Origin of the sequence: Kitasatospora sp. NPDC057965 (genome assembly GCF_042887135.1) — a bacterium.
Taxonomy (GTDB): Bacteria; Actinomycetota; Actinomycetes; order Streptomycetales; family Streptomycetaceae; genus Kitasatospora.
In genome coordinates this window covers 339,377-420,925 of record NZ_JBHVPZ010000004.1, presented here as the reverse complement: position 1 = coordinate 420,925, position 81,549 = coordinate 339,377, and the positions used below count along the sequence as shown (strand labels likewise).

General features: G+C 73.9%; 67 protein-coding genes, 4 tRNA genes, 1 pseudogene and 1 riboswitch (1 of these 73 running past the window's edge). Of the genes and pseudogenes, 37 read left to right on the top strand and 35 right to left on the bottom strand.

What is annotated here, in order from left to right; genetic code table 11:
- Window positions 1-125: 125 nt before the first annotated feature.
- The 6 genes from ACFVVU_RS07690 to ACFVVU_RS07665 form a co-directional block, all read right to left on the bottom strand.
- Window positions 126-887 carry a pyridoxal 5'-phosphate synthase gene (locus ACFVVU_RS07690; RefSeq protein ID WP_380690434.1) on the bottom strand — a complete coding sequence of 254 codons (762 nt, stop codon included), beginning with the start codon at window positions 885-887 and terminating at the stop codon, window positions 126-128.
- A gap of 757 nt (window positions 888-1,644) precedes the next feature.
- Complete coding sequence (locus tag ACFVVU_RS07685) at window positions 1,645-3,009, bottom strand: FAD-binding oxidoreductase (protein WP_380688821.1); 1,365 nt, start codon at window positions 3,007-3,009, stop codon at window positions 1,645-1,647.
- Between the two features lie 423 nt (window positions 3,010-3,432).
- Window positions 3,433-4,263 (bottom strand): MerR family transcriptional regulator, encoded by an 831-nt coding sequence (locus tag ACFVVU_RS07680; protein ID WP_387788690.1) that lies wholly within the window; start codon window positions 4,261-4,263, stop codon window positions 3,433-3,435.
- Window positions 4,264-4,382: 119 nt separating this feature from the next.
- Window positions 4,383-5,492: a peptidoglycan-binding protein gene (locus ACFVVU_RS07675; protein WP_387788689.1), complete on the bottom strand. Its 1,110-nt coding sequence runs from the start codon at window positions 5,490-5,492 to the stop codon at window positions 4,383-4,385.
- A 213-nt stretch (window positions 5,493-5,705) separates the two neighbouring features.
- Window positions 5,706-5,793 (bottom strand) — tRNA-Ser (locus ACFVVU_RS07670).
- A gap of 66 nt (window positions 5,794-5,859) precedes the next feature.
- Window positions 5,860-7,605: a S1C family serine protease gene (locus ACFVVU_RS07665; protein WP_387788688.1), complete on the bottom strand. Its 1,746-nt coding sequence runs from the start codon at window positions 7,603-7,605 to the stop codon at window positions 5,860-5,862.
- 182 nt (window positions 7,606-7,787) lie between these two features.
- A riboswitch (TPP riboswitch) is annotated at window positions 7,788-7,935 on the top strand.
- On the opposite strand from ACFVVU_RS07665, the gene ACFVVU_RS07660 reads away from it, so the two are divergent.
- From ACFVVU_RS07660 to ACFVVU_RS07645, 4 genes are all read left to right on the top strand, one after another.
- Window positions 7,929-9,395 carry a purine-cytosine permease family protein gene (locus tag ACFVVU_RS07660; RefSeq protein WP_380685314.1) on the top strand — a complete coding sequence of 489 codons (1,467 nt, stop codon included), beginning with the start codon at window positions 7,929-7,931 and terminating at the stop codon, window positions 9,393-9,395. It overlaps the preceding riboswitch by 7 nt.
- 107 nt (window positions 9,396-9,502) lie before the next feature.
- Window positions 9,503-10,345, top strand: a complete 843-nt coding sequence (locus tag ACFVVU_RS07655) for a glycerophosphodiester phosphodiesterase family protein (protein ID WP_380685312.1) — start codon at window positions 9,503-9,505, stop codon at window positions 10,343-10,345.
- 497 nt (window positions 10,346-10,842) lie between these two features.
- Window positions 10,843-11,316: a hypothetical protein gene (locus ACFVVU_RS07650; RefSeq protein WP_387788687.1), complete on the top strand. Its 474-nt coding sequence runs from the start codon at window positions 10,843-10,845 to the stop codon at window positions 11,314-11,316.
- A 156-nt stretch (window positions 11,317-11,472) separates the two neighbouring features.
- Window positions 11,473-12,459: a DUF5926 family protein gene (locus ACFVVU_RS07645; RefSeq protein WP_380685307.1), complete on the top strand. Its 987-nt coding sequence runs from the start codon at window positions 11,473-11,475 to the stop codon at window positions 12,457-12,459.
- Window positions 12,460-12,707: 248 nt separating this feature from the next.
- Here the strand turns inward: ACFVVU_RS07645 and ACFVVU_RS07640 are convergent, their stop codons facing one another.
- Window positions 12,708-13,364 (bottom strand): bifunctional DNA primase/polymerase, encoded by a 657-nt coding sequence (locus tag ACFVVU_RS07640; RefSeq protein ID WP_387788686.1) that lies wholly within the window; start codon window positions 13,362-13,364, stop codon window positions 12,708-12,710.
- A gap of 735 nt (window positions 13,365-14,099) precedes the next feature.
- On the opposite strand from ACFVVU_RS07640, the gene ACFVVU_RS07635 reads away from it, so the two are divergent.
- Both ACFVVU_RS07635 and ACFVVU_RS07630 read left to right on the top strand, forming a co-directional pair.
- Window positions 14,100-15,662 (top strand): PP2C family protein-serine/threonine phosphatase, encoded by a 1,563-nt coding sequence (locus ACFVVU_RS07635; protein WP_380685302.1) that lies wholly within the window; start codon window positions 14,100-14,102, stop codon window positions 15,660-15,662.
- 142 nt (window positions 15,663-15,804) lie between these two features.
- Complete coding sequence (locus ACFVVU_RS07630; protein ID WP_380685300.1) at window positions 15,805-17,304, top strand: aminopeptidase P family protein; 1,500 nt, start codon at window positions 15,805-15,807, stop codon at window positions 17,302-17,304.
- A gap of 76 nt (window positions 17,305-17,380) precedes the next feature.
- Here ACFVVU_RS07630 and ACFVVU_RS07625 read toward each other — a convergent pair whose 3' ends face one another.
- From ACFVVU_RS07625 to ACFVVU_RS07580, 10 genes are all read right to left on the bottom strand, one after another.
- Window positions 17,381-18,862, bottom strand: a complete 1,482-nt coding sequence (locus ACFVVU_RS07625; protein ID WP_387788685.1) for a hypothetical protein — start codon at window positions 18,860-18,862, stop codon at window positions 17,381-17,383.
- Entirely contained in the window at window positions 18,859-19,545 is a 687-nt protein-coding gene (locus ACFVVU_RS07620) for an RNA polymerase sigma factor (RefSeq protein WP_380687632.1), read from the bottom strand. The genes ACFVVU_RS07625 and ACFVVU_RS07620 overlap by 4 nt, the downstream gene beginning before the upstream one ends.
- A gap of 117 nt (window positions 19,546-19,662) precedes the next feature.
- A complete protein-coding gene (locus tag ACFVVU_RS07615; protein ID WP_387788684.1) occupies window positions 19,663-20,988 on the bottom strand; it encodes a hypothetical protein in 1,326 nt (441 codons plus the stop codon).
- A gap of 190 nt (window positions 20,989-21,178) precedes the next feature.
- On the bottom strand, window positions 21,179-21,961 hold the full coding sequence (locus ACFVVU_RS07610) for a MerR family transcriptional regulator (RefSeq protein ID WP_380687628.1): 783 nt from the start codon (window positions 21,959-21,961) through the stop codon (window positions 21,179-21,181).
- A gap of 74 nt (window positions 21,962-22,035) precedes the next feature.
- A complete protein-coding gene (locus ACFVVU_RS07605; protein WP_387788697.1) occupies window positions 22,036-23,193 on the bottom strand; it encodes a hypothetical protein in 1,158 nt (385 codons plus the stop codon).
- Window positions 23,194-23,440: 247 nt separating this feature from the next.
- Window positions 23,441-24,784 (bottom strand): LPXTG cell wall anchor domain-containing protein, encoded by a 1,344-nt coding sequence (locus tag ACFVVU_RS07600; RefSeq protein ID WP_387788683.1) that lies wholly within the window; start codon window positions 24,782-24,784, stop codon window positions 23,441-23,443.
- 294 nt (window positions 24,785-25,078) lie between these two features.
- Entirely contained in the window at window positions 25,079-25,672 is a 594-nt protein-coding gene (locus ACFVVU_RS07595; RefSeq protein ID WP_387788682.1) for a flavodoxin family protein, read from the bottom strand.
- Between the two features lie 71 nt (window positions 25,673-25,743).
- Window positions 25,744-26,628 (bottom strand): NAD(P)-dependent oxidoreductase, encoded by an 885-nt coding sequence (locus ACFVVU_RS07590; RefSeq protein WP_387788681.1) that lies wholly within the window; start codon window positions 26,626-26,628, stop codon window positions 25,744-25,746.
- Window positions 26,629-26,726: 98 nt separating this feature from the next.
- Entirely contained in the window at window positions 26,727-27,140 is a 414-nt protein-coding gene (locus tag ACFVVU_RS07585) for a hypothetical protein (protein WP_380689598.1), read from the bottom strand.
- Between the two features lie 198 nt (window positions 27,141-27,338).
- Window positions 27,339-27,902, bottom strand: coding sequence for a heme-binding protein (locus ACFVVU_RS07580; RefSeq protein ID WP_380685215.1), 564 nt, complete (start codon window positions 27,900-27,902; stop codon window positions 27,339-27,341).
- 220 nt (window positions 27,903-28,122) lie between these two features.
- Here ACFVVU_RS07580 and ACFVVU_RS07575 point away from each other — a divergent pair, with 220 nt between their 5' ends.
- From ACFVVU_RS07575 to ACFVVU_RS07555, 5 genes are all read left to right on the top strand, one after another.
- Window positions 28,123-29,448: a sensor histidine kinase gene (locus ACFVVU_RS07575; RefSeq protein WP_387788680.1), complete on the top strand. Its 1,326-nt coding sequence runs from the start codon at window positions 28,123-28,125 to the stop codon at window positions 29,446-29,448.
- A gap of 16 nt (window positions 29,449-29,464) precedes the next feature.
- A complete protein-coding gene (locus tag ACFVVU_RS07570) occupies window positions 29,465-30,109 on the top strand; it encodes a response regulator (protein ID WP_387788679.1) in 645 nt (214 codons plus the stop codon).
- 555 nt (window positions 30,110-30,664) lie between these two features.
- Entirely contained in the window at window positions 30,665-31,273 is a 609-nt protein-coding gene (locus tag ACFVVU_RS07565) for a TetR/AcrR family transcriptional regulator (RefSeq protein WP_380685221.1), read from the top strand.
- Window positions 31,274-31,609: 336 nt separating this feature from the next.
- Window positions 31,610-34,927, top strand: a complete 3,318-nt coding sequence (locus ACFVVU_RS07560) for a BTAD domain-containing putative transcriptional regulator (protein WP_387788678.1) — start codon at window positions 31,610-31,612, stop codon at window positions 34,925-34,927.
- A gap of 196 nt (window positions 34,928-35,123) precedes the next feature.
- Window positions 35,124-36,359 carry an MFS transporter gene (locus tag ACFVVU_RS07555; RefSeq protein ID WP_380685225.1) on the top strand — a complete coding sequence of 412 codons (1,236 nt, stop codon included), beginning with the start codon at window positions 35,124-35,126 and terminating at the stop codon, window positions 36,357-36,359.
- A 67-nt stretch (window positions 36,360-36,426) separates the two neighbouring features.
- Here the strand turns inward: ACFVVU_RS07555 and ACFVVU_RS07550 are convergent.
- Window positions 36,427-36,500 (bottom strand) — tRNA-Gly (locus ACFVVU_RS07550).
- 276 nt (window positions 36,501-36,776) lie between these two features.
- Between ACFVVU_RS07550 and ACFVVU_RS07545 the strand changes: the two genes are divergently transcribed.
- Window positions 36,777-36,998 carry a hypothetical protein gene (locus ACFVVU_RS07545; protein WP_199839558.1) on the top strand — a complete coding sequence of 74 codons (222 nt, stop codon included), beginning with the start codon at window positions 36,777-36,779 and terminating at the stop codon, window positions 36,996-36,998.
- An 82-nt stretch (window positions 36,999-37,080) separates the two neighbouring features.
- Window positions 37,081-37,656, top strand: a complete 576-nt coding sequence (gene dcd, locus ACFVVU_RS07540) for a dCTP deaminase (RefSeq protein WP_380685229.1) — start codon at window positions 37,081-37,083, stop codon at window positions 37,654-37,656.
- Between the two features lie 77 nt (window positions 37,657-37,733).
- Here dcd and ACFVVU_RS07535 read toward each other — a convergent pair whose 3' ends face one another.
- From ACFVVU_RS07535 to ACFVVU_RS07520, 4 genes and pseudogenes are all read right to left on the bottom strand, one after another.
- Window positions 37,734-38,624 carry a metal-dependent hydrolase gene (locus ACFVVU_RS07535; protein ID WP_380689570.1) on the bottom strand — a complete coding sequence of 297 codons (891 nt, stop codon included), beginning with the start codon at window positions 38,622-38,624 and terminating at the stop codon, window positions 37,734-37,736.
- 156 nt (window positions 38,625-38,780) lie between these two features.
- Window positions 38,781-39,755 carry a YIP1 family protein gene (locus ACFVVU_RS07530; RefSeq protein ID WP_380689572.1) on the bottom strand — a complete coding sequence of 325 codons (975 nt, stop codon included), beginning with the start codon at window positions 39,753-39,755 and terminating at the stop codon, window positions 38,781-38,783.
- 186 nt (window positions 39,756-39,941) lie between these two features.
- A pseudogene (locus ACFVVU_RS07525) lies at window positions 39,942-41,015 on the bottom strand (sugar phosphate nucleotidyltransferase); the annotation flags it as partial.
- 368 nt (window positions 41,016-41,383) lie between these two features.
- Entirely contained in the window at window positions 41,384-43,606 is a 2,223-nt protein-coding gene (locus ACFVVU_RS07520; RefSeq protein ID WP_380684801.1) for a (Fe-S)-binding protein, read from the bottom strand.
- 299 nt (window positions 43,607-43,905) lie between these two features.
- Between ACFVVU_RS07520 and dnaK the strand changes: the two genes are divergently transcribed.
- The 5 genes from dnaK (at window position 43,906) to ACFVVU_RS07495 (ending at window position 49,442) form a co-directional block, all read left to right on the top strand.
- Window positions 43,906-45,756 (top strand): molecular chaperone DnaK, encoded by a 1,851-nt coding sequence (dnaK, locus tag ACFVVU_RS07515; RefSeq protein ID WP_380684800.1) that lies wholly within the window; start codon window positions 43,906-43,908, stop codon window positions 45,754-45,756.
- Complete coding sequence (gene grpE, locus ACFVVU_RS07510) at window positions 45,753-46,391, top strand: nucleotide exchange factor GrpE (RefSeq protein WP_380684799.1); 639 nt, start codon at window positions 45,753-45,755, stop codon at window positions 46,389-46,391. The genes dnaK and grpE overlap by 4 nt, the downstream gene beginning before the upstream one ends.
- 158 nt (window positions 46,392-46,549) lie before the next feature.
- Complete coding sequence (gene dnaJ, locus ACFVVU_RS07505; protein ID WP_380684798.1) at window positions 46,550-47,701, top strand: molecular chaperone DnaJ; 1,152 nt, start codon at window positions 46,550-46,552, stop codon at window positions 47,699-47,701.
- 7 nt (window positions 47,702-47,708) lie between these two features.
- On the top strand, window positions 47,709-48,224 hold the full coding sequence (locus tag ACFVVU_RS07500; RefSeq protein ID WP_380684797.1) for a heat shock protein transcriptional repressor HspR: 516 nt from the start codon (window positions 47,709-47,711) through the stop codon (window positions 48,222-48,224).
- 216 nt (window positions 48,225-48,440) lie between these two features.
- A complete protein-coding gene (locus ACFVVU_RS07495) occupies window positions 48,441-49,442 on the top strand; it encodes a LuxR family transcriptional regulator (RefSeq protein ID WP_380684796.1) in 1,002 nt (333 codons plus the stop codon).
- Window positions 49,443-49,498: 56 nt separating this feature from the next.
- Here the strand turns inward: ACFVVU_RS07495 and ACFVVU_RS07490 are convergent, their stop codons facing one another.
- Window positions 49,499-49,669, bottom strand: a complete 171-nt coding sequence (locus tag ACFVVU_RS07490; protein ID WP_387788677.1) for a hypothetical protein — start codon at window positions 49,667-49,669, stop codon at window positions 49,499-49,501.
- A gap of 338 nt (window positions 49,670-50,007) precedes the next feature.
- Here ACFVVU_RS07490 and ACFVVU_RS07485 point away from each other — a divergent pair, with 338 nt between their 5' ends.
- The gene (locus ACFVVU_RS07485) at window positions 50,008-50,634 is read left to right on the top strand and encodes a hypothetical protein (protein WP_344335757.1); all 627 of its coding nucleotides are present in this window, start codon (window positions 50,008-50,010) and stop codon (window positions 50,632-50,634) included.
- 7 nt (window positions 50,635-50,641) lie between these two features.
- On the opposite strand, the gene ACFVVU_RS07480 is transcribed toward ACFVVU_RS07485, so the two are convergent.
- The 3 genes from ACFVVU_RS07480 to ACFVVU_RS07470 form a co-directional block, all read right to left on the bottom strand.
- A complete protein-coding gene (locus ACFVVU_RS07480) occupies window positions 50,642-51,571 on the bottom strand; it encodes a helix-turn-helix domain-containing protein (protein WP_387788676.1) in 930 nt (309 codons plus the stop codon).
- A complete protein-coding gene (locus tag ACFVVU_RS07475) occupies window positions 51,558-52,589 on the bottom strand; it encodes a LuxR C-terminal-related transcriptional regulator (protein ID WP_380684794.1) in 1,032 nt (343 codons plus the stop codon). The genes ACFVVU_RS07480 and ACFVVU_RS07475 overlap by 14 nt, the downstream gene beginning before the upstream one ends.
- Before the next feature lie 609 nt (window positions 52,590-53,198).
- Complete coding sequence (locus tag ACFVVU_RS07470; RefSeq protein WP_380687843.1) at window positions 53,199-54,317, bottom strand: TDT family transporter; 1,119 nt, start codon at window positions 54,315-54,317, stop codon at window positions 53,199-53,201.
- A gap of 71 nt (window positions 54,318-54,388) precedes the next feature.
- On the opposite strand from ACFVVU_RS07470, the gene ACFVVU_RS07465 reads away from it, so the two are divergent.
- From ACFVVU_RS07465 to ACFVVU_RS07455, 3 genes are all read left to right on the top strand, one after another.
- Window positions 54,389-55,417: a LysR family transcriptional regulator gene (locus tag ACFVVU_RS07465; RefSeq protein ID WP_387788675.1), complete on the top strand. Its 1,029-nt coding sequence runs from the start codon at window positions 54,389-54,391 to the stop codon at window positions 55,415-55,417.
- Between the two features lie 72 nt (window positions 55,418-55,489).
- On the top strand, window positions 55,490-58,096 hold the full coding sequence (gene clpB, locus ACFVVU_RS07460) for an ATP-dependent chaperone ClpB (protein ID WP_380687847.1): 2,607 nt from the start codon (window positions 55,490-55,492) through the stop codon (window positions 58,094-58,096).
- Window positions 58,097-58,278: 182 nt separating this feature from the next.
- Complete coding sequence (locus ACFVVU_RS07455) at window positions 58,279-58,842, top strand: YbjN domain-containing protein (protein ID WP_387788674.1); 564 nt, start codon at window positions 58,279-58,281, stop codon at window positions 58,840-58,842.
- Window positions 58,843-58,928: 86 nt separating this feature from the next.
- On the opposite strand, the gene ACFVVU_RS07450 is transcribed toward ACFVVU_RS07455, so the two are convergent.
- Window positions 58,929-59,987: a peptidase gene (locus tag ACFVVU_RS07450; protein ID WP_387788673.1), complete on the bottom strand. Its 1,059-nt coding sequence runs from the start codon at window positions 59,985-59,987 to the stop codon at window positions 58,929-58,931.
- Window positions 59,980-60,495 carry a hypothetical protein gene (locus tag ACFVVU_RS07445; RefSeq protein ID WP_380686766.1) on the bottom strand — a complete coding sequence of 172 codons (516 nt, stop codon included), beginning with the start codon at window positions 60,493-60,495 and terminating at the stop codon, window positions 59,980-59,982. Before ACFVVU_RS07445 ends, ACFVVU_RS07450 begins: the two co-directional genes overlap by 8 nt.
- A gap of 227 nt (window positions 60,496-60,722) precedes the next feature.
- Between ACFVVU_RS07445 and ACFVVU_RS07440 the strand changes: the two genes are divergently transcribed.
- The 5 genes from ACFVVU_RS07440 to pyrE all read left to right on the top strand — a co-directional run bounded on the left by ACFVVU_RS07440 (window position 60,723) and on the right by pyrE (window position 66,686).
- Window positions 60,723-61,892, top strand: a complete 1,170-nt coding sequence (locus ACFVVU_RS07440; protein ID WP_380686764.1) for a pyridoxal phosphate-dependent aminotransferase — start codon at window positions 60,723-60,725, stop codon at window positions 61,890-61,892.
- A 454-nt stretch (window positions 61,893-62,346) separates the two neighbouring features.
- Complete coding sequence (locus ACFVVU_RS07435; RefSeq protein WP_380686762.1) at window positions 62,347-62,874, top strand: DUF2617 family protein; 528 nt, start codon at window positions 62,347-62,349, stop codon at window positions 62,872-62,874.
- 221 nt (window positions 62,875-63,095) lie between these two features.
- The gene (locus ACFVVU_RS07430) at window positions 63,096-64,661 is read left to right on the top strand and encodes a polyamine aminopropyltransferase (protein ID WP_380686770.1); all 1,566 of its coding nucleotides are present in this window, start codon (window positions 63,096-63,098) and stop codon (window positions 64,659-64,661) included.
- 372 nt (window positions 64,662-65,033) lie between these two features.
- Complete coding sequence (locus tag ACFVVU_RS07425) at window positions 65,034-66,119, top strand: hypothetical protein (RefSeq protein ID WP_387788672.1); 1,086 nt, start codon at window positions 65,034-65,036, stop codon at window positions 66,117-66,119.
- 30 nt (window positions 66,120-66,149) lie between these two features.
- Window positions 66,150-66,686: an orotate phosphoribosyltransferase gene (gene pyrE / locus ACFVVU_RS07420; protein WP_387788671.1), complete on the top strand. Its 537-nt coding sequence runs from the start codon at window positions 66,150-66,152 to the stop codon at window positions 66,684-66,686.
- A gap of 95 nt (window positions 66,687-66,781) precedes the next feature.
- Here pyrE and ACFVVU_RS07415 read toward each other — a convergent pair whose 3' ends face one another.
- Window positions 66,782-67,504 carry a DedA family protein gene (locus ACFVVU_RS07415; RefSeq protein ID WP_380689890.1) on the bottom strand — a complete coding sequence of 241 codons (723 nt, stop codon included), beginning with the start codon at window positions 67,502-67,504 and terminating at the stop codon, window positions 66,782-66,784.
- Window positions 67,505-67,859: 355 nt separating this feature from the next.
- Between ACFVVU_RS07415 and fbaA the strand changes: the two genes are divergently transcribed.
- From fbaA to ACFVVU_RS07400, 3 genes are all read left to right on the top strand, one after another.
- Window positions 67,860-68,882 (top strand): class II fructose-bisphosphate aldolase, encoded by a 1,023-nt coding sequence (gene fbaA / locus ACFVVU_RS07410; protein WP_380689888.1) that lies wholly within the window; start codon window positions 67,860-67,862, stop codon window positions 68,880-68,882.
- Between the two features lie 66 nt (window positions 68,883-68,948).
- A complete protein-coding gene (locus ACFVVU_RS07405; protein WP_380689886.1) occupies window positions 68,949-69,362 on the top strand; it encodes a DUF3151 domain-containing protein in 414 nt (137 codons plus the stop codon).
- Between the two features lie 201 nt (window positions 69,363-69,563).
- Window positions 69,564-70,466, top strand: a complete 903-nt coding sequence (locus ACFVVU_RS07400; RefSeq protein ID WP_387788670.1) for a DUF3152 domain-containing protein — start codon at window positions 69,564-69,566, stop codon at window positions 70,464-70,466.
- Window positions 70,467-70,490: 24 nt separating this feature from the next.
- Here ACFVVU_RS07400 and ACFVVU_RS07395 read toward each other — a convergent pair whose 3' ends face one another.
- The 4 genes from ACFVVU_RS07395 to purS are packed head-to-tail and all read right to left on the bottom strand — an operon-like array spanning window position 70,491 to window position 74,523.
- Window positions 70,491-71,303 carry a sterol carrier family protein gene (locus ACFVVU_RS07395; RefSeq protein ID WP_387788669.1) on the bottom strand — a complete coding sequence of 271 codons (813 nt, stop codon included), beginning with the start codon at window positions 71,301-71,303 and terminating at the stop codon, window positions 70,491-70,493.
- Window positions 71,304-71,339: 36 nt separating this feature from the next.
- Window positions 71,340-73,595, bottom strand: a complete 2,256-nt coding sequence (gene purL, locus ACFVVU_RS07390; RefSeq protein ID WP_387788668.1) for a phosphoribosylformylglycinamidine synthase subunit PurL — start codon at window positions 73,593-73,595, stop codon at window positions 71,340-71,342.
- Complete coding sequence (gene purQ / locus ACFVVU_RS07385; RefSeq protein ID WP_380684321.1) at window positions 73,595-74,272, bottom strand: phosphoribosylformylglycinamidine synthase subunit PurQ; 678 nt, start codon at window positions 74,270-74,272, stop codon at window positions 73,595-73,597. Before purQ ends, purL begins: the two co-directional genes overlap by 1 nt.
- A complete protein-coding gene (gene purS, locus ACFVVU_RS07380; protein ID WP_030304493.1) occupies window positions 74,269-74,523 on the bottom strand; it encodes a phosphoribosylformylglycinamidine synthase subunit PurS in 255 nt (84 codons plus the stop codon). Before purS ends, purQ begins: the two co-directional genes overlap by 4 nt.
- Window positions 74,524-74,991: 468 nt before the next feature.
- Here purS and ACFVVU_RS07375 point away from each other — a divergent pair, with 468 nt between their 5' ends.
- From ACFVVU_RS07375 to ACFVVU_RS07345, 7 genes are all read left to right on the top strand, one after another.
- A complete protein-coding gene (locus ACFVVU_RS07375; RefSeq protein ID WP_030304494.1) occupies window positions 74,992-75,309 on the top strand; it encodes an Lsr2 family protein in 318 nt (105 codons plus the stop codon).
- Between the two features lie 132 nt (window positions 75,310-75,441).
- A tRNA-Gly gene (locus ACFVVU_RS07370) sits at window positions 75,442-75,514 on the top strand.
- 40 nt (window positions 75,515-75,554) lie between these two features.
- Window positions 75,555-75,630: transfer RNA gene (locus ACFVVU_RS07365), tRNA-Gly, on the top strand.
- A 150-nt stretch (window positions 75,631-75,780) separates the two neighbouring features.
- The gene (locus ACFVVU_RS07360; protein WP_387788667.1) at window positions 75,781-76,785 is read left to right on the top strand and encodes an ABC transporter ATP-binding protein; all 1,005 of its coding nucleotides are present in this window, start codon (window positions 75,781-75,783) and stop codon (window positions 76,783-76,785) included.
- Window positions 76,782-77,609 (top strand): ABC transporter permease, encoded by an 828-nt coding sequence (locus ACFVVU_RS07355; RefSeq protein WP_387788666.1) that lies wholly within the window; start codon window positions 76,782-76,784, stop codon window positions 77,607-77,609. Before ACFVVU_RS07360 ends, ACFVVU_RS07355 begins: the two co-directional genes overlap by 4 nt.
- A gap of 108 nt (window positions 77,610-77,717) precedes the next feature.
- A complete protein-coding gene (locus ACFVVU_RS07350; protein ID WP_387788665.1) occupies window positions 77,718-78,965 on the top strand; it encodes a sensor histidine kinase in 1,248 nt (415 codons plus the stop codon).
- Window positions 78,966-79,095: 130 nt separating this feature from the next.
- Window positions 79,096-79,716 (top strand): response regulator, encoded by a 621-nt coding sequence (locus ACFVVU_RS07345; protein ID WP_380684317.1) that lies wholly within the window; start codon window positions 79,096-79,098, stop codon window positions 79,714-79,716.
- 34 nt (window positions 79,717-79,750) lie between these two features.
- On the opposite strand, the gene ACFVVU_RS07340 is transcribed toward ACFVVU_RS07345, so the two are convergent.
- Window positions 79,751-80,650, bottom strand: coding sequence for a phosphoribosylaminoimidazolesuccinocarboxamide synthase (locus ACFVVU_RS07340; protein ID WP_380684316.1), 900 nt, complete (start codon window positions 80,648-80,650; stop codon window positions 79,751-79,753).
- 107 nt (window positions 80,651-80,757) lie between these two features.
- A protein-coding gene (locus ACFVVU_RS07335) for a N,N-dimethylformamidase beta subunit family domain-containing protein (RefSeq protein ID WP_380684315.1) crosses the window boundary here: on the bottom strand, window positions 80,758-81,549 show its 3' portion. It continues 747 nt past the right edge of the window; the window shows 792 of its 1,539 coding nt (coding positions 748-1,539); its start codon lies beyond the right edge, outside the window; it ends in the stop codon at window positions 80,758-80,760.

Below are 81,549 nucleotides of genomic sequence, written 5' to 3'. Positions count from 1 at the left end.
CGATCGAACCACGCGGCCCCATCGAGACCGAAGCAGCCCGCCGCCTCGCCGACGACCTCAAGAACGAGTGATCACCCGATTACCCAACACTTTCTCAGGCGCTACGGCGCTACGGCGCCCCGGCGCTACGGCCAGAGCAGGGTGCGCGACCACTCCGGGGTGCGCACCGGGCCGGTCCGGGTGTAGCGGAGCCGGACGTGGTGGCGCTCCGCGTCGCCCTGCCAGAACTCCACCTCGTTCGCCCAGAGCGTGTAGACGGCGTGCCCGGCGGCGACCGCGTCCGGGGTGGCCTCCAGTCGGCGCCACGCCACCGCCACGGCCTCCTCGTACTCGGCCGGCGAGGCCAGCGGCTCGCTCTGCCGTCCGACCAGCGCGCCGATCCGGGCGGCCGGGGAGCGGGTGGCGAACTCGGCCCCCGCCACCTGGTCGGCGGCCCGTTCGACGGTGCCGCGCACCCGCACCTGGCGGCCGAGCTGCGGCCAGTAGACGGTCAGCGCGGCGGCCGGATGGTCGGCGAGCTGACGGCCCTTGGGGCTGTCGGCGGCGGTCGAGAAGACCCAGCCGGTGCCGGCGGCGTCCACGTCGCGCAGCACCAGCACGCGGGCGTCCGGCATGCCGTCGGCGTCGACCGTGGAGAGGGTGAACACCTGCGGGTCCAGCACCCCGGCGTACAGCGCGGTGGCGAGCCAGTCCACGAAGAGCGGGCCCGGTTCGGCCGGGGCGGCCTCGGCGTCGAAGGTCGGCAACGGGCGGGCCATCGGCGGGCGGCCGAGCATCAGCTCGGGCACGGACCGGGGCGCGGCCGGCGCCTGCTCCCCGCCGAACCCGGGATCCGGTGCCGGCCTGGTCTCGCCGGGGCCGGTCAGGCCCTCCTCCTCCGCTGCCATCGCGCCCTTCCTTCCGGTTGCCGCGTCCGCAGCCCCGCGGCGGACCGGTCGCCGGGAGGGCGTGCCGGCGCGGGGTGCGCTGTCGGAGCGCAACCGTACCGCCGCGCGGTGACGGCGCCGGGCGCGGGCCCTGGACTGGACCTCTCCACGGCCCCCGGACGCGCCCGTGGGCGGCACCGATCTGCGGTGCCGCCCACGGAACCGGTGCGCGGTGACCCTTTCCGCTGCCCGGTGAAGCGCTGTGCGATCCGTTCCCTCCCGTCCGGCCCGGCCTCCGGCGACGGCGCCCCCGCCGTCGACGGCACCCGGTCGGTGCTCAGGAGTTCAGGAGTTCAGGAACTCAGGAGTTCGGGAAGAAGACCGGTACGAGGACGATGTCGTGGTGGAGCCTCCCGTGAACGGTGATCGTGTCAGGTGTGCGGGAGTTCGCCGACCGAACGAACACCTGCGGATGTGCGACGTCTGGACACAGACTTCCGCAACAAATCGACAAAGCACCACCTCACGGCCGCCTTTTCGCCCTTTAGCGTGATATCCGGCGGCCCCATGCATAATCGCCACCGACCGGAGAGCGCAACCTTCACACCCCCTCCCACCTGCGACGCAGACCGGTCGACCGGCCACGAACCGGTGCACCCCCACGGCGCGCGACAAAGTCGAACGCGCCCCCTGCCGGTTCGGTCGACTTACCGTGTCGATAAATTCGGGCCATTCTGTGACAGTCCGAAAATCGGCAGGGCGTGCGGGAGCCGACGGATCAGACCACCTTGCCGGGATTGAGGATGCCCAGCGGGTCGAAGACCGCCTTCAGCTGCCGCTGCAGGTCCACCGCCACCGGCCCCAGCTCCCGCGCCAGCCACTCCCGCTTGAGCAGCCCCACCCCGTGCTCACCGGTGATCGTGCCGCCCAGCTCCAGCCCCAGCGCCATGATCTCGTCGAAGGAGCGCTGCGCCCGGGCCGACTGCTCGGCGTCCGCCGCGTCGAAGATCACGATCGGATGGGTGTTGCCGTCGCCCGCGTGGCTCACCACCCCGATGGTCAGCCCGTGCCGCTCCGCGATCGCCGCGACGCCCTCCAACATCTCGGCCAGCCGCGAGCGCGGCACCGCCACGTCGTCGATCATCGTGGTGCCCAGCCGGTCCAGCGCGGGCAGCGCCTGCCGGCGCGCCTCCAGCAGCAGCTCCGACTCCGCCTGGTCCTCGGCCGGCACCACCTCGGTCGCCCCGGCCGCCCGGCACAGCTCCCCGACCGCGGCCAGCTCGGCCACCCGGTCCGGGCCGTCGAAGGCGACCAGCAGCAGCGCACGGGTGGACTCCGGCAGCCCCATCCGCCCCAGCTCGTTGACCGCGCGCACGCTCACCGCGTCCATCAGCTCCATCAGCGACGGGGTGAAGCCGCGCGCCATCACCTCGCAGACCGCCGCACCGGCCGCTGCCGCGCTCGGGAACTCCGCCGCCAGCGCCAGCTGCGGCGCGGGGGCCGGCCGCAGCGCCACCACCGCGCGGACCACCACGCCCAGGGTGCCCTCGGAGCCCACCAGCAGCCGGGTCAGGTCGTAGCCCGCCACGCCCTTGGCCGTCCGGCGGCCGGTGGACAGCAGCCGCCCGTCGGCCAGCACCACGTCGAGCCCGAGCACGTACTCGCTCGTCACGCCGTACTTGACGCAGCAGAGGCCGCCCGCACCGGTGCCGATGTTGCCGCCGATCGTGCAGGACTCCCAGCTCGACGGGTCGGGCGGGTAGCAGAGCCCCGAGGCCGCGGCGGCCCGGGAGAGCTCGGCGTTGACCACGCCCGGCTCGACCACCGCGATCCGGTTCACCGGGTCCAGCTCCAGGATCCGGTTCATCCTCACCATCGACAGCACGATGCAGCCGTCGACGGCGTTGGCCGCGCCGGACAGCCCGGTCCTGGCCCCCTGCGGGACCACCGGCACGCGCAGCGCGGTGGCGGTCCGCAGGACGTGCTGGACCTGCTCGACCGTCTCCGGGAAGACCACCACCGCGGGGGTGCCGGCCGGGCAGAAGTCCGCCATGTCGTGCCGGTAGGCGGCCGTCACGTCCGGGTCCACCGCCAGGGCGCCGGGCGGGAGGCCCTCCGCCAGCCGGTCCGTCAGGTCACTCATCGCCGCCTCCGCTCGCACCGCCCGCGCCACCGCACCGCCGGTCCCACCTCGCCGGGGCGCCGTCCGTACCCGTCCGGGCACGCCCGGTCCTCGCACTCTGCCGCCCGCCCGGCCGCCCGGCAAGTACACCGCCCCGGCGCAGGACGGGCGAGGCCGCCGCGAGCAGCCCGGCGGCGCCGGTGGCCACCACGCCGAGCGCCGTGGGCAGCCGGGGGCCCGCCGTGTCGGCGAGCAGGCCCGGCAGTCCGGTCGAGCGGACCGGGGCCTCTCCTTCGGGGCGGGTAGGGCCCGGGCAGCGCCGCCCGCGCCGGGCGGGCGGCGCCGTCGGACGCGGGGCCTCGGTGGTCGTCACGCCGGGCGACACCGGGGCCCTCGACCGGTTTCAGGGCAAGCGGCGGGCGCCGCGCCCGGACGACCGGCCGGCTACCCGCGTTGCACCGGCTCCTGCAGCTCCGTCACCCAGTCCGCCACCTCCTCCGGGCACTCCAGGTAGAGCTCCCGGGCGTACCCGGTCGAGCGGTAGCCGTTCTCCTCGATGAACCGCGCCAGCGCCTGGACCGCGCCCAGGGAGTCGTCCATCGAGCCGCGGTGCACCACGGTCACCGCCTCCTCGATCGCCGGCAGGTCGACCACGGCGAGACCGTGCTCCCCCGCCGGGTCGACCGAGGCGGCGATCGGCACGGCCACCCGGATCAGCACCGAGCCGTCCCCGCCGCCGGTGTCCTCGTACCGGGCGACGGACGGGCCGTTGTGCGCGATGCCGGCCGCCGCCAGCCGCCCGCAGAGCTCCTCGAACAGCGGGCCGATCACCGGCCCGATGTCCTGCGGCTCGTAGCTCGCCGCGACCCCGGTCAGTTCGGCCGCCCGCACCGACGGCACCCGCTTCACCACGACATCGTGCGTGGACATGGTCCCCTCGCTCTCGATCGTCCGGAGCCTCGCCTCGACCCGGGCCAGCCGCTCGGCGTCCGCCGCCATCGCCGCGGCGAGCTCGGCCCGCCGCAGTCGCAGCATCCCGCGCAGCTCGGCCGTGTCCACCTCCTCGTCCAGGACGGCCCGCACCTGTTGCAGGGTGAAGCCGAGGTCCTTGAGGGCGATGAGCCGGTTGAGCCGGGCCAGTTGGGCCGCCTCGTAGCAGCGGTAGCCGCTGAACGGGTCGACCCGGGCGGGCCGGAGCAGTCCGACGGCGTCGTAGTGGCGCAGCATGCGGACCGACACCCGGCCGTGTTTGGCGAAGTCTCCGATGTTCAACATGGTCCCTCCAGTGCAGACCCTCACACGGTGTCATGGTCAAGCACCGGCTTCGCCGCCCGGCCTCCCCCGGCCGCCCGCTCCCGGCGACCCGTCCAGCCCGTTCGGTCCGTTCGGTCCGTTCAGTCCGTCACGTCGAACCCCCGGCGCTGCCCCAGCACCTGGAGGCTGCGCCGGCCGGGGATGCCGTTGGCGTCCTCGCCCGCGTAGCCGAGGCTGCGCTGGAACGCGGCGTACGCCTGCACGGTGCGGGTGCCGAGCGAGCCGTCCACCCAGCGCTGCTCCAGGAACCCCTCGTCCGCCAGGGCCTGTTCGACGATCCGCACCTCGCCGCCGTACGTCTGGTGGCCCTGCTCGGCCTCCGGGTCGGTGCGCGCCGCCGCGACCACGTGGGCGAGCGACACCCGCTGCGCCGAGGGCAGCCGGCCCAGCAGCCGACGCAGCGACGCCTCGCCCGGCACGCCGTCGGCGTCCGACCCCGAGTAGCCCAGACTGCGCTGGAAGTCCTGGTAGTTGAGGGTGTCGGCGTCCCGCCAGTCCTGGTCGGGACCGGACTGGTAGTGCCCGCCGAAGCCCTGCCGGACGAGCGCCTGGCCCACCTCCTCGACCTGCGGGCCGTGCGCGCCGTAGCCGTATTCGAGACCGTTGATGGTCACCCGGTACCGGGCGGGGCCGGAGCCGCCGCCCGGCGGGGGCAGCGGCGCACCGCCGGCCGCCGCGACGATGCCGGGCATCACGACGTCGCGGAACTGGCGGGCCCGGATGTCCCCGGGGCAGGCCGTCCCGCCGTCCGACCACTCGGGGAACATCCGGTGCACGCCGAAGCCGGGCTCGTCCCACTCGCCGCAGATCCGCAGCGGGATGCCGTGCCGCTGGTGCAGCCAGACCCCGAGCGCGACGAACGCGTTGATCTGGGCGTCCGTCCACGGATCGGTGCTCTGGTCGTCGCTGGCCGACTCCACGCTCACCGCGCCGGTGCCGTCGGCCCGGCGGTTGGCCCGCATGTTGGCGTCGGCGCGGGTCTGGGTGCCGATGTACTGCCCGACGCTGCCGTCGTACCCGACCCCGAAGTGGGACTCCAGGTTGGTGGAGTCCCGCCAGTACTCGTAGATCCGCCGCGGCGTCCACGGGGCCGCCACGCTGTGGAAGATCACCTGTGTCGGGGTGATCGCCGGCTGCTCGTCCGACTCCGGTTCGAGCTCCATCTTCTCCGCACCGGGGTACCAGGCCATCAGTCTCTCCTCGCCGGGCCCAGGGCAGTTCGCCCCTTACGCCCTGACGACGGACCTCGCACCCCCACCCGAGGACGTTCCCACCCCAAACCCCCCGTTCAGGTGAACCCTGCCCCACCCCGGCCCACAGCCGGCCCCACCCCGAACAGCACAAAGGCGGGTGCCGACCCGAGGTCGGCACCCGCCTTGAGCAGGTGGTTCTTCTCCTACCGGCGGAGAGCGTGGGATTCGAACCCACGGTACGGGGTCACCGCACGACAGTTTTCAAGACTGTTCCCTTAGGCCGCTCGGGCAGCTCTCCAGGCGGAGGTCAGCCTAACGGGTCCGGCGGGGTTCGGTGCACAGGGTTTCCGGGGCGGGTCGGGGGTCAGTTGTCGCCGACGCGGCTGCCGAGGGTGACCTTGGTGGTGGCGGTCTGGCCGTTGCGGGTGTACTCGACGTCGACGGTCTCGCCGGGCTTGTGCGTCCAGATCTTGCTGACCAGGGCGGGGCCGTTCTCGATCGGACTGCCACCGAGCTTGGTGATGACGTCGCCCGGCTTGAGGCCGGCCTGGTCGGCGGCGCCGCCCGGGGTGACGGCCGGCTGGCCCTGGACGTCGCGGGTCTGGATCTGCGCGCCGTCGCCCTTGTAGTCGTCGTTGCGCAGGACGTCGAGCTTGGCGTAGACCGGCTTGCCGGTCTTGATCAGGGTGTCGGCGACCCACTTGGCCTGGTTGATCGGGATCGCGAAGCCCAGGCCGATGGAGCCGGCCCGGCCGTTGCTGGAGGCGTTGGACTGGATCGCCGAGTTGATGCCGATCACGCCGCCGGCGGAGTCCAGCAGCGGGCCGCCGGAGTTGCCGGGGTTGATGGAGGCGTCGGTCTGCAGCGCGTTCATGTAGGAGGCCTGCGCGCCGGTCTCGTCGCCGGAGGCGACCGGGCGGTCCTTGGCGCTGACGATGCCGGTGGTGACGGTGGACTCCAGGCCGTACGGGGCACCGATGGCGATGGTGGAGTCGCCGACGTTGACCTTGTCGGAGTCGGCCAGCGGAAGCGGCGTCAGCTTTTCCTTGGGCGGGTTGTCGAGCTTGATGACGGCGACGTCGTAGCCCTCGGCGCGGCCCAGCACGGAGGCGCCGTAGGAGCTGCCGTCGGCGAACTTGACGGTCAGCTTGCCACCGCTGGAAGCGGGCGCGACCACGTGGTTGTTGGTGAGGATGTGGCCCTCGGTGTCGAAGACGAAGCCGGTGCCGGTGCCGGACTCGCCGTTGCCCTGGGCCTTGATGGTGACGACGCTGGGCAGCGCCTTCTGCGCGATGCCGGCGACCGAGCCCGGGGCGGGCTCGTTCTTCTGGGTGTTGTTGGCCTGGACGGTGGTGGAGCTGCGGTCGGCCTTGGCGCTCACCGACTTGCCGTCGCGGTCCGCGACGGACACGCCGACCGCGCCGCCGGCCACGCCGGCCACCAGGGCGACGGCCGCGACCAGGGCGATCAGGCCGCCGCGCTTCTTGCGCGGGCCGCCGGGGACCGGCGCGCCGGGGTACTCGCCCGGGTAGCCGAGCGGGCCGCCGGGACCGCCGGGGGCCCCGGGCGCGCCCGGGGTGATGTCGTGGGCGGCGCCCCAGCCGCCGAGCGGCTGGCCGGCGCCGAACGGGTGGTGGTGCTGGCCGGTCGCGCCCGGGGCCTGCGGGGCCCCCGGGGCGGCGAACGGGTCGTGCGCGACGGGCGCCGGGGGCACCGGCGTGCCCGGGGCCGGGGTGGCGTACGGGTTGTCGCCGTACGGCGCGGCGGCCTGAGCGACCGGGGCGGCCGGGGCCGCGGGCGCGGCGGGCGGCAGGACCGGCGGCGGCGCGTCCAGGTACCCGGGCTCGGCGGCCGGGGCCGGGGCCGGCGCGGCGGGCGCCTCCGGGGCGCCGACCTTGCCGAACGCCAGCGTGGGCGTGAACCCGCCGGAACCCCCCTCGGCGGGCGGCTGGGACGGCTGGTCGACTGCGGGCGTCGCTGCGGGGGCGGGGGCGGGGCCGGCCGCAGACTGCTGCGCCGGACCGTCAGAAGCGGAACCCACCACCCCCTGGCCGCCGGAGGGCTGCTCCCCCTGCGGCCCGGTGGACCCAACCTCGCGCTCGGTGCTCACGGACGACCTCCATAGCTGACAGGACCAACAACCATAGTTTTTCGCACACCCGATTCGATTGCCGTAAGGACCCTTCTGAAGAACTCATAAGAATCCTTAGCCGGGCCAGACGGCCGCCGAAGCGCCGTACCCGACACGACCCGTCTTGGCGTTCCCCCCGACGGCGACTAGCCTGTCGCTCCGAACTGACACGCGGGAGCTTGGACCGACCAGGCTGAGAGTGCGCCGGTCGACCGTACGCCACGGACCTCGTGGGCGGCCGTCGAGGGGGCGCAGACCGCCGGAACCTGTCCGGGTAATGCCGGCGTAGGGAGAGATCGGCCATGCCGTCCGCTTCGTCATCCTCGTCCTCCGGCGCGCCCGCGTCCCGGAACGTCCCCCCGCCGCAGGACGCCGCGGGCACCGCCCCCGGTTCCCCCGACGGGGACACCGCGCGGACGGCCACCGCCGTCCTGGAGCCCCCGGCCCGCACCGAGGCGCCGCTGGTGCTGGACACCGAGCCGCCCCGCACCCTCGGCTTCCGCGACCACTTCGCGCTCTGGATGAACCTCGGCGTCTCGCTGATCGGCTTCACCACCGCCGCGACCGTGCTCGGCGCCAAGGGCGAGGAGCTGTCGCTGGCCGCCGCGGTGACCGCGATCGCGGTCGGCACCGTGGTCGGCACCGCGATGCTCGGCGTGGCCGCGCTGATCGGCGCGCGGACCGGCGCGCCCGCCATGGCGAACCTGCGCGGCCTGTTCGGCACCCGGCTGTCCTACGTGCCGACGGTGCTCAACATCGTCCAGTGCATCGGCTGGGGCGTCTACGAGCTGCTGACGATCGCGCTCGGCGCGCAGACGGTGACCGGTACCGAGGGCTACCGCTGGGTCTTCGTGGTGCTGGCCGGCGCGCTGACCACCGCGCTGACCATCTGGCCGCTCGGCGCCATCGCGGTGCTGCGCCGCTTCGTCGCCGCCGCGGTGGCGGTCGCGATGGTGTACTTCACCGTCCAGCTCGGCCGGCACGGCGTACCGGACCCGGGCGCCGGCAACTGGCACGGCTTCCTGCGGGCGACGGACGCGATGATCGCGGTGTCGATCTCGTTCGTGCCGCTCGCCGCCGACTACACCCGGCACTCGCGCACCCCGCGCTCGGCGTTCTGGGGCAGCTTCTCCGGCTACACGATGGCCCAGGTCTGGTGCTACGTGCTCGGGCTGATGGCGCTGCTGCAGGCGGACGGGAACCCGGAGCGGATCTTCGACTCCTTCCTGGGCGTCTGGGCCGGCTGGCTGTTCCTGCTGGTGCTGGTGCTGCGCGAGACCGACCAGTCCTTCGCCAACGTCTACTCGACCGCGATGTCGATCCACAACCTGCTGCCGAAGGTCGACCGCCGGGTGCTGACGGGCGGCACCGGTGTGCTGATCACCGTGCTCGCGCTGCAGATCACCGCGTTCACCGACTCCTACTACGCCTTCCTGGGGCTGATCGGCTCGGTCTTCGTGCCGATGTTCGCGGTGCTGGCGGTCGACTACTTCCTCGGCGCCGGGCGGCGCGGCTGGGACCTCTCCGCCGACGCCCCGTCCCGCTGGCTGATGCTGCTGCCGTGGGCGCTGGGCTTCGCCACCTACCAGCTGATCGCGCCGACCGCGGTGGCCGGCTGGTGGACGGACCTCTGGACCTCCGCGCAGGAGGCGCTGCACTTCACCCCGCAGGAGTGGACCTCGGCCTCGCTGTTCGGCTTCCTGGTGCCGGCCCTGGCCACCTGGGCGCTCACCCCGTTCACCCGGGCCCGCGGCGCCGTCGCGCGCTGACCCGCTCCGCAGCCGCGGGCGCGGAGGCGGACACGGAGGCGAAGACGGCCCCCCGGGTTGGGACCGTCTTCGCCTCCGTGTCACTTGCGCGGCCTATCGTGTAGGGCGTGACCAGCCCTGATGTCTCGCCCGCGACGGCCCGCACCGCACCGCCCGTCCAGGTGATCGCCCACCGCGGTTCCTCGTACGCCCTTCCCGAGCACACCCTCGCCGCCTACCGCCAGGCGCTCACCGAGGGGGCGGACGCCCTGGAGTGCGACGTGCGGGTGACCGCCGACGGGCAGCTGGTCTGCGTGCACGACCGGCGGATCGGCCGGGTCTCGGACGGCCGGGGCACGGTGTCCGCGATGACCCTGGCCGAGCTGGAGGCGCACGACTTCGGCGCCTGGAAGACCGGCCGGCCGAGCGAGGACCCGGAGCTGCGCGGGGTGCTGCGGCTGGAGAGCCTGCTGGAGCTGGTGGTGGACTGCGGGCGTCCGGTGGACCTCGCGATCGAGACCAAGCACCCGGTGCGGTTCCGCGGCCGGGTGGAGTCCGAGCTGCTGCGGGTGCTGGACCGGTTCGGGATCGGCGGCGCGGGCGGCGGCGACGCGGGCGCGGGCGGCCACGGCGTCAACGCCCGGATCATGAGCTTCTCCTCGCTCGCGCTGGCCCGGGTGGCGGCCGCCGCGCCGCAGTACCCGCGGGTGTTCCTGTTCGAGCGCGGCCTGGTGCTGCGCGGACGGCTGCGCCCGGGCGCGCCGCTGCCGGGCGGGGCGCGGATCGCCGGTCCCGGCATCGAGCTGGTGCGGGCCCGGCCGGGGCTGGTGACCAGGCTGCGCGAGCTGGGCCACCAGGTGCACGTGTGGACCGTGGACGAACCGGCCGACGTCGAGCTCTGCCTGGAGCTCGGGGTGTCGGCGATCATCACCAACCGCCCGGCGGAGGTCCTGGCCCAGCTCGGCCGCTGAGCCCGGGCACCCGCCCGCACGCCCGGTCCGTCGACGGACCCGCCGGCGGACCCGGTGGCGGACCCGGTGGTAATCGCGGGGTACGTGGTACCGCTGTGGTGAACCGTTCAACCACCGTCGGCCGTTGATCGGCTTGGTAGGGACTCAAACCTTTCGGCGACGATTTCTGCCGCAATTCATACAGTTTCACGACGCAGGGTGAGCGTCGAATCACCTCTCGCGCACCGACGGTGGACGGCCGCCAAATGTGCGCGAGGGATCGCCGCACGGTCGTTTCCGACGTATTGCCAAGGGGCATCCATCCCTCGGCATACGCTGAAGGAGGTCCGGGGGTGGCGTTGATGGTGGCGCGTGAAGTGCCGACTTCATCGACCATGGCAGTGCCGCACGGCCCAGCGAGTGTCGGGGTCGCACGGCGCCGGCTGCGTCGAGATCTGGGAGACCGCGAGATACCGGAACCGGTCATTGATGATGCCGTTCTGATCCTTTCCGAACTATTGAGCAACGCTTGTCGCTACGCCCGACCGCTGGGCCCGCTGCCCGCGCTCGGCCGGGGCGCCCGCTCCGGGGCCGTCGAACCGCTGCTGGTCGGCGGAGCGGCCCGGACCGGCGCGACCGGCGGGAGCGGCAAGCAGGCCGCCGCGACGGGCGAGGCCGGCGAGGACACCGGCGGCGTCCTGGTGCGCTGGCAGATGCACGCCGACGGCGTGCTCACCCTGGAGGTCACCGACGGCGGGGCGCAGACCCGGCCGTCGCCGTCCAGCCCCTCGCTGACCTCGCACGGCGGCCGCGGGCTGAGCATCGTGGACCAGCTGGCCAGCGACTGGGGCGTGCGCGACGCCCCCGGCGAGGTGACCGTGTGGGCGGCGCTGCCGGCCCGCGCCCGGCACGCCCGGCGGACCGGCGGCGGACACCACGCCGACGGACACCACGGCGGTGGACACCCCGGCAACGGCCGCCACGCCGGCTGACCGCCCGAGCACCACGACGCCCGAGCACCACGACGGCCGTGCACCGGGACGGCGGGCGCGGGCCGGACCGCCCGCGCCCCGGCGCACGCCACGCGCCCGGGGAACGTCAGTAGGCTGCCGGGAGCACAACACCACCGTTCCCGGGAGAGCCGCACCATGGGCAAGAAGGCCGCCAAGAAGGCGCCGCAGCGCACCCAGTCCACCCCCGCCGTCACGGGCGAGATCCCCGTGGTCGGAGCCCGCGAGGACTGCCCCTGCGGCTCGGGCCGCCGCTACAAGGCCTGCCACGGCCGCGAGGCCTCGCACGCCGTCCAGGAGCTGGTGCACCGCCCGTTCGAGGGCCTGCCGGGCGAGGCGGACTGGGTGGCGCTGCGCGAGCTGGTGCCCGCCGCCACCGTGCCGCTGACGCTGGCCGCCGGGGTGGCCGGGGCCGCCGCCGGCGAGGTGCCGTCGGTCACCCTGGCCACCGTGCTGCCGCTGGCCTGGCCCGCGCTGCGCCGCCAGGACGGCTCGATCCTGCTGGGCCTGCAGACCCAGTCGTCCTCCGGCGACCTGAGCCGCGACCTCGCGGACGCCCTGGAGCTGGCGCTGGCCACCGAGCCGGGCACCCCGGTGCCGGCCCGCCGGACCGTGCCGGGCGGCCGCCGCCTGCAGGACCTGCTGGACGGCACCGCCGCCTTCGAGCCGGCCGTGCACACCGGCTTCGAGTTCTGGCTGGAGGACGCCGAGACCGCGACCGGCGAGGTGGCCGCCTCGCTGGAGCGCGCCAACGCCTCGGCGATCCCCACCGAGAAGCTCACCGGCGTCGACGCCGCCTACTGGTGCGGCACCCCGGACAAGAACCACCTGCGCTGGGTGATGACCGTCCCGGAGGAGCAGCTGCTGGACGCGCTGGCCCGGCTGACCGCCGCCGAGCAGTCCGCGATCGGCCCGGACACCCGCCTGGTCGGCTCGTTCCGGGCGCACGGCCTGACCGTGCCGGTCTGGGACCTGCCGATCGGGATGACCGCGGCCGACTGCGAGAAGCCGGCCGCGGAGTTCGCCGAGCGGCTCGCCGCGACGCTCGCCGACCCGGCCCCGCTCACCGCCGACGAGCGGCGGGCCCGGGCGAACCTGGTGAACCGTCAGGTCACCCTGAACTAAAGGCGGGACGCAACGCCGGGACACACCCGGCGGATCGGCGTGATACGCGTCACATTGGCGCCCGCAACCCGCAATTTCCGGGCTGCGAGGGCGTCTTGGAAATTGGCGCGGGCGCGGATCCTTGTTACTGTCTAAAGAGTCCGGTCGCTGGTGCATCCCCCGTCGCCAGCGGCCGGATCTTTTGTTTTCCGAACGCCCCACGCCGGGGACGGTCGGCCGTGCCCGATCAGTACGCCGACGACGGATCGTCAGTATGCCGAGCGGCCGCTGTCCAGCTGGACCGCCGCCGCCACCAACTCGCCCAACAGCGGCTCGACCTGCGGCAGCCAGACCTCGCCGTCGGCACCCCGGCCGGGCGGCAGCACCCAGCGCACCCGGTCGCCGTCCCCGCCGCCGGGCGGCAGCGGCAGGAAGCCGCCGACCCCGTGGTAGCGCAACGATCCGGGCACCCAGGGAAGTTGGACGAGCATCTCGCCGAGCGCGTCCAGCGAGTAGGGGGCCACCAGCATCGCGTAGCGGCCGGGCATCGCCAGCACCGGGCCGAGCCGCAGCCGCAGCGCCGCCAGGTAGGCGAGCGCGCGGGCACCGGCCGCCGCCGGGAGGCTGACCGCGCAGACCGCCCGCCCGGTCGCCACCAGCACCGGGGCGTCCGGGCAGCGCCGCTCCCACCACCAGCGCACCATCCGGGCGTCGGTGGTGGCCGCGAGCAGCGGCGGGTCGTGCGGGTGGGCGCCCGGCACCGGGCAGTCCGGGTCGCCGCAGGAGCAGTGTCCGTCGGCGACCAGGACGGCGCCGGGGACGACGGGCCAGCGGTGCCCGGTGGCCGCCGTCAGGGCCCCGGCCAGCCGGGCCGCCCGGGCCGCCGACCGGCCTCTCGGGTCGTCGCGCAGTGGGTTGTCACGCATTGGCACCCGTTCCTTTCCGTGACCGCTCGGTGGCTCCGCCCGCGGTCGCCGGACCGGCCGCCGCCGCGCGTCCGGGGACGCCGGACCGGCCCGCGAAACCGGACGGAGGGAACCGGCCGGGAGCCGGGTCGGAACGGACCGGGGGCCGGACCGGGGCCGGGCTGCGGGCGGGGCGTACGGCGGAACGGACGGCGGTGCGACAACGGCGCGGGCCTGGAGCACGCGGTGGAGCACGATGTGAAAGGGCCGTGGAATAGAACAGCCCTTGGAACGAGAATCCCGTATGCGACCGGATGGACGCCGCCCGGCCGCGGTTGGTTCCACCGTACGAGTGAGTCGCTTCCGGCCGACCCGGCCGGCCGGCGCCAGGGGCATACGATCCGGACGGCCGCCGGAGCCGTCCCCCCGGTTCTGCCCGTTCGCCGGCCGCTCCATGCCCGACGGGCGGCCGGGGCCCCGTGTCCCACCGGACTGCGGCGCAGTCGACCGGCGCGAACCGAACGGAACGCGCCCCCGGCCGGGCCGCTCCGGCGCGGAACGGGCCATCTGCCTTGTCATGGCTCTGGACATGCCCCGAATGGCCTGTGTAGAAGTGGTGGCATTGCTGTCGATCAATGACGAGTAGTAGCGAATCGAGGCGAAACGCGCCCTTTTGGCCGTGCTCGCTCCTAACGGCCGTACCTGGGGGTTCCGCATGATCCGCGTGACACGCACCACCGCGTCAGGAGTGGCGGCATGACCGAGTCCCACCCACCGTCGACGTCCTCCGAGCCGGCCGAGTCCGGCGGCACCAGCGGGCTCTCCGTGCTCGATCCGCCGGGCTTCCACGAGCCGGCCGCGGCCGGCGGGCAGTCCGCCGGCCGGCCGGACGGGCCGCAGCAGGGACAGCCGGACGGCGCAGCGCCCGGCGAGCTGCCGGGCACCGGCGAGGGCGCGAGCCGTGCCCCGGGCGCCCCCGGCGCATCCGACGGCGCGCGGCCCGCCGCCTCCGCCACCCGCGTGCAGGACCGTTTGGCCGGACGCCTGTCCGATTTCACCAGCCTGCACGAGCACACCGCCCGGCTCGCCCGTTCCCGCGGCCTGTCCGCCGCCCTGGACGCGGTGCTCGCCTCCGGCGCCGCGCTGCTCGGCGCCGCCCGCGCCCTGCTGGTCACCGCGCTGCCCGGCGGCGGCCCCAGCCAGCCGGTGGGCCTCGGCCTGGACCGCGCCAGCCTCGGCGCGCTGGAGACCGTCCCGACCGACCAGAGCCTGCTCGCCCGGCTGCTGCGCGAGCACGACCGGCCCGCCGAGCTGCAGTCGTACGACCTCGTCGGCGACCCCGCGATCGGCGCCCGGCTGCGCGAGCTGGCCGGCCACCTCGGCCTCGGCGGCTGCTACGGCCTGCCGCTCGCCACCGAGGAGGACGGCCCGCTGGCCGCCGTGCTCTGGTTCTACGACCGCCCCGCCGCCCCGACCGAGCGCCAGCGCGAGCTGGCCCGCCGCTACTGCGAGGTGGCCGCCCCGCTGCTGGCCAAGCAGCTCGACGCGGAGAAGGTCCGGCGCACCACCGAGGCGCTGCGCGCCGGCCTGCTGCCCGACCACCTCCCCCAGCCGGCCGGCCTGCGGCTGGCCGCCCGGCTCGTCCCGGCCGGCCTGGACCGCTCCTGCGGCAGCGACTGGTACGACGCCATCCCGCTGCCGGACGGCACGGTCGGCCTCACCGTCGGCTCGGTGTCCGGCGACGGCCCGGGCGCCGGACCCGGCTCCGCCCCCGGCGCGGCCGCCGCGATGGGCCGGGTGCGGGCCGCGCTGCGGGCGTACGCGGTGCTGGAGGGCGAGGACCCGGTGTCCGTCCTGGGCGACCTCGAACTGCTGCTGAAGACCACCGAGCCGGCCCGCACCGCGACCGCCGTCTACGCCTGGGTGGAGCCGGAGGGGCGGCGGGTCACCCTGGCCGGGGCCGGGCACTGCCCGCCGGTGCTGGTCACCCGGTACGGCGCCGAGTTCGTGGAGACCTCGCTCTCCGCGCCGCTGGGCGTGCTCTCCTGCTGGGAGGCGCCCGGCGTCGAGTTCACCGCCGAGCGCGGCGACACGCTGCTGCTCTGCACCGAGGGACTGGCCCGCCGCTTCGGCCCGACCCTGCACGCCGGGCAGGCCAATCTGCGCCGGGCCGCCGCCGACGCCCCGCGCGACGTGCGGATCGACCCCGAGCGGCTCTGCGCCCACCTGGTGGCGGTCGCGGCGGAGCGGGAGGCGGCCGGCGCCGGGGGCGTCCCGGCCACCGACGACCTGACGCTGCTCGCCGCGCGCTTCGAGTAGCCCGGCCCGGCCGGTTCGAACGGACCCGGCGAAGGCCCGAACGGGTGAGCGGCCGGGCGTCCGTACCATGGACGCACGGCCGCCCACCTGTGTCGCGATCCGACACGCCCCGGGCGGCACCACGCGCAAGGAGGCGACGTACGTGACCGAGGACCGCACCCCCGCGGTGGCCGAGAACCCCGAGGCCGTCGGCGGCGACGAGGAGCCGCAGCAGTACAAGGGCCGCAAGAACGGCCTCTACTCCGCGGTCTCCGACGAGCTGGCCGCCTCGATGAAGTCCGGCTGGGCCGACACCGAGCTGCACGGCCTGGCCCCGGTCCCGCAGGCCCCGTACGCCGCCGAGCGCCGCGCCAAGCTGTCCGCCGCCTACCCCGGCGAGCGCCTGGTCGTCCCGGCCGGCACCCTCAAGGTCCGCTCCAACGACTGCGACTACGCCTTCCGCGCCGCCAGCGAGTACGTGCACCTCACCGGTGACCAGACCGAGGACGCCGTCCTGGTCGCCGAGCCCGCCGGCGACACCGGCCACACCTTCCACCTCTACCTGCTGCCCCGCTCCGACCGCGAGAACGGCGAGTTCTGGCTGGACGGCTACGGCGAGCTGTGGGTCGGCCGCCGGCACAGCCTCACCGAGCAGGAGCAGCTGCTCGGCCTGCCGGTCCGCGACGTCCGCAAGGCCGCCGACGAACTGGCCGAGCGCGCCGCGGACGGCGTGCCGACCCGGATCGTGCGCGGCTACGACGCCGGCCTGGAGGCCGCGCTCGACGGGGTCCTGGACGCCGAGAAGGACGCCGGGTTCAAGGAGTTCCTGAGCGGCCTGCGGCTGGTCAAGGACGAGTGGGAGATCGGCGAGCTGCGCGCCGCCTGCGCCGCCACCGTCAAGGGCTTCACCGACTGCGTGCGCGAGCTCGGCCAGGCCGTCGCCACCTCCGAGCGCTGGATCGAGGGCACCTTCTGGCGCCGCGCCCGGGTGGAGGGCAACGACGTCGGCTACGGCTCGATCTGCGCCGCCGGCCCGCACGCCACCACCCTGCACTGGGTGCGCAACGACGGCGAGGTCCGCCCCGGCGAGCTGCTGCTGCTCGACGCCGGCGTGGAGACCAGCACCCTCTACACCGCCGACGTCACCCGCACCCTGCCGATCAACGGCCGCTTCGACGAGCTGCAGCGGAAGATCTACGACGCGGTGCACGACGCGCAGGAGGCCGGCATCGCGGCCGTGAAGCCGGGCGCCCGGTTCCGCGACTTCCACGACGCCTCGCAGCGGGTGCTCGCCGAGCGACTGCTCGCCTGGGGCCTGCTGGACGGCTCGGTGTACGACGTGGAGAAGGTCCTGGAGCTGGGCCTGCAGCGCCGCTGGACCCTGCACGGCACTGGCCACATGCTCGGCCTGGACGTCCACGACTGCGCCCACTCGCGCACCGAGGAGCACGTCGACGCGCTGCTGGTGCCCGGCATGGTGCTCACCGTCGAGCCGGGCCTCTACTTCCAGCAGGACGACCTGACCGTCCCGGAGGAGTACCGCGGCATCGGCGTCCGGATCGAGGACGACATCCTGGTCACCGCCGACGGCAACGAGAACCTCTCGGCCGGCCTGCCGCGCCGCGCCGAGGACGTCGAGGCGTGGATGGCCTCGCTGGCCTGAGCCGGCGCGCACACCGCGCCCGATCCGCCGGCGGTCCGGCCCCCGAGCAGTGGGGGCCGGACCGCCGGCGGCGTTTTCAGGGGAGTGGCGCGGTGAGGAGGTTGAACCCCGGGTAGACCACGACCGGTGCGGCGTCCTGACCGTCCCCCCTGGCCCCCAGCAGCACGGCGAAGTCACCGACGCCCTCGGGCCGCCAGTCGTCCGGCACGCCGAACTGGAACGTGAAGGCCGTCGACTCGCGCGGCTTCACCAGCCGCTCCAGCAGGGTGGTGTCGACCACCAGCTGTCCGTTCCCGTCCGGCGCGGCCGGCAGCGTGCGCAGCCCCTCGGCGCCGGAGCCGTACCGGGCCTGGACCACGATCTTGGCCGCGTCCTTCCCGTTCAGCCGGACGGTCGGGACCACCGAGGCCAGCGGCGCCGCCCCCGGATTGCGGACGGTCATCGTGACCACGCCGAGCGCCGTCCTGTCGACCGTGAGCACTGGTGCCTTCCGGGCACTGGCGGGGGCCCTGCTCAGCCGCAGCGCCGTCAGCGTCGACGCCTCCTCGGCCCGCTGCGCCGTCGGCAGCACGGCCAGGGCCTGGAGCAACAGCGTCCCCTCCGCGCTGTCGATCGCCGGGTCCAGCCGGTAGCGGACCGTGTGCACGGCGCCCGGGGCCAGCGCGAACGCCACCGGGTCGCCGGAGGTCAGATAGGCGCCGGTCGCCTCGGTCAGCGGGACCTCCGTCCAGGTGCCGCCCGCGTCCTCGCGCTGCAGCCGGCCGCGCACCGTGCGGTCGGTGCCGACCGGGTCGGCGAGCGCCCGGACCGCCACCACCGGCGCCACCGCCTCGTAGGACTCCTGGGTGGTGTTGCGCCAGCTCACCGAGAAGGTCACCAGCTCGCCGCCGGCGATCGCCTCCGCCCCCGTCAGGCCGTCGAAGCTCACCTCGATGCCCTGGGACGGGCGGGCCACCCCGGTGCCGGCGGCGCCCGGAGCCGGCGCGGCCCCGGACGGCGCCCCGGGCGCCGCCTCGGACTGCTGCGGGGAGCGCTGCTCCGCCCCGCTGCCCGGCCCACCGCCGCCGGCGGTCCCGTCCCGGCCCGGGACGGACCCCGGCCCGGAGGCGGGGTCCGCGGAGCCCTGCGGGGAGTCCCCGGGCGGCGCCCCGGCCGGGACGCCGAGCGCGTCGGAGGGCCGCGCGGTCGGCGACAGCGGGTCGGTGCCCCGGGACGGGTCCGGGCTGGTGCTCATCGTCGCCGCCGGGCCGTCGTCGCGCCGGTCGGCGAGGGTGTCGGTGGGGATGGTGAGCACGCCGATGACCGTCGCCGCGGCCAGCCCCATCAGCGGCAGGCCCACCAGGTAGGCGGGCCGGCGCCGTACCCGGGGACCCTTCGGCGGGTCGGCCGGACGCAGGTCCTGGGTGGTGATCCGGGCGGCGCGGGCCGCCATCGCCTCCCGGAGCAGGCACTCCACCGGGGACTCGCCGCCGGGGCCGGTGCCGGGGCCGGCGCCGTGCTCCCCGCCCGCCCCGCCGCCGCGCTCCGCGCCCGCAGTGGGGCGCCGCTCGTCGCTCATCGGGCGTGCTCCAGCTTCTTCTCCAGGGCGTCCAGGGCCCGACTGGCGGTGGACTTCACCGTGCCGCGGGACACCGCGAGGATCTCCGCGATCTCCGACTCCGACAGGTCGGACCAGTAGCGCAGCACCAGGACCTCGCGCTGGCGCGGGGTCAGCTCCTGCATGGCCACCAGCACCCGGCGGTGCTCGTCGTGCAGGACGGCGTGGTCCTCCGCCGACGGCGCGTCCGCCTCGTGGGGCGGCACGTACTCGCGGGCGGTGCGGCGGCGGCGCAGCACCGACCGGGCGCCGTTGACCACGGCGGTGCGCAGATAGGCCAGCGCGTTGTCCAGGTCGTCCAGCTGCTCTCCGTGCCGCTGGTAGAGCTTGGCGAAAGCTTCCTGCACGACGTCCTCGGCCTGGTCCTGATGGTCGACCAGCAGCACCGCGAGGCGGACCAGGCTGAGCCGGTGGGTGAGATAGAGGTCGGTCAGCGTCGGCCCGGCCTCGCGCGAGCGGCCGCCGCCGGGCAGCAGGCGGAACCCGGCGCGGCGCCGGCCGGCGGGCTGCGCGGTGACCGGCACGTCGAGCACTTCGCCCGGGTCCTGCACCTCCCGGGCGCCGAACAGCAGCGTCACCAGCCCGCGCAGGGTCGCCCCGCGCCCCTGGGCGGCCCGCGAGGCCGACCCGATGGCCATGGACATCCGTCTTCGCATTCCCCCGACGGCGGACCGGTTGCACGCCGGTGCGTCAGGACATCGTCATCGGTCGTCCGGGCCCGGACGGGCCCGGACGGATCGTCGTCGGCGAACGGCCGGTCGTCAGGAGGACAGGCGCATGTGCGCCCTGCGGGTCGGCTGGGCCTGGCCGTCGACGCTGTGGCCGACCGTCAGGTCGATGCCCATCCAGGCCAGCCATCCGGTCGGCACGGTGATCCGGAAGCGGTAGACGGCGCTCTCCCCCGGGCCGAGCACCCGGGAGAGCCCGGCGGTGTCCAGCGGGACCGGTCCCTCGGCGCCCGGGGTGCCCTGGAGGCGGCGCCACTCGCCGTCCACCAGCACCTCGGTGATCAGGGCCTCCGGCCCCGGGCCGGGCCCGGTGGTCTGGGTGCGCGGGTCGGGCACGGCCAGGGCGGGTACGACGGTGTGGCTGGCGAAGCCGTCCACATTGGTCAGTTCCAGCCGCACCTCGGAGGGGACCCGGCCCATCGCCGCGTCCGTCGGCCTGGTCGCCGACAGCTGGACCGGCTGGGCCACCGTCACCTGCACCCGGGCGTCCGTACCGCCGACCCGCACCGCCTTGGCGCCGCGGCCGATCCAGCCCTCGGCCGAGATCGGCAGCCGGCCCGCCATGCCGCCGGAGGCCAGGGTCAGCCGGTAGCGGACCGTCCGGCGCTCCCCCGGGTCCAGGGCGAAGGTGCCCTGCTGGGGGCCGGTGCCCACGCCGACCTGGTCCAGCTTGACCTCGCGCCACTCGTCGAGGTCCTTGCGGTCCAGCATGCCCTTGGCCGTCGTGCCCGGGCGGGCGACGGCGGCCGGGTAGTCGTACGGGAGCACCCGCACCACCGGGACGATCTCGTCGTAGCGCATGGGGGTGGTGTTGGTCCAGGTCACCTCGAAGTCGACGTAGCTGCCGTCGGCGCGGGCCTCCCAGGTGCCGCCGAGCGGGCGGATCGAGACGTCGACCTGCTCGGCGATCGCGAGGGGCGGCACCTCCGGCCAGACCGGGGAGCCGCCGGGCTTGGGCAGCGCCCCGCCGGCCGGGGCGGACGGCGTGGAGGGCGGCGTGGCGGACAGGGTGGAGGACGGGCCGGGAGCAGCCGCGAGGGCCGTCGTGGCGGCGGCCGGGAGTCCGTCCGCGTACCCGGCCGGGACCAGCACCGGTGCGAACACCGGTGCGGACGCCTCGGCCACCGGCGCGGTCAGCGCCGACCTCATCGAGGCCCCCGACGGCGCCGCCCCCGTCAGCGCCGGACCCGTCGCGACCGCTCCGGCCGGCAGCACCTCCACCGGCACCGGCCGCGCCGCCCGGACCGGGCCGGCGCCCGCACCGCTCTCGGCGGGGAGCAGCGCGTAACCGGCCGCCCCGGCGACGACGGCCGCCAGCGGAACGGTCCTGACGAGACGCCGGACAGTGGACGGGCGCATGGTGGGTTCCCCGTGGTAGTCGGACTCTGCCTCTGCGGCGAGGCCCGGCACCGGCGCGGTGGTGACCCGCGCCGGATCGGCCCTCACCCTTTCAGACGTCCGAGTCCCCGCGAGGTTGCGGGGTGTTCGAAGAAAATTTCGTACTGTCCGGAACGACCGCACGCCCCCGTCGCGCGGCCGCTCCGTCGTGCTACGCCTGCTCGCCGGTGCGCCGGGCCGCGTTGGCGATCACGGCGTCGTGCAGCCACCGCGCGAGCCCCGGCGCGAGGTCCTCGTAGACCCGCGTGAAGCGCGGGTCGGCGACGTACATCCCGGCGATGCCGCGGTGGATCTCGAAGGTGCAGTCGTAGAAGGTCCGGCAGATGTGCTGCCGGTGCTCCTCGGCGAGGTCGGTGGCCCGGCCGCCGTCGGCGGGCTCGCCGGCGGTGAAGGCCTCCACCAGACGGGCGTTGAGCTCGTCCGTCTCGGCCTTGATCCGCTCCCAGTCGGCCTTGTCGTAGCCGCCGGTGCGGCGCTGGGACTCCGTCCAGGCCGCGGTGTCGCCCCAGCGCTGCTCGGCCTCGGTCTCCCACTCCTCGCGGTAGTTCTCGCCGAAGAGCTCGAACTTCTCCTCCGGGGTCAGCTGGATCCCCATCTTCTCTGCCTCCATGGCGTGTTCGACGGCCGCGGCCAGTTTCTGGAGATGGGCGATGCGGTCGGTCAGCAACCGGTGCTGGCGCCGCAGGTGCTCGCTCGGACTCACCGAGTCGTCGTCCAGGACGGCCGCGATCTCCTCCAGGGAGAACCCGAGTTCGCGGTAGAACAGGATCCGCTGCAGCCGTCCGAGGTCGGCCTCGTCGTACCGGCGGTAGCCGGCCGGCGTGCGGCCCCGGGGGGACAGCAGGCCGATCCCGTCGTAGTGGTGCAGGGTGCGGACGGTCACCTTGGCGATCCTCGCCACGGCACCGACCGGGTACCCGTTCCCGGTGTTCATCCGGGTCCTCCCTCCGTGCTGACCACGACCCTCCTTCCTCCCGTTGCGTGAGGGTCAAGCGGTTTCGACGCGGATCAGGCCGCGGCCGGCTCGCGGTCGGTGCGCCGCCGTGCGCCGGCCTGCCGGGCGACCCGCCGGGACCCGTCACCGCCCCGGCCCCGCTGCCGGGTGGGCCAGAGCAGCACGTACCCGGCCGAGACCACCACGAAGGCGAGCCGGACGAAGCCGCGCGCCGGGTCGGACGGCAGGAACAGCGTGCCGCCGTACAGGGCGACCAGCGCGATCCAGCTCCACCACGGCACCAGCCGCCGCTGCCCGACCGTGTCCCAGAGCAGCGTGCCGAGCAGGACCGACGCGGAGTAGTACGTGTAGACGCTCGGGTCGAGCAGGATCCGGGCGTCCGCCCCCAGCAGGACGACGGCCGGCCAGCGGCCGCGCCAGACCGCCAGGCTGCCCAGCCCCAGGCCGAGCGCGAACTGCGCCGGGCGGTCCCACCACGGCGTCGCCGGATCGGTCACCCCGAACCAGCGCAGCGCCGAGGCGGGCTGGTTGGGGATGGTGAACTTCGCGGCCGCCATGGTGTTCAGATCGCCCAGGTAGAACGGCAGCCAGGCGACGGCGACGAGTCCGACGAACCAGAGCGCCGTCCGCAGCCACCTGGCCCGCGGCAGCGCGAGGATCAGCGGGGCGAACGCCAGCGCCCACGGTTTGGCGTCCACCGCCAGCGCCAGGTGCACGCCGACCGCGGTGGCCCGGCCCCGGCTGAGCTCGTGCACGGCCAGGGTGGTGAAGAACAGCGCCAGCACGTCGTCCAGGTGCGCGAAGCGGACGGACACCTCGACCCACATCGGGATGAAGGCCAGCCCGGCGATCAGCAGCCGCTGCTGGAGCCGGCGGTGGTTGGTGCCGGTGCCCAGGTAGTGGTGGGCGGCGGTGCGGCCGACCAGCACCAGCATCGCCAGGCCCAGGCCGGACATCACCGCCTCGGCCAGCAGTTGGCCGGTCCGCGCCGGGAACGGGTCGAAGAGCCGCGCCACCGCCAGGCTGACCGGGCCGATCTGCAGCTCGGGGTGGTCGGCGTAGAGCGCCAGGCCGCCGTCCGGGCGGTCGCTGAAGAGCAGTTCCTCGCCCTGGCGCAGGTAGTGCCAGGAGAAGCCGCCGCTCGGCTCGACCAGCAGGAACCAGAGGACCGTCCAGGCGAGCAGCAGGACGTGGTGTCTGCGGATCGGCAGGCCTGCGATCCGGCCGGTGGCGGCCTCGTGGTCCTTCTCGACGCGCGCCGCGCGCCTCGACCGTCCCGGCCCTGCCGAGCGCTCCGCGCCCCGTCCCCGCACCCCGCTACCTCGCCTGCCGTGTCGGCCCCCCGGGCCCGTCCCTCGGAGGCCCCAGGGGGCTCATCCTAGGCACGGCCGGGGCGGCGGACGGAACCGCCCGTGCCCCCGGTGGGCCGGGGACACGGGCGGGTGCGGTCGTCCTTGCTCAGCCCTGCTGGGCGGCGCGGCGGCGGCGGAGCACCACCAGGGTGCCGACACCGGCCGCGAGGACGGCGCCACCGGCGATCGCGATGCCGGTGGTGTTGTCACCGCCACCGGTGGTGGCCAGGGCCTTGTCCGCGTTGGCCCGCGCCTTGACGACGGCCTCCGGGGTGATCGGCAGCGGCGCGACGGCCGGGACCTTCACCGGGAAGTCGATCGGCTGCCGGCCGCCGGCCTCCTCGTCGTCCGGGGTACCCCCGGGGGCGGGGGTCGCCGGGGCGGTGCCGGCGGGGGCGCTCGGCGAGCCGCTCGCACCGGAGCCGCCCGTCGCGCTGGGCGAAGCACTCGGCGACGCGCTCGACGAAGCGCTGGGCGACGCGCTGGGCGACGCGCTGCCCGACGGCGTCGTCGTCGCGCTCGGCGTGGCGGTGGCGGTCGCCGACGGCGTCGCGGTGGCGGACGGCTCGGTGGTCGCCGACGGGCTGGTGCTCGTGCTCGGCGCGACCGTGGCGCTCGGGCTGCCGGTCGCCGTCGCCGTCGCGGTGGCGGTGGCGGACGGCGTGCCGGTCGCCGACGGCGAGGTGGTGACCGACGGGCTGCCGGTCGGCTTCACGGTCGGGCTCGCGCTCGGGCTGGTCGGCTTGGTGGTCGTCGGTGCCACGGTCGGGCTCGGCTTGCCGCCGCCCCCGGCCACGATCTTGAACCGCTCGCCGCGGATGCCGTCGCAGCTGAACTCGCCCTCCCCGGTCGGCTTGTTGCCCTCCGACCTCGCGGCGAAGACCACCGGGACGACGCCGGCCGTGCCGAGCGGCGCGTCCTTGCCGACCGAGACCCGCACGGTGACGGTGAGGCTGCTGCCCTTGTTGACCGCGAGCAGCGAGTTCTCGAAGTCGGGCACGCGCCCGTCGATGAGCTTGGCGAGCAGGAACAGCACGCCGTCGTCGTCGGTCTCGCCGCCGCCCGGCGCGGGCTTGGCCGGCAGCCAGGTCTTGGACTTGTCCAGCCCGTCGGGCAGTTGGAACTCGACCTTGAGGTCCTCCGCCCGCAGCGTGCCCTTGGCGTTCTTGAACTTGAGCAGCGGGTAGTAGACGAAGTCGTGCTTGGTGTTGTTGTCGACGGTGAAGTTGAACAGCTTGCTGTCGCCGCCGGCGACGAAGGTCCGCGGCACCCCGTCCAGGGACAGGTCGAGCGAACGGGCGCTCGCCTTGTCGGCCTGCGGTGCGGCGGCGGCGGGCGACGAACCGGTGGTGGCGGCGGCCACCGCGCCCTGGGCGCCGGTCAGGGCCATCGAGGCGGCGAGCGCGGCGGCGCCGGCCAGGGCGAGACTGCGAGGTATGGAGAGGGACAAGGGAAACCTCACGGAAAAGGCCGGGCGCTGGCCCGGGGGCACGGAAGGACCGGGCGGCCGTTCGAGCCGCGATCCCCCCGCGAAGCTGAAAGTCCGTCGGAGACTACCGAAGCCTCCGGCGGTGCCGGAACGGGGGTGCCGGTTTCCGGCACCGGCCCGGCGATTCCTGTCCGGTTGGCCCAACTCTGCCCCGGGACGGGTCTTTTGGCCGCGACCGGCAGATGACGCGAGGGTGACCGGTACACGTCCGCCGGACGGTACCGGACGGCCCTGCGCCCCCGCCGCCGCACCGGTCTAGGACAGGACCCGGGCGTCCGCGAAGAAGGACTCGGCGGCGGTCAGCGCCCGCTCGTCGCGCAGCACGTCGCCCGGCCGGTCGGCGTGGCCGAGCAGCGCGCCGCCCCAGCGCATGCCGAGGTGCTCGGCGGTGAGCCGCAGGGTGCCGATCAGCGGCTCGGCCTTGTCCGGCTCGGTGGCGTACGCGGTGACCGCCCAGACGGTGCCGCCGGCCATCCGCGCGCGGAAGTCCGCGCCGGGCACCCGCAGCCAGCCCGACCAGTGGTCCAGGTAGTGCTTGGCCGCGGCCGGCAGCGCGTACCAGTACAGCGGCGCCACGAAGACCAGGTCGGTGGCGGCCAGGGTGGCGTCCAGCAGGGTGCGTTCGTGGCCGGTGGGCGGCTCGTACCGGCCGTCCCCGGTGTGCCGGAGGTCCGCGAACGGCGGCAGCGGGTGGTCGGCCAGCCGCAGCCAGCGCTGGTCGGCGCCGGCCGGCAGGCTCGCCCCGGCGGCCAGTCGGGCGAGCCGGGCGGAGTTGCCGTCGGCCCGGGTACCGGCGTCGAGGAAGAGGAAGGACCGGCGCGCGTCGGCGCGACCGCTGGGCTCGGACATCGGGACCCCCGTACGGACTGCTGATCGATCGAGGATCACGAGCCTACGGCGGTCCGGCGGTCCCGCCGGCGCTACTCCGGGAGCCCGGCCCGACGGCGCGCGACGGCCGCGACGGCCGCCCAGTCCTTCTCGCCGTCGCCGTGCGCCAGCGCGTCCAGGAAGGCGTCCCGCAGCACGCTTCCGAACGGCAGCGGCACATGCGTCGCCGCACCGGTGGCGAGCGCGAGGTCCACGTCCTTGAGCCCGAGCGGAAGCTTGAACCCGGCGGGCTCGTAACGGCGTTCGGCCACCATCGAGCCGTACCCGGAGTAGATCGGGCCCGGGAAGAGCGTCCCGGTGAGCATCTCGATCAGGTCCGTCGGCCGGACGCCGTTGGCCTCGGCCAGGCTGCACGCCTCGGCCATCGACTCGATCGCGCAGGCCAGCAGGAAGTTGGTGCTGATCTTGGCGGTGTTGGCCTGGCGCGGGCGCTCGCCGAAGTGCCAGACGCGCCGGCCCATCGCGGCGAACAGCGGCTCGACCGCCGCCAGCGACTCCGCGCTCCCGGCGGCCAGGATGTTGAGCTCGCCGGCCTCCGCCACCGGCGGGCGGCCGAGCACCGGCGCGGCGACGTACCCGATGCCGTACTCGGCGTGCAGGGCCTCGGCGCGCTCGGCCAGGGCGACCGAGACGCTGGCCATGTTGACGTGCACGCCGGCCGTGGCGGCCTCCAGCAGAGCCGGATCGAGCAGCAGCCGCTCCACGGCGGCGTCGTTGGCGAGCATCGAGACGACCGCGTCGGCCGCGAAGACCTCGGCCAGTCCGTCGGCGGCCAGCGCGCCCCGGGCGACCATGGCGGCCACCGGTTCGGGCGAGCGGTTCCAGACCCGGACGGTGTGGCCGGCCTTCAGCAGGCTGGTGGCCATGCCCCGGCCCATCGCGCCCAGTCCGACGAAGCCGACGGTCATCCCGCTCATCTCACACGCTCCCGCTGTCGCCCGGTGGCCGGAGAGATCGTCCGGCCACGACCAACCGACTCTACGTCAGCCCTCCGACCGGGCGGGCCGCCACCCGGTCAGGCCGCCGCGGCGTGCCGTCCGTCCGCCGATCCGGCCTCCAGCCGGGCGAGGACGCGGTGGCGCAGCAGCTGGTACTGGGCCTGCAGCCGGCCCGGGCGCTGCGGACGGGCGACCGGCCGGCCGGGGCCGACCCGCTCGTCGGGGCCGAAGCGCGAGCGGGTCATGTCGACCTCGGCGCCGGCGGCCGAGCGGTTCCACCAGTGCAGGTCCGTACGGACCCCGCCGGTGTACACCTCGCCCATCATCAGCTCGCCGCCGAGCAGGTCGTGCACCACCAGGGCGGTCGCCCGGCACTGGCCGTGGGCGGGGTCGTCGGCACGCCAGTGGGCCTGGTCCTCGGGCGCGCAGGTGTCGACACCCCAGGAGGAGCGGATCGCACGTTCGATGTCGTTGAGGGTCCACGCCGTCATAGCGGGAAGCCTGCCACGCGGCACCGACAGCGGCAGCGACTTTTCGGCGGCCGACCCCGTGCTCTGCGGCGACCCGCGCGACCTTCACCCGTACGGGGAACCCGCCGGGAGGTGGAGCGCGCCGGGGGGACCGGGGGTCCGCCCCGGCGCGCGGGCCGGTCACACGCCCTCGGCGCGGCCGGCAGTCCCCGGCGGGACCTACTTGGCGAGCGCCTCGACGCCCGCCTGCGCGAACTGCTCGTCCTGGTCGCCGCTGGGCGCGCCCGCGACACCGATGCCCGCCACCGGAGCGCCCTTGGACTGCACCGGGGCGCCGCCGGCCAGGAACAGGGTGTTCGGAATGTCCTTCAGGCCCGGGGCCTGGGCGAGGCGCTTGGACAGCTCCGAGGTGGGCGCGTTCCAGGAGACCGCGGTGAACGCCTTGCGCACCGCCGACTCCGGCGACTGCGGGCCGGCGCCGTCGCCCTTGAGCAGCACCCGGGTGACGCCGTCGCGGTCGACGACCGCCACCGAGACGCGCTGGCCCGCCTTGGCGGCCGCGTCCAGGGTGGCCTGGGCGGCCTTGGTGGCGGCCTCGATGGTCAGACCGGTGCTCTGCGAGAGGTTCTTGTTCTGCGCGTCGGTCTTGACCGCGGCGGCGGTGACGGCCGGGGTGTCGGTGGCCTCGGCGCTGGCCGAGACGGCGCCGACGGTGGCGGCGGCCAGCGCGGCGGCGGCGACGGTGCCGGTCAGCACCTTGGCGCGAACGGAGGTCTTCTTCATGGTCCGGCTCCTCGTCGGATGGCGGTGGTGCGGTCGGATTCGATCCTCCGTTCCGGACCCCCGGGGCCGCATCGGCGGTCCGGACACCACGTCCGGGCATGATGGACGACGGACCCGTCAGCCGATCGGTTGATGCGGGCGGTGACCGGACGGGTCACCATCGATGGATCGCCGCGGCCCGGACGGCCCCGACGGCGCGGACGGAACGAGGAGCGGCCCCGTGCACCACCCCGGCCCCTCCTCCGTCGACCCCGTCGACCCCGCCGCCCCCTCCGCTGCTGCCGCCGCCGCTGCCCCCGCTCCCGCTCCCGTCCTGGCCTTCCCCGACCCGGACGCCGGCCGGCTGGCCGTCCTGCTCGACTCCGCCTTCCTCCTCCTGCTCGCCACCTCGCTCAGCCGCTACCTCACCCACCACTCCGGCAGTCCGCGGATCCCCTGGGTGCTCGGCCTGAGCATCGCCCTGGCCGTCGTCCAACCGCTCGGCTCCTGGCTCGCCCACCGCCGTCCGCCCGCCCCCGGGCAGCGCCGCCGCCCGTGGCCGCTGGTCGCGGTCACGGTGCTCTGGGTGGTCCTGGTCCTGGTCGCGCCGAGCTTCTCCTGGTGCGCCGTCCCGCTGGTCTACACGGCCCTGCGGACGCTGCCCACGCCGGCCGCGATCCCACTGGTGGCGGCGCTCACCCTGCTGGTGGTCGTCGGCGAGGTCCGGCTGCCGGGCCCGCTGGACGCCAACCTCGTCCTGCTGCCGCCCGCCGTCGCCGCGCTGGCCACCGGCGTCTTCCTGTACATGGAACGGCAGGCCGAACGGCAGCGCGCGCTGATCACCGACCTGGTCCGCACCCGGCGCGAACTCGCCGCAACCGAACGGCGGGAGGGGACGCTGGCCGAGCGCGAGCGGCTGGCGATGGAGATCCACGACACCCTCGCCCAGGGGCTGTCCAGCCAGCAGATGCTGCTCCAGGCCGCCGATCGCACCTGGGACGGCGACCCGGCGACCGCTCGCGGCCACGTCCGCACCGCCGCCGAGGTGGCCGCCCGGAACCTCGCCGAGGCCCGCCGCTTCGTCCACGACCTCGCGCCCGCCGAACTCGCCGACGGCCGCACCCTGGACCGGGCGCTGCGCTCGCTCGCCGAGCGGGAGTCGGCCGAGAGCGGGCTGCCGGTCCGCTTCCACCTGGACGGCACGCCGGTGCCGCTGCCGGCGGCCGCGCAGTCGGCGCTGCTGCGGATCGCCCAGGGGGCGCTGGCCAACGTCCGTGAGCACGCCGGGGCCTCGGCCGCCGCGCTGACCCTCTCCTTCCTCGGTGACCAGGTCGTCCTGGACATCGCCGACGACGGCTGCGGCTTAACCCCCTCGCCCTCGTCCTCGTCCTCCACGCCCTCGTCCTCCACGCCCTCCGCGCCGCCCGATCCCTCCGGCCGTGGCCACGGTCTGCCGGCCATGCGCGCCCGGCTGCGTCAGCTCGGCGGCGCGCTGACCGTGGAGAGCGCTCCCGGCGAGGGCACCGTGGTCTCCGCGGCGATCCCGCTCACCCCCGACCGCCCCTAGGCACTGGAGCCGTGCGATGAACCCCACCCCCGCCCCGTCCCCGGTCCGGCTGCTGGTCTGCGACGACCACGCCGTGGTCCGGGCCGGCCTGCTCGCCCTGCTGGCCAGCGCCGGCGACATCGAGGTGGTCGGCGAGGCGAGCAGCGGTGAGGACGCGGTCGAACTGGCGGCCCGGCTGGCGCCGCAGGTGGTGCTGATGGACCTCCAGCTCGGCGGGGGCATCGACGGCGTGGAGGCCACCCGCCGGATCACCGCGGCCCCGGACGCCCCGCACGTCCTGGTCCTGACCACCTACGACACCGACGCCGACATCACCCGGGCGATCGGCGCGGGTGCCACCGGGTACCTGCTGAAGGCCGAGCGGCCGGAGGAGCTGTTCGCCGCGGTGCACTCGGCCGCGCAGGGGCGCACGGTGCTCTCGCCGCCCGTGGCCTCCCGGGTCATGGCGCAGATGCGGGCCCCGGCACCGCAGCTCACCGAGCGCGAGACGGACATCCTGGCCCAGCTCGCCCAGGGGCTCGGCAACCGGGAGATCGCCCGTGCGCTGTTCATCAGCGAGGCGACCGTCAAGACCCATCTGGGCCGGATCTACGACAAGTTGGGCGTCGACACCCGGGCCGGCGCGGTGGCCGTCGCCAAGGAACGCCGACTGCTTCGCTGATACCGACATTCCGTTCGGATTGTCTGATTCCGAACAAACGGTTCCGCCGGATCCGTGCCACCGGCGCAGGTACCCGAACCAACGGCCCCACCAGCGCTTTCCCCGCACCGCCGGCCCCCCTCTTGCCATCCGGGCCGGGATCCCCGAGGGTGGGATGCTTCGGGAATTCAGCATTGACAAACCAACCACGCGGTTTGTTACCGTAACGATCAACGATACGCCCCACCTCAAGGGGGCTTGCCGGGCCTGTGCGGAACGCTCTCGCCGGAGAGTGGCGCCAGGGGGGACGGCGGGAGTCCGGGGCGATCGGGGGGAGCGGCGGGAAAGCCGCGCGTCGACGCGGCGCGGAGTGGGTCCGGGGGGACTCGCTCCGCGCCTCCCTGCTTCCCGCGCCACCCCGGCGATCCCCCACCGGCCCTTCACCGCCACCGACCCTTCACCGCCCCGCGCCGAAGCCGCTCCGGCCGGTAAACTGCACCGGGTAGTGCAATCCGCCGAGGAGGGGACCCGCCGATGAGCACAGCGAACCCGGCATCGACCGCCGGATCACGCCGCATGCCGGAGAAACGCCTGGCCATCGCCCGCGCGGCGAGCACGGTGTTCGGCCGCGAGGGCTACACCCGGGCCAGCGTCGACGCCATCGCCACCGAGGCAGGCGTCTCCAAGCGCACCATCTACAACCACTTCGGTGACAAGGAGAAGCTCTTCCTCTCCGTCGCCCTGGAGACCGCGGGCGAACTCACCGAGATCATCGCCGGCCTGGCCGACCGTCATCTGCACAAGATCGTCGATCTGGAGGCCGACCTGGTCGCCTTCGCCGTCGACCGCGCCAAGGCCGTCCTGGCCGCCGGTGAGCACTACGCGCTCGGCCGCACCATCCGCGCCGAGGCCGGCAACATCCCGCCCGACGTCCTCGCCGCCTGGCTCGCCGCCGGCCCCCTCGCCTCCCAGCGGGACCTCGCCGACCACCTCGCCCGCCTCGCCGCCCAGGGCCTGCTCACGCTCGACGACCCCGACCTCGCCGCCACCCACTTCACCCTGCTCACCTTCAGCGGTGCGGCCGACCAGTCCTTCTACGGCGCCGTCCCCATCTCCGACGCCGCCCTCCACACCACCGTCACCACCGGCGTCCAGGCCTTCCTCCGCCTCTACCCCCGTCCCTGACCCCACCGGCCCCCAGCCCCTGCTGCTGTGGGCCCCCGACCGCGCTGCCTCCGCCGACCGGCGGGGCCGGCCACGTCGAGGGCCATCAGGTGCCGGAGGGTGCCGAACCGGCTGAGCCGGCTGTGCGGTTGACGGTTCACGGGCCGACCCTGGCCACCGGGCGTCCGTCCGGCGTCTGCCCCGGGACCGATCCCGCGGCCGACCGCGGGCCCGCGCCCCTCCCCGGCCCGGGGGCGCCGTCGACCCGGGGGCGTCACCGGCTCAGGGGCGTCGCCGGCCGTCGCTTGCCCGGTGGATTGCTCCGGTCCACACTGATCACCGGACGAAGGGGACGCCATGGCGGAGGGCACGGCGACGGCAGCGGGGGGCGGGTCGGAGGCGTTCGGGGCGCGGCTCCAGGCGTTCCGCAGGCGGGCCGGGCTGAGCCAGCAGACGGCCGCGGCACGGGCCGGGGTCAGCACCAGGGCGCTGCGCGACCTCGAACACGGGCGGGTCCGGCGCCCCCGGGCGGGCACCCTGCGGCAGCTGGCCGAGGCCCTGCGGCTGACCGACGGCGAGCTGGCGGAGCTGCTGGCCACCACCCCGGCCGAACCGGCGGACGGCGCCGGGCGGCCGCGGCTGCTGATCCTCGGCCCGCTCGTCCTCCGGCACGACCGGACCACCGTCCCGGTGACCGGCCCGATGGTGCGCCGGCTGCTCGGCCTGCTCGCGCTCAAGCACCCCGCGCCCGCCACCCGGCAGGAGATCACCGACACCCTCTGGCCGTCCGGGCCGCCCGACTCCCACCGGAGCCTGGTCCACGGCTACGTCAGCCAGGTCCGCCGGCTGCTGACCCCGGACGGCCCGCGCACCGCCCCGCCGTCGACCGTCGTCCGCACGCCCACCGGCTACCTGCTGGAGGCACCCCGGAACCAGATCGACCTCGGCCGCTTCGACGAGCTGCTGGACGAAGCGCGGCGCCCGCACCGCACCCCGGACCCGGAGGCCTCGTACCGGGCGCTGACGCGGGCGCTGCGGTACTGGCGGGGCCCGGTGCTCGCGGACGCGGACCCGGCGCTGCGCCGGCACCCGGCCGCGGTGGCGGCCGGCGAACGACGCCTCGGGGCCGCCCTGTTGCACGCCGACACGGCGCTGCTGCTGCGCCGCTCCGCGGAGGCCGTCCCGGTGCTGTCGGAGCTGGTCGACGCCGAGCCGCTGCACGAGGGCCTGCACGCCCGGCTGATGCTCGCGCTCGCGAGCTGCGGCGAACAGGCCGCCGCGCTCGCCGTGTTCGCCCGCCTGCGCACCCGACTCGACGAGGAGTTGGGCATCGCGCCCGGCGCGGAGGTCCACGACGCCCAGCTGCGGGTGCTGCGCCGGCAACTGCCGCTCGCACCGGTCGGCGGCCCGGCGCCCACCGCCCCGCGGCCGGCCCAACTGCCCGCCGCCACCGGCGTCCACGTCGGCCGGCGGCGCCAGCTGGAGGAGCTGGACGCCCTCGTCGCGACCGACCCCGCACGCCGTCCGCACCTGGTGGCGGTGGTCGGCGCGCCCGGCATCGGCAAGACCGCCCTCGCCACGCACTGGGCCCACGCCCGGCGCGCGCACTTCGAGGACGGGCAGCTGTTCGTCGACCTGCGCGGCCACTCCCGGCTCCCGGCGCTGAGTCCCGACGACATCCTGGCCCGCTTCCTCCGGGCGCTCGGCGTCCGGCCCGACCGGCTGCCCGCGGACCGGGACGAGGCGGCGGCGCTCTACCGCACCCTGCTGGCCGACCGGCGCATGCTGATCGTGCTGGACAACGCACGCGACGCCGAACAGGTCAGGCCGCTGATCCCGGGCGCCCCGGGCTGCGCCGTACTGATCACCAGCCGCAGCCGGCTCGCCGGACTGGTCGCCAGCGACGGCGCCCGCCAACTCGCCCTGGAGGTGCTCGGCCCGGAGGAGGCCCGCCGGCTGCTCGGCAGCACCGTCGGCGAGTGCCGGGTCGCCGCCGAGGAGCAGGCCGCGGTCGAACTCGTCCGGCTCTGCGGCGGCCTGCCGCTCGCCATCCGGATCGCCGGCGCCAACCTGGCCTCCCGCGGCACCGGAATCGCCGACTACTGCGCCGAGTTGGCCGGTGGCGACGTCCTCGGCCGGCTGCACGTCGAGGGCGACCACCGCTCGACGGTACGGGCCGCCTTCGACCTCTCCTACCGCGCGCTGCCGCCCGCGGCCCGGCGGATGTTCCGGCTCCTGGGTCTGATGCCCGGCCCGGACCTCTCCGCCGACGCCGCCGCCGCCCTCGCGGACGCGGCCCCGGCCGCGTCCGCCGCACTGCTGGCGGTCCTGGCCAACGCCCACCTGGTGCAGGAACGGGCGGCCGGCCGGTTCGGGCTGCACGACCTGCTGCGCTCCTACGCCCGTGAACTGGTCGGCGGCACCGAGGCGCAGACCGCCCGGGAGCGGCTCTTCGCCTGGTACCTGCGGCACGCCGACGCGGCGGCCCGGCTGCTCTTCCCCACCGCCCCCGCCCCGGACCCGGATTCCCGCACGCCGCCGGCCGCACCCCCCTTCCCCGACCACGGCCGGGCGGCGCGGTGGCTGGAGGAGGAACGCGAGAACCTGGCCGGCGCCGTCCTGGAGGCGTCCGACGCCGGTCTCATCGCCGTCGCCCGGCGGCTCGCGGAGAGCCTGCACGGCTACCTCTCCACCGGCATGTACACCGGCGACTGCGCCGAACTCACCACCGCCGCCCTGCTGCACCGCCCCCGGCCCGGCGGCCCCGGCGGCCCCGGCCACCCGGACCGCCCCGCGGGCGAGGTTTCCGACACCGACACCGACGCCGACACCGATGCCGACGACGAGGCCACCCTCGGCCTGATCTGCTGGAGGCTCGGCCGGCTGCACGAGGCCGCCGACCACTTCTCCCGGGTGGCCGGGCACTTCCACGCGCTCGACGCGGCCCGCGCGGAGGCGGTCGCGCACACCAACCTGGGGATCGTCCACCGGGCGCTGGGCCGCCCCGGCGACGCGATCCGGGTGCTCGGCGAGGCCCTGCCCGTCCACCTGCGGAGCGGCAACAAGTACAGCGAGACCGTGGCACTCAACGGCCTCTGCGGCGCCCACACCGACCTGGGCGACCACGCCACCGGCCGGCGGCTGGCCCACACCGCGCTCGCCACCGCACGCACGCTGCGCAACCGGGCGCTGGAGGCCAACGCCTTCCTGGCGCTGGGCGCGGCGCAGGAGCGCGCCCACGAACCGACCGAGGCGGCCGACAGCTACCGGGAGGCGCTGCGCCTCGCCGAACTGGTGCGCGACCGCTTCACGCAGGCCACCGCGCTCGTCGGCCTCGCGACGGTCCGGACCTGCCACGAGCCGCGGGCCGCCCTGCGCACCGCCGAGCACGCCCTCGCGCTCTCCCGGGAGGCGCGGTTCCGGATGCTCGAAGGCAACGCGCTCGACGCGTTGACCCGCGTCCGGGTCCGGCTGGGCGAGTCACGGGCCGCCCTGGAGACCGGGCACGCGGCCCTCGCCGTGCACCGCGAGACCGGCCACCGGCCGGGCGAGGCGCGCAGCCAGCTGGCGCTCGGCCACGCGCAGTCGGCCCTCGGCGCGCGCGGCCCGGCGTTCGGACACCGGCGCGAGGCACTGCGGCTCTCCCGGGCGATGGGCGGGTCCGGGATCCGCTGACCGGCGGTCCGGCAGTTTCCACGGTTCTGCCGGTCCGCCCTTGCGACCGCCGCTCCGGTGAGGTAACCGCAGGTCAGCACCGGTGTGCCCGCGCAGGCCCGCCCCCTCCCGGCCTCCGGTCCGGCTCCCGGTGTCGCACCAGACCCGCTCCCTACGGTGTGATCATCAACCCCGCGCCCCGAGGGATCGAACGCCCATGGACGACCTCCTGACCCACCGGCCCGCCGCGGCACCACCGACCGCCGAACCGGCCATCTGGTCCCGCAACTTCCGCCACTACTTCACCGCCCGCAGCGCCGGCCTGCTCAGCTGGGCCATGCTGCCGGTCGCGGTCTCGGCCGGCCTGCTCAGCGGCGGGTACGGCCTGGACACCGCCGGGTACGCGATGGCCTTCCTGGTCGGCCCGTTCGCCGGCCTGGTGCTGTTCGGCGGCGTGCTCGCCGACCGGTTCACCGCCCGCCGGATGATGATCGCCGCCGACCTGGCCAACCTCACCGCCCATGTGCTGCTCGCCCTGCTCTTCCTGCACGGCATCAGCCACCTCTGGCAGCTGTACGCCCTGCTGGTGGTGGCCGGCACCGCCAACGCGATGTTCCAGCCGGGCGCCTCCTCGACCGTCCCGCTGGTCTCCCGCGACGTCCAGGGTGCCAACGGCGTGCTGCGCACCTCCGAGGCGCTCACCGGCCTCGGCGGCCCGGCGCTGGCCGGCGTCCTGGTCGGACTCGGGGACACCGCCTGGGTGATGGTCATCTCCGCCGTCGCCTACGGCACCAGCGCCGCCTGCCTGTTCACCCTCCGGCTCGGCACGGTGCCCGCCCCGCCGCCCGGCGGGAGCCTCTGGCACAACCTCGCCGTCGGCTGGCGGGAGTTCCGCGCCCGCAGCTGGCTCTGGGGCGTGATCGTGATCTGGATGGTCTTCGCGGTGCTCTCCTGGGGCCCCCAGCTGTCGGTGGCCGCCGGCGTCATCGTCCCCCGCCACGGCGCCACCGCGTTCGGTCTCCTCAACTGCGCCCTCGGCGCGGGCACCGTGGCCGGCGGCCTGCTGGCGATCCGCTACAAGCCGGCCCGCCCGCTCGCCGCCGGCGCCGTGGCGATGCTGGCCTACCCCCTCTACCCGCTCGGCATCGTCCTCGGCTGGCCGGTCTGGCTGCTCGCCGCCGCCCAGGTCGCGGTCGGCGCCGGCATCGGCGTCTGGGGCGTCATGTGGGCCACCAGCGTCCAGACCCAGGTCCCCGGCGAGGTCCTCAACCGCGTCCACGCCTACGAGGTCGCCGGCTCCGTCGGCATGTACCCCCTCGGCAGCGCCCTGGCCGGCCCCGCCACCCACGCCTTCGGCACCGACCGCGTCCTCCTCCTCGGCGCCGCCACCGCCCTCCTCACCGCCACCGCCCTCCTCGCCACCCGCCCCATCCGCACCCTCCCCCGCACCTGACCCCGCCCCACCCGACACAACACAACACAAAAGCCGCAGGTCATATGACCTGCGGCTTTCTGCCTACTGGAGCGGGCGACGAGAATCGAACTCGCGCTCTAAGCTTGGGAAGCTCATGTTCTACCATTAAACTACGCCCGCCTGATGAGCCGTCAGAGACGGCTCGATCCGTCCCTCACTGTACCCCATCCGTGACGGTGGTTGCACAGGTGGCCGTGGGTGGTGGCGGCGGCGCGGGGGGTGGGCGGGGGCGTACTGTGTGGGCCGCGTGAGAGTGCCCCGGCGGGTGGGCGCGGGGCGGCGAGCCTTGGTGTGGAATGTCCGGTACATCCCCTAATGTGACGCTGGTCCCGGGGGCTCCGCCGTTCGGGGCGACGAGTACGGGTGAGTACTGGGGTAAGGATGGGAAGGGGACCGATGGAGCAGCGCGCCGTCGTTCGTTGTGCCGAGGGGCACCTGTTCAGCACCACCACGTTCCCGATGCAGAACCTCGGACCCGGCCGGCTGGGGCCCGGTCGGCTGATCAGGTGTCCGCAGTGCGGACGGCTGCGGAGTTCGGTGCTGGCCGACGTACGGGAGCTGTCCGAGCCGCAACTGGCCCGGGCGCTGCGGCTGGAGGCCGCGGAGTTCCTCGCCTGACGAGGGCTGGGACGGGAGAGATGTGAAGGCCGCGGCCCCGGGCGATTCGTCCGGGGCCGCGTCGTGCACGTAACCTCGAAGCGTGCTGCTCTCTGACAAGGACATCCGGACCGAGATCGACAACGGCCGGGTGGTGATCGATCCGTTCGACCCCACGATGGTCCAGCCGTCGAGCATCGACGTGCGCCTGGACCGCTTCTTCCGGGTCTTCGAGAACCACCGCTACCCGCACATCGACCCCTCCGAGGAGCAGCCGGACCTGACCCGGCTGGTCGAGCCGGAGGGCGACGAGGCGTTCATCCTGCACCCGGGCGAGTTCGTGCTGGCGTCGACCTACGAGGTCATCACGCTGCCGGAGGACGTCGCCTCGCGGCTGGAGGGCAAGTCCAGCCTCGGCCGGCTCGGGCTGCTGACGCACTCCACGGCCGGCTTCATCGACCCGGGCTTCAGCGGGCACGTCACGCTGGAGCTGTCGAACGTCGCCACGCTGCCGATCAAGCTCTACCCGGGGATGAAGATCGGGCAGCTCTGCCTGTTCCGGCTCTCCTCGCCGTCGGAGCACCCGTACGGCTCGGAGCGGTACGGCTCGCGGTACCAGGGGCAGCGCGGTCCGACGCCGTCCCGGTCCTACCTGAACTTCCACCGCACGCAGGTCTGAGCGGGCCCGAGCGGGACGGAGCGGAGCGCACGGTGCGGGCGGTCACCCCTGGACAGGGGTGACCGCCCGCCGGCGTGTCAGGCCCGCTTCGGGCGGGTGACCGCGACCAGCTCGCTGCCGTCCTCGGAGAGCCGCAGCTCGGTGCGCAGCTCGGCCAGCTCGCCCAGGTGGTGCAGGTGGGTGCCGCCGCAGAAGATCCGCGCCGCGCCCTCGGGCAGCTCGCAGTGCCACTCGCGGCGGGCGGTCAGCTCCGGGCCGGGGACGTCGATGCGCACCGGGGCGTCGGCGGCGACCCAGGAGGCCAGCCGGCGGTTGACGGCCTCGGTGAGCTCGGGGAGGGCGTCGGCGAGGGCCGGGAGCTCCTCGGTGGCCTCGGCGGTGAAGCCCTTCTTGCGCAGCGACTTGCCGAGCCGGTAGGTGTCGGTGCTCGCCTCGGTGTCCATCACCGAGGTCGCCATCGCGAGGCTGTCGAAGTCCGGGTGGCCGAAGGCGTCGGCGCGGCCCGGGTCCTTGCGCCAGCGCGGCGCGAGCGCCTCGTTGAGGGCGAGGGCGAGCAGGTGGCAGCCGCTGTGCGAGGCGCTGAGCGCGCCGCGGCGGGAGGCGTCGACGGCGAGCACGGCGGTGCGGCCGACGAGGTCGCCCGGGTCGGCCGCGAGGACGTGCAGGACCAGCCAGGACCACTCCTCGTCGCCACGCCGGACCGGGATGCCGGCGCCGACCAGCGGCGCGCCGCCGTCCGGGCCCACCGCGCCGGTGAGGCAGTCGACGACGGCCAGTTCGACGCCGTCCACGGTGAGGGTGCCGAGGTCGGCGGGCTGGTCGGGCCAGGTGTGGTCGAGCGGGTGGAACGGGGTCGCCCCGGTGACCACGGCGTAGCGGCCGTCGTCCAGCGGGTGCACCGCGAGCACCGTCGACTCGCCGGTCACCGCCCCGGACGGGAAGCTGACGTGGGTGGTGGGGAGGGTCATGCCGGGCTCCGTGCGGGTGAGGGTCGGGTGAGGGTGGGGAGAGGGTGGGAAGAGGGCGGGAAGGAACGTGGTCGGGAAAAACGCGACGGGCCCCGCGAGGCGAGGCCCGTCGTCCATTGTCGCCGAGGGTCCCCGTCGGCGCGGGGACGCCCCCGGTCAGCCCAGGGTCGGCAGCTTGATCAGCACCAGCAGGGCCAGCAGCTGCAGCGCGGCCGCGCCGGCCGCCTTGCCCCAGGGCAGGTCGTGCACCCGGCGGACCATCAGGGCCAGCAGGTAGCCGCAGAGCAGCCAGGTGGCCCAGCCGACGGCCTGGACGAGCAGGTTGTCGGCGGGCAGGACCAGCGCCAGCAGCAGCCGGGGCGCGTCGGTGACCCAGCCGATCAGCACGGCGAGGCCGACGGTGGACTGCCACGGGCCGTCGCCGCCGAACTGCCGGGCCAGCCCGTACGTCACCGCGCCGAGCATCGCGCCGGCCAGGGTGAAGCCGATCGCGGCGGCGAGCATCGCGGTGAGCGCCACGGTGAAGGTCGAGTTGACCACGTCGTCGCGGGTCAGGCCGATGCCGAGCACGGCGAGGGCGCCGTACAGCAGGGAGACGGTGACGGCGGGGAGCCAGACCTGGTGGTCGCGGGTGCGGTCGAAGATCGCGGTGGGGGTGCGGAACAGTCCGGTCAGCAGCTCGCGCCAGGTCGGCCGGGGGCCGACGGCCTGCGGCGCGGACTGGCCGCCGGCACGGTAGACGGCGACGTTGTCCTGGCCGTAGGGCTCCTGGTACTGCTCCTGGTACGGCTGCTCCTGCTGACCGTACGGCGGCCGGCCGTAGGAGGACGGCTCGCCCGCGTACGGGTCGGCGCCGACCGGGAAGGCCCGGGTGTGGCCCGGGTTGTCGGCCGCGTACCGGTCCGCGTGCGGGGCCTGGTGCGGAGCCGGGTGCGGAGCCTGCGGGGCGCGCGGCCCGTACGGGTCGTAGCCGCCGTAGGGGTCCTGGTGCGGCCCCTGCTGCGGGCCGGTGAAGTACTCCGGCCCGTCCGTCGGCCCGTACCCCCCGGGCGCCGCCTGCTGCTGCGGGGGCCCCGACCACCCGCCATGGGGGTCGGCGCCCTGACCGCTGTCGTATCGATTGCCAGCCACGTTCCGAAGGTACCCGCCGGGCGGGCGCCGTGGCGGACGGGCACCGGACCGGGGCCGGTTTGCAGCGAGCCTGTTACCGCCGGCCCACCTGCCCGCCGCCCGTCCCCGGGCTCAGCCCCGGACGCCGACCTTCGGCCCGTGCACCGCCGCCGCGGCGCTGGTCCCGGCCGGGCACCCGCCCGGGCCGGCCGAGGTGCGCACGGCGCCGACCGGCAGCAGCGTGCCGCAGGCGATCCGCACACCGTTCGGCAGCTCGTTGTCCGACTCGACGATCGCGCCGTCGCCGATCACCGCGCCGTCCAGCGCGGTGCGGTCGCCGATGGTCGCGAAGGCGCCCACGATCGAGTCCTTGACCAGGGTGTCCGGCCCGATGACGGCGCCGGGCAGGATCACGCTGCCCTCGACGATCGCGCCGGCCTCGACCACCGCGCCCTCGGCGACCACCGTGCCGCCGCTGAGCACCGCGCCGTCCCGCACGGTCGAGCCGGGCAGCAGCAGGGCGTCGCCGGTCGGGCCGGGGACGGCGGGCGAGTCGACCTTGCCGAGCACCAGGTCGGCCGAGCCGCGCACGAAGGCGGCCGGGGTGCCGAGGTCGAGCCAGTACGAGGTGTCGACGACGCCGCGCAGCAGCGCGCCGGTGGCCAGTAGCTCCGGGAAGGTCTCGCGCTCGACGGAGACCTCGCGGCCGGTCGGGATGCGGTCGATGACCGAGCGGGTGAAGACGTAGCAGCCGGCGTTGATCTGGTCGGTGACGATCTGCTCCGGCGTCTCCGGCTTCTCCAGGAACTCCAGCACCCGCCCGTTCGCGTCGGTGGGCACGAGCCCGAAGGCGCGCGGGTCCTCGACCCGGGTGAGGTGCAGGGTGACGTCGGCCCCGGCGGCCACGTGGCCGTCGCGCAGGGCGGCGATGTCCACGCCGGAGAGGATGTCGCCGTTGAACACCAGGACCGGCTCGTCGGGGCCGCAGGTGAGCCCGGTGGCCGCGTTGCGGATGGCGCCGCCGGTGCCGAGCGGCTCGCGCTCGGTCAGGTAGACCAGCTCGATGCCGTAGGGCGTGCCGTCCTGGAAGTGGTCCTCGAAGACCTCGGCGAGGTAGGAGGTGGCGAGCACCACGCGGGTGACCCCGGCCGCCGCCGCGCGGGCCAGCTGGTGCGCGATGAAGGGGACGCCCGCCACGGGCAGCATGGGCTTGGGGGTGTGGGTGGTCAGCGGACGCAGTCGCGTGCCCTTACCACCGACCAGCATGATCGCCTCGGTCATGGTCTGCGCTGTTCCCCTTGTGCTCTCTGCGGCCCGGCCCGGCGGGCCGATACCTCCGTCGGTCTGCTGTACGCCGTCCCGGGGGCCGGAACGGATCGACCGGCTCGCGGCCGGTCCGGCGCCTACTGTATTTCCTCCCTACCGCGGGGCCGCCCGGCGGCCCGGCGCCCGGCGGCCGGTCCGGTGACCGCGGCGCGGCCCGCGGGACCCGAAAAGCCCGGCCCGGGCGGGCGCCGGTGGGCACCCCCCGGGCCGGGCGGTTGTTGCAGAACTGTCGAAGAACCGGGCCGGTTCACGACCGTGTCGGGCCGGCCGGACCCTCGCCGGGCACGCCGGCCGGAACCCCTCCGGACGCGCCCGACCGCGCCTCAGGCACCGACGGTCTGCGGCTCCTCCGTCTCGGCCGGCGGGGTCGCCTTGACCGAGTCGAGCAGCAGCTGGGCGACGTCGACGACCTTCAGGTGCTCCTTGGCCGCGCCCTCGTTCTTCTTGCCGTTGACCGAGTCGGAGAGCATGACGAGGCAGAACGGGCAGGCCGTGGAGACGATGTCCGGGTTCAGGGACAGCGCCTCGTCGACGCGCTCGGTGTTGATCCGCTTGCCGATCCGCTCCTCCATCCACATCCGCGCGCCGCCGGCGCCGCAGCAGAAGCCGCGCTCCTTGTGGCGGTGCATCTCCTGCTGGCGGAGCCCCGGGACCTTGTCCATGATCTCGCGCGGCGGGCTGTAGACCTTGTTGTGGCGGCCCAGGTAGCAGGGGTCGTGGTAGGTGATGAGGCCCTCGACCGGGTTGACCGGCACGAGCTTGCCCTCGTCGATGAGGTGCTGCAGCAGCTGGGTGTGGTGGATGACCTCGAAGTGGCCGCCCAGCTGCGGGTACTCGTTGGCGATGGTGTTGAAGCAGTGCGGGCAGGTCGCCACGATCCGCTTGACCGGGGCGTCCTCCAGGGCCGCGTTCAGGGTCTCGACGTTCTGCGCGCCGAGCATCTGGAAGAGGAACTCGTTGCCCAGCCGGCGGGCGGAGTCACCGGTGCAGGACTCCTCCTTGCCGAGGATCGCGAACTTCACGCCGGCGGTGTGCAGCAGTTCGGCGAAGGCCTTGGTGGTCTTCTTCGCGCGGTCCTCCAGGGCGCCGGCGCAGCCCACCCAGTACAGGTACTCGACCTCGGCGGGGTCGATGTCCTCGCCGATCACCGGCACCTCGATGCCGGTCTCCTTCTTGAGCTCCTTGACCCAGTCCAGGCGGGCCTTGGTGGCCATGCCCCAGGGGTTGCCCTTGTTCTCCAGGTTCTTGAGCATGGTGCCGGCCTCGGTGGGGAACGAGGACTCGATCATCACCTGGTAGCGGCGCATGTCGACGATGTGGTCGATGTGCTCGATGTCGACCGGGCACTGCTCGACGCAGGCGCCGCAGGTGGTGCAGGACCACAGCACGTCGGGGTCGATGACGCCGTTCTCCTCGGCGGTGCCGATCAGCGGGCGCTCGGCCTCGGCCAGGGCGGCCGCGGGGACGTCCGCGAGCTGCTCGGCGGTGGCCCGCTCGGTGCCCTCCATGTCCTTGCCGCCGCCGGCGAGCAGGTAGGGGGCCTTGCCGAAGGCGTGCTCGCGCAGGCTCATGATCAGCAGCTTCGGGGAGAGCGGCTTGCCGGTGTTCCAGGCCGGGCACTGCGACTGGCAGCGTCCGCACTCGGTGCAGGTGGAGAAGTCGAGGATGCCCTTCCAGGAGAAGTGCTCGACCTGGGAGACGCCGAAGACGGCGTCGTCGGCCGGGTCCTCGAAGTCGATCGGCTTGCCGCCGCTGGTCATCGGGCGCAGTTCGCCGAGCGCGGTGGAGCCGTCCTCCTCGCGCTTGAAGTAGATGTTGAAGAAGCCCAGGAAGCGGTGCCAGGCCACGCCCATCGAGGGGTTGAGGCCGATGGTGATCGCCCAGGCGAAGGAGATGCAGATCTTCAGCATCGCGAAGACGTAGACCAGGTTCTCCAGGGTGCCGTGGGACAGCCCGCGGAAGGCCGCCACCAGCGGGTAGGAGATCAGGTACTTGGCCTCGTAGGAGCCGACGTTCTCCAGCGCGCCCTCCAGGCCGCGCAGGATCATGATGCACAGGCCGATGCCGAGGATCGTGTACTCGACGTAGAAGGCCTGCCAGGCGATCGAGCCGGCGAAGCGGGACTTGCGGCCCGCCCGGCCGGGCAGGCTCATCAGGCGGATCACGATCAGCGTCGCGATGCCCAGCGTGGTGAAGGTGCCGACCAGTTCGGTGAACAGCTCGTACGGGAGCCAGCCGCCGAGCACCGGCAGCACGAACTCGGCGTCGAACAGCTGGAAGAACGCGGTCAGCAGGGTCAGGCCCAGGGTGAGGAAGCCGACCGCGACGAACCAGTGGGCGACGCCGACGATCCCCCAGCGGTTCATCCTGGTGTGGCCGACGAACTCCACGGCCACGGTCTTCACCCGCTGCGCGGGCTGCCCGAAGCGGGTGGGGTCCGGCTGACCGGTCCGCACCACCCGGTAGATGTACAGCGCCGCACGAGCGGCGAGCGCGGTGCCGACCACGAATGTGACCAGCGAGATGACGATCGCTGCTAGCTGCATCGGCTCTCCGTCTCCTGCGGCTTGCGTGTTACTGGTGTGCAGTCTCTCCGAGGGGATTGTACTCGTCGGTAACTTCCAGCACCGACGGGCCGGACATTACCGTTCGCGAACACTTCTCCTGAAGATGCCCAAGGTATGGCGGCAGTCACGCGGGCGCACAGCCGACGCGGCCCGCCACCGCGCTCCGGGCGAACCGCTCAGCAAAGTTGAGCGCCATGGACTCATCCCTGTTGACGCCCTCGCCATCGTCATGCATTCTTGAGCCCGTAAAGCTCAACTCTTCCGTGGAGGTATCTACGATGGCACGCGCGGTCGGCATCGACCTCGGTACGACGAACTCGGTCGTCAGCGTTCTGGAGGGTGGCGAGCCCACCGTCATCACGAACGCCGAGGGTGCGCGGACCACGCCGTCCGTCGTCGCCTTCGCGAAGAACGGCGAGGTGCTCGTCGGCGAGGTGGCCAAGCGCCAGGCGGTCACCAACGTCGACCGCACCATCCGCTCGGTCAAGCGCCACATGGGCACCAGCTGGAAGATCGGGCTGGACGGCAAGGACTTCAACCCCCAGCAGATCAGCGCCTTCATCCTGCAGAAGCTGAAGCGCGACGCCGAGGCCTACCTGGGCGAGACCGTCACCGACGCCGTCATCACCGTCCCGGCGTACTTCTCCGACTCGGAGCGCCAGGCCACCAAGGAGGCCGGTGAGATCGCGGGCCTCAACGTCCTGCGCATCGTCAACGAGCCGACCGCGGCCGCCCTGGCCTACGGCCTGGACAAGGACGACCAGACCATCCTGGTCTTCGACCTCGGCGGCGGCACCTTCGACGTCTCCCTGCTGGAGATCGGCGACGGGGTCGTCGAGGTGAAGGCCACCAACGGTGACAACCACCTCGGCGGCGACGACTGGGACCAGAAGATCGTCGACCACCTGGTCAAGGTCTTCCAGGCGGGCCACGGCGTGGACCTGTCCAAGGACAAGATGGCCCTGCAGCGTCTGCGCGAGGCCGCCGAGAAGGCCAAGATCGAGCTGTCCTCGTCCTCCGAGACCTCGATCAACCTGCCCTACATCACGGCCTCCGCCGAGGGCCCGCTGCACCTGGACGAGAAGCTCACCCGGGCCCAGTTCCAGCAGCTGAGCTCCGACCTGCTGGAGCGCTGCAAGATCCCGTTCAACAACGTGATCAAGGACGCCGGCATCTCGCTCTCCGAGATCGACCACGTCGTCCTCGTCGGCGGCTCCACCCGCATGCCGGCCGTCGCCGACCTGGTCCGCGAGCTGACCGGCGGCAAGGAGGCCAACAAGGGCGTCAACCCGGACGAGGTCGTCGCCATCGGCGCCTCGCTCCAGGCCGGTGTCCTCAAGGGCGAGGTCAAGGACGTCCTGCTGCTCGACGTCACCCCGCTGTCCCTCGGCATCGAGACCAAGGGCGGCATCATGACCAAGCTGATCGAGCGCAACACCACGATCCCGACCAAGCGCTCGGAGATCTTCACCACGGCCGAGGACAACCAGCCGTCCGTGCAGATCCAGGTCTACCAGGGCGAGCGCGAGATCGCCGCGTACAACAAGAAGCTCGGCATGTTCGAGCTGACCGGTCTGCCGCCGGCCCCGCGCGGCCTGCCCCAGATCGAGGTCACCTTCGACATCGACGCCAACGGCATCATGCACGTCGGTGCCAAGGACCTCGGCACCGGCAAGGAGCAGAAGATGACCGTCACCGGCGGCTCCGCGCTGCCGAAGGACGACATCGAGCGCATGATGCGCGAGGCCGAGCAGTACGCGGAGGAGGACCACAAGCGCCGCGAGGCCGTGGAGACCCGCAACCAGGCCGAGCAGCTCGTCTACTCCACCGAGAAGTTCATCGCCGACAACGCCGACAAGCTGCCGGCGGACGTCAAGACCGAGGTCGAGACCGCCATCGGCGAGCTCAAGGAGGCCCTGAAGGGCGAGGACATCGCGAAGATCCGCGAGGCCTCGGAGAAGGTCTCCACCACCGCCCAGAAGCTCGGCCAGGCGCTGTACGCCAACGCCGACGCCGCCGGTGCGGCCGGTGCGGGCGCGGGTGCGGCCGGTGACGCCGGTGCCAAGGACGACGACGTCGTCGACGCCGAGATCGTGGACGACGAGAAGCCCAAGGGCGGTGCGGCATGACGGAGAAGCCGCAGGGTGCCGAGCCCGGCGACGACTCCGCCGCCGAGGAGGCCGTGATCAAGGCGGCTGAGGAGGCCGCCGCGGCCGGGGCCGAGGGCTCCGCCGCCTCCGGCACGGAGGAGGCCGCCTCGGCCAAGCGCGAGCTGGCCGAGCGCACCGCCGACCTCCAGCGCCTCCAGGCCGAGTACCAGAACTACCGCAAGCGGGTCGAGCGCGACCGGCTGACGGTCCGCGAGATCGCCGTCTCCAACATCCTGGAGTCGCTGATCCCGGTGCTGGACGACATCGGCCGCGCCCGCGACCACGGCGAGGTGACGGGCGGCTTCAAGTCCGTCGCGGAGTCGCTGGAGACGGTCGTCGCCAAGCTGGGCCTGCAGCAGTTCGGCAAGGAGGGCGAGCCCTTCGACCCGACCATGCACGAGGCGCTGATGCACAGCTACTCCTCGGACGTCACCGAGGACACCTGCGTCCAGATCCTCCAGCCCGGCTACCGGATCGGCGAGCGGATCATCCGCCCGGCGATGGTCGCGGTCGCGGAGCCCCAGCCGGGCACCCAGACCACGTCCGGTCCGGACTCCGACACCGCCAAGGGCGGGGAGAAGAAGGACCAGGCCGACGGTGGCTCGGACAGCTGACCAGCGGTGACAGCTGAAAACCCCTGCGCTGCGGAGTCGTACGCCGGCCAGTACGGCGGCCGGCTCCGCAGCGCGCTGTCGATGGGCCCGGGCACGGAACGCCGTGCCCGGACCGTTGACAGCACTGTGACGATGGACCTCGGGAGGTGGCGCCGGCCATGAGCGGCAAGGACTACGTGGAGAAGGACTACTACAAGGTCCTCGGCGTGCCCAAGGACGCCAGCGCCACGGAGATCAAGAAGACCTACCGCAAGCTGGCGCGCGAGTTCCACCCCGACGCCAACAAGGGCGACACCAAGGCCGAGGAGCGGTTCAAGGACATCTCCGAGGCGTACGACGTCCTCTCCGACGAGAAGCGCCGCAAGGAGTACGACGAGGCCCGCAGCCTCTTCGCCAACGGCGGCTTCCGCCCCGGCGGCCCCGGGGGCACCGGCAGCTACAGCTTCGACTTCGGCGACCTCTTCAGCGGCACCCAGGGCGGCAACACCGGCGGCCTCGGGGACGTCTTCGGCGGCCTGTTCAACCGCGGCGGCCGGCAGGCCCAGCCGCGGCGCGGCGCCGACGTCGAGACCGAGGTGACGCTCTCCTTCGAGGAGGCCGTCGACGGTGCCACCGTCCCGCTGCGGATGACCAGTCAGGCCCCCTGCCGGCTGTGCAACGGCACCGGCGCCAAGTCCGGCACCACCCCGCGGGTCTGTCCGACCTGCGTCGGCTCCGGCACCGTCAGCCGCGGCCAGGGCGCCTTCGCGCTCTCCGAGCCCTGCCGGGACTGCCGCGGCCGCGGCATGATCGTCGACGACCCGTGCCCGGACTGCCACGGCAGCGGCCGCGCCAGCTCCGCCCGCACCATGCAGGTCCGGATCCCGGCCGGCGTCCAGGACGCCCAGCGGATCCGGCTCAAGGGCAAGGGCGCCCAGGGCGAGCGCGGCGGCCAGCCCGGCGACCTGTACGTCAGCGTCCACGTCGACTCCCACCCCGTCTTCGGACGCAAGGGCGACAACCTGACGGTGACCGTCCCGGTCAGCTTCCCCGAGGCCGCCCTCGGCGGCACCATCGAGGTGCCGACCCTGAACGGCCCGTCGGTGAAGCTCAAGCTGCCGCCGGGCAGCGCCAACGGCCTCACCCTGCGGGCCCGCGGCAAGGGCGCCACCCGCAAGGACGGCACCCGCGGCGACCTCCTGGTCACCGTGGAGGTCGTGGTGCCCCAGAGCGTCACCGGCGATGCGCTGACCGCCCTGGAGCAGTACCGCGAGGCGACCGCCTCCGACGACCCACGAGCCGCTCTCTTCCGGGCGGCGGAGGGAGCGTGACGACCAGATGACCCCCGACGACCCCATCGGCCCCGGCCTGGGCGAGGGCCTGCCCGGTGGCGGCGGCGCCCGCCGCACCACCCGCCGGACCGCCCCGCAGCCCCAGTACGTGCTGACCGAGGACACCCCGGTCTACGTGATCTCGGTGGCCGCCGAGCTCTCCGGCCTGCACCCGCAGACGCTCCGTCAGTACGACCGGCTCGGCCTGGTCTGTCCCGACCGCACCGCCGGGCGCGGGCGCCGCTACTCCGCGCGCGACATCCAGCAGCTGCGCGAGGTCCAGCGGCTCTCCCAGGACGAGGGCATCAATCTGGCCGGCATCAAGCGGATCATCGAACTGGAGAACCAGGTCACCGCGCTCCAGTCCCGGATAACCGAGCTGGTCGACTCCCTGGAGGGCGCCGCCACCGCGCTCCAGCAGCGCGAGGCCACCATCCACGCCTCCTACCGCCGCGACCTCGTCCCCTACCAGCCGCCCACCCCGCACTCCAGCGCCCTCGTCGTCTGGCGTCCCAAGCGCTGACGGCCCCTGTCGCCACCGCGCACCGCCGCCGGTTTCCCCCTGGCCGGGGGGTGCCGGCGGCACGGCGTTGGTGAGAGAGTGTTGAGGACCTGGACCGAACCGCCGGTCAACGGATCCCGGCCGCCGCGACACGCCGTACCTCTAGGATCGCCGATGAGGCGGCGTGGCCCGTGCCCCTGTTGACCGCTTCCGCCGGTCGATGACAAGGAGACGAGAATGAACGGTCGGGAGCAGAGCGGCGCCGCGGCCGGAGCGCCGCGGATTCTCTCGACCGATGCCCGGGAACTCTATTTGGCCGTCCTCCGCAAGGACGGCAGAATTGCCCGGAAAGGAAACGACCCGGACGAATCACAGGTGTTCGACGAACTCCTGTCGATCGGTCTCCTGGTTCCGGATCTGGACGAACCGCGCATGCTGATCGCGGCCGATCCGGCCCAGCTGTCCGCCAGTCTGAGCCTCACCTGGCAGCGGCAGGCCCTGGAACATTTGTCCCGCGCCGTCTCGCTTCCGACCGAACTGGCCGAACTGGCCGAGGAATTCCACTCGCCGGGCCAGAGCGGCGGGCAGATCGAGTACGTCCGGGGCAAGGCCCTCATCAACCAGCGGGTGCGGCAGTCCACGGCCGGCGGGCTGGAGGAGGCGCTGGCGATGCAACCCGGCGGCCCGCGACCACCGGACGTCCTGGCCGCGAACCTGGAGAGCGACCTGGAGGTCCTGCGGCGCGGCGCGACGATGCGGACGATCTATCACGCCAGCACGCGGTACCACCAGCCCACCCGCGACTACGTCACCACGCTGGCCGCCGCCGGGTGGCAGTTCAGAACGCTCGACGAGCCCTACACCCGGCTCATCATCATCGACCGGCGCATCGCCGTCATCCCGGTCGATGATGACATGAGCCTGGCTGCCTTCATACACGACCAATCAGTCATCGAATACCTGGCCGAGGAAGTGTTCGAGCGGAACTGGGGCCGCGCACTCGAATTCGACGGCCACCCGGCAGTACCGCGCCAAGTGGTATCGAGGCTACGGCAGACCATCATCGAACTGCTGCTCTCGGGAACGAATCACCGAGTCATCGCGCGCCGCCTGGGGATCAGCGAGAGAACGCTCGCCCGGCACATCGCCGAAATGCGCGAGGACTACAACGTGGATTCCCTGTTCCAGCTCGGCTACGTTCTCGGACGGGCCGCCAACGAGGACGACCCCCACGCGTAGCGCGTCCACCGCTCCCGGCCGCGCGTCCACGCGCCGGCACCGGAACCGCGGGCGGCTCAGGTCCAGTTGATGTCGGCGTCGGTGAGGGCCGCGACATGCTCGCTCCGCCCGGTCTCGGCGGACTGCCCCTGCGGCACGCCGGCCCAGGCGATCACCAGGGCCGCCACACCCATGACGAGCGGAAGCAGAACCTTCCGGCCGGATCGGCGCATACGAGACATACGCACATCACTTCCTCTGAATGGATCAGCCACCGGACATCTAGAACGAACGTCCACTCATGGTGCCGTACAACACGGCCCGGTGTCACCATGCTTCCGCCGCCCAGTGCGTCATCTCCCTGCCAGGCATCCAGATGACACCACGCAAACCTGGACGGGGCAGCGGTCACCGATGGACGATCAGTTCGCTCTCGATGGTCCATTGCAGGCTCGCCAAACTTGCCAATGTACCTTCAAATTCTCTGTTCAACCAACGATTCCCCAAGCCCTGTCAGCTGAGCAGCCCTCACCAACAGCATCTGCCGACACCAACCACCCCGGTCGGCCATTCCCCCGGAGTCGACATGACCGAGCCCTACCTGCGTCACCACGACAGCCAGGCCCATGAGGGCCGGCGTGCACGCGTGTTCCTGGCCGCGCCGCTGATGCGGCTGACCGGGCCCGCGGACAGTGTGGTGACCCTCGCCAGCCGGACGCGGCTGACGACCCTGCGCACCACCCTCCTCCGCAGTGGCGCCGCCGTGTACAGCGCCCACCACAGTGACGCCTGGACCGTCGCCGGGCGCGCCCCCGAGCCCCGTGTGCCGTCGGACTTCCGCGCGCTGCAGTCCGCGGACCTGGTCTTCGCCTACGTCGGCGCGCCGCTCTCCGCCGGCGTGAGCCTGGAGCTGGGCTGGGCGTCGGCGCTGCGCAAGCCGATCGTCCTGCTCGTCGACGAGGCCATCACCCACAACCCGCTGATCGCCACCATCGAGCAGGTCGCCCCCGTCCTGCCGCTGGTCTTCGACGACACCTGGTCCCAGGAGGCCCTCCACCACACCGTGGAGACCGCCCTCGACTGGGCCGGCATGGCGCTCTCCCTGCGCGAGGGCTTCTGGACCGCCCCCGGCGAGCAGTTCACCGTCCCCCGCCAGCAGCCCCCCGCCGTCGGCCCGTCCGGCTACTGGCCCACCGGCGCCGCCACCGGCTGACCGCGTTTCAGTCATCGCGGGCCCCCCGCATCTGCCAGCCGAGCTGGAACAGCGTCTCGGCGTCGTAGAGCTCCCGAAGCCGCGCGATGTGCCCGGCCACCGTCCGCTCGCTCAGCCCCAGCCGGGCGGCGATGGCCCGCTGGGTGAGGCCGCGGGCGAGGAGGCGGCCGATCCGGGCGGACGTCGGGTGCGGGGCGTCGGCGGACCGGTCGACCGGGCAGGCGCGGGCCCAGTCGCGCTCGAACAGGCGGACCAGGTACGCGACGGTGGCCGCGTTGTGCACGAAGACGGCGCCGGCCGCGTCGGCGGCGTCCGGTATGACGGCCACCGCGCGGTCGAACACCAGCATCCGCGGGTACGGCTCGTGCAGCACCCTGAACTGCGAGCCGTACCCGGCCATCAGCGCGGCGTGCTCGGCCACCGTGCGGTCGGCGAGGGCGACCGGCTGGTAGAGCGTGCGGATGGCGCCACCGCGGCGGAGCAGCGCGACGTCCTGGACGGACGCCATCCGCAGGCCCGCGATCGGGCGGTGGCCGGGCTGGGCGGCGAGCATCTCGTCACCGCAGTCGGAGATGAGTTCCGAGATCCGCTGCCGGATGTCGGCATTCCCCTCGACGCGGATGGACCCGGTGGTGGCGGGGGCCGGACGGTGGGCGGCGTCGTAGGCGGCGGTGAGCGGCGCAAGGGTGTCCGCAAGGCGGTCCGCGCGGAGTAGGAGACCGGTGGCCTCGCTGCACAGGTCGGCGGAGAGCCGGTCGCCGGCCGCGCGCGGGCTGGCGGCCGCATAGCCGTCGGCGGTGCGGACGAGCAGGCCCCGGGCGAGCAGCCCGGCCAGCGCCACCGGGTCGGCGGTGTCCGGCGGGCTGAGCCGGCCGCCGCCGGCGAGCGCCGCCAGGTAGAGGTCCTGCTCGGACGGCGTGGGCTCATCCGTCGTCACGGCCGCCCCGCATCAGCCAGCCGAGCTGGAAGAGGGTCTGGGCGCCGTAGCGGTCGCGCAGCCGGGAGATGTGGGCGGCCACGGTGCGTTCGCTCAGGCCCAGCCGGGTGGCGACGGCGCGCTGGGTGAGCCCGCGGGCGAGCAGGCGCCCGACCCGGTCGGGGGCTTTGTGGACGGGACCCTGGCTGAGGACGGCGGACCAGTCGGTGGCGTCGGCGCGCGCCCAGTCGCGTTCGAAGGCGTTGACGATGAACGCGATCGCGGCCGGGTCGGTGATGAACGCGGCCGTGGTGTGGTCGTCGTTGGCGGAGATGACCGCGACCGAGCGGTCGAAGATCATCAGCCGCTGGAAGGGCTCGTCCAGGATCCGGATCAGCGAGCCGCGCCGGGTGACCTCCTCGACGTAGGCCAGCGCGGGCGGTTCGGAGACCGCGACCGGCTGGTAGATGGTGCGCAGCGAGCAGCCGCGCTGGAGGAGCTGGACGTCCTGCTGGATGGCGATCTTGAGGGCGTCCGCCGGGCGCGGGCCGGGCTGGGCGGTGAGGACCTCGGTGCGGCAGTCGGAGACCAGCTGGGAGATCCGCTGCCGGATGTGGATGTGGCCCTCGATGTAGACGGCGCCGCCGGAGCGCTCGGGCGGGCGGGGCATCGCGTCGTAGGCGCGGGTGAGGGCGTCCAGGGCGCCGGGGAGGTTCTCGGCCCGGACCAGCAGCCGGGTGGCCTCGCTGCGCAGTTCCGCGCCGAGGCGGTCGCTGACCGAGCGGGGGCTGACGGCGGTGTAGCAGGCGTCCATCGGATTGAGCATCAGCAGGCCGACGGAGACGAGCCGGCGGACGGCGTCCTGGTCGGACTCGGGGACGTCGGCGATCCGGACGCGGCCGCCCTCGGCGAGGATCGCGAGGTAGAGCCGGCGGGCGGGCTCGTCGGGTTCGCCGACGGCCGCGGTGGCACCGGCCGAGCCGTCCGGGGCCGGTCCGCCCGGGAGGACCGTCGGGTCCGCCGTCGCCTCGAACGTCACGTCGAACGCTCCCTGCCGAATGCTCTCGGGGCTGGTGGTGCTCCGCGCGCGCCGCGCGCGGCGGTGATCACCGTACTGGTGGCCGGCGGCCCTCCGGACCCCGGGTGCCGTCGCACCCGGATCCGGGGGCCGCCGGTGTACGCCGCGGTCCCAGCGCTTCCGGCGAGGCGGAGCAGCAACGCCTCGCCGACTCCGGTCCCGGGGGCCATCACCACACATGGCGTCCCGGCCGGCGCTCTCCCCCCCGATATGCAGGCACGTGCGGACGTGCCGGTCGCATCCAGTACTGAAGAGCAAGTCGCCTTCCTCGGGCTGCGGTTGCCCGGACGACCTGGCGTGACTCCACCCTCACAGCGTGACGGCCGGTGAACAAGTGCCACCCTGCTGCATGTTCTCGCAATTGCAGGAACCTGCACCGGCGCTCCGGCGTGTGCGCTTGCGGTCCGCCGGCGACCGCCGCGAAAGCGCAGGTCAGCGAGGTGGGGCCGGGGATTCTCCGACCGTCCGGCCGGTAGGCCGCGGAGTCGCGTGTTCCGGAAACCCGGCCGGTTCCCGCGCGGCGGACCACGCGGCCCACCGTCACCCGCGGACCGCACCCGCGGACCGGGCTCAGCGGGCCAGCAGCCGCCCGCCGGCCAGCGCGGCGGCCGTACCGCCCGCCGCGAGCGCCCAGCCGGCCAGCAGCAGGGCGAAGAGCCCGGCGGCGAGCCAGGTGAATCCGGCGAACCCGGTGTGCCGGGCGAGCGCGGCCGCCCCGGTGACGCAGGTGCCGACCGGGAAGGTGAACGCCCACCAGGTCATCGCGAACCCCATCCCGGCCCGCCGGGCGCGCAGGTTGGCCACCACGGCGAGCGGCAGCCAGAGCATCGCGGCGCCGAGCACGGCCACCCCGAACAGTTCGGCCAGGGCGAGCGCGGTGGGCGCCAGGCCGGGCAGCAGCGGGCCGGCGGCGTCGGCGATCTGGTGGACGGCGGTGGTGGACTGGCCGAGCGGGCCGAGCACCAGGAACAGCGACGGGGTGAGCGCCAGGGCCGGCAGCTTGCTGTGCACCAGGCCGGTGAGCACCACCGGCAGCACCGCCAGGGTGGCCAGCAGGCCGATCCCGAACAGCGCCGCACAGCCGTACAGCAGCGCCTCGCGGGCGGTGCCGGCCGGCAGGTGCGGGACGAGCGCCGGGCCGGTGGCGGAGGCGACCAGCGGGGCGACCACGGGCAGCAGCCAGGTCGGGTTGGCGGCGAGCGGGGAGACGGTGTGCCGGGTGATCATCAGGTACGGGATGCCGGCCGCGACGGCGAGCGCGTACAGCGTGCCGGCCGTCCAGAGCGCGAGGTCGAGCGCGACGGCCGGGCCGGTGCCGATGACCCGGGAGCCCACGGTCAGGGTGCCGAGGCCGACCGAGAGCAGCGCCATCGGCGGGCAGCCGTAGAAGACGGCGGTGGCCGGGTCGTCCAGCAGGTGCGCGCGGGCGGCCGCGCGGTGCCGGGTGAGGTGGACGCCGCGGGCGGCGCCGATCAGCAGCAGGCCGGCCAGCCCGAGCGCCCACATCAGCTCGGCGAAGCCGGTCAGCCCGGGCCACCGGACCGGCAGCGCGGCGGCGCCGTTGGCGATGATCGCGGTGCCCATGACCACCGCGTACCAGTTCGGGCCGAGCTGGGCGAGGTCGAGGCGGCGGAGCCGGGCGGACGGCCGCGGGCGGGCGTCGGGGGCGGTGCTGAGCAAGGTGGCCATGCCACCCACCGTCGCCCGCGGCGGCCGGTGCCGGTAGCGCCGCGCACTCTATGAGGGCATAGCCTGAGTCTATGGCCCTCTCTCCGCGCGTCCCCGAACTCGGTGCGCTGGAGCTACTGCTCGCGGTGGCCCGGCTCGGCAGCGTCGGCCGGGCGGCCGCCGAGCTCGGGGTGAGCCAGCCGACCGCGAGCGCCCGGATCAAGGGCATGGAACGGCAGATCGGCGTCCCGCTGCTGGAGCGCTCCCCGCGCGGCTCCCGGCCCACCGAGGCGGGCCGGCTGGTGGTCGAGTGGGCGCGGCAGGTGGTGGAGGCGGCGCAGGCGCTGGACGCCGGGATCGACGCGCTGCGCGAGCGCCGGGACGCCCGGCTGACCGTGGTGGCCAGCCTGACCGTCGCCGAGTACCTGATGCCGGGCTGGCTGCTGGCGCTGCACGCGGTCAGCCCGGGGTTGGCGGTGACGCTGCGCACCGCCAACTCGGCGGACGTGGCCGGCCACGTCCTGGCGGGGGACGCGGACCTCGGCTTCGTCGAGGGGCCGCTGCCCCCGGCCGGGCTGGCGGGCGCGGTGGTGGCGGCCGACCGGCTGGTGGTCGTGGTGGCGCCGGACCATCCGTGGGCGCGGCGCCGTTCGCCGCTGTCCGGGCGGGAGCTGGCGGCGACCCCGCTGGTGCTGCGCGAACCGGGCTCGGGGACCAGGGAGGTGCTGGAGATGGCGCTGGCGCCGTTCGGGGGCACCACCACACCGCGGCTGGAGCTGGCCTCCTCGACGGCGCTCAAGGCGGCGGCGATGACCGGGGCCGGGCCGGTCTGCCTGAGCGAGCTGGCGGTGGTGGAGGAGCTGGCGACCCGTCGGCTGGTGGCGGTGGGGCTGGCGGAGGAGCTGGACCTGCGACGGCCGCTGCGGGCGGTCTGGCCGGCCGGACAGCGGCCGACCGGCCCGGCCCGGGAGCTGCTGGCGCTGACCCGGCGGACGGCCGGGACCCACCAGGCGAGGATGGCGCAGGCGCGCGCCCTCCCACCGCGGACGGACCGCAAGCCCGCCGGACCGGCCGAACGCCCCGCGTTGCGGACCCGACCCGACCGTTCATCCAAAAGTTGAGCGGAATAGACTCAACTTAGTGCATGCTGTAGACGGCAGACATCACGCACGACGAGGGAGGACCCCCCAGCAGTGGACGCCAGCAAGTTCACCACCAAGACGCAGGACGCCCTGTCCGCCGCGATCCGGCAGGCGGGCGCCGTCGGCAACCCGGACGTCAAGCCGGTGCACATCCTGATCGCCCTGCTGGAACAGCCCGAGGGCATCGCCAGGCCGCTGCTGGAGGCGGTCGGCGCGGACGTGTCCCGGATCGACGCCGAGGCCCGCCGCCAGCTCACCGGACTGCCCAGCGCCTCGGGCGCCACCGTCGCCGCGCCGCAGCTGGCCCGCGACACCCTGGCCGTGCTGACCGAGGCCGGCAAGCGCGCCGACGACCTCGACGACCAGTACGTCTCCACCGAGCACCTGCTGGTCGGCCTGGCCGCCGAGGGCGGGGCGGTCGCCGAGCTGCTGGTGCAGCAGGGCGCCACCCCGAAGGCGCTGCTCGCCGCCTTCAAGGACGTCCGGGGCAGCGGCCGGGTCACCTCGCCGGACCCCGAGGGCACCTACAAGGCGCTGGAGAAGTACGGCACCGACCTCACCCAGGCCGCCCGGGACGGCAAGCTCGACCCGGTGATCGGCCGGGACCAGGAGATCCGCCGGGTGGTCCAGGTGCTCTCCCGCCGGACCAAGAACAACCCGGTGCTGATCGGCGAGCCCGGCGTCGGCAAGACCGCCGTCGTCGAGGGCCTGGCCCAGCGGATCGTGGCCGGCGACGTGCCGGAGTCGCTGCGCGGCAAGCGCCTGGTCGCCCTGGACCTCGGTGCGATGGTGGCCGGTGCCAAGTACCGCGGCGAGTTCGAGGAGCGGCTGAAGGCCGTCCTCAACGACATCAAGCAGAGCGACGGCCAGGTCGTCACCTTCATCGACGAGCTGCACACCATGGTCGGCGCGGGTGCCGGCGGCGACTCCGCGATGGACGCCGGCAACATGCTCAAGCCGATGCTGGCCCGCGGCGAGCTGCGGATGGTCGGCGCCACCACCCTGGACGAGTACCGCGAGCGGATCGAGAAGGACCCGGCCCTGGAGCGCCGCTTCCAGCAGGTGCTGGTCGGCGAGCCCAGCGTCGAGGACTCCATCGCCATCCTGCGCGGCCTCAAGGGCCGCTACGAGGCGCACCACAAGGTGCAGATCGCGGACGCCGCCCTGGTCGCCGCAGCCACCCTCTCCAACCGGTACATCACCTCCCGCTTCCTGCCCGACAAGGCGATCGACCTGGTCGACGAGGCGGCCTCCCGGCTGCGGATGGAGATCGACTCCTCCCCGGTCGAGATCGACGAACTCCAGCGCGCCGTCGACCGGTTGCGGATGGAGGAGCTGGCCCTGGAGAAGGAGTCGGACCCGGCCTCGGTCGACCGGCTGGCCCGGCTGCGCCGCGATCTCGCCGACAAGAACGAGCAGTTGAGCGTGCTCACGGCCCGCTGGGAGCAGGAGAAGAAGAGCCTGAACCGGGTCGGCGAGCTCAAGGAGCGGCTGGACGACCTGCACGGCACCCTCGAACGCGCCCAGCGGGACGGCGACTTCGAGCGCGCGTCCAAGCTGATGTACGCCGAGATCCCGGCCGCCGAGAAGGAGCTCGCCGACGCCCAGGAGCGCGCCGCCGGCGAGGACACCTCCGCCTCGATGGTCAAGGAGGAGGTCGGCCCGGACGACGTGGCCGATGTGGTGGCCTCCTGGACGGGCATCCCGGCCGGCCGGCTGATGGAGGGCGAGAGCGCCAAACTCCTGCGCATGGAGGAGGAGTTGGGCCGCCGCCTGATCGGCCAGTCGGAGGCCGTGCAGGCCGTCTCGGACGCCGTGCGGCGCACCCGCTCGGGCATCGCCGACCCGGACCGCCCGACCGGCTCGTTCCTCTTCCTCGGCCCGACCGGCGTCGGCAAGACCGAGCTCGCCAAGGCGCTGGCCGACTTCCTCTTCGACGACGAGCGGGCGATGGTCCGCATCGACATGAGCGAGTACGGCGAGAAGCACTCGGTCTCCCGGCTGGTCGGCGCCCCGCCCGGGTACGTCGGCTACGAGGAGGGCGGCCAGCTCACCGAGGCGGTCCGCCGCCGCCCGTACAGCGTGGTGCTGCTGGACGAGGTGGAGAAGGCCCACCCCGAGGTCTTCGACGTGCTGCTGCAGGTGCTCGACGACGGCCGGCTCACCGACGGCCAGGGCCGCACCGTGGACTTCCGCAACGCGATCCTGATCCTCACCTCCAACCTGGGCAGTCAGTTCCTGGTGGACCCGACCACCCCGGAGGAGCGGAAGAAGGACCTCGTGCTGGAGTCAGTGCGGGCCGCCTTCAAGCCGGAGTTCCTCAACCGGCTCGACGACATCGTGGTCTTCGACCCGCTGGGCACCGCCGAGCTGACCCGGATCGTCGACCTCCAGATCGCCCGGCTGGGCGACCGGCTGCGCGACCGCCGGCTCACCCTGGAGGTCTCCGCGGCGGCCCGGGACTGGCTGGCGCTCACCGGCTACGACCCCGCCTACGGCGCCCGGCCGCTGCGCCGGCTGGTGCAGTCCGCGATCGGCGACCAGCTGGCCCGGGCGATCCTCGCGGGCCAGGTGCACGACGGCGACACCGTGCTGGTCGAGCGGGACGAGGAGGGCGACCGCCTCACCGTCCGTGCCCGTGGGCCGCTGGAGAAGTAGCCGCCCGTCACGACCGGAACGATCATGGCCCGCCCCCGGAATTCACGGGGGCGGGCCTTGATCCGGCCATGCCCCTCCCGGTGGCTGCCACCCCTGTGAGGCGAGCCCCGGATGAGGCAGGATGGACTCGGAAGGGCGGCCTCTCATTGCCGACCACCATGTGCACTGAGGAAGAGGACCCCATGAGCATCGACCCGTCGTCCATCCCGTCGTTCGGCATGCCCCAGGGCGGCCAGCCCGGAGGCCAGGGCGGGCGTCCGGCCGGCCCGCCGCCGATCATCGTCCCGGACCAGAACCTGGTCGGACAGCTCCTCGACCAGATGCAGCTCAAGCACGGCGTGGACGAGGAGGGCGACCTCACCGCCCCCTGGGAGGGCTTCCGCGTCTACTACATGTTCCGCGGCGAGCAGAAGGAGCTCTTCGCGGTCCGGGCGTTCTACGACCGCCCGTACCCGCTGGAGAAGAAGGGCGAGATCCTCGACCTGATCGACGAGTGGAACCGTGAGACCCTCTGGCCGAAGGTCTACACCCACACCCACGAGGACGGCGTGGTCCGCCTGATCGGCGAGGCCCAGATGATCGTCGGCACCGGCGTCAACCTGGACTACTTCGTCACCACCACCGCCAACTGGACCCAGGCCGCCGTGGGCTTCGAGCAGTGGATCGTCGAGCGCCTCGGCCTGCAGGACGACATCGAGGGCGAGGACGGCGAGGGCAAGCCGTCCGACGGCACCGACCGGAACTGACCCCCGGGGAGTCTCCGACTCCCCCGTACGGCCCGCCACCGGCATCCCGGTGGCGGGCCGCGCTCGTTCCCGCACGCCCGCCGCGGTCACCAGCGGCGGCGCCGCCGGCGGTACCGGTGGAGCAGCAGGCACAGGCCGGCGAGGACGAGGGCCGCGAGCCCGGCGGTCACGGGGGTCGGGAGGTCCCCCGACCCGGCGGCCGAGGCCTCGACGGCTCCGGCACCGTCCGGCTCCGCCGGGAAGGTGACGGTGACCCGGGTGGTGTGCTCGGCCGTTCCGCCGCGCAGCGTGAGCTCCGCGGTCCACGGCCCGTCCGGCAGCCCCTTGTCCAGCTGGACGACCGCCTCCCCGACGTCACCCGGAGCGAGCGTGGTGCCCGTCCTGACCGGGAAGGGCCCGGCACGCAGTCCGCCCGGACCGTTGACCAGGGAGAGCGTCCCGCCGATGTCCAGCGCGCGGCCCCCCGTGTTGCGGACCCGGGCGTGGACCTCCCCCCGCCCGTCGCGGGCCTTGGCGGGACGGAGCCGCTCGATCGCGAAGTCCACGGGCGGCTCACCACCGGGACCGACGTCGACGTACATGCGGACCCCGACCCGGCCCAGGATCGTCAGGTTCTGCGAGCGGTCCGGGGGGTCGGCCGTCTGGGCCCAGATGACGCCGTACCGCTCCCCCGCGGCGGCCTCCTTGGGCACCCGGACGGTGGCCTGCACCCGCGCCGTCCCGGAGGGCTCCAGCTGGAGCTCCGTCCTCTCCAGCGACGTCCAGCCGGTCAGCTCGTTGGGGGTGCGGTCCGGCGCGAAGGCGAACTGCCCCTTCGCGACGGCGGCCGCCCCGGCGTAGAGGCTGACGCGCATCGGCGCCGAGGACTCGTTGGAGACCTCCACCCGCCGCTCGATGGTCGATCCCGGGGCGACGTGGTCGACGATGTACGCCTGCGCCCTGGGATCGTCACGGCGGTCCTCCGGAGCGTCGAGCAGTCTGATGCCGATGGTCCTCGCGGCGGCCTTCCCGGCGGCACCCGGCCGCGGGGAGGGCGTCCCGGGTGTGCCGTCCGCCGTCGCCGGCAGCACCGCGACCGCCTGGACGACGGCCAGCACCGACAGCAGGACCCAGTACCGGCGCGCACCCCTCGTCCGGTCAGGCAACGGACTGGGTCAGCGTTCCGGTGTAGAGCCCGCCGACGGCACTGGCGGGCACGCTGACGGTGACCGTCGGGTCCCAGGTCGCCGTGTTGTCGCCGATGCCGGCCGACCCGGTGACCACCGTCTGCGGGGAGTTGGTCAGCGTCACGCTGGTCGTGGTGACGGTGATGACGCCGGTCGTCGTCACCGTCCCGGCCGTGTAGGTCGCGTCGGTGGCGGGAATCGTGGACGGGCCGTTGGCGAAGTCCGTCTCCGATGCCGTGACCGTCCAGGAGGCCGAGAGCAGGGCCCGGTTGTCGACGACGGTCACCGGACCGATCGGCGCGCTGATCTGGGTGCCGGGCGCTCCCGAACCGAGGGCGGCGCTGACCGGCACCGACATCGTCAGCGCGCCGGAGGTGACGACGAAGGTGAGCGTGGTGCTGGGGTCGGAGGCCGCGACGGCCAGGCCCGGCTGGACCACCACGAGGGCGGCGGCCGCGGCCGCGACGGAAAGTGTTCGTAAACGCACAGTGACTCCCGGAGACAGCCGCCCAACGGCGGACCAGCAGGTTGACGTGATGTCAGGCAAACCGGCGCGGACCGTTCCCGCAAGGCGGGGGCCGCCGCGCTGCGCCGGAGGAATGCCGCGTTTCAGCCGGAAAGCCCGCCGGCCGGACCGGACCGGCGGCCCGAGAGCTTGTCCGCGCCCCGCAGCCGTCGGAGGATTGGCCCGACCACAATCTGTGAGGAGCCGTGATGGGTGCGAGGCCGCTGTTGAACCGCCGGCTGGCGGGCATGGGAACGACGATCTTCGCGGAGATGTCCGCCCTGGCCACGGCCACCGGCTCGATCAACCTCGGCCAGGGGTTCCCGGACACCGACGGCCCCGAGGAGGTCCGCGAGGCCGCCGTCCGGGCCCTGCGCGAGGGGCGCGGCAACCAGTACCCGCCCGGCCCCGGCGTCCCCGAGCTGCGGCAGGCGATCGCCGGGCACCAGCTGCGCCGCTACGGCCTCGGGTACGACCCGGACACCGAGGTGCTGGTCACCGCCGGCGCCACCGAGGCCATCGCCGCCGCCCTGCTCGCGCTGCTGGAGCCGGGCGACGAGGTGATCGCGTTCGAGCCCTTCTACGACTCCTACGCCGCCTGCATCGCCATGGCGGGCGCCGTCCGCGTGCCGCTCACCCTGCGCACGCCCGCCTTCCGCCCGGACCTCGACGAGCTGCGCGCCCTGGTCACCCCGCGCACCCGGCTGCTGCTGCTCAACTCCCCGCACAACCCGACCGGCCTCGTCCTCACCCCCGACGAGCTCACCGCCATCGCCGAACTCGCCGTCGAGCACGATCTGCTGGTGGTCACCGACGAGGTCTACGAGCACCTGGTGTTCACCGGCGCCCACCACCCGGTCGCCGCCCTGCCCGGCATGCGCGAGCGCACCGTCTCCATCTCCTCGGCCGGCAAGACCTTCTCCTTCACCGGCTGGAAGGTCGGCTGGGTGACCGGCACCCCCGAGCTGGTCGCCGCCGTCCGCACCGCCAAGCAGTACCTCACCTACGTCAGCGCCGGCCCCTTCCAGTACGCCGTCGCCGAGGCCCTGAACCTGCCCGACGGCTACTTCGAGGACCTGCGCGCCGATCTGCGGCACAAGCGCGACCTGCTCGCCGCGGGTCTCACCGCCGCCGGTTTCCGGGTCTTCCGGCCCGAGGGCACCTACTTCATCACCACCGACATCACCCCGCTGGGCGAGAAGGACGGCATCGCCTTCTGCCGCACCCTCCCCGAGCGCTGCGGCGTCGTCGCCATCCCCAACGCCGTCTTCTACGACGACGTCGAGGCCGGACGCCCCCTGGTCCGCTTCACCTTCTGCAAGCAGACCGCCGTCCTGGAGGAGGCGGTCGACCGGCTCTCCCGACTGTCCCGCCCCTGACCCATCGGCGGAACCTCTCGCACGTCCTGACGATTCGTCAATTCGCGCGATGGACAGCGGCTTTGCAGCCTCCCGGGCAATTCGTGCCGCCCCCGGGACACGGCGTGCCCCGGGACGGGGAGGGTGGGGGCGTGCAGGACGCGCGGGCGGCGTGTGGACGGCGCACACGGCGCGTGGGCCGGGGTGAGGGGCGCGCGCTGTGCATAGTCGCACACCGGGTCGATCAGAGCAGGGAAGCAGATGTGCTCGAAACGGTGAATGCTTGACAAAGTTGGGTAAATCACCGACGGACCCGGCGTATTCGTGCTTCTCTGCTGCTGAATCTCCAGCCGGAATCCTTCCTTCCACGGTCGGCCGCGCCCTGGACCGCACAGCGCCGAACAGCCTCGCCCTTGCCTAGGCCTACTCGCTGCTGCTCGGCGGGCACGCACGGAGCTGAAACGCGGAGCCGAACATGCTCACCACTTTGCAGACCTCCTACACGGACACCCGCGCGGGTGACCTGGCCTGGTGCCTGGGCGGCGACCCGCTGCCCGCCCTCGCGGTCCGCGACCTGAGACTCGACGTCCCCGGCCACCCCGGCCCGCCCGGCACCCTCCAGCTGCGCCTGCTGGGCGCCTCCCACCAGGTGGTGATCGCCGCCGGGCCGGGCCACTGCCTGGAGACCGTCGCCTGCCTGCCCGGCCGCCGCACGCCGCTGCCCGCCCGGGTGGCCAAACAGGTGGACGGCTGGGAGTACGAGTTCGCCGCCCGGATCGAGGCGCTGCCGCCGCACGACTTCGCGGCCCGCGCACAGGAGTTGCTGGCCCTGGTCGAGGGGCATCCGCGCGGCCTGGCCGGCGTCTTCCCCGGCGACCCCAGCGCCTTCACCGCGCTGGTCGCCCAGGGCGGCGCGGACCGGCTGCTCTGGCGCACCTGGCACGCCTATCCACAGGAGGGGCAGCTGGTCTGCACCCGCTCCTCGCTGGTGGTGTCCCGGTGACCGAGGCCGACGAGCCGTCCATAACCCGGCCCACCGGCCTGGCATTCGCACGCAGGAACGATTCGTCAACCTGTCGTACCGCGCTGTCCGTCGAATGGGCGCAGCCGTCCGTCCCGCACGTCGCCTAGCGTTTGTTCGTGATCAATCATCCGGCCGGTCCGCCGCCCGCACAGCCGAGCCTCGACCTCGACGACGGCAGTCCGCCCCGGCCCGGGCGGAGCCTGACCCCGCTGCCCGCCCGCCGCCGCTCCCGGCTGCGCGCCCGCCCCGAGCTGGCCCGGCTGGTGGTCCTGCTGGCCGCGTTCGTCTGCGCGGCCTGCGGGCTCGTCTACGAGCTCGAACTCGTCGCCCTCGGCGACTATCTGCTCGGGGACTCGGTCACCCAAACCTCGGTCGTGCTCTCCGTCATGGTGTTCGCGATGGGCCTCGGCTCACTGCTCGCCAAACGGTTCACCTGCCGGCCGGCCACCGCCTTCGCCCTGGTCGAGTGCGCGCTCGCGCTCACCGGTGGCCTCTCCGTCCTGGCGATCTACTCCTGCTGGGCCTGGATCGGCCACCACCAGGCCGTGATGGTCGGGCTGACCTGCCTCATCGGCGTCCTCATCGGCGCCGAGATCCCGCTGCTGATGACCCTCATCCAGCGGATCCGCCGGGAGGACGCCGGCCACGCCGCGGCCGACCTGTTCGCCGCGGACTACGTCGGCGCGCTGATCGGCGGACTCGCCTTCCCGTTCCTCATCCTGCCGCTGCTCGGCCCCGGCAGCGGCGCGCTGCTCACCGGCGCGGTCAACGCCGTTGCCGGGGCCGCGGTGGTGCTCTGGCTCTTCCGCGAGGAACCGGCACCCCGGGTGCGGCGGCTGCTCTGGGGCGGCTGCGGGCTCGTCCTCGCACTGCTCGCCGCGGCCGCCGCCTGGTCCGGCGCGGTCGAACGCGCCGCCCGGCAGGCCCTGTACGGCGGGCAGGTCCGCGCCGTCAGCCAGGGCCGGTACCAGGAGATCGTGCTCACCGGCCCCGCCGAGGGACCGCTGCGGCTCTACCTCGACGGCCGGCTCGCGGTCTGCGGGCCCGACGAGTACCGGGGCAGCGAGGGCCTCGTCCACCCGGCGATGGCCGCCGGGCCGGACGCCCGGGTGCTGCTGCTCGGCGGCGGCGACGGGCTGGCCCTGCGGGAGGTGCTGCGGCACCGCGGGGTGCGCTCCGTGCTGCTGGTCGACCGCGACCCGGCGCTCCCCCGGCTCGCCCGCACCGACCCCGGCCTCGCCGCGCTCTCCGGCCGCTCGCTGGACGACCCCCGGGTCCGCATCGTCCAGGCGGACCCACTGGAGTGGCTGCGCACCGTCCGCCCCGCCCCCGGCGAGTCCTTCGACGTCGTCCTCGCCGACCTGCCGGCGCCCGCCGACGGCGGGCCGGTGACGTTCCACTCCCAGGAGTTCTACGGCCTCGCCACCCGGCTGCTCGCCCCCGGCGGGCGGCTCGCCGTCCGCGCCGGCGACGAGCAGCACGGGCGGCAGGGCCTGTGGCAGGCGGAGTCGGGACTGCGGGCCGCCGGGCTGCGGACCGTGCCGTACGCGGTCGCCGGCAGCGCGACCGCCGGCTGCCGTCCGGGGCCGGAGGGCAGCCAGAGCTTCCTGCTCGCCGCGGCCGCCCAACCGCCGCTCACCCTCTCCCCCGACGCCCCGCCGCCCCGCGCCCTCACCGCGGACGACCTGCGCGCCTCCGCCGCCCGCCTCACCGCCCTCCGCCCCCTCCACCCACCCGCCGCCCTCACCCTCCTCGGCCCGCACTGACCCGGGCGGGAGCGGGCCCGCCGGGAGAGCCGGCGAGGCCGGACGAGTACGCCGCGCCCTGGCCGGGGGCGGCGGGCAACCGGAGGGACGCCCCGGGTGACCCACCGGTCCGGGGACAGCCCGGGGCCGCGGGGCCGGGGGACCGCACACGGTGGCCCCCCGACCGACAGCAGGCCGACACGCCAAGCGCAGCACGGGCGAGTGCGCCCGGGGCCGCCGGGGCCGTCCGCGCCGTGCGGCGGCGGCACGTCGGCCGGGGCGGGTCGGCCGGGGTTCGGGGGTGGGAACGACCCGCCCGGGGTTGGGGTGCGGCGGAGGCAGGTAGGGGACAGGGCGGGGCCGGAAGGGGGTTCGGTCGGTAGGCTCCGTGACATGGAGCATGAGGTTGTCGTCCCGATCCCGGCCGGGCAGGTCCGGCAGGCCCTGCAGGATCCGGCGCTGCTGGCGCGTTCCGTGCCGGGGCTGAGCACCGAACCGGCTGCCGTCGGCAGTGGCGGGGCGGAGGAGATCAGCGGGCGGTTGAAGCTGCGGATCGGTGCCTCCACCATCACCTACAAGGGCGTGCTGTCGCTGATCGAGGGCCGCGAGGGCGTGCTGACCGCGTTCGCCGAGGGGCAGGAGGCGCGCGGCAGCGGCGAGGCCACCGCGACCGTCCGGATCAGCGTCACCGAGGGCGCCGGGGAGGGGACCGCGGTGGTCCGCTTCACCGGTGACCTGAGCGCCACCGGGCGGCTCACCGAGTTCGACGGGGAGACGCTCGCCGCGGCCGGCCGCCGGTTGCTGGACCGTTTCACCGCCGCCCTGACCTCCCTGGACGACGAGGCCGACGCCGAGATCGACGCCGAGGCCGACACCGACACCCAGGGCGACACCGACGGCGAGGGCGACCAGGACGCCACCGCGGCGGAGCAGGACACCGCCGCGGAGGCCACCGTGGTGTTCCTGGAGGACCGCCAGGAGGACCGCGAGGACGAGCCCGGCGACGACCTCGACGACGACCTCTCCGACCTCATCGCCTTCTCCGACGCCGACGCCGAGCGCTTCGGCCTCCCGCTCGGGAACGCCGGCGAGGACGCCGACGACGTCGACGAGCCCGCCGCGGCCGCCGGAGCCGAGGAGCCCGCCGCCGCGGCCGAGGACGAGGTGTCCGCCGAGCTCCCCGCCGAGCTGCCGTTCGGCTACGAGCAGGAGCCGGTGCTCGGCGGCCCGGTGCGGCGCAGCATCGTCGGCCGCTCCGCCGAGGAGGTCGACCACGCCCCGCCGCGCGGCCCGTACGCGCCGGCCCTGCCGGCCCGCAGCGCCCGGGCCCGGGCGGCCACCCGCTGGGGCGGGGACGCCGGCGGCATCGTGGTGCCGGGAACCGGCGGCCGCAGCGCGGTGCCGTGGGTGATCGCCGGCGGCGGGGTGGCCCTGCTCGGCGGCGCGGTGGTGCTGGTCAGGGCCCTGCGGCGGCGCTAGCGTCCCGTTCACCCCCTAGACTGGACGCTCATGAGCAACGACCGCGACGCCCTGCTGGCACAGATCAAGGACAAGGCCGTCGTCCACGGCAAGGTCACCCTCTCCTCCGGCAAGGAGGCCGACTACTACGTCGACCTGCGCCGGATCACGCTGGACGGCCAGGCCGCTCCGCTGGTCGGCCGGGTGATGCTGGACGCCACCGCCCACCTGGAGTACGACGCCGTCGGCGGGCTGACCCTGGGCGCCGACCCGGTCGCCGCCGCGATGCTGCACGCCGCCGCCGCGCGCGACCGTGAGCTGGACGCGTTCGTGGTCCGCAAGGCCGGCAAGGCGCACGGTCTGCAGCGCCGGATCGAGGGCCCGGAGGTCAAGGGCCGCCGGGTGCTGGCCGTCGAGGACACCTCCACCACCGGCGGCTCGGTGCTGACCGCCGTCGAGGCGCTGCGCGAGGCGGGCGCCGAGGTGGTCGGCGTCGCGGTGATCGTCGAGCGTGGCGGCGCCGCCGCGGTCGAGGCCCAGGGCCTGCCGTACGTCACCGCGTACACCCTGGAGGACCTGGGCCTCTGAGCCCGCCGCTCCTCCCCCGCACGGCGAACGGCCGGGGCCGGTGTGTTTCACGTGGAACACACCGGCCCCGGCCGTTGTGCGGAACGGGGACGGGCTCAGTCGCGCCGGTGCCGGCCGCCACCGGCCTGGACGGCCTCGCCGCCCTCGGCGGCCTGCGCGCCACCGGCCTTCTTCTTCTTGCGCTCGCGCAGCACCTCGAAGATCATCGGCGAGATCGAGAGCAGCACGATCAGCAGCACCGCCGGGATCAGGTACTTGTCGATCACCGGGGCGAGCGCGTCACCGAAGAAGTAGCCGATCAGCAGCATCGACTCGGTCCACAGCACGCCGCCGACCACGTTCCAGAGGAAGAAGGTCCTGGCCGGCATGTCCAGGGTGCCCGCGACCGGGTTGAGGAAGGTCCGGACGATCGGCATGAAGCGGGCGAGCACGACGGCCTTGCCGGGGCCGAACCGGTTGAAGTACTCCTCGGCCTTCAGCACGTACTCGCGCTTGAAGATCTTCGATTCCGGCTTGTCGAACATCCTCGGTCCGACCTTCACGCCGATCTGGTGCCCGAGCTGGGCACCGGCGACGGCCGCGACCGGGGCTCCGATCAACAGGGTCGCGAGCGGCAGCCGCGCACCGTCGCCGAGCACCGACGAGGCGGCGCTGGAGGAGGCCACGCCGGCGATGATGAGCAGCGAGTCACCCGGGAAGAAGAACCCGACCAGGAGGCCGGTCTCCGCGAAGATGATCGCGATCAGCCCGATGGCACCGAGGGACGAGATCAGTGATTTGGCGTCGAGCAGATTGACGGCCAGCTGGTTGTAGTCCACACGGCGCAGGATAGCGGTCCCGTCTTTTCCGGGGCTTCGCCCCCGGGGTCGAGCGCGCGCTCATCCTTTCGTCGCACCTCTTCTCCGACCCCCCGGGGAGCGCGGCGGGCCCGCCGTCCCGACAGGCGGGCCGCATGGTGGAGCCGGTGGGCATTCTGGGAAGATGGCACCGGCGTCCGGCCCGCAGTGGCGAACACCCTCATCGCCGCACCGCGGCCGCTGCCTCGAACCTTGGTACCGGTCCGCCGCACCGCAGAGCCGCGCACCGGCCCCGGTACCCCGGAGTCGTCACCAGGCGTACACAGCGTCGGACAGCACCGTCCGTGCGCCGCACACCCGACAGGAGCGGATTCGCATGCCCATCGCAACTCCCGAGGTCTACAATGAGATGCTGGACCGGGCCAAGGCGGGCAAGTTCGCCTACCCGGCGATCAACGTGACCTCGTCGCAGACCCTGCACGCCGCGCTCCGCGGCTTCGCCGAGGCCGAGAGTGACGGCATCATCCAGATCTCGACCGGCGGCGCGGAGTTCCTGGGCGGCCAGCACAACAAGGACATGGTGACCGGCGCCGTCGCGCTCGCCGAGTTCGCGCACATCGTCGCCGCCAAGTACGACGTCACCGTCGCGCTGCACACCGACCACTGCCCGAAGGACAAGCTGGACGGCTACGTCCGCCCGCTGCTGGCGGTCTCCGCCGAGCGCGTGGCCAAGGGCCAGAACCCGCTCTTCCAGTCGCACATGTGGGACGGCTCCGCCGAGACCCTGAGCGACAACCTGGCGATCGCCCAGGAGCTGCTCGCCCAGGCCGCCGCCGCCAAGATCATCCTTGAGGTCGAGATCACCCCGACCGGCGGCGAGGAGGACGGTGTCACGCACGAGATCAACGACGAGCTGTACACCACCGTCAACGACGCCGTCCGCACCGCCGAGGCGCTGGGCCTGGGCGAGAAGGGCCGCTACCTGCTGGCCGCCTCCTTCGGCAACGTGCACGGCGTCTACAAGCCGGGCAACGTCGTGCTGAAGCCGGAGCTGCTGCGCGAGCTGCAGGACGCGATCGGCAAGCAGTACGGCAAGACCGACCCGTTCGACTTCGTCTTCCACGGCGGCTCCGGCTCCAGCGCCGAGGAGATCGCCACCGCGCTGGAGAACGGCGTCGTGAAGATGAACCTGGACACCGACACCCAGTACGCCTTCACCCGCCCGGTGGCCGGCCACATGTTCGCCAACTACGACGGCGTGCTGAAGGTCGACGGCGAGGTCGGCAAGAAGAACACCTACGACCCGCGCACCTGGGGCAAGCTGGCCGAGGCCGGCATGGCCGCCCGCGTGGTCGAGGCCGCCCAGCAGCTGCGCTCGGCCGGCAACCGCCTGAAGTGAGGCCCGCACCTCGAACGAGGTGAACGAGGTCCTGCGTCCGTGCCCCCCGGTGGTTCACTGGGGGGCATGACCATTCACGAGAACCTCCTCGGGGGTCCGCCCCCGACGCACCTGCCCGCCGAGCCCGCTCCGCTGGAGCTGCTGGCCGGCGGCGCCTCCCCGGCCGAGGTCGCGGCGAAGTTCCCGACCTCCTCGTTGGCCTGGGCCCAGCTCGCCGACGACGCCTACACGGCCGGCCGGGTCGTGGAGTCCTACGCCTACGCCCGCACCGGCTACCACCGCGGGCTGGACGCGCTGCGGCGCAGCGGCTGGAAGGGCCACGGCCCGGTGCCGTGGGAGCACGAGCCGAACCGCGGCTTCCTGCGGGCGCTGCACGCGCTCGGCCGGGCCGCGGCCGCGATCGAGGAGAAGGAGGAGGCGGAGCGCTGCCTGCAGTTCCTGCGGGACAGCTCGCCGACCGCCGCCGCCACGCTGGGCTGACCCCCGGCCCCGGTGGCCGGACCGCCGCCGACGCCGTCCCCTGGTGCCCCGACGGGCAGCCGGGGGCGGCGTCGGCCGTTCCGCGCGTGCCCCGGGGTCCGTGGACAGCCACCGCTCCGCCGTGCCAGGGTGAACCCGCGAGGGGGCGCGCACATCAGTTCGAGGGTTCGCGACCCCACCGGTCGACAGAGAGCCCCCAGCGTGCCCGCACCCAGACCCGCCCGCCGGCCCCGTACCGCGACGGCCTCCCCGCGCCGTCGGCGCCCGCCGCGCCGCCGGCTCGGACCCGGCATGCTCACCGCCCTGGTCACCGCGGTGGTGATCCTCGGCGGCACGCTCTTCGTCCTGAACCACCCGGACGCGCTGCCGGACGCCGGCCGGACCGCTCCGGCCCGGATCGCCCCGCCCGAGGGCGCCCCGGCGCCGGCCACCGCCGCCCCGCCGCCGTCCGGGACCCCGACGGCCCCGGCCGCCACGACTCCCGCGCCGACGTCCCCCGGCCCCTCCCCCACCCCGCAGCCGAGCGGCTCGGAGGGCGCCCCCGCCCAGGGCACCGGTACCTTCACCCTCGCCCGCGGCTCCGCCGACCCGGTCGGCCACGGCCGGATCCGCCGCTACCGGGTCGAGGTCGAGAACGGCATCGGCATCGACGCCGCCGCCTCCGCCACCCAGATCCAGGGCATCCTGGCCGACCGGCGCGGCTGGACCAACGACCGGAGGAACGGCTTCCAGCTGGTCGCCGACGGCGACTACGACTTCACCGTGAAGATCGCCTCCCCCGCCACCGTCGACCGGATCTGCGGCGCCGCCGGGCTCGACACCCGCGGTGAGGTGAACTGCAACGTCGGCGACCAGGTGCTGGTCAACGTCAAGCGCTGGACCACCGGCTCACCCCAGTTCGACGGCCCGATCGACGAGTACCGGGCGCTGGTGGTCAACCACGAGGTCGGCCACCGGATCGGCCACGGCCACGAGTCCTGCCCCGGCCCCGGCAAGCCCGCACCGGCGATGATGCAGCAGATCTACGGGCTCAAGGGCTGCAAGCCCAACGCCTGGCCGTACGGCACCGACGGCCACTACCTGGGCGGACCGTCGGTGCCCTGAACCGGCTTGCCCGGGCGTCCTGGCTCAGCCGAGCAGCGGCAGGTGGGCCCGCAGGTCGCTGCGCTCGCCGCTCGCGGACAGCGCAGCGCCCTCGGCGGCGTCCGCCCAGCCGGTGCGGCCGGTGGCCAGCCGGATCCAGGTCAGCGGGTCGGTCTCGACCACGTTCGGCGGGGTGCCCCGGGTGTGCCGCGGCCCCTCGACGGCCTGCACCACCGCGTACGGCGGCACCCGCAGCTCGACCGCGCCGCCGGGCACCCGCTCGGCGAAGGCGTCGGCGAGCATCCGGGTGACGGCAGCCACCGCCTGCCGGTCGTGCGGGAAGGGCTCGGGGCCGAGCGCCTCGGCCAGGTCGTCGGCGTGCACCACCGTCTCGACCAGCCGGGTCACCAGGAACTCGGTGAGCGGCATCGAGCCGAGCCGGATCTCGAACCGCCGGGCCGGATCGGCCGTCTCGGGCCGCCGCAGGGCGGCCAGCAGCGCCTCCACGGCCCGGTCGAAGGCCGCCGCCACCGAGGCCGGGTCACCGGCGAACTCCTCCGCCGTCCGCGCCCTGGCCTGCTCGTCGAGCAGCGGGGCGAGCGCGCCGAGCCGGGCGGTCCACTGCGGCAGGTCCAGCGGCGGCCGGCCCTCCAGCGGATCGTCGAGGTGCGCGGGCAGCCAGGCGATCTGGACGGCGAGGTGCGCCAGCAGCTCGCGCACCCGCCACTCCCCCAGCCGGGTCGGGCGGTCCAGCTCGGCGGCGGTCAGCAGGTGGACGGCGGCGCGCAGGGCCTCGCTCTGCGCCGACAGCGCGGCCCGCACCTTGGCGGGCTGGTAGGTACGGGACTTGGCAGGCATGGCCCCCAACATACGCCCGGGGGCGTGCTCGAACACTCAGCCCAGCAGGGCCTCGATGACGCCGGTGTGGGCGTCCTTCAGCTCCGCCAGCGAGACGGTGAACTGGTCCTGGACGTCCAGGGCGTCGCCGTCGACCACACCGATCCGGGTGGCCGGCAGGCCCCGCGCGGTGCACATGTCGTTGAACCGGAGCTCCTCGCTGCGCGGCACCGCCACCACGGCGCGGCCGGCCGACTCGGAGAACAGGAACACGAACGGGTCGATGCCCTCGGGCACGACGATCCGCGCGCCGCGGCCGCCCTTGAGGCAGCTCTCCACCAGGGCCTGACCCAGGCCGCCGTCGGACAGGTCGTGCGCGGCGTCGATCATGCCGTCGCGCGAACCGGAGATCAGGATCTCGCCGAGCAGCCGCTCGCGCTCCAGGTCGACCTTGGGCGGCAGGCCGCCCAGGTGCTCGTGGACCGCCTGCGACCAGGCCGAGCCACCCAGCTCGTCCGCGGTGTCGCCGAGCAGGTAGAGCAGCTGCCCCTCCTCGGCGAAGGCCACCGGGGTGCGGCGGGTGACGTCGTCGATGACGCCGAGCACCGCGACCACCGGGGTCGGGTGGATGGCGACCTCGCCGGTCTGGTTGTACAGCGAGACGTTGCCGCCGGTCACCGGGGTGCCGAGGGTCAGGCAGGCGTCGGCCAGACCGCGGGTGGCCTCGGCGAACTGCCACATCACGTCCGGGTCCTCGGGGGAGCCGAAGTTGAGGCAGTCGGAGACCGCGAGCGGCTTGGCACCGCCGGCCGCGACGTTGCGGTACGCCTCGGCGAGGGCCAGCTGGGCACCGGTGTACGGGTCCAGCTTGGTGAAGCGGCCGTTGCCGTCGGTGGCGACCGAGACGCCGAGGTTGGTCTCGTCGTCGATCCGGATCATGCCCGAGTCCTCGCCGTGCGAGAGCACGGTGTTGCCGAGCACGTAGCGGTCGTACTGGTCGGTGATCCAGGACTTGGAGGCCTGGTTCGGGTGCGAGGCGACCTTCAGCAGGTCGGCCTTGAGGCCCTCACCGGTGGTCGGGCGGGCCAGCCGCTCCGCGGTCGGGGCGTCGGCCTGCAGCGCGTCCTGCCAGCTCGGGCGGGCGTACGGACGCTGGTAGGTCGGGCCCTCGTGGGCGACGGTGCGCGGCGGCACGTCCACCACGAGCTCGCCCTGCCAGAAGATCTCCAGCCGCTCGCCGTCGGTGACCTCACCGATGACGTTCGCGATGACGTCCCACTTCTCGCAGATCTCCAGGAAGCGGGCGACCTTCTCGGGCTCGACGATGGCGCACATGCGCTCCTGCGACTCGCTCATGAGGATCTCCTCCGGCGAGAGCGTGTGGTCGCGCAGGTGCACGGTGTCGAGGTCGATCCGCATGCCGCCGGAGCCGGCCGAGGCCAGCTCGGAGGTGGCGCAGGACAGACCGGCGCCGCCGAGGTCCTGGATGCCCTTGACGAGCTTCTCGCGGAAGATCTCCAGGGTGCACTCGATGAGGAGCTTCTCCTGGAACGGGTCGCCGACCTGGACCGCCGGGCGCTTGGCCGGCTTGCTGTCGTCGAAGGTCTCGGAGGCGAGCACCGAGACGCCGCCGATGCCGTCGCCGCCGGTGCGGGCCCCGTACAGGATGACCTTGTTGCCGGCGCCCGAGGCCTGCGCGAGGTGGATGTCCTCGTGCTTCATGACGCCCACGCACAGCGCGTTGACCAGCGGGTTGCCCTGGTAGCAGGAGTCGAAGACGACCTCGCCGCCGATGTTCGGCAGGCCCAGGCAGTTGCCGTAGCCGCCGATGCCCGCGACGATCCCGGGCAGCACGCGCCGGGTGTCCGGGTGGTCGGCCGCGCCGAACCGCAGCGGGTCCATCACGGCGACCGGACGGGCGCCCATCGCCAGGATGTCGCGGACGATGCCGCCGATGCCGGTGGCCGCGCCCTGGTAGGGCTCGATGTACGACGGGTGGTTGTGCGACTCGACCTTGAAGGTGACCGCGTAGCCCTGGCCGACGTCGACCACACCGGCGTTCTCGCCGATGCCGACGAGCATCGCGTCCGTCTCGGGCTTCTTCTCGCCGAACTGCTTCAGGTGGGTCTTGGAGCTCTTGTACGAACAGTGCTCGGACCACATGACCGAGTACATCGCGAGTTCCGCGCCGGTCGGGCGGCGGCCGAGAATCTCCCGGATGCGCGCGTACTCGTCCTCCTTGAGGCCGAGCTCGGCCCACGGCTGGGCGGCGTCCGGGGTCTGCTCGGCGTTCTTGACGGTGTCGAGGCTCATCAGGCGTTCACCAGCTGCTTCAGGACGGAAGTGAAGAAGCCCAGGCCCTCGGTGGTGGGACCGGTGAGCGGCTCCACGGCGTGCTCGGGGTGCGGCATCAGGCCGACGACATTGCCGGCCGCGTTGGTGATGCCGGCGATGTCGCGGTACGAACCGTTGGGGTTGACGTCGAGGTAGCGGGCGACCACCCGGCCCTCGGCCTCCAGCTCGTCCAGGACGTGCTGGTCGGCGACGAAGCGGCCCTCGCCGTTCTTCAGCGGCACGACGATTTCCTGGCCGACCGCGTAATCGCGGGTCCAGGCGGTGCCGTTGTTCTCGATCCGCAGCTTCTGGTCGCGGCAGATGAAGTGCAGCGAGTCGTTGCGGGTGAGCGCGCCGGGCAGCAGGTGCGATTCGCACAGCACCTGGAAGCCGTTGCAGATACCGAGAACCGGCATTCCCGCCCTGGCCTGCTCGATGATGGTGTCCATCACCGGCGAGAAGCGGGAGATCGCACCGCAGCGCAGATAGTCGCCGTAACTGAATCCGCCCGGCAGGACGACCGCGTCGACCTGGTGGAGATCCTTGTCACGGTGCCAGAGGGCGACCGGCTCGGCGCCGGCGAGGCGGACCGCGCGCTGGGCGTCGCGGTCGTCGAGGGAGCCGGGGAAAGTGACGACGCCGACGCGGGTGGTCACTTGCCCTCCTCCTCGACGCGGACCGTGAAGTCCTCGATCACGGTGTTGGCGAGAAAGGTCTCGGCGGCTTCGCGGATACGGGCGAGCGCGGCGTCGTCGACCGGGCCCTCCAGCTCCAGCTCGAAACGCTTGCCCTGGCGGACGTCGGCGATCCCGGTGAATCCGAGACGGGGCAGTGCGCGCTGCACCGCCTGTCCCTGGGGGTCGAGGATCTCCGGCTTGAGCATGACGTCGACTACGACGCGTGCCACTGGCACTCCCGGTGGTGTCTTCGTGAGGCGGGGGAACTCCAGACTACAAGGGGTTTCGGGCGGGATTGCTGGCCGGGCGTAGCGACGCGCGTAGACTCACGCCCCTTACGCGGCAAGGCCTCCATCGGCCCGGGGCCCCCCGCCGCACGCCCCTTTTCGGCGGATTCCGCGGCCGCCGCGGGAACGGCCGAAGAGCACCCGAATACCGGCACTCCGGACAGATCGGCCAGCCGAGTGCGCCCGGTATCCGGCACCCCGGCGAAGACACGTGAATATCCGGAAAAGAAAGCCGGACTCTTCGATTTCTCCCCGCTTCGGGTGCAGAATAGGGCCACCTGCCGCGGTGAGTGCTGCGTATCCGGCACGGCCATCCGGCCTGCCCGTATGCACTTGCGCGAGTGGTGCACATCAGGCCCGGGAGCGCACCCGCGCCCTTGTCGGCCGAATTGCCCGAGAGGATTGACACCCATGGCTCAGCGTGTAGTTGTCACGCTCTCCGACGACCTGGACGGCGGCGCCGCCGCGGAAACCGTCCACTTCGGCGTGGACGGGAAGTCGTACGAGATCGATTTGTCCGTGGACAACGCGGAAAAGCTGCGGGAGGCCCTCGCCCCGTTCGTCGCCGCCGGCCGCCGCCAGAGCCGTACCGGGAAGTCCTTCCGCCGTACCGCCCTCACCCCGGACCCGGCCGCCGTACGCGCCTGGGCCCAGTCCCGCGGCATGGAGCTGCCGGCCCGCGGCCGCATCCCGAAGCACGTGTACGAGGCGTTCGCCGAGGCGAACTGAACTCCCGCGGTCACCGGTCGTCCCGTCCGCCCGCGGAGGGCGGGACGACCACCCCTCCGGATGCTGTAGAGTATTCCTCGTCGCCGCAACGGAGAGATCCGAAGAGGCGGCAGGTGCCCCGCAAGGCACCGCGCGGACGTGGCTCAGTTGGTAGAGCATCACCTTGCCAAGGTGAGGGTCGCGAGTTCGAATCTCGTCGTCCGCTCGCAGTGCGCGAGCACAGCACAATTACATAGTTCCATCCTGCGGACGTGGCTCAGTTGGTAGAGCATCACCTTGCCAAGGTGAGGGTCGCGAGTTCGAATCTCGTCGTCCGCTCCAGTACGAAGGGCCCTCTCGATCGAGAGGGCCCTTCGGCGTTCTCCCGTTCCGCTGCCCATGACATTCGTCATCGCCGGCCCATGGATCCGCACCGGGTTCTCATGAAGGCGCGCACTGCCCCCGTCCCCCGGGCGACGGGAGGCTTGGGGCATGGAAACGAGCCAGCCCCACCGCCCCGGCGACCATGTGATCGAGGTCACCGAGCTGCACCGCCACTACGGCACCGGCAGCAGCCGGTACCACGCCGTCCGCGGCGTCGACCTGACCGTCGGCCGCGGCGAGCTGTTCGCGCTGCTGGGCACCAACGGGGCCGGCAAGACCTCCACCATGGAACTGATCGAGGGACTGGCCGCCCCGAACGAGGGCCAGGTCCGGGTGCTCGGCCGCGACCCGTACCGCGAGCGGGCCGCCGTCCGGCCCCGGATCGGCATCATGCTCCAGGAGGGCGGCTTCCCCGGTGACCTCACCGTCGCCGAGACCGGCCGCTCCTGGGCCGGCGCCACCAGCCACGCCCGCCCGCTGGACGAGGCGCTGGAACTGGTCGACCTGCAGCACCGCCGCGACGTCCGGGTCAAGCAGCTCTCCGGCGGAGAGCGCCGCCGCCTCGACCTGGCGATGGCCCTGCTCGGCCGGCCCGAGGTGCTGTTCCTGGACGAGCCGAGCACCGGCCTCGACCCGGAGGCCCGCGCCGCCGTCTGGCGGCTGGTCCGCGAGCTGCGCGCCCAGGGCACCACGGTGCTGCTCACCACGCACTACCTGGAGGAGGCCGAGGAGCTCGCCGACCGGCTGGCGATCATGCACGGCGGCCGGATCGTCGCCGCCGGCACGGTGGCCGAGGTGATCGCCGGGCGGCCGTCCCGGATCTCCTTCGAACTCCCCGAGTTCACCGGCTCCTCGATCCCGCCGCTGGCCGGCGCCACGCTGACCGCCGAGGGCCGCAAGGTCACCGTCCAGACGCCGCACCTCCAGGCCACCCTGACCGAGCTGCTCGGCTGGGCCGGCCGACACGGCATCGCGCTCGGTGCCCTCGACGCCCGCAGCGCCTCGCTGGAGGAGGCCTTCCTGGCCATCGCCTCCGAGGCCGCCCACCGGCCCCCGGCCGACTCACCCGCCGCTCCCCCCGCCCGCCGCAAGCTGATCGGACTCGCCCGATGACCACCGCCACCGCCACCGCCACCGGGCCGAAGAGCACCTCCGTCCGCCGGCTGCTCGCCCTGGGCCGGGCCGAGGGGATCCTGCTGCTGCGCAACCGGACCGCCCTGTTCACCGCCGTCCTGCTGCCGCTGTTCCTGATCTTCGGGCTGCAGGGCGTGCTCAAGCAGCAGGCCGAGAGCAACCCCGGCCTCGACGTCGACTCGCTGCTGGTCAACGGCGCGGTCGGCATGGTGCTGGCCTTCGTCGTCTACTACAACCTGACCGCCGCCTACGTGGCCCGCCGCGGCGAGCTGGTGCTCAAGCGGCTGCGCACCGGCGAGGCCCGGGACCTGGAGATCCTGGCCGGCACCGCCGTCCCCTCGGTCGGCCTCGCCCTGGTGATGTGCACCGTGATCGGTGTCGTCGGCGCCACCGCCCTGGACCTGACCGCCCCGGTCAACCCGATCCTGCTGGCCGGCGGCCTGGTCATGGTCATCGCGACCCTGATGGCGCTGGCCGCCCTCTCCAGCGCCTTCACCCGCACCGTCGAGAGCTCCGGCATCACCACCATGCCGGTCCTGCTGCTCACCCAGTTCGGTTCCGGCCTGTTCATCCCGCTGGAGGTCATGCCGGACCGGCTCGCCGACATCTGCCGGCTGCTGCCCACCACCCCGGCGTTCCAGCTGGTCCGGGTCGGCTGGTTCGGCACCGACGGCTCCGCCGCCCCGACCGGCTTCGCCGGCAGCTGGGCCACCGCCGCCCCGCACCTGGTCACCGGCGGCATCTGGCTCGCCCTCGCGGTCTGGGGAGCCGTCCGCTACTTCCGCTGGGAGCCGCGCCGCTGACCACCGGCTGTTTTCCCGGCAGGTGATTTCGAACCGAAGGTCCGCTCCCCGTTCCTCCTCTGATAGGAAGGCAGCAGCACGATCATGATCGAACGGGGAGCAGAGCAGATGGGCGTCGTGAATCCGGTGCGCGCGTGGAGGGACTACTCCAAGCCGCAGCGCTCCGAGCTCTACCTCCGCTGGTCGCTCTACCTGATGGCGCTGGCCCCGCTGCCGCTCTCCCTGCTGATCAACTCCGCCGACCCGGACCTCCGGGCCCACCCGGCCAGCCGGGTGGCCATGGTGGTCGGACTGGCCCAGACCCTGCTCAGCCTGCGGGCCTACCGGACCTCGCTGGACCACTACCTGAAGCGGCCCTCCGACCACCTGCGCTGGCTCGCCCTCAACGGCGGCGTCGCGGTGGCCGGCTCCTGGGCGGTGCTGCTGCTCGGCCCGCGGGTCGGCACCGATCCGGTGGTCTTCACCTTCCCGATCGCCAGCACCCTCCTCTTCTCCGCCTTCGGCCCGGCCTCGGTCGGACTGCCCCCGCGCCGGGCGGCCCTCGCCGGGACCGCCGGCCTGCTGGCCGTCCTGCCCGCGATGCTGCTGGTCGGCGCCGCCCCGGGGACGGCCGTCGCGGCACTCTGCGGCACCGCGCTGGTCATGTTCCTGGTCGGGTCCAGCTGCCGCAGCTTCGCCTGGCTCCAGTCGGTGGTCTGGGAGCTGGACACCGCCCGCGAGGCCCAGGCCCGGCTGGCCGTCGCCGAGGAGCGGCTGCGGTTCTCCCGCGACCTGCACGACGTGATGGGCCGCAACCTCACCACCATCGCGCTCAAGAGCGAACTGGCCGTCCAGCTGGCCCGGCGCGGCCGTCCGGAGGCCGCCGACCAGATGGCCGAGGTCCAGCAGATCGCCCAGGAGTCCCAGCGCGAGGTCCGCGACGTGGTGCGCGGCTACCGCACGGCGGACCTGCACGCGGAGGCGATCGGCGCCCGCGCAGTGCTCCGCTCCGCCGACGTGCTCTGCGAGATCGACCTCGGCGAGGACGCCGACCGGCTGCCGGCCCCGGTCCAGTCGGTGCTCGGCTGGGTGATCCGCGAGGCCACCACCAACGTCCTGCGGCACAGCGAGGCGGGCCGCTGCGCGATCCGGCTCCGGCGGGAGGACGACCGGGCGGTGCTGGAGCTGGAGAATGACGGGGTGCCGGCCGTCCCGCTGCCCTCCCAGGGCAGCGGCACCGGGCTGCGCGGACTGCGCGAGCGGCTCGCCGCCCACGACGGCGAGCTGACCCTGCCGGACGCCGGGCCCGGGGGCTTCCGGCTGATCGCCAGCGTCCCGCTGCGGGGCGCCGGGAACGCCCCGGCCCCGAGGTCCTGACCGGCCGCTGCGCGGCCCCGGGCGGTTCGCGGCCCCGGGCGGTTCGCGGCGCCGGGGCCCTGAGACTCTGATGCCCCGGGACTCTGCTTCCCGCGAAGCCCCGCGAAGACCGCACGGAAGGCCCCCGCCGATGACCGACACCGCGCCCGTCCGCGTCCTGCTCGCCGACGACGAGCACCTGATCCGCGGCGCGCTGGCCGCGCTGCTCTCGCTGGAGGAGGACATCGTGGTGGTCGCCCAGGCCGCCTCCGGCCCGGAGGCGGTGGCCATGGCCCAGGCCCACCGGCCGGACATCGCGGTGCTCGACCTCCAGATGCCCGGTCTGGACGGCATCGAGGTGGCCACCAGCCTGCGCACGCTGCTGCCGGACTGCCGCTGCATGATCGTCACCGGCCACGGCCGCCCGGGATACCTGAAGCGGGCCCTGGAGGTCGGCATCCGCGGCTTCCTGCCGAAGACGGTCTCGGCGGCCGACCTCGCCGGGATCATCCGGACCGTCCGGGCCGGCGGCCGGTACGTGGACCCGGAACTGGCGGCGGACGCCATCGCCGCCGGGGAGAGCCCGCTGACGCCGCGCGAGACGGACGTCCTGGAACTCGCCGCGGACGGCACCTCGATCGCCGAGATCGCCGAGCGGGCCTCGCTCTCCCAGGGCACCGTCCGCAACTACCTGTCTGCGGCCGCCGCCAAGCTGGGCGCCGAGAACCGGCACGCGGCGGTGCGGATCGCCCGCGAGCACGGCTGGATCTGACCGGCCGGGCCCGCGGGCGTTCGCGCCGCGGGCGTCAGGACCAGCTGAGGCCGGTCAGCCGCTCGTAGGCCTCGACGTACTTGCCGCGGACCTTCTCGACCACCTCGGCGGGCAGCTGCGGCGGCGGCTGCTCGCTGCGGCGGTCCCAGCCGGAGGCCGGGGAGGTCAGCCAGTCGCGGATGATCTGCTTGTCGAAGGAGGGCTGCGAGTGGCCCGGCTCCCACGCGTCGGCCGGCCAGAACCGCGAGGAGTCCGGGGTCAGCACCTCGTCGCCGATCACCAGCTCGCCGTCCAGCAGACCGAACTCGAACTTGGTGTCGGCCAGGATGATGCCCCGCTCACGGGCGATGTCCCGGGCCCGGGAGTAGACGGCCAGGGTGGTCTGGCGCAGCTGGGCGGCCAGCTCGGCGCCGATCCGGCGGGCGGTCTCCTCGTAGGGGACGTTTTCGTCGTGCTCGCCGACCTCGGCCTTGAGCGCCGGGGTGTAGATCGGGGCGGGCAGCTCGGAGCCGTCGTCCAGGCCCTCGGGCAGGGCGATGCCGCAGACGGTGCGGGAGGCGCGGTACTCCTCCAGGCCGGAGCCGGCCAGGTAGCCGCGGGCCACGCACTCGACCGGGACCATGTCCAGGCTGCGGCAGATCAGGGTGCGGCCCTTCCAGTCGGCCGGGGCGCCGGCCGGGACCTCGGTGGAGATCACGTGGTTGGGCACGATGTCCGCGATCCGCTCGAACCACCACAGCGAGAGCTGGGTGAGGATGCGGCCCTTGTCCGGGATCTCGTTGGGCAGCACCCAGTCGTAGGCGGACGTGCGGTCGCTGGCGACCATCACGAGGTCACCCGACTCGGCGCGGTACAGGTCGCGCACCTTGCCGGTGTGCAGGTGGACCAGGCCGGGTACCTGGACCGGCTCGGGCTTGGTGACAAATCCGCTCAAGGTCGTCTCAGTCCTCAGGGGTCGTTCGCGGGCGGTGCGGCGCGAAAGGGGAGGTCACTGGGGTCGAGTCTGTCACGACCGCCGGGGCGGACCGGCCCGAGGGCCGCTCAGTCGTTCTTGCAGAGGCGGTCCAGCAGGTTGGCGGTGGCGCGCTGGATCCGCTCGTCGGTGAGCCCAGGACGGTCCAGCGCCGGCGACCAGGCGAAGGTGCCGGAGGCGAACACGTAGGCGCCGCTGGGCGCCCGGTAGAGCGAGGTCTCCTGGTAGCGGGTGCGCCCGGCCGGGTCCTGGTACGGGGAGTGGGCGAGCAGCACCCGCTCGGTGTGCCCGGGCAGGGCGACCTTGGGGTAGTAGCGGTCCGCCTCGCCGGCCACCAGTCCGGGCAGCCCGTCGCCCTCGTGGAGGCCGGTGCCGGCCCAGAACCAGTGCGCGGTGTGCCGGGCGACCAGCGGGACGGCCGTGGCGACCCGGCCGGAGTACTGCAGGCCGAGCAGCCCCTGCTCCGGCTCGCCGGCGTCGCGCCACAGCGCGCTGGCGGCGCCCGCGGCCCCGGCGGCCGGGTCGTCGGGGCGGACCTTCTGGCGCTTGCGGCAGTTGAGCATCCGGTTGGGCTCGCCGGAGGGGCCGGGGCTCAGCTCGACCCGCCAGTACATGGTGTTGGCGGAGAGGAAGACCAGCGAGGTGCCGCCGTCCCTGGCCCCTTCGGCGGCGCGGCGCATCGGCTCGGACCAGTACTCGTCGTGGCCGGGGAAGACCAGCGCCCGGTGCCGGGAGGCGTCGACCAGTCCGGCGTGCAGATCGGTGGCGGTGGCGTAGGAGAGGTCGTAGCCGTAGCGCTCGGCCCAGCGGATGAAGTCGTAGGCGTGGCCGACGTGCAGCGGGAGCCCGGCGGTGGCGTG

Coding starts and splice junctions, on each gene's coding strand:
- ACFVVU_RS07690 (WP_380690434.1), bottom strand. CDS start 887: ATGGCAGCGGAGGAGGAGGGCCTGACCGGCCCCGGCGAGACCAGGCCG.
- ACFVVU_RS07685 (WP_380688821.1), bottom strand. CDS start 3,009: ATGAGTGACCTGACGGACCGGCTGGCGGAGGGCCTCCCGCCCGGCGCC.
- ACFVVU_RS07680 (WP_387788690.1), bottom strand. CDS start 4,263: ATGTTGAACATCGGAGACTTCGCCAAACACGGCCGGGTGTCGGTCCGC.
- ACFVVU_RS07675 (WP_387788689.1), bottom strand. CDS start 5,492: ATGGCCTGGTACCCCGGTGCGGAGAAGATGGAGCTCGAACCGGAGTCG.
- ACFVVU_RS07660 (WP_380685314.1), top strand. CDS start 7,929: ATGCCGTCCGCTTCGTCATCCTCGTCCTCCGGCGCGCCCGCGTCCCGG.
- ACFVVU_RS07645 (WP_380685307.1), top strand. CDS start 11,473: ATGGGCAAGAAGGCCGCCAAGAAGGCGCCGCAGCGCACCCAGTCCACC.
- ACFVVU_RS07640 (WP_387788686.1), bottom strand. CDS start 13,364: ATGCGTGACAACCCACTGCGCGACGACCCGAGAGGCCGGTCGGCGGCC.
- ACFVVU_RS07635 (WP_380685302.1), top strand. CDS start 14,100: ATGACCGAGTCCCACCCACCGTCGACGTCCTCCGAGCCGGCCGAGTCC.
- ACFVVU_RS07625 (WP_387788685.1), bottom strand. CDS start 18,862: ATGAGCGACGAGCGGCGCCCCACTGCGGGCGCGGAGCGCGGCGGCGGG.
- ACFVVU_RS07620 (WP_380687632.1), bottom strand. CDS start 19,545: ATGTCCATGGCCATCGGGTCGGCCTCGCGGGCCGCCCAGGGGCGCGGG.
- ACFVVU_RS07615 (WP_387788684.1), bottom strand. CDS start 20,988: ATGCGCCCGTCCACTGTCCGGCGTCTCGTCAGGACCGTTCCGCTGGCG.
- ACFVVU_RS07610 (WP_380687628.1), bottom strand. CDS start 21,961: ATGAACACCGGGAACGGGTACCCGGTCGGTGCCGTGGCGAGGATCGCC.
- ACFVVU_RS07595 (WP_387788682.1), bottom strand. CDS start 25,672: ATGTCCGAGCCCAGCGGTCGCGCCGACGCGCGCCGGTCCTTCCTCTTC.
- ACFVVU_RS07590 (WP_387788681.1), bottom strand. CDS start 26,628: ATGAGCGGGATGACCGTCGGCTTCGTCGGACTGGGCGCGATGGGCCGG.
- ACFVVU_RS07585 (WP_380689598.1), bottom strand. CDS start 27,140: ATGACGGCGTGGACCCTCAACGACATCGAACGTGCGATCCGCTCCTCC.
- ACFVVU_RS07580 (WP_380685215.1), bottom strand. CDS start 27,902: ATGAAGAAGACCTCCGTTCGCGCCAAGGTGCTGACCGGCACCGTCGCC.
- ACFVVU_RS07570 (WP_387788679.1), top strand. CDS start 29,465: ATGAACCCCACCCCCGCCCCGTCCCCGGTCCGGCTGCTGGTCTGCGAC.
- ACFVVU_RS07565 (WP_380685221.1), top strand. CDS start 30,665: ATGCCGGAGAAACGCCTGGCCATCGCCCGCGCGGCGAGCACGGTGTTC.
- ACFVVU_RS07560 (WP_387788678.1), top strand. CDS start 31,610: ATGGCGGAGGGCACGGCGACGGCAGCGGGGGGCGGGTCGGAGGCGTTC.
- ACFVVU_RS07555 (WP_380685225.1), top strand. CDS start 35,124: ATGGACGACCTCCTGACCCACCGGCCCGCCGCGGCACCACCGACCGCC.
- ACFVVU_RS07545 (WP_199839558.1), top strand. CDS start 36,777: ATGGAGCAGCGCGCCGTCGTTCGTTGTGCCGAGGGGCACCTGTTCAGC.
- ACFVVU_RS07535 (WP_380689570.1), bottom strand. CDS start 38,624: ATGACCCTCCCCACCACCCACGTCAGCTTCCCGTCCGGGGCGGTGACC.
- ACFVVU_RS07520 (WP_380684801.1), bottom strand. CDS start 43,606: ATGCAGCTAGCAGCGATCGTCATCTCGCTGGTCACATTCGTGGTCGGC.
- dnaK (WP_380684800.1), top strand. CDS start 43,906: ATGGCACGCGCGGTCGGCATCGACCTCGGTACGACGAACTCGGTCGTC.
- grpE (WP_380684799.1), top strand. CDS start 45,753: ATGACGGAGAAGCCGCAGGGTGCCGAGCCCGGCGACGACTCCGCCGCC.
- dnaJ (WP_380684798.1), top strand. CDS start 46,550: ATGAGCGGCAAGGACTACGTGGAGAAGGACTACTACAAGGTCCTCGGC.
- ACFVVU_RS07500 (WP_380684797.1), top strand. CDS start 47,709: ATGACCCCCGACGACCCCATCGGCCCCGGCCTGGGCGAGGGCCTGCCC.
- ACFVVU_RS07495 (WP_380684796.1), top strand. CDS start 48,441: ATGAACGGTCGGGAGCAGAGCGGCGCCGCGGCCGGAGCGCCGCGGATT.
- ACFVVU_RS07485 (WP_344335757.1), top strand. CDS start 50,008: ATGACCGAGCCCTACCTGCGTCACCACGACAGCCAGGCCCATGAGGGC.
- ACFVVU_RS07470 (WP_380687843.1), bottom strand. CDS start 54,317: ATGGCCACCTTGCTCAGCACCGCCCCCGACGCCCGCCCGCGGCCGTCC.
- ACFVVU_RS07465 (WP_387788675.1), top strand. CDS start 54,389: ATGGCCCTCTCTCCGCGCGTCCCCGAACTCGGTGCGCTGGAGCTACTG.
- ACFVVU_RS07455 (WP_387788674.1), top strand. CDS start 58,279: ATGAGCATCGACCCGTCGTCCATCCCGTCGTTCGGCATGCCCCAGGGC.
- ACFVVU_RS07440 (WP_380686764.1), top strand. CDS start 60,723: ATGGGTGCGAGGCCGCTGTTGAACCGCCGGCTGGCGGGCATGGGAACG.
- ACFVVU_RS07435 (WP_380686762.1), top strand. CDS start 62,347: ATGCTCACCACTTTGCAGACCTCCTACACGGACACCCGCGCGGGTGAC.
- ACFVVU_RS07425 (WP_387788672.1), top strand. CDS start 65,034: ATGGAGCATGAGGTTGTCGTCCCGATCCCGGCCGGGCAGGTCCGGCAG.
- pyrE (WP_387788671.1), top strand. CDS start 66,150: ATGAGCAACGACCGCGACGCCCTGCTGGCACAGATCAAGGACAAGGCC.
- fbaA (WP_380689888.1), top strand. CDS start 67,860: ATGCCCATCGCAACTCCCGAGGTCTACAATGAGATGCTGGACCGGGCC.
- ACFVVU_RS07405 (WP_380689886.1), top strand. CDS start 68,949: ATGACCATTCACGAGAACCTCCTCGGGGGTCCGCCCCCGACGCACCTG.
- ACFVVU_RS07395 (WP_387788669.1), bottom strand. CDS start 71,303: ATGCCTGCCAAGTCCCGTACCTACCAGCCCGCCAAGGTGCGGGCCGCG.
- purL (WP_387788668.1), bottom strand. CDS start 73,595: ATGAGCCTCGACACCGTCAAGAACGCCGAGCAGACCCCGGACGCCGCC.
- ACFVVU_RS07375 (WP_030304494.1), top strand. CDS start 74,992: ATGGCTCAGCGTGTAGTTGTCACGCTCTCCGACGACCTGGACGGCGGC.
- ACFVVU_RS07360 (WP_387788667.1), top strand. CDS start 75,781: ATGGAAACGAGCCAGCCCCACCGCCCCGGCGACCATGTGATCGAGGTC.
- ACFVVU_RS07355 (WP_387788666.1), top strand. CDS start 76,782: ATGACCACCGCCACCGCCACCGCCACCGGGCCGAAGAGCACCTCCGTC.
- ACFVVU_RS07350 (WP_387788665.1), top strand. CDS start 77,718: ATGGGCGTCGTGAATCCGGTGCGCGCGTGGAGGGACTACTCCAAGCCG.
- ACFVVU_RS07345 (WP_380684317.1), top strand. CDS start 79,096: ATGACCGACACCGCGCCCGTCCGCGTCCTGCTCGCCGACGACGAGCAC.